This window comes from Methanothrix sp., assembly GCF_030055635.1.
Taxonomy (GTDB): domain Archaea; phylum Halobacteriota; class Methanosarcinia; order Methanotrichales; family Methanotrichaceae; genus Methanothrix_B.
Genome location: NZ_JASFYM010000003.1, coordinates 1 through 115343, shown reverse-complemented (window position 1 = coordinate 115343; position 115343 = coordinate 1). Strand labels below are relative to the sequence as shown.

Genomic DNA, 115343 nt, shown 5'->3' with positions numbered 1-115343 from the left:
CTGAGCTGCTGCGCGATCTCTCCGGGGCTCCAGGATACGTGCCCGCGCTGCAGATCTCCTGAGGTGGATCACATCAGCAGGATAACCGGATACCTGCAGGCTGTCAGCGGCTGGAATGCTGCGAAGCAGCAGGAGCTCAGGGACCGGAAGAGATACAGGGATCTGAGCTAGCCGGTCGTTTACTCTGCATCATGAAATCCGCAGCGTTCAGCCCCTCCGGGTTTGTGGAATATCTCCCTGTGGTTGTCGATTTCAGCAGAATAATCCACTTGCTCGAGCCCGCACTCGGCCAGCCGGGCCACCCCTGAGATCCGCATTTTCTGTAAGGCTCATCTCCGCGAATCATCGGAAAGCTTGATTGAGCCGTATTTTCGGTAACGTTGAAGCTTCCCCTTTCGCCATTCTCAATATTCCGCTAATTCGCCTGGAGGAGCCTCTGTAATATTGCATGCTGCATTCGAATCGATTGCAAAAGCTGCTGACGAAAGGTATATATCATATCTGCCTACTCCACGATACTGGCCGATAAAAGGCAAAATTGGAGGATTTCGTAATGCCTGCAGTAGTTAACAGAGAGGAATGCGTGAGCTGTGGAACCTGTGTGGAGGAGTGCCCGGAGGAGGCTATCAAACTCGATGACGAGGAGATAGCAGTAGTCGACCCGGAGAAGTGCACAGAGTGCGGCACATGCGTAGAGGCCTGCCCGTCTGAGGCAATACACATCGAGTAAGGATCTACCTGCTTTTTTTATTTGTTTCAGTTAACAGACCCGGCAGCTCTGTGCTGTGGGTTGCTGGACACAAAACATCTGCAGAGCATGTGGGGTCTCGGTGGAGCTCTTCACCCAAGACGATGCATGCGATCTATCCATGCGTCGATGGGATGTCCACAGCCCCCAAGCACATCGCTTTTGTGAGACATGTGCAGGCGATTGCCGGGAAGCGCTCTGCGGGCATCCTGAAAATAACATCCTGAAAATAGGTTGCTGAGCTCTCAGGCTCAGTAGAACATCCTGAGAGACTCGTCTGTCTTCTCCTCCTCGCCGAGCACCTTCTTCACAGCCTGTCTGAAGTCATCCATGGTGACCACGGTGGCCTCTCTCCTTATCGCGTTCATTCCAGCCTCGACAGCAATTGCCTTCAGCTCGGCTCCGCTTGCGCCATCTGTTTGCTTTGCTATGGCTGAGAGATCCACATCATCAGACTTCTTCATCCTTCTCGTATGGATCTCAAGTATCTTCAGCCTCGCGACCTCGTTGGGCATCGGGATCTCTATGATCCTGTCGAACCTGCCTGGCCGGAGGAGCGCGGGATCCAGGATGTCTATCCTGTTTGTCGCAGCTATGATCTTGACATCCCCTCTCTCCCGGAACCCGTCCATCTCGGCCAGGAGCTGCATCATGGTCCTGTTGACCTCTGCGCTGCCTGTTGTGCCATCATGTGTCCTGATGCTTCCCACAGCGTCTATCTCATCGATGAAGACTATCGATGGCGCCTTCTCTCTGGCCATCTGGAATATGTCCCGCACGAGCTGCGCGCCCTCTCCGATGAACTTGTGGACGAGCTCGCTTCCAGACATGTGTATGAACGTTGCCTTCGCATGGTGTGCAACAGCCTTGGCTAGGAGCGTCTTGCCGGTGCCCGGGAGCCCGTAGAGGAGCACCCCCCTGGGCGGCTCTATTCCTATGTTGCTGAAGAGCTCCGGCCTTGTCAGCGGAAGCTCAACGGTCTCGCGTATCTCCTGTATCTGGGAGTCGAGACCTCCAACATCATCATACGTCACATTAGGAGCCTCGATCAGCTCCATCGTCTTCGCCCTGACATCCACAGATCTCTCCAGGAGTCGCACTATCGTCAGGGAGTTGTTTATGGCAACCCTGCTGTTCGGCTGCAGCTTCTCCATTATCTCTGGGGGAGCTGTGGTTATGAACTCCTGGTTGTTCCCATGCTGTCTGAGCATGACGTAGTCGTCGCCCACCTCTATCACTGTGGCCAGAAACAGCGGCATGCGCCTCAGCAGAGCGTTCTCCTTCTTCAGACGCTCAAGCTCGCGCAGATACTTCTTGTTTGATATCAGAGACTCAAAGAGCTTCGCTCTGGCCTCCTCGCGCTCCATGCGGAGGGCCTCGGCCTCCTCAGCCAGTGCCCTGTTCTCCCTCTCGAGCGCTGCGATCCTCTTGGTGAACGACTCGATCAGGCTTTCCTGATCCGTCATAGCTGACGATTCACTCATGGTAGCATCTTCGATCTTCAACGATATAAACTCATGCATCCACGCTCGGGAGGCGTTCATGGATCAATTAACTGCAGGAAATGGCATCTGGGTATGTTACCTGGCACTGATGCACAGGTATAAGTGCATCCAGGATCAATGCTTCCTGGATGGCAGAGCATCTTGCTGAGATGGCGAAGGCGCTGGTGAGGATCAGGGATGGGGTGCCTGAGGTCCTGACCGATCCCCAGATCAGGTTCTGCCCTCTCAGGAGGGATCTCTACGGGATCCATGAGGAGAACCGTGAGACAGTGGAAAATGTGATTCGCAGTCACATCAGGGATCTCGGCATGTACAGCCCGCATCGGGTTCTTGAGCTTGCAGAGGATCCGGTGAGCTTCGGCGCATCGGAGATCCTCATGGATGGAATGATCGAGGGCCTGGTGAACGCTGCTGTCGTTGTCTGCGACGGCGCCGGGACTGCTGTCATAACCAGACCGGATGTGCTGCAGGCTGTCGGAGCGCACATGACAGGGCTCATAAAGACAGAGCCCGTAAAGGAGATCCAGGATGGCCTGGAGGAGCGGGGATGCATCCTTATCGATAGGAATGCTACCATAGACCAGATCAGGGGTTTCGTGGCCGCACTCGATGCGGGCTTTGAGCGGGTTGCTGTTACCATAACTGGCACCATGTCCTGTGATGCCAGAGATCTTCGTGCGATAGGGGCGAGGGCTGAAAGGAGGCCTTTGATCCTTGCGGTACACACCACCGGCATAGGCAGGGATGAGGCTGTCGCACTGGCAGAGAGCTGTGATATCATCTGGTCCTGCGCATCAAGCGCTGTGAGGGATGTCGTGGGAGCGAGGGCAATGCTCCAGATAGGCATCTCAATACCGGTCTTCGCCATGACCCAGGAGGGAAAGCGGCTCGTCCTGAACAGGGCGCTCCACTTCAAGGGCCCACTTGTGATACACAGATCGAGCCTGCCGTATCTGCATGCAGATCGCCAGCCAAGGCCTCTGATTTAGCCAGCAGCTGCCCGCCTCGGGGTGTGCATATGATAGTTAAAATATTATTTTATGATTAACATTATAAGTGCAAGTGGGTTTGGTGCGAAGGTTCATATCTGCATGCTCAAAGCAATACTGCTGTGCAGATTAACAAGATGCTCAATCTCGGAGAGGATGAGTGCGTCTTCCTTGCAGAGGAGTCCCTGGAGGATCTCATATGGCTTCCGGTCACAAGGAACATTGTGGCTGAGGCTGATGATTTCGATCGAGCCATTGCTGTTAACGACAGAACACTTGCGCTGTACTCGGAGCCTCAGGATCTCTGGATTCTCATTACAGATCTCTACTCGGAGATCAGGCCGGTGAGTGATCTCATCAGACGCATGGATTGCAGGAGGGTTAATGTGAATGCTGACGATCTCTTCCAGGCGATTGTGGAGTGCCTCTCGGTATCTCTGATGGAGGGCGTATTCTGCGAGAGCTGTATGGAGAGCGGCGCTGTTCACCATCCTGAGGACAGGGTATCCAGACTTGAGTGCATGCTGAGAGAGCTCCTCGATGATGTGGTGTTCGATGGAGCCAGCGTGCTTGAGGTTGGATGCGGAAGCGGCACTGGGACGATGGTTCTGAGAACGCTCGGAGCAGATCCGTGGGCAATGGACATAGACCGATGCGAGGTGTGCCAGGGTCTGAGATCCGGCGCTCTGGATCCCATGAGAACGTTCGTGCTGGATGCGAGGCTCCTCCCCAGGTTCTTCAGCGCGGAGAGCTTCGATGCTGTGATGGGATTCATGGTGGGGCTGATAGACGACTCGAACTGGCATATCTGGAAGGAGATAATAGCCAGATCATCATCTCTCGCCAGGAATACCGTCCTATACACAGTTTACTCGAGGAGGGAGGCTGAGAGGGTCGCAGATCTCCTCGGGACTCTCGGATGGGAGGGCAGGCTGATCGATAACAGCAGCTCCATAGCTGTATACGATCAGTGGGTGTATCTGGGATGGAGAGAGGGCTCCTGAGCGCGGCGATGACTTTATCCGAGGGCCGGCTTCTGCGCAGCGGTTACTGTGATACCTGATTGTCTGGCTGTGTGACCTCCCCATTGGCCTGGAGACCGCAGGCTGCGCCCTGCTGCCCTCCATCAGATCCACGCCCATGACCTCGCTGTATTACCTGCGAGTTTATGGTGGGCAGCGCTGCGTGGAGCACTTCAGCGCTCTGAGTCAGAGGCAGTTTCAGTCAGCATGCTCTCGACCTCACGGATCTTTTCAGGTGGGCCGATCACTATCAGAATGTCGCCTTCCTGCAGCCTCAATCCGCCGATGGGCTTCAGCGTCTCATCTCCCCTGTTTATCGCAAGTATGCCCTCGATGCCGAGCTCATCGAGGGGTCTGCCTGCAGCCTTTGAGCCCTCAGGCACTCTTATGGTGTAGATCACCTTTCCCATGGGCTTCAGGTTTGCATCGCAGTATGCCTCCTCGCATACACTGCGAAAGAGGCTGTAATCCCCGGCGCGCACGTCCTCCACAATCCTCTCGATATCGTCCCTGGAGAGCTGATACCTCTCAAGAACCTTCGCGAATATCTTGACAGATGTCTCGTACTCCTCTGGAACGACCTCGTCTGCGCCGAGGCTGTGAAGGGCCCCAACCTCCTGAACGTATCGGGTTCTGGCTATTATAAAAATATCCTCATTGAGACGTCTTGCCATCTCGACGATCTGGCGTGTGGCCAGTGGATCTGAGATGGCGATCACTATCACCCTGGCATCTCTTATTCCGAGATGCCTCAGCACCGACTCCTGTGTCGCGTCCCCGTAGTAGATGGGTTCTCCATTCCCGCCCTCGCTCCTCACAATATCTGGATTTACATCTGCTACAACATACGGTATGCCCTTCGACCTAGCTGCCATGGCAACGTTTCTTCCATTCACCCCGAAGCCAACGATTATGAGATGGTCCCTTAGCGTCTGACGCTTTCCGATCCCATCAAGCTCATCGTATCTTGAGAGCTGTGAGAAGCCAGCCGCTACTCTGTGAGAGATGGCTATCATGAAGGTTGTGGCGGCCATCGTCAGCACTGTCACATCAAGCAACAGCTGGTACACCTCAGGGGATATGATACCTGAGTCCAGACCGACCTTGGAGAGTATGAAGGAGAACTCCCCGACCTGGCTCAGCGCCAGGCTGACAAGCACCACCATGCGCACTGGAAGACCGATGATGGATGTCGCCAATGCTGATGTTATTGCTTTTATTAATATGACACATATTGTAAGAGCTATGATGAATGCTGTGTTCTCCATGAGCACCCTGAGATCGAGAAGCATGCCGATGGATACGAAAAAGAAGCTTGAGAATGCATCACGCAGCGGTCGGATGTTCCCGATCGCGTGGAGACTGTAGGGAGACTCGGATATCACCAGCCCGGCCAGAAATGCGCCCAGTCCCAGAGAGAGCCCTGCGAAAGAGCTGAGCCATGCCACAGCAAAGCACATGCCTACCGTGAAGAGGATGAAAAGCTCGTGATCCCTCGTCTTCAAAACCTGATAGAGAATCTCCGGCACGATCCACTTCGCGCCTACGATCACGACTGCTATGAGCAGCATCGCTTTGAGGATGATGAACAGAGGTGATTCCGCTCTGGATACCGCTGCTCCGGGCAGCATTGGTATGAGCAGCATCATCGGGACCACTATGATGTCCTGAAATATCAGTATGCCAAGTATGGTCCGCCCGTGAAGCGCATCAAACTCCCCTCTCTGCTGTATTATCCTGAGAACTATGGCAGTGCTGCTGAGCGATACCATGAATCCCAGTGCCGCAGCCTCTCCAAGCGGCCTATCCAGATTCACCAGAACAAAAAGCACCGCAAGTGTGGTGAACATCACCTGGAGAAAGCCACCGACCAGAACAAACCTCTTTATCTGGAGCATATCCTTGAGCGAGATCTCTATGCCGACCGTGAAGAGAAGCAGTATAACGCCGATCTCCGCCAGGACCGCGACCTGATCCAGGGAGCGGATCAAACCCAGACACTGGGGGCCGGCAATAACACCTGTTATGAGATACCCCAGAATCGCAGGCATCCTGATCCTGTGGAAGAGGAAGAGCACAGCTGAGGACAGGCCAAATATGATCACCACATCCCTGAGCAGCTCTGTCTCCAATCAGATCCCATCCCCTGCTGCAGTAGGTGCGCTGCCTTGCATTCCCTGTAGAGGCTAGGTCTCCACAAGATCAAGAACTTCCGCGAAATCGACCCTTGCTGTGGAATCGATCGTTAACGGGGTCACCGAGATCTTGCCATCCTGATACACCGCCCTGACATCCGTGCCCTCCCTCTCGCTGCATATCAGATCCCCTCCGATCCAGTAGTACGGACGTCCTCTTGGATCCCTGCGCTCCTCCACGGCGGTCCTGAATATCTTCCTTGCGAGCCTGGTGACGACTATCTCCGTCTCCTCTGTGGCGTTCAGCGGCAGGTTGATGTTCAGGATATCGACCCCTTCAGGCATGCCCCTCTCCAGGACCCTGATAGCGATCCTGCGAAGAATACTGACTGCTGTGTCGAACCTGTACTCCACCGAGTGGTTGTTATCGAACTTGTCGCCCTGATCCGCGACCTGTATCGACGCAGCGATCGCGGGAATCCCATAACTGGCGGCCTCTATGGCAGCGCCGATGGTTCCGCTGGTTGTGACGGTGTCTGTGCTGATGTTCTCCCCCACATTTATGCCAGAGACTGCGAGATCCGGGAGCTCTCCTTTCATCACAACAAATATGCCCAGTATGACTGAGTCTGTTGGGGTGCCGGAGACCGCATACGCTCTTTTCCCGTCGAGGCTCACCTCTGCCATTCTCAGCGGCTCGAATACCGAGACAGACCTGCCAACTCCGCTCCTCTGGCCGGACGGTGCTACCACCACCACTTCACCAAGATCCTCGACGCTCCTCACCGCCGCCCGGAGCCCGGGGGCATAAATCCCGTCATCGTTCGTGACAAGTATCCTGCGCATCCTGCGATCCCCGCTCAGCTCTCATCCCGTCTGAGTCAGGAGTTATATGTGTTTTTGGGTTGCGATACAGCAAATGCAGGTGTATCATTGAGTTCAGGCGATGCAGGTGAGGATTTCTATTTACATGTATCTTCAGCTCATCATCTGGCTTTGATTGTTTATTTGGCACATTAGGGACCATATTCTCCTGATTTGTCCCGGTTTTACCATGTTTTTCGTGTTTAATTTGATGGTTTCCGCTGGGTTCAAATTATGTTGGCCTTTTTCAGGGTGCAGAGCTGATGGAGGTTATAAGCGATTGCAGTGACCACCATTTTTACTATAACCTCGTCAGAAGGTGCTAATGTTATTCGGACAGGTCCGATAGTTTTATAGAAATCCTTTAGCAAGTGGTCGACCTATGACAGAATGCTACGTTCACGGCTACTCAGATCGTGAGGCTGAGCGGCTATCAGACCAGGCTGCGACACTCGCACATCTGCTGCACTTCGACACATCATATCAGAGAGGGCGTCTGGTTCTCGAGGCCGGCTGCGGTACAGGCTCGCAATCCAGGATCCTTGCCGCATCCAGCCCGCATGCTGTAATAATCTCGCTGGACATATCCAGGAGCTCCCTTCTGAGAGCAGGAGCTGAGCTGAAGAGTCTCAATGCTGCAAACATCAGGCTGCTCCAGGCAGATACATTCCGCTTGCCGTTCGATGATGAGACATTTGATGACATCTTCGTCTGCTTCCTTTTAGAGCACCTCAAGGAGCCAGATATGGCGCTTGCAGAGCTGTACAGAGTTCTCAAGAAGGGCGGCACTATAACCGTGATCGAAGGTGATCACGGATCCTGCTACTTTTATCCAGAGACCCCTGAGGCACTCAGGGTATGGCGCTGTCTTATCGATGTACAGGCATCAATCGGCTGCGACTCACTCATAGGCCGGCGACTATATCCGCTGATCAAGGCAGCAGGCTTTACCGGCATATCCGTATCCCCGCGAATGGTGTATAGCGATGAGACGCACCCCGAGATGGTGGAGGGATTTGTCAGAAGGACCATCATACCGATGGTCGAAGGTGTGAGGGACCAGGCGATCTCAAATGGCATGGCAGATAGGGAGTCCTGGGATAAAGGGATCGCTGACCTCTATCGCACAGCAGAGCCTCCTTCCGGAACCTTCTGCTACACCTTCTTCAAGGCAAAAGCAATAAAGTAGAGCGCTCGCTCAAAAGGATATGAATCGGGTCGTGTACTTTGTACTTGTTTGACTGAATAGCATGAGGACTCCTATTAACCTTCTGTTCAACAATCTGCGCGTGTCGATGCATGCTTATATTAAAGTAGTTTTATATCAAAAAGCTTAGTTTTTAGGAGTTCTCAGGTATGTATCCAAGTCGTGTACTAAGATCATTGAACCCAGCAGCATGTGACCTCGCAGGATTTGTTATCTGCTGTGTCTGAGAACGCCGACCCCTGAGTTTCCATTAAGTGATTCAAGTACAGGACCTGTATTCATAGCATTATGTCGATGCATACTGATTCCGGAACCTATTCAGCTATTCAGGTCCGTGACCGGAAATTGAGGGCATCAACACTCGGAGTGTAGATCTTACAGGCTTCTGTCCATAAGACATGCACCGGACCGGCTCTCAGAATTTAGAGACCTCCACGGTGAGCAAGATTTATAAGATGATCACATCTCGTTAGCCGGGGTGATCGATTGAGCATTCGCCTGAGCTGGCAGAGCATCAAATGGCCTGGGACTCCGGAAGAGACAGCTGTAAATCCATGCGGCATGATTTTCGGTCTGTGCATACCAGCAGTTGTATTCGCATTGCTAGCCCTCTCAATGACATGCAGCGCAGCCACAATACATGCTGGAAGCGATATACAGAGGAGCATAGATGCCGCGTCTCCGGGAGATACCATAATTGTGGGACCGGGAGTTTATGAGAAGTTTACAGTGAACAAGCGCCTGAACCTCATAGGCAATGGGGCGACTGTCATAGCATCATCTTCAGATGCATGCATAAGCGTTGAGGCGGACATGGTGAACATAAGCGGATTTGCAGTGAGAAACGGCCTCTACGGGATACGGCTGAGCAGGGTCAGGGGATGCAGCATCACAAACAACACCGTGACAGGATGCAAGCAGCCGGGAATTGTTCTTCTCACATCCTCCGGGAACATAATTGCGAACAACAACGCCAGCTACAACGGCGTCGTCGGGGAGGGCTGGTACGGGATATACCTCACGGACTCCTCCAACGATAATCTGATCGTGAACAATATCGCTAGCAACAACGGGGCGTATGGAATACACCTCTCAACATCATGCTCGAACAACACGGTGAGAGGGAACACGCTCAACGGCAACATGTACGGGGTCTACATGTTCACAGGCTGCTCGAACAACATCATAGAGGAGAACCTGATCTCTGGGAACAAGGCGAACGGGATCGATCTGCGGTTCAACTGCAAGCAAAACGTGATAAAAAACAACACGATCACCGATAACCAGGTCGCGGGGATATCCCTCCTGGACTCAGGCGAAAACGAGATCCTCAGCAACGATATACGCTCCAACATGAGGTTCGGAATACAGATACAGGGAAGGAGCGATGGCAACACTGTGGTGGGGAACAACATCACTCAAAGCCCCACAGGGATCTTCGTGGAGTCGAACAGCAACATCTTTTACTCCAATTACCTCATCGACAATGTGGTCCAGGCGGTGGACAGAGGGGAGAACATATGGAACGCTCCGTACCCTGCTGGAGGGAACGCATGGAGCGATTACACCGGTGCTGATGAGCACAGCGGACCTGCTCAGGACGTACCCGGGGCGGATGGATTCGGTGACACTCCTAGAGAGATCAGCAACCGCTCGAGGGACATGTACCCGGTCATGGGATACGAGCTCAGGCCGATCAGGATAATGAATGCGAGCGTGCCGGAGGAGATTGAAGCTGGAGAACAGCTTCTCATAAAGGCATGGATCGAATCCCTCAATGGTCTATCACAGGTATCAGCACGGATCCCTGAGTCGAGGTCGTATGTGCGTCTCTACCAGGCCGGTGATCACTACGAGGGCTCTCTCACCACCGCACTTCTTGATCCCGGTGAGTACTCCGTTGTGATCACAGCGACGGACAGAAGAGGATATGAACTAGAAGAGGCTATAGGAAAGTTCAGGATCACACCCAGGGCCGGACGCAGCTTTGAGGCTGCGATGGCCCAGCTGAGAGGAAGATCATGATTCGCAGATTCATTACTGTGCTTGGAATGATGCTTATCATCTCCGCAGTTAGCATGCAGTGGGCAAGCGCTGCATGCCCGATGTGCAAGCCAGATTACGAAGAGTATCCGCATGAGGGGTTCCTGAAAAGCCTGGGGCCGGAGGAGGAGAAGACTTCAGCCCCGGTGATCTCCGCAAAGACAGAGAGGCTCAAGAACCCGCTATTCAACAAGAGCCTCCAGACGTCTGAGACAGAGGCGAAGAGCGATAAAACCCAGACGACCGAAAGCGCGCCGGTGAGATCGAGCAGCATGCTTGTGCCGGTCACAGCCGTCGCCCGCTCCGATGTGGTTCTGGATGTGAGCAATGGCGCAAGCGAGTACATAGACGGCGCGGTGCACATAAACTACATGGATTTCTACAACGAGAACAAGAAGCTCAAATCGGTGGATGAGATCGCAGCGCTTCTCGGAAGCGCAGGTATTACTCCAAATGACAGAGTGGTGCTGACAGGCACCGATTACGACTGCCCGACATGCGTGGGTGGGCCATTTGCGGCCACGTTCGTGTACTGGCTGATGCTGTACATAGGGCACGACGAGAGCAGGCTGAAGCTCCTGGATGGGGATACAGCAGACTGGAAGGCTGCAGGTCTACCTGTGCAGAGCGCACCGTATGTGAGACCTGCCACGACCTACACGGTTCAGGGGATCAGATCGGAGCTGCTGGCCACGAATGATTACGTGAGGAACGCTGATGTGCAGATCGTGGATTCCAGGACATTCGATGCGTTCGGCCAGGGATCGATACCGGGAGCCCTGAACATACCCTACGAATCGGTCCTCGAAAATGGCAGGCTGAAGGACGAGTCCGAGCTGGCGAGCGTCTTCACAGGCCTTACAAAGGATAAGCCTGTTGTTGTCTACGCGAACACAGAGTTCAAGGCGTCGATGGTCTGGTTTGCGCTGAGGATGATGGGATACGATGCCAGGATCTACACATGGAACGACTGGCTTAAGAACCTGCCAGCATTCAGGATGAGGCTCAACAGCACACTGACAAGAGCTGAGCCGAATCCCTCGACCCCCGGACCTGTGAGGATCCACGCGGTCTTTGAGCTGCCGGAGGATGGCGCAGAGAACGCGAGCGGGACTGAGGAGGGGAATCTGACGAAGCTCAGCGTGATGGGCTGTGCCACATGCGAGCCCATAACGGTGTGGGCAGGCTCGCTCACGAAGAACAAGAACCCAGGGCTGAGCCTGGGCAGCTCCACGCAGTACTTCACATGCACCGCTATGATAAGGGATTCGCAGGGCGGTGAGGTCGCGTCTGTTCCCATGGAGAGGGTCTCTGATGATGAGTACGTCGGGACGTGGGACGCGACAAACGCAACCCCTGGCAGCTACTCAGTCAGCTTTGTTGTGACGGTGTACTCGCTCTCAAAGGAGTTCGAGAACGCCCTCACAGTTGTGATCCAGTAGGTGCATCAGATGTAGATGGGCGATCAGGAGAAAAGGCTCCTAAGCAGAAAGGCGGTATGTATTTTCTCGGCAGCCCTAGCGGCTGCTCTTCTCTTCTCCATAGTCTTCGCCGAGGACCCGTTCATCTCAGACAGGGCGGCAAGATGGTTCCAGAAGGAGTTCAGGGCCCTTATGGAGAGGGATCACAGCGACACCACGCCGCCAGTGATAACCAATCCCAGGATTTTTCCTTACCAGATGAAGCGCGGCGATCCACGGGCTGAGATAAGCGCGAATGTGTACGACAGATCCGGCATCTCCTCGGTATACGCAGAGGTCGGCAGAAAACAGGTGCTAATGTTCGATCTGGACGGGGATGGAAGGTACATCGGCTACTGCGGCTCGAACCTGGCGCCAGGTGATTATGATATAAATATAGTTGCCGTGGACAGGGCAGGCAACGCGGCCATATCCCCGTGCAGGTCGCTCAAGGTTCTGGATCCTCTGGACCTCAACGCGAACAGGATAGAGGACTCGCTCGAATCGCTCGGCCCTGAGGAGACCAGGGTGATAGTGCTTCATGACGATAATGTGACAGGGTCAGAAGGCGAAAAACTGAGGAACCTGGATATTCTGAGAGGAAGTGCCATGCTCGTTCCGGGGAACAGGATCCCGGAGCTGGCAAGGCTCAGGGGCGTGAGGGGGATCTACAGGGATCAGAAGCTCAGGATCCTCGGGGAGCAGTGCGGGGGAAATGGATCAGAACTTCCAGGGCCACCTGAGAACCCCAGGAGGGCGGCAACAGGGTTGACAGGCAGGGGCGTGACGGTTGCGCTGATAGATACAGGCGTGGATGCGGAGCATGAATCTCTGGACGATCTTGATGATGATCCAGCCACACCAGACCCCAAGATCGTCGCGTTTGTCGATATGGTCAACAACCTTGAGAAGCCGTATGATGACAACGGCCATGGAACGCACTGCGCAAGCCTGATATCCGGCACAAAGGGCATCGGTGTTGCTCCCGGCTCCAGGCTCGTGGTGCTCAAGGTCATGGACCGGGATGGATCATGTTATCTATCAGACGCACTCTCTGCGCTCGACTGGTGTGCCAAGAACAGGGATGTGTATGATATCAGGGTGATATCATTCAGCGTCGGAGGGGACAAGGGCTCTGAGAGGCCGACGCTCCTCGACGAGGCCTGCAACAGGATGGTCGAGGATGGGATCGTCGTTGTTGTGGCGGCAGGCAACTCCGGCCCATCGCCGTCCTCCATCGTCGTTCCTGGAGAGGCTGAGGAGGTGATAACCGTCGGCGCCATAGACGCGAAAGGGAAGATCTTCGAGAGGTCCTCACGTGGCCCCACATCCGATGGGAGGATCAAGCCTGACATAGTGACCATCGGGGTCGATGTGCCGTCGGCGCTTGCGGGGACGAAGAACGATGAGAGCTGCATGAGCGGTACATCCATGGCTGTTCCACAGGTTGCTGGAGCTGCTGCTCTGATTCTGGAGGGCTTCGGGAACCTCACCCCAGCTGATGTAAAAAGGGTGCTTCTCAGATCAGCGGATGATCTGGGGGATCCGGGAGCGGATAACACATTCGGCTGGGGGGCGATGAACATCACAAGGGCAGTTCTCTGCCTCAGAGAGGACCCGGAAACGGTCGCTGGGCCTGAGCTTAGGAGTGTCGACGTGAGCTCGAATGAGGCGAACGTGGGGGATCTTGTTGTGATAGAGGCGCTCGTCGCAGGCGAGGTCGAGGAGGTTACATCAACAATAACAGGAGCTGGGAAGGAGGCGGAGATCCCGATGGTCGACTTTGATCTAAACAGCATCTACACCACCTTCTGGGAGACCGGCCTCTGGAGGCCGGGGGATTACACGATAAAAGTCGAGCTCCGCGGGAGGTATGGAGAAAGGATCAGCAGATCCATACCCTTTCGTCTGAACCCCAGGAGGAGATAGCCTCCGCCGCTCAGCGATCCCCTACGGCCTTGAAGACAGGAGCAGGTTTCTCGTGAGCTGAGGGATTTGGATCCACAGTCCATGATAGATTCAGATCGAGTGCCAGAGCAACTCAGATTTCACATCAGACACAAGCTCCTCTTCGCTCTTAATCTCCCGTCTCCAAAACATCGCTCGCAGCCCTGACCTCCTTGAGCTGAGCTATCCGGTATCCAGTCACCACCTGCCGCCTCCCAGCCAGTGCCCTGTCCATCTCCAAGTCTCCGGTGTCTACCAGAAGGTGCTTCAGATCTCTGAGCTTGTGAGGTGTCGCTATAATAATCAGTTTCTCCGGCCCCACGATCCTCAGAACCCGCGGGCTTATCTGCTGGCTGCCTCTTCCGAGTATGAATCCCTGAGCACCTATCGGGCTGACGATGATCCTCACATCCCCATCGATCCCCTCGAGAAGCTTCAGGAGGTCTCGCTCAGAGGCGTCCTTCATCACCGTCCTCCCGTTCCGGATGACATCAACACCCAGAAGAGTCTTCTCACATCCGATAAGCTCTGCGATCTTCGCGGTCGTGGTTCCAGCTCCAAGGATGTAGTAGGAGCCGTCGCTCATGAACTCGCTGGCGAACTGAGCGATCTCGAGCCTGGAGTGCTCCTCATCAGAGCTTGCGTATATCTGCTTCCTCTGCTGAACCAGCACCGGTAGATAGGGCGTCCTGGCCACGCCGTAGATACGCACCACAAGCTCGCCCCTTCTGTAGCGCTCCTCGTCCACATCAGCTATCTCGGTCTCCCTGGCTCGCAGCTCGCCTCTTATGTATCCAGAGGCAAGATCTGCAGCGGCTTCCGGGCTCACAGCAAATACGCCGGAGTGCATCTTCACGCCCGCTGGTATTCCGAGGATCGGGAGGTCACCAGATACGGATGCAACGTCCCTCGCGGTGCCATCTCCTCCGCAGAAAAGTATCAGGTCCACATTCTCAGATGCGAATATGGAGCATGCCCTTTTCGTGTCCTCAGCTGTTGTTCTCTCTCCCGGAGTGTGCACAACAGAGTGCTCCACGCCCAGCTCCGAGAGCAGATCCCCGCCCATGGGCCCGCCCGCGGTGAGCACATGCGCGGGGATGTGTCCACCGAACAGCTCCAGAAGCCTTCTGAAAGCTCTTTCCGCTCTACCTCTGGACACCGGCGAGGCGCCGAGGCGCTCCGCGAGTGCCGCGACGCCATCGGTGCCCTTGAGCCCGACCGCTCCCCCCATTCCAGCGATCGGATTTATCAGAAACCCAAGCCTACACCTTCGGCAGCCTGGCAAGCGATTGCCTCACCAGCTCCTCTGGATACTCGTAATCCTCGAGGATTCCATCGTTGTACGCATCGTACGCAGAGAGATCGAAGTGCCCGTGGCCGCTCAGGTTTATCAGCAGGGTCTTCTCCTCTCCGGTCTTCCTGCACCTGATCGCCTCGTCGATCGCGGGCTTGATCGCGTGTGCAGATTCCGGTGCTGGCACGATGCCCTCCGCGCGGGCGAAGGTCGTCGCTGCCTCGAAGACCTCTCGCTGGCGGAACGCCTGGGCCTCGATGATTCCAGCGTTCACCAGGTTGCAGAGCAGTGGTGCATCCCCGTGGTACCTCAGCCCTCCGGCATGTATTCCCGGCGGGACGAAGTCGTGGCCGAGCGTGTACATCTTGAGCAGCGGCGTCAGGCGGGCTGTATCCCCGTAGTCGTATGTGTACAGACCCTTGGTGAGGCTCGGGCACGCAGTCGGCTCGCATGCCACAAGCCGGAGCTCCTTTCTGTCATTGAGCTTGTCGGGGATGAATGGGAAGCAGACTCCCGGGAAGTTGCTCCCACCGCCACAGCATCCGTAAATCACGTCAGGGTAATCGTCCACGAGCTCGAACTGCTTTTTTACCTCAAGCCCCTCGACGGTCTGGTGGAGAAGCACGTGGTTCAGAACAGATCCGAGGGCGTAGTTCGTATCATCATGCGTGGCTGCGTCCTCAACAGCTTCTGATATCGCTATCCCCAGGCTGCCAGGCGTATCAGGGAACTGCTCTAAGATCCTTCTGCCTGCGTTCGTCCTGTTGCTCGGGCTCGGGAAGCACTCCGCGCCCCAGACCCGCATCATGCTCCTCCGGTATGGCTTCTGATCGTAGCTCGAGCGGACCATGTAGATCGTGCATTTCAAGCCGAAGATGCAGGTGGCAAGCGCGAGCGCCGAGCCCCACTGGCCTGCGCCTGTCTCTGTGGCTATCCTCTCTATGCCCTCCTTCATGTTGTAGTAGGCCTGAGGCACAGCAGTGTTCGGCTTGTGGCTTCCTGCAGGGCTCACGCCCTCGTACTTGTAGTAGATCCTGGCAGGAGTCCTGAGGGCCTTCTCGAGCCTGACCGCCCTGTACAGAGGCGTCGGACGCCAGAGCCTGTAGACATCCCTCACCTCCTCAGGTATGTCTATCCAGCGCTCGGTGCTCATCTCCTGCTTTATGAGCGCCTTCGGAAATATCGCCTCGAGGTCCTCCGGCTTCAGCGGCTCATGCGTTGCCGGATTCAGCGGCGGGTCGAGCGGCCGGGGCATATCTGCGGCCACATTGTACCATCTCTTCGGGATATCCTCCTCATCGAGCAGTATCTTGGATCTCAATCGGTCGTCCTCCAGATGGATTAGAGAAACAATATGTTCATCATAGAACCTTAAATCACATTATATAACCTTTTTGAGGATGGCTGCACCAGAGATCCATGCACCCATATGACCAGCACATCGGTTTGAACGGCAGATCTTGAGCTGAAAGTGGCCTGCTTTATCGATGGGATCAACAGCAGATTGTGTGCTCAGATCATTGAAGCCAGCCGCATGTGACATCGCATGATTTGTGATCTGCTGTGCTAGATGGTGCTGATTCCTGAAATTCGATCCAGCGATTCAGGCACACGACCCAACAGCATGTGACCATGCAGGCTCTGTGATACCGTGCTGATAGACATCGATTTCATGCTGACCTCAGTGATTCGAGCTCACAACCACATCCTGGGTGCTGCCACCTCTGGATTTTTATGAGCCAGCGACCTCGTTCAAGGGAAGGGTTTTAATATGGAAGTGCATCAAAGCACAAAAACATACATTAAAGCAATGGATGTATGGAGGAAACCATAATGCAAACAGTGCTGCAAACATGTGCCGAATGCAGAATTCATCGGGGTGATTGTGCATGATTATTCCCGTTCCATATCTGGCGCTTCTGATCTCGATCGTGTTCATGCTCACAGTGACCATCTTTCTGCTCATGAGGAGATACCATGATTAACCAGATCCTGCTCCTGGCCTACGTGACTGTGATTCTCTTCCTATCCTGGAGGCTCCGGCAGGGGACTTTCTCCGGCTTTGTTCTCTCTGACAGAAACATCGCCACACCTGCGATCATCGGAGTGGCATACACAGCAGCCTACTTCAGCGCGGCATCCTTCCTCGGCGGAGGCGGGTATGGCCTCACCGCAGGGATGCCATGGGTGGTCTTCTGCGCATTCTTCCATGTCGCATTTGCATGCCTAGCATGGCTGATGGCGGGAAGGATATGGGAGGCAGCAAAGGAGTATGACGCGAAGACGGTACCGCAGCTTCTGGAGAGGCGGTACAGATCGCCAGTGGGGAAGGTCCTGCTGGCCGCCATAATGCTCGTGCTGTATACCGTCTACCTGGTGCCCATCTTCAAGGGGTGCGCCACGCTCCTTCAGGGGCTGATAGGGGTCACATACATTCAGGGTCTGATGTTAACAGTGCTCATAGTGGCCATATACTATGCTATCGGCGGCCTCCCTGCAATAATATGGATAGGTTTCCTCCAGGGAGTGCTCATGGTCGGCGGTGCGGTGCTGCTTTACGGAAGCGTGCTCTCAACCTCTGGCGCTTTTGAGATATGGTCAAGAATTCCAGCATATGTGACCTCGATGAACGGCATCGATCTGCCGTGGCAGAGGACACTCGGCATGGCTTTCTCCATAAGCCTCGGGCTTCTCGCGCTTCCCGATCTCCTGATAATGATTTTCTCCGCCAGGGACAGAAGGGTTGTGCGCTTCGCAGGCATCTACGGCCCGGTATCCATAGCGGTTTACTCCATATGCATATTCTCGCTCGGCGTTCTCGCATATGGTGTTCTCAGCGGAGAGCAGCTTGGTGCGTTCATAAAAAATCCGGACAGCCTGGTGCCGTTCCTCGCAAGGACGTACCTGCCGCCCGGGTTTGACGCGCTTGTTCTCCTTGCCGCGGTATCTGCTGCGATGTCGACGATCAGCGCAATAGTTCTTGTTACCACGACCTCGCTCACATCGGACATACTGCACTACCTGCGACCCGGGATCTCGGAGAGCACAGTCCTCCGCCTGACGCGGCTTGTTGGGGTGGTCATACTCATCACAGCAGCGGTCTCGGCGATACGCGTCCCCTCACAGATCGTGCCCCTCGTCTCGATAAGCATGGGGGTGATCGCATGCTGCGTATTTGTGCCGCTTGTGTTCGGGCTCTACTGGCGCAGGGGCAATTCAGCAGGCTTCGTGGCAAGCCTTCTCGCGTCATTCATCTCCATCGTCATCTGGAACTTCTACGGGAATACCCTCATCCACCCTGTCTTCGTGGGGCTGATCTGTGGAGGCACTGCATACATCACCGGCAGCCTCTTCACCTCAGGCTTCAGCTCACCAAAGCCGGAGATGCTGAAAGGCTGAGACGCAGAGCTGGGCACATTTTTTTTCCTCTCCCGCCCACTTTTATATCAGCGCGTATATATTTAGCATCTGATCCGATAGCAAAAAATGTGCGTCTTTGGCAGAACACCTGGACGAGCTGATAGAGGAATCTCACCCAACTCTCATCGCTTTGATCCTGCCCTTTTCAGTGAGAGGATGTGTGCGATTCTCAGGGGCTCCGGTATTCGATGAGATCTAGCGCAGTTCAGCGCTATCTCGATCGCGGAGCTCAGGTCTGACATGTGGCCTGGAGATACAAACACAGGCCTGACATTCGTTCTGGTGCGGAGGACAGCGCCGACGATCTCTCCGTGATCGACAAGCAGGGAGAATGATCCCCTCTCCTTCCCGGGCTCGGAGAACTCCCCGCAGAGCTTCGACTTTGCACACCCCACAGAGGGACGATCGAGGAGCAACCCCAGATGGCTCGCCTCTCCAAATCTGCGCGGATGCGCGATACCCTGCCCATCGAAGAGCAGGATGTCAGCGTTGTCGATCCCCTCAAGAGCCCTGAGTATGACAGGTCCCTCGCGAAACGTCAGCAGCCCCGGGATGTAGGGGTAGCTCACATCCATCTCCGCGAAAGATGCATCCAGGATGCGCATATCTTGGTAATCGAGAAGAACTGCTGCCGCATATGCCCTCGATCCCGAGAAGGAGACATCTGCCCCTGCCACGGTTTCCACGCGATCGACCCTCTGAATTCTCACGCTGCCGGACAGCATCTCCTGTATCCTCACAGCCTCATCCGGCTTCACGTCCCATGAATGGAGTTTCCTGTATCTCATTTTCATCGAGCCGAACACCAAAGAGTGTTTCTTTTATCGAGCGGCTGAGCACATTTCATGATATTCAGCTCATCGGGATATCCAGTGTGCTACTAAACAGCACCGGATTCAGAGCCGTTTCATCCACATGAATTGCCCTGCGCAGTGAGTGTTTTTATCCATGATCCGGGTTTATCAGACCGCGGCAAGATCTCCCGCGACCACAAGAGTGATCTGCATCCAATTCAGAGCGGTTCCCATGATAGCCCCTGAGTTTCCCGAGGATCTTGTATGGCTCAACACCGACCGGAGGTACACGATGAGGGACCTCCGCGGCAGATTCGTTCTGCTTGACTTCTGGACATACTGCTGCATAAACTGCATGCATGTCATTCCTGAGCTGAAGATGCTTGAGGAGAGATACCCTGAGCTGGTTGTGATAGGAGTTCACAGCGCCAAGTTCGAGAACGAGATGAGAGTGGAGAACATTGAGAAGGCGGTAATGCGGTATGGAATAAAGCACCCGGTTGTTGTTGACAGCGGTCAAATCATGTGGCGCACATACGGCATAAAAGCATGGCCTTCGTTTGTACTGATAGCGCCAGACGGAGAGATTCTCGGGAGGACCTCTGGGGAGGGCATATTCTCGATCCTCGTGCCCATAATGGAGCAGCTAATTCCGGAGTACGAGAAACGTGGAAGCCTCCATCGCGAGAGGATGATGGCCGGTATGACGCAGAAGAAAGTGTCGGGGATCCTCTCATTCCCCGGAAAGGTGGCATCGGATGGAGATAACATCTTCATTGCGGATTCAAACAACAACAGGGTGCTGATTGTATCTCAGGATGGGGATCTGGTGGACGTTATCGGCTCAGGAGAGGAGGGGCACGATGATGGTGAATTTGGATATGCGCAGCTCTTCAGGCCACAGGGAATCGCGATTGCCGGGGATATGGTTTACATAGCAGACACCGAGAATCACATGATCCGGGTGGCTGATCTGGGAAGGAGAACTCTGATGAGAGTGGCAGGCACTGGCCGGTCGGGGCGTCCCGGCTTTGGTGGGAGAGGCGCTGAGGTATCCCTGAGCTCGCCGTGGGATCTGGTTTTTCTCGGGGATCATCTCTACATCGCGATGGCCGGATTCCATCAGATATGGAGGATGGATCTCGATGGAATGGTAGAGCCCTACGCAGGATCCGGAGCCGAAGAGCTCATGGATGGCCCTCTGGAGATGGCGCGTCTGGCGCAGCCCTCCGGACTGACGACCGACGGAAATAGGATATACTTCGTCGACAGCGAGTCTTCTTCCCTCAGGGTGATAGATGGAGGGGTGAGAACGCTCATCGGCAGGGATCTGTTTTACTTTGGGGATATAGATGGTGCTTTCGAGAGAGCCAGGCTTCAGCATCCTCTCGGTCTCATTTACAGAGATGGATCCATTTACATTGCGGACACATACAACCACAGGATCAAGAAAGCGGATCTCTCGAGCAGATCCATTCACACCATCGCCGGAACGGGGAGGCCCGGGTTCGCAGACGGTCCTGGTGATATGGCAGCGTTTTACGAGCCTTCCGGAATCACCTTTCTGGGGGATTCGTGCTTCATAGCAGATACCAACAATCACGCCGTGAGGGTATACGATCTGAGGTCAGGGGATGTCTCAACGATGAGAATCAATATGAAGAAATAAATCCAAGCCCCGTAGGTCTAATAATGCTCCTCAGGCCATTCGATCCCTGGCGCAGCAGGCTGTGCACATGCCCGGCGAAGCTGAGCCTCAACCCGTACACAGGATGCACGCATGGCTGTCTGTACTGCTATGCATCCTCATACATAAGACGCTTCAGCGATTGCAGGCCAAAGGGCGGAATCAATCGTCTGAGCTCTGAGATCTCCAGGCTTCAAGGGAACGAGCTCATATCGCTCTCCAACAGCTCTGACCCCTATCCTCCAATGGAGCGCGAGCTCGGCATCACCAGGTATTGCATCTCAGCGATAAAGAGAAGGGGGTTGCGGCTCCAGATCGTCACAAAATCCGATATCGTTCTGAGAGATGTGGATCTCCTCTCGGAGATGAGGGCTGCGGTCTCCATAACGCTCACATCACTGCGCCTGGATTCCAGGCTCGAGCCCGGAGCTCCGCCGAGCAGCCTGAGGCTCAGAGCCATCAGGATGCTCGCAGATAGCGGCGTTCCGGTGGCGGCGAGGATAGATCCGATAATACCCGGGATAAACGACTCCGAGATCGATGAGCTTGTGGAGAGCGTCGCAGATGCAGGCGCATCCTATGTCATCTCATCCACCTACAAGGCCAGACAGGATAGCTGGCGCCGCCTGTATTTTGCGTTCCCGGAGGTCATGGAGGATCTGAGGCCGGTGTACTTCGAGCAGGGAGAGCGTGTTGGTGGCTACCGCTACCTGCCAGCCGAGATCAGACATGCCATACTCTCACGCATTAGGGAGGTATGTCATGAGCATAAAATCAGCTTCGGCTCCTGCAGGGAGGGTTTCGGGAGCGACGCTTCATGCGATGGATCTCATCTTACAGAGGCCCGTAAGCAGCGTATTTTGCGATGAAAGTCTATATATACGAAGAATAACGACTGTAGAGCCGAGTTCTTCTCGAAAGGGAGAATGTTTGGTAACGGTCACGCAAAAGCGGATAATCGATACACAGATAGGAGGAGGATAAATTGAAGAAGAGCATTTTGGTGATCTCTGTGATCCTGGCGGTGGCGGCATTTGCCATGACCTCTGCCATGGGATACACAATAAAGGATGATAAAAGCCCGTACCCGTTCTCTAACAAGGCGGAGTCCAGGCCACCGTTCTCCATATCCACAGGAACCCCCGCTCACAACCTCACGAACGAGCTGGTCGTTGTGAAGAAGGAGGCACGCTTCTCGTTCAGCTCTCAGAAGCCGAAGAGCTTCTCGATTGCAACAGGAAAGCCATATCAGTACACGTTCAAGCTTGGAGAGGAACCTGCTGCGGTCAAACCCCAGGAGACACCTTCAGAGGTGCCAGCTGTCGAGCCCAATGCCACAGCTGAGCAGAATGTAACCCCAGTGGTGCCTGTGACCTACACGATCTCTGGAGTTGTCTATGAGGATGCGAATGAAAACGCTGCCAGGGACGAGAACGAGACAGGCCTCGCAGGATGGACGCTGGATCTGAGCGGTGTGACAACCACAACCGCAGCGGATGGCACATACGTCTTTGCGAACCTGAGCGCAGGCGATTACGTGCTGAGCCTGCTCGTACCGCCTGAGTACAAGCCGGTTGCTCCGGTGAATGTCACGCTCGACTCCGACAAGACCATAGACTTCCCTGTTGTCAGGGTGCCTGTGGTTGTACCGCAGGTCAATGAGACCGCCGTCGCCACGAACTTGACCGAGAACGTGACAGTGCCCCTCAACGTATCAACCCCGGCGTGAGGTCCGGGAAGCGTCTCTTTTTTGTCTGCATGCATCGCTTGGTCGGCACACCATCGAATCAACAACATCCCGTTTTGCTTGCGTTTGCGCAGGCAAGCGCCTTCATGGCTCGCGCATGCGATCATTTCATGGGAACAGTGCACACCGCCATGGGATCCTGGGGCTGTATGAGACAGGAGCAACCCTTTCGGGCCGGGAGCATCTGAGCCTGACCGAAAACTACTAAAGCGCAGAGGTACTCGAGCGGATAGCGCCTCGGTAGCAAAGCTCGGTCATTGCGCGTCCTTGGTAAGGACGAGGCCGCGGGTTCGAATCCCGCCCGAGGCTCTGGCAGCGATCACCTCTTGAGGATATACCTGACCTCGGATGTGTCAACCTCCCATGAGCTGAGGCTCAAATCCTTCTGGAACCCGAGGCTCAGCCACATGTAGCCTGGAAACACGAACTCTCCGTGGTGCCTCTCGTCGAACGCCTGGAACAGGGAGAATATCGTGTCCCAGCCAGCCTCGCCTATATGCGGTCTGCCCTCGACGACGTACTCTATTCTATCCCACTCGGGGAGCACCATTCTGTAGAGACCCTCAAGAACATCGTCCTGGTGAGAGCATCTCTCGAAGAGGGCCCTCACCTCGTTCACATCCAGCTCCATCCTCATCAGCAGGAAGTGCATTAGCATCGGTGATAATCTTTTCTCCATTAAGCCGATCGCACGCTGGAAGGCGTTAATCCAAGAGAACAATCAAAATGCAAAGACGCCATCTGCGTTCATGATATCATCCACCATAATACCGTAATCGTCAAGCTCATTTATGCCCGCGGATGAAACACCCCTCTCCCTCAGATCCTGGGCGAATGCAAAAACATCTCCTGCGACTCCGTCGAGCCGCCCTGTGAGTATATTGTAAACACCATCTCCGATGAGGTACAGCCTGAAGCTGCCGCTGAGCATCTTGAGGCAGAGTTCTGCCCTGGGGCTTCCCGGGGGCTTTGTCAGTATGAAGACATGGCTCATATAACCACCATCGCCCTGAAGCCTTTGATGCGCTCCACGAACTCGAGATCGTCAAGCATCTCGACCCGATCTGAGAGATCGCATGAGAGGAGGCCGCGCTCGGCCATCGATGGCTCATGCGCGAAGATATCGATCTCCGGGTAGGCATACAGCAGCTCCGCCAGGTGCCCGCGCTGATCTGCAAGCGCCAGATAGACGCCATCTGCGTAAAGCGCAACTGCAGATCCTATCGGGAGGCAGACAGCAGCTGCATTCAGCGCTCCAAACGCCCGCTCATATCCATATGGGGATGAATCGACGAGAAATACCACCGGACCCATATCCTCATCCCGAGAGCGATATCACCCTATCGCTCTCCCTGATCATGCGCTCAAGATCGTAGAGGCTTGTTATGCGCACTCCCTCGATGTACTCCTGACACACTCCGTTCTCCGATGCATATCCACGCGAGGATGCGCATCTTGGGCACGCTCTTATGGTCGCACCCATCGATGCTAGCTCCTGAAAGAGGCTCCCGATATTCATGAACTGCACCGGCCTCTGCCCCCTCTTCGGTATGTGAACTGCATCGAGATAGAGGAATATGTTAACCCTGCAATTTCTGAGAGCTGCTCTCGCTATCCTGTATGCGATCTCGGCGTTCTGATTGATGTATGGCCCGTCTGTGAGCACTATTGTCAGCGTCTTCATATGAACTCACCAGAGGATACTACCATCCTCGGGAACAGACAGCTTACAGATACGCGAGAAGCGATCTCAGGTGCTCGAGCCTTGTCGCGTACTTCTCCTCCTGGAGGGGTCTGCACATCTCCAGGGAGACCTCCCCGCTGACCAGCCTGATGGCAAAGGAGTAGCAGCTCTGCTCGCCGCACTCCCTGCAGTTCGTTCCCGGCAGATACCTGTAGACCTCCATAGGATCCACACGAACCTTCTCCTTGGGCGCGGGGGTGACTCCTCTCTCTATGGCATCGTTTATGGTCTTCCTCAACTCCTCAAGAAGCTCTCTCGCGTGTGTTTCATCCCGTATCATGGTCATCGTCACATTTCCGGTGCTGTAGATCGTTATGAGCACGGTGCCCTTCTGTATGATCAGAGCGCCGATCCTATCAGAGTACCTTCCCCTGGGAAAGAGCGGCTCCAGCGCCTTCAGGGCGCCTCCCAGCGGCGGATCCATGCGCGCTATGATCCGGAACTTCGTTGTATCCGCTATGCATGGGAGAAGCTGCTTGACCTCGACCACCTCAACCTTCTTTGCATCTCTGATCTCAATCCTCTCGCTCTTTTCCCCCTTCGACTCCAGAAAGTTCCTCCCAAAATCCGTGAGGTCCACCATATCGTTATCAATCTTGATGAGCCCTGCCTGCTGCAGTATCTGAAGGTGGTAGTCCAGCATGCTCTGGCCCACAGCCCTTCCTATGTCCTCCTTTGAGAGGCTCTTCTCAAGAAGCAGATTCATTATCTTCCGCCTGGTCGTGTTCGCCATGGCGTTGCTCACGAGCTTTACCTCAGCATGTCCTGCCATAATCTCACCTTATCCTTTCCGGATAGTAACGATCCCTGAGGCGCAGCGCGACGTTGACCAGAGAGATGAGCACAGGCACCTCAATGAGGGGACCGATGACTGTGGCAAATGCCTGATCTGAGCCGATCCCGAAGATCGCCACTGCCACGGCGATTGCCAGCTCGAAGTCGTTGCTGGCCGCTGTGAATGAAACCGCTGTTGCTTTGGCGTAGTCGCTGCCGATCCGGTGCACCACGAAAAATGTCATGAACCACATGATGAAGAAGTAGCAGGTCAGCGGTATTGCAACACGCACCACATCCATGGGCAGACGCACGATGTACTCACCCTTCAAAGAGAACATCACCACAATTGTGAAGAGCAGTGCAACAAGCGTGACAGGGCTGATCTTCGGCATTAACACATTCTCGTACCAGTCCCTGCCCTTTCGCGGGATCAGAGAGAAGCGGGTGATGACGCCGCCCAGAAATGGTATGCCGAGGTAGATGAAAACAGTCTTTGCTGCCTCTGCCATGGAGATGCTCACGTTGAGGCCGCTGACCAGGCCGAGCCAGTTCAGCCCCACAGTGATGAAGAGCCAGATGTAGACCGCGTAGAAGAGAATCTGAAAGACCGCGTTGAAGGCCACCAGGCCAACTGCCAGCTCCCGATCGCCTTCGGCCAGCTCATTCCATACAATGACCATGGCAATGCATCGTGCCAGACCCACCAGGATGACTCCGATCATGTACCCCGGGTAATCGCGCAGAAAGATGATCGCAAGCACAAACATCACGATGGGACCAACAATCCAGTTCTGGATAAGGGAAAAGCCGAGCAGCCTCACCTCCCGGAAGACCCGGCCCATCTCCTCGTACCTCACCTTCGCAAGAGGCGGATACATCATGAGTATGAGACCTATCGCTATCGGTATCGATGTCGTTCCGATCGAGAGCTTCAGTATCTGCTCCGTGATCTGCGGTGCGAAGTTCCCTATCGCGATGCCCAGCACCATCGCCAGGAATATCCACAGCGTGAGAAATCTCGAGAGAAGCGATAGCTTTGTAGCCATTTCATCACCGTCCCAGCTTTCTGTACCTGCTAACCGATCCCGTGCCCTCCGATCCTGTGACGGCAGTGGAGCTGCGACCGAGCGCACCGGGCGCGTTTTGTGTCAACGATGTGGTGTGTGAGACCCAGTCGCTCCATGAGTAGATCTTGGCGTTGTATCCCATGAGCTGGAGAGCGAACCACACAAGTGATGATTGATTCAGGTTCTCAGAGTACACCACAACCGGCCGGTCTCTCTGAAGAGGCGCGAATAAGCCACTCAGGGTCTCGTTATCCACAATTCTGTCTCCATCTGTGATCCTCTCAGAATCGATGTGTATCGCCCCGGGTATCCTGGAGATGCCGAAGTCCCTGAAGGGCCGCGCATCGACTATCTGGGCCTCTCCGCTTATGATGTAATCATATGTTGCCACTAGATCCTGTTTGTTGGGGGTGTAATCGCTCTCATCCCTCACAGATGGAGTGCTCTGCACTGGAAGGCCCATTGATTTCCATCTCTCAATACCACCATCCAGAAGGCTCACATCCCTCTGGCCCACATACTTCAGGGCGAGGAATCCCAGAGCTGCGTCTCCAGGATCATCACCGTATACAACAATTCTGTCTGAAGGGGTCACGCCAGCGCGTCCAAGAGCGCTCGCGATCTCCTCCGGGCTCTTAAGGGTGTTGTTCTGGTTCACCAGCGATCCACGGCTCAGCATCAGAGCGCCCCTAACGTAAGCGCCGTCGCTCGAGTTCTCTTTCTCTGTGATCGCCAGGACCGTATCCGAGCTGGAGACCGATGGCATTGGTCTGAGAATATCACCATTCGGGAAATCCTCCGCTCTGTAATCGTCCTGCACGCCAGCGCTCCTGCCATCAGCGGTGGAGCTGATGCTCAGGGTGGGGTTGTAGTTCAGGAACGCGTATGGATCCCACGTGCCACCGGCAGAGCATGCACAGCCCGCGAGCGCTGATGGTAGCGACAAAAGCATTGCAGACGCAATCAAAACAATTACGATCTTTCTCGTCATCCTCATCATCTTATCATTTCTGTAGCCTGGAGAGCAGGCGCGCCTGGTTCATGATCTCAATCACTGCGCCATCCGCGAGGCGGTAGTTCGACCACTTCCCCACCTTCCGCTCTTTTATGAGCCCGGCATCCTTCAGTATGGAGAGGTGATGGGATGTCGTCGATTGCGGTCGGTCCAGCGCTATCATTATCTCGCAGACGCAGAACTCTCCATTCTGGAGGAGCTTGAGTATCGCAAGCCTGCACGGATCCGAGAGGGCCTTGAAGATCTTCACCTCATCCTGCACATCACTCTCTATGACGTCTGCCAGAGAGCGGAGCCTCTGGATCTTGAGCCTCGCCCGCTCCTCATCACCGATCAGCCTCGCGAGCTTCTCCACAGATCCATCAGTAAGTTCGTGCATCCTGGAAACGTATCGATATTTCTCGATATATAAGAATTTCCACTGAGCCTGAAAAATATCAGCATCACCGCTGCAAACCATCCTGAAAGATCATCTTCGGTACAAACGTTGTTTTTGTGCCCGTTGAGATCAGGAGAGGGGAGGGTGCAGATCTCATCCTGGCGACCGAGAACTCTTCCCCCTCACCATTCCTGGGAGTTCATGCGGTGGTAAGCTGCGGTGACGCACCATCCCGCACAACGTACAGCAGAGCACCAATGCCCAGGCACACCGAGATCAGCATGAAGATCCAGCCGATGTACGGCAGCAGGAACAGAATGTTGAGTATCACGTACCCAACTGTAAATGAAACAGAGCTGCCTGTTCCGCTCCTGAGCAGGGCCATCACCCTTCTCCCCAGCGTGAATGATACGAGAAGACCTGAGAGCATGATGCCCACCGCCAGGAGGAGCAGGAGCATTATAGCTATCGGTATACCCACAACCGTTATGGCCAGTATCACTGCAAGGATGACGCACACGATTATAGCCAGAAGGCCCACGAGTGTCTCGATCGCTGGATCCCGGAGCATCTTGGCCTCCGATGCCCTGAAGAGCCATGGGAACACCCTGAGTCCAATCAGGCCGAGCAGAAGAAAGCCGATGGTGCTGAGCAGGTGGAAGAAACTCATGAATGCCGTATCCTCGCGCCTGCCCTCGATCTTCTGGAACTCCACCCGTCCTGCAGTTCCGTTGTTCTCGAACTCCTCAGCCGCAACGGTGAGCGTGCCGTTGATGCTTCCCTGGTTGCTGAATCGCTTCGCGCCGATGAGAGCATCTCTACCGACAACTGTGCCGGGAAGCATGCTGATATCCTCACCCATCAGCACAGCATTTCTCTGTATCCTCGATGAGATATTGATCCTGCTTCCAGCAGCGACAAGCTTTCCCCCGATATCAGATCGGAGAACTACCTGACCTCCGGCCAGGATGAGATCGCCGGATACCGGCGCGTTCACATTTACTACACCTCCGGCCACGATGGCGCTGTCGACAGGTGCATTTATGTTCACAACGCTGCCTGCAGCGAAGATATCGTCATCCACAGGAGAATCGATTGTTATGGATTCATCAGAGTACATTCTGAGCGATGTCGCTCCCTGAACCATCAACAGCATCAGGAAAAGTATGCATATCAGTAAATGCTTCTGCATCAGTACCCCTTAAAAAGTCAATCGCCATAGGATAAATAACTATCTCATGATCTTTCAGACCAGCTCAACGGAGCCGTTCGATCCCGGCCATCTCAGGTTCTGTGAGGTGGTATGCCGAAGGCATCGATTTTATAGAAAAGCAGGCAGAAGACCCCTCCCCATTCAGGGGAAGAGAGGACTTCATGGCAGACTATCTGATGATTCAAGCTAAAGACCTGGAGCCATATCTCTGCAGATCGTCTCTGCGAACTGCCCTGCAGTGAAAGGCGGACCACCCTGATAAGAACCAAGTGAGACCAAATCACTCAGGCCCAACAAAACAACGTGCGACTCGGCCTGAGAAGCCAGCACCACCGGACGCAATGACTGTAGGGGACCGAGGTGCCCTGCCTCTGCACGTCAGTGCTTCGGCAGGAGAACAGCATTCACCACGCCGTCCTGTCCGGGCCTGCTCATGACCCTGGCCTCGCCGATCTCGGTCCTGATCACAGCGCCCCTTGTGATTATGTTCCTTCTCACATAATGCCGGTTCGCCGGGTTGTCCACCACGGTCTCGATCCTCACAAGCTTTGTGGCACCTGTGACGGGATCTGAGACGTTGGCCATATCCGCCTTCAGAAGGCGGAGCTTCTGGTTGCCTCCACGTGTGCGGATCTTCTTGACCCGGATTGTCCCGATGAGCGTCTCTGCTGGCTCTCTTCCCAGCTCGTACTTCCTCTTCCCTCTGGCCGGAACCAGCCTCCCGCCAGTGGGCTTTCTAGCAGACTTTCCCTGCCACTTCATAACCGATAACCTCCGTTCCCCTTTTTCAGATCCTTATATAGACTTTACGGCCGTGGTCTCCTCTCCGGCCTGAAGGACGGAGCTTGCGCCCTGCTGCTATCAATCCAGATGATCCTCTGGAGATTGTACACATGCGATCCGCACAGGCGATCCCGACAGATTCTTATATTTCCTGTAAGAGTCTCCGGAGATGAATGCACCTCATCATTGCTGAGAAGCACGATGCTGCGAGGCGGATATCCGAGATTCTTGCTGGCAGGAAGCCGGCTGTTGCGAAGGTCTCCGGTGTTGACACATTTCGTTTTGATGATCGTGTTGTCATAGGCCTCAGCGGCCATATCGTGGGCCTTGATTATCCGGAGAGCTACAACAACTGGCACAAAGTCGATTACAGGGATCTCATCAGGGCTGAGATCGTATCAAAACCCACACAGGAGCGGATAGTCTCTGCGCTCAGAAAGCTCGGAAGAGAGGCGGATCATGTCACGATCGCCACAGACTACGACAGAGAGGGCGAGCTCATAGGTGTTGAGGCACTCCGCATACTGCAGGAGGTCAATCCATCCCTAAAAGCTGACAGGGTGCGGTTCAGCGCAATAACAAAAAGCGAGATTCTCAGGGCATTCGCCCAGCCAGGGGAGGTCGACTTCAATCTTGCCGCATCAGGCGAGGCGAGGCAGATCATCGACCTCGTGTGGGGCGCGGCGCTGACGAGGTTCATCTCGATAACATCAGGCCGGCTCGGGAAGGAGTTCCTCTCTGTGGGGAGGGTCCAATCCCCGACGCTTGCTCTGATCGTGGACCGCGAGAGGGAGATAGAGTCGTTCCAGCCGAAGCCCTACTGGGAGATCTACGCAGATCTCGAGAAGGGCATAAGGGTAAGGCATGCGAAACCCAGGATCTGGAGCAGGGACGAGGTCGATCGCATACTGAATTCTCTCAGCGATGTTGCACTCGTCAGGTCGATCTCCAGGGGAGGGAGAAGGGACAGGCCGCCAACGCCCTTCGATACCACCAGCTTCATCAGCGCTGCCAGCAGCATCGGCTTCACAGCTGCGAACGCGATGAGGATCGCAGAGGATCTTTACACAAACGGGTACATCAGCTATCCCAGAACAGACAACACCGTCTACCCTCCATCGATCGACTTAAAATCGCTGCTCGAGATGCTCTCATCAGGCCCGTTCCGTGAGGATGCTCTTGAGCTGATGAAGGGCAGCATTGTGCCCACAAGGGGGAAACGCTCGACAACAGATCACCCTCCGATATATCCGACCTCTGTCGCTGATAAAAACGACCTCAAAGAGGAGCAGTGGAGGATATACGAGCTCGTTGTGAGGCGGTTCTTCGCGACGCTCTCAGGCGAGTGCGTCTGGGAGACGACGAGCATCAGCTTTGATATCGGAGATGAGACCTTCAGGGCAAACGGCTCCAGGATTCTGGATCCGGGCTGGAGGAGGTACTATCCGTACAGCAGGGCTGAGGAGAACGTCCTTCCTCCTCTCGAGGAGGGAGAGATGCTGAAGGTTCTTGGCCATGAGGTGCTGTCCAAAGAGACCCAGCCGCCAGCAAGGTTCGGGCAGGGGCGTCTCGTCAGGCTCATGGACGAGCTCGGTTTGGGAACAAAGTCCACCAGGCACGACATAATAAGCAAGCTCTATGCGAGAGCCTACATCCATGGCAATCCGATAAGACCGACGAAGACAGCATACGCCGTTGTGGATACGCTCCAGCGTCATGCCCCTGCGATCACGAAGCCAGATATGACACGGACCCTCGAGAATGACATGCTCAAGATCGCGGAGCGTAAGATCACGAAGGGAGAGGTCATCGAGGAGTCGAGGCAGATGCTCGAAGCGGTGTTCGATGAGCTTCTCGCCCACAGGAAGGAGATCGAGGATTCACTGAGAGAGGGGCTTCGCGTCGACAGGATCGTGGGGAGGTGCAGCCTCTGCGGCTCGGATCTGATCATACGGCGCGGAAGGCGCGGTGCCAGGTTCGTGGGATGCTCCGGCTACCCTGAGTGCAGGTTCACGCTTCCTCTCCCCCGAGGAGGCATGATAGTTGTCACGGAGCGGAGATGCGAGACGCACGGCATGAACCACATAAGAATAATAAATCGCGGGAAGAGACCGTGGGATCTCGGATGCCCATACTGCAACTTCAACAACTGGCAGGCGAAAAAGGGATCTGAAACGCAGCGGATGCCCGAGCTTGGTGACATCTCGGGAATAGGTCCTAAGAGCAGGGAGCGCCTCGAGAGCGCGGGAATAAAGACTCTTGATGCGCTCATATCCACAGATCCCGCCAGCATCTCTGAGTCGACCGGCATCAGCATCAAAAAGATAATCTCCTGGCAGAAGTCGGCCAGGAGCATCATCTCCGGCGGAGAGCAGGGCGGCGAGGTCTCCGGATCGTCCACATGCTGAACCGGCACTGGGCGACCCATCTCTTCCGGCCGGAAGACCGGAGTTTGCGTCTGTTGCTCCCGATCATGTTCGCCTGAGTGGCCATCTGCGGTGCTTGGCAGATGCACTGCAGGGTGCCTGTCGCTATAGGACGCATTTTTGAAATAAACTCACAAAAATCACAGGAATCCCCACGCGGGATGGACATGGGCCTGGCCGGATTTGAACCGGCGACCACTCGGTTATGAGCCGAGCGCTCTAACCGGACTAAGCTACAGGCCCACAGTAACCTGATTTTATGCAACCACTGGCGTTATGCCTACTTTCCACTCCTGTATTTATAGCTTGTGTTATGCATCTCGGTTATCATGTGAGCGATAAAATATTCCACTTGAAATCAACCCTCTCCGAGCATACTTCCCGATACACTGCCATTCACCGAATGCAGATTGATGTGTACAGTATAACCAGGCGCAGGGGTCGCATTTACAGCGTAATTCTATCCCGCGCCGCCGACCACAGCCTCCTCTATGAGGATGTGCGGCGCACCATCTCCCACAGGCACGACCTGCCCGCCCTTTCCGCATCCTCCGCTGTTGAACCTGAGATCGTCTGCTACAGCTCTCACCCCCTTAAGAATGCTCAGGGTCTGGCCTGAGAGTGAGACATCCCTTACGAGCTCGGCGATCTCTCCGTTCCTCACAAGATAACCTCTCCGGGCATTGAACTGAAAGATACCCTCGGCGGTGTTGACCTGCCCGCCGCGGCTTCCTATGAGGTATACACCCTCTTTCATCTCCTCGAGGATCTCCTCCAGACTCCAGTCGCCGTTGGCCAGATATGTGTTTGACATCCTCACTATCGGGCGGTTGTATCCCTGAGCTCTGGCGTTCCGTGGCTCTCCTCCCAGTCTTCCAGCAGTCTCTCTTGTGTGGAGATACGATCTCAGTACACCATTCTCAACAAGAACGGTCTCCCTCGCTGCGGAGCCCTCATCATCGAAGGGATAGTGGCCGTAATGCATGAGGGATGGATCGTCTTTAACGGTTACAAGCTCAGAGCCTATTCGCTCTCCGATCCTCCCCTGGAGTATCGAGCCGCCCTCAAGAACTATGTCTCCCTCTGCTGCATGCCCCACAGCTTCGTGTATGAATACTCCGCCGAGCTCCTGATCCAGCACGACCGGGAACCTTCCGCCTTTTGGGACCCGTGCATCGAGCAGATCGAGAGCTGTTTCAGATGCCCTGCGTGCGAGCTCGAAGGGATCCTCCCGCTCGATAAGCTCAAGCCCGCAGACACCGGCTCTTATCTCGCTGCTCGACTGGAGGAGGCCGGCCCTTGTTGCGACGGCACTTATCCCGAAGCCTGTCCTGGTCACGGAGCTTCTCAGTGATACCCCATCTGAGCTGCTGTACTCTGTCTCGGTGAGAATATCTGTGTAGAAGACGCGAGTGCTGGAGATCCCTGGGAGACGCGCAGCCCTCTCTATCTCCCTGACGAGATCGACCTTCTCCTCCAGTGAGACCGATGATGGATCCTTTTTCACCGGCACCCTGCAGCTCACACCCCTCTCGCTCTCAGCCAGGCGCAGTATCTCCCGGCCATCGACCGATCTGGCGATCCTCCGGGCCCTCTCGATGCTCTTCTCCAGGTCTTCGACGCTGTCGCTCCTCACAAAACCCCATGCACCGTCAACGAGGGCTCTGACCGCCACACCCTGGAATATGCTCTCCGAGATCTCCTCGACCTTCGAGTTGTCGACGACTATGCTTATCCTCCGGCCCCTGACGATCCTGGTATCGAAGAACTCCATGCAGATCACTAGAGTATGCTCATCGCTGGACTTGGAATGCCATCGGGTATTGAGATCCCTATCTTCTTCTCTGTTGCGAATCTCCTGAGCTTCTCGAGGAGCTTGGATCTCTGCCCGGCCAGGCTGTACTCGAAGACCTCGCTGATATTGGACACAGGTATAATCTCTATCTTATCTCTTATCGATTCATCCACCAGCACATCTCCCATGTTGGACCTGGGTATCAGCACCGTCTTTATCCCTGCCTGGGCAGCAGCCTCTATCTTCTGTGTTACCCCTCCGACGGGAAGGACATCTCCTCTGACCGAGAGGGAGCCGGTCATAGCGACGCTCTGCTTCACGGGTATTCCCTCAAGAGCGGAGACGACCGCTGTGGCTATCGATATCGACGCGCTGTCGCCCTCAACGCCCTCGTATGTGCCGATGAACTGGATGTGGACGTCCTTTGTTGTTATGTCCTCTCCCTGGAGCTTCTTGATCAGAGCGGAGACGTTTGTAACAGCCTCCTTCGCTATCTCCTGGAGCCTGCCGGTTGCGATCACCCGCCCCTCCTCCTTGGACTGGGCAGGGGTTACCTCGGCCATTATGGGCAGGACGATGCCAGAGTCGCCGATGACAGCGAGCCCGTTAACCCTGCCGATCTCATCGCCGGAGCTCTTGTACATGCTGTACTCCTTTCTCCTCTCCAGATATCTGTCAGCCATCTGCTGCTCCAGCGATCTCGCCATCCTCTTCGCCTCTATGACATGCCTGGCCTCTGTCAGTGGCGCGCCCTCGGATCTCGCGATGTCGCCGGCGACCCTTATCAGCCCGCCGAGATCCCTGAGCATCAGTGTCAGATGCCCCTTTCTGCCGGAGCGCCTCTTGGCCTCTCTGATTATCTCAGCAACAGCATCCCTCGTGAAGTGCGGGATCTTGCCGTCACGCACGACCTCCTGGGCCACGAACCTGATCAGCTTGTCCCTGTTCTCCACGGTGTCCTCCATGGTGTCCCTCATGTAGACCTCGTAGCCGTAGCCCTTGATGCGTGATCTGAGCGCCGGGTGCATTCCCTGCACCGCATCCAGGTTCCCCGCGACGACCATTATGAAGCTGCAGGGCACCGGTTCCGTCCGCACGAGCGCTCCTGAGGACCTCTCGCTCTGCCCTGTTATCGGGTACGCGCCCTCCTGGAGGGCTGTAAGGAGGCTCTGCTGCGACTCAAGCCTGAGAGTATTGATCTCATCTATGAACAGCACACCCTTGTGCGCCCTGTGGATCGCGCCGCACTCGACCCTCTCATGGCTCGGGGTCTCCAGGCCGCCCGACTGGAACGGATCGTGCCGGACATCACCGAGCAGCGCTCCGGCATGCGCACCTGTTGCATCAACGAACGGAGCAGTCTTTTTCCCGCTGTTATCCACGAGAAGCTTCGGGATGAACACATCCTCTTTTGGTATGAGATACCTCATTGAAAGGAATATCAGCGCCGCCGCGATTATCCCGAAGAGGAGCTGGCCGGTGTAGTAAGCGTAGACTATCAGCCCCATGACGATGAGCATGAAGAACATGTTCCTCGTCTGGACCTTCTTCCTGGCCTCCATCTTGTGGGCATCCACGATCTGCCTGCCACGACCTGCGGGCACGACCCTGATGCGCGGGTTGTTGTTGTCCTCTGGGTTGTGATAGACCAGGATGTCCTGCAGCTCCTCGACAGGGAGCAGCTCGCTCATGGCCTTTCCCAGCATCGACTTGCCTGTGCCTGGCGAGCCGATGAGCATCACATGGCGACGCTGGTGTGCCGCCTTCTTGATGACCTCCACCGCCTCCTCCTGGCCTATGACCTGGTCTATGAGGCTCTCGGGGACGGCGATGCTGCTCGTATCCTCGAACTGAATGCTGCCAAGCAACTCGTTCGGTTCTTCCATACTCAATATCTGCCCTCTAAATCTGATCGTTACCCTTCTGATCTATATATTTGATGCTTGCCTCACGCTGGCATGCCGCGGAGCACTGCGCGGTCAGAATTCTGTGGAGTGCCATGCTGTGGGCCTGATTCGCTGGATGATTTGCCAGAATCGATAGCCAGGGAAAGATATTTCATGAGTCTGTACAGGTTGATTGATGTTGATTTCATGATGCGGTCGTGTACTTGAATCACCGAACGGAATTTCAGGAATCGGCATTTACTGGCACAACAGATCACAAACCTGCGAGGGCCGCATGCTATTGGGTTCAATGATCTGCGTACACAACTTATGATATGGTTACATGCCCGAAGAGAGGGCCCGACTCCTGTGTGCCTGAGCTGTGCAGCTTACAGAAAACACAGCGCTCCATTCTGTGATGCGTAGCTCCTGTGGATGTAAAGTTAATATAATATGCGGTAGCGTTTGATTATGGTGAGAGGCAATGGTGATTGGAGTAACAATGGTCAAGGTAGTGCCTGGACAGGAGAAGCCGGTTTACAATGCGCTTAGACAGATAGATGGCATAAAGAACGTCTATCACGTATTCGGAGAGTTCGACTTCGTTGTGATCATAGAGGTCGATGGTCTGAGCATGCTGAACCGCCTGGTCGATACGATTCGTGAGATTGAGAACGTAACAGCAACACAGACGGTGGTCGGGGCAGAGCTTTAATGGACACAGCCGAGGAGCTGGCAAAGCAGCAGAGATCGATATCTGTTGCGGAGTTCTTTGAGAAGAACCGCCAGATTCTTGGATTCGACTCAGCCCCGCGTGCCCTCATCACATGCGTCAAGGAGGCTGTCGACAACTCCCTTGACGCATGTGAGGATGCCGGCATACTTCCTGACATTTTTGTGCAGATCAAGCGCGCCGGCGAGCTTTACCGTGTAATAGTCGAGGACAACGGTCCCGGCATTGTGCCATCTGAGATCCCCAGGGTCTTCGCAAAGCTGCTTTACGGCTCCAGGTTTCATGTTCTCCGGCAGAGCAGGGGGCAGCAGGGCATAGGCATATCTGCGGCTGTCCTCTACTCACAGCTGACCACAGGGAAGCCGACGAGGATCACATCCAGGACATCGCCTGAGAGACCAGCGAGATACGTGGAGGTGATGATAAACACAGCGAAGAACGAGCCGGAGATCATCAGAGAGGGGGATATCGACTGGGAGCGGCCCAGAGGCACGCGGGTGGAGCTCGATATCGAGGGATCGTATGTACGTGGCAGGAGACAGTCGGTTTACAGCTACCTGAAGAGCGTCGCGATAGTGAACCCGCATGCACGGATAACCTTCGTGGAGCCTGATGGATCCACAGAAAGGTTCGAGAGGGCTACAGAGCTTCTTCCAAAAAGAGCGTATGAGATAAAACCCCACCCGTCGGGGATAGAGCTGGGAGAGCTCACGAAGATGCTGAGATACACTGAGAGGAGAAAGCTCTCCAGCTTCCTGAAGGAATCGTTCTCATCCATCGGCAACATCGCTGCTCAGGAGATCCTTCAGAATTCAGGTCTGGATCCATCGATGGATCCGAGAAGCCTCGACTACGATCAGTCCAGGCGGCTCTTTGAGGCGCTCAGGCGCATAAAGATAAAGTCCCCGCCGGTAGACTGTCTCTCGCCGATAGGGGAGGACCTGATAAGATCCGGCCTGGCGAAGGAGTACAGCGTGGATTTCATCGCGACAGTGTCAAGACCCGTCGCTGTCCACTCCGGGAACCCCTTTGTGGTCGAAGCAGGTATCGGATTCGGGGGGGATCTCGATCGGAACGGCAGGGTGGAGATCCTGCGGTTTGCGAACCGCGTGCCTCTGATATACCAGCAGGGCGCCTGCGCCATCACCCATGCGATAGAGGGCGTCTCCTGGAAGAGCTACGGCCTGGACCAGCCTGGTGGGGGACTGCCGTTCGGGCCTGCTGTGATCCTGGTGCATGTGGCATCCACCAACATACCCTTCACATCCGAGTCGAAGGATGCCATAGCAGACATACCTGAGATACTTGCTGAGATAGATCTCGCGATGAAGGAGATCGGAAGAAAGCTCAGGAGGTTCCTTGCACTCCAGGAGACTCTATCAGAGCGGAGGGAGAAGGAGGAGATCATAGGCAGGATACTCCCGAGGATGGCAGAGAAGCTTGCGGATATGCTCGGGCTCGAGAGACCTGACATAAGCAGGGTTGTGGCCAGGATCATGGGCAACGTTCTTGTCAGAAGGGATATCGAGCAGGAGAATGGGCGTTTGAAGGTGCGTATAGAGATAGAGAACAACACATCCTCCCAGAGGAGCTTCAAGCTGCACGAGATAATCTCCGTGGAGGCAGAGGATCTCGATCCACCCGCGAGAAGGGTCGATATGGGAGACCGCTACGACTACCAGTGGAAGATAGCGATCAGATCTGGCGAGAAGGTGGTTCTGAGATACACAGTAAAGAACCATCTGCAGAAAATGCCGGAGGCTGTTGTCGAGGGGCTGGAGCCTGAGATTGTGACAGGGGCGAGGGTGCTTTCAGATGCATGATCCGGAGAGCAGGCTTCTCGGTATAGCGAGATCCCTCTACGATCAGTTCAGAGAGGGTACTGTACCTCATCTAGTCCTTCCGACGAGGACCAAGAAGAACATCGAGTACAGCACGGAAGATGATGTGTGGGTGTACGGCGATCAGGAGAGCGTGAGGAGCGTAAAGACGATACGCGGCGCGAGGACGCTGCTAAAGACCGTGCATCTGATAGATCTCCTTGTAAAAGAACATCTCAGAGGAAACAGGGCGTCGACGCTCAGAGAGATATACTACATCTCCGAGAACTGGGATCTCGCCAAGTTCGCAGAGCAGGCCGAGAGCGATCGGCTCATAGAGGATCTGGAGATAATCACAGGCCTGCAGCGTGAGGACTTTCATGTCAGGCCTGAGGAGGATGGTGCCGCTGTATTCGGCCCCCTCCGGATCAGGGAGCGGACGCGCCGCGGCGAGCGCGAGATCCACTGCCAGGAGGATATCGGCGAGGCCGGCTACCAGATACCGTTCAATGTCGACTTTGTCGAGTTCCTGGAGCATGATGCCAGGATGGTCATAGCGGTTGAGACCGGCGGAATGTACGCCAGGCTGATCGAGAACGGATTCGATGAGGAGTTCGATGCAATTCTGGTCCACCTGAAAGGCCAGCCTGCGCGGTCCACCAGGCGCTTCATAAAGAGGCTAAACACCGAGCTCAAACTGCCCGTGGCTGTCTTCACAGATGGTGATCCATGGAGCTACAGGATATACGCGAGCGTCGCGTATGGCGCGATAAAGAGCGCGCATCTCTCGGAGCACCTCGCCACACCGGATGCGAAGTTCCTGGGTGTGCAGCCCACAGATATCGTTGAGTACAACCTCTCCACAGACAGGCTCACAGACAGGGATCTCCATGCACTGAGGGCAGAGCTCACGGATCCGAGGTTCGGCAGCGATTACTGGCAGAGGCAGATACAGCTCCAGATAGACCTGAAGAAGAAGGCAGAGCAGCAGGCATTCGCTGGCAAGGGCCTGGACTTTGTGACAAAAAGGTATCTTCCGGAGAGGCTCTCAGAGCTGGGGATGGCATAGCAGGCAATCTCAAAGGGAGCAAGCGCTTCCTAGATCATACTCAATGCGTTGAGGTAAATCGCATTCTTAGCAGAGTATCTGATGAGTGACCAGTTCTGGGCGATTTCGTTTGGCCGGTTAATGCAGGTCCTCCACAACATTGAGCATCTTCGCTTCCTACACAACCCCAATGCCATCCATGTTACTTCCCATATGCTGAGATGAAGGGAACCAGCAGGTTGTGGTCGTTCAGCATGCCTATCAGCTTTCTGTGAGCATTGACGACCGGCATCTGGTCTATCCTCTTCTGTGACATTATCCTTGCGCACTCGCTGACCCGGCTGGATCTCAGCGCGATTATGGGTTGAACCATGGCCTCCCTTACCTTCACATTCTTCAGTTTGATCTTTGATACCTGGTAGTACCTGGAGATGGCCTCCTTCTGGCTCTCCCAGCTCCACTCATCCATCTCAGGCGCGGTGTCTGCATCAGCCCTCTCCAGGGACTCCTCGACGACGCTCTTTGCTATGAGATCCCTGTCCGTGACGATGCCGACAAGCTGTAGATCTGTATCGATCACAGGGCATGCCTGGACTCCGGCATACTCCATGATCGCGCCCACCACCGGCAGCGGCATCTCTGACCAAACGGCGACGACATTCCTCTCGAAGTATCTATCTATGGTCTCATCTATGCTGAGAGTCGCGATCACCCTAACGATATCTGCCACGCTGATGATCCCCACGAGCCTTCCGTCCTCGACCACAGGCAGACGTCTCACATGCTTCTCGACGAAGAGCTTCGCTGCATCGACCAGACGATCTTCAGGACGCACAACATACGGGTTCCTGGTCATGAGCATGGCGATCTGGTCCTCCTCCGGGTTCCGGAGGAGATCTGTCCTGGTGACCATGCCGACAACGGTGCAGTTCTTGACGACAGGAACGCCAGAGACATGCCGCTCGTTCAGGACCCTCAGCACCTTATCCCTGGTGCCTGGCAGGCTGACGTAAGCGACATCCCTGACCATTGCATCTCTGACCAGGATCTCCAAAGGTTAACCCTCCTTTCTCTCGCCGGGCACAGTTAAAACCGGAACCCTGGAGTGCTGGACAACCTTCTCTGCTACGCTTCCAAGAAGGAACCTGTCGAGACCGCTCCTTCCAACGCTTCCCATGACGAGCAGATCCACGTTGAGATCCCTGGACAGCTTCAGGATCTCATCAGTCGGCTTCCCCTCCACAACCCTCTTCTCGCACTGCACTCCCGCATTCGATGCGATCGACTCCACGTATGATGTCGCATCCTCGCCCTCCTTGAGGAGCATATCCCTTATGCCAACCAGTATCATCTCGTCAGGGAGATGGCTCAGCCTGCCTGTGTCTGCGACATAGACCGCTATCACCCTGGCCCCTAGATTCCGCGCGAGCTCGACGCCAAACCTCGCGGCCCTCTCGCTCGTCTCAGAGCCATCCGTTGCTATCATAATCTTCTCGATCATGCTTTCATATCCTAAGCATTATGTCCGAGGGCTCGGCCCTTCTCACGATGCTCGCCAGCGGGTTCAGCGAACCCCTCAGGTTACGGGAGTTCCTGTCGAACACGATCAGCCGTGCCTCCTTGCAGGGATCGATTGAGCCGAGCCTCTCGTCCATTCCCAGCGCTCTTGCTCCATTTATCGTGCACATCATAAAAACCTGTCTGTCGTCTCTGACAAGCGCTTTTGATAGGAGCTCCATCTCCCTGAAGATGCAGGTCGAACTGATCATCAGGTTGTCCGTGCCCACGCAGACATTGATCCCCAGGGAGAGCATCTCTGCGATATCAGGAAGGCCGGAGCGCGTGAAGAGATTCGATCTGGGGCACACCACCACGGAGGCGCCGGATTCCGCAACATCCCTGAGATCGGAGCGCTCCGCTCTTGATAAATGTATCATAATGTCAGGCTCGAGCGCGAGCGCGCCCTCTATATCATCCCTGCCAGCCTCTCCCGCGTGTATCGCGATGCGCATTCCCTTTTTTCTTGCAATCCTCACCACCTCATCCACAAAGCCCCTATCGTAATCCCTGGTGCTGCTCAGCCCCACGCCCCAGCATGCTGGATGCACGTCCCCTGGATCCTTCAGAGGCCTGCCGAAGATTCTGCTCTGAATGGACAGCCCCTCAAGAGCTCTGAGGAGGAGCTCCACCCCGTGAGGGCCGCCCTCCCTGAAATCGCCGAAGGCGCATGTTCCAGTATTGATCATCTCCTCAGCGGAGAAACGCATCGATTCTACTAGGCGATCATCGCTCGCGCTCTCAAGGATCCTGTGCTTCAGGCCCCCGGGGCCAACAAGATCCGCAAGGCTCATGAACGGCGGATCCTTCGCGATGGAGTCCGCCACATGCGTGTGAGCATTGACAAAAGCAGGGCATATGATGCCCTCGAAATCTCCCCTCTCCTTGCCCTCGCCGATCTCTTTTATTATACCTTTCTCTATAACGACATACCCATCCAGGGCGAGCATCTCCTCGCCTGCGATCACGGTTCCCGAGAGCATCAGCTCATCCGGCAGGCCTGCAGCATATCCTGACGCGGAGGTAGAGCGCTTCAGGCCGGAGGTACCGCATGCGCTGGTAGCCTTCAGCTTATTAACATCCTCGTCGATCATGTGCATGATGAGACCCTATGTTTTCATCAACAGCGCAATGAGCGCCGACGGGAAGATAAGCTCTTTTCTGAGAAGACAGGTGCGCATATCGGGGTCTGATGACCTTCTGAGGGTGGACAGGCTCCGGGCGGAGAGCGACGCGGTGATGGTTGGAGTGGGAACTGTCATCGCGGACAACCCGAAGCTCCGGGTGAAGTCTGAGGCGCTGCGAGCCTGGAGGCTGGAAAGAGGCATGCCTGAGAACCCTTTAAGGATCGTGGCTGACAGCAGAGCGAGAACTCCGCCAGATGCTGCAGTTCTGGGCCCGGGATGCATCATCGCCGTATCGAGCTCCGCTCCTCCTGAGAGGATTAAAGGGCTCTCGAAGAGATGCGAGATCGCGGTCTGCGGGGAGGATAGCGTCGATCTCAGGAGGCTCATGGATATGCTGTACGAGAGGGGGGTTAGGAGGCTGATGGTCGAGGGCGGGGGTACTCTTAACTGGTCGCTCATAGAGCAGGACCTCGTCGACGAGATATGCGTCTTCTTGGGGCCGATGGTGATAGGAGGTCGCGATGCACCGACGCTTGTGGACGGCATTGGTTTCGCAGAGAACTTTCAGAAGCTTGAGCTTGAATCCTCAGAGCGTATCGATGATGGCCTTCTCATAAAATGGAGGGTGGTCAGGAGCGCATGAACCTGTCCCAGCCCTCGTGCCTCTCCTTCAGAACCCTGCATATGTCCTCCAGCATCTCGAAGGGTATGCCGACGACGACATCGTTATCCGCAAGCCCGGTCTTTTTCGCGGATCCATCACATCCGAGCGAGACATTGACATCGCCTTTGAGGATCGGAGATGCTGTGGCATCGACGCAGAAGGACTGTATGCCGGCTGTGTCCAGGTTCATGCGCCCACCGCGCCTGTACATGACAGCCTGAACTATGCGGCGGGCCTGCAGTGCATTTCCGACGAGGATGACCACGTCAGGATCCGTCTTAAGTTTTGATAGAGGCGCGACGAGAGTCGCAACTGTGCTGCCTGCTGGCAGCCTGGGCATGCTCGAGGCGATCCGCTGGCCCACGGTCTGTGTGGCGCTCTTGTTGAGCTTTGAAAAGTAGAGCTTTCCTGAAGATATGTTCTCGGGACACTCCACCAGCCCTATTCCGGAAGCACCTCCCTTGCAATCGTGCTTATCCAGGCGGGCGAAGAGCACCTCTCCCCTTCGGGCGCGCTGGACCATCCCGCAGTAGGGCATGGGTTTATCAATCTCCTTCAGATCCTTTGGTATGTCCTCCTCGCTCTTGAATAGAACCACACCGACAGGCTCGCTATCGAGGCCGAGCGTGCTCTTCAGAGTATCTGACATCTCAGCATAATCCATAAAGACACCTCATCAGATCTGGTTCCATCATGGGATTTCTCTGTTGCGCTCCTCTGCTGAATGAAACATTTCAATTAAATTCTTCTAATTATTGTGAAGATTATATCAAAAATATTCTCAATAAGATGGTATAAACATGATTATAATCTCAAAAATCAAAAATTACTTGGAAAAGTTTAAATCTATGCAGCTAATCGTAGTAGTAACCTCTCAAGGAGAGGTGGGGAAGTATGGTGTGGATCACAAAAACGTGCTTGGGACTGGCCATCCTGCTGGTCCTCATGGCATCCCCTGCATACGGGGATGGAAATGTATCGAGCTCTGAGAAAGCCCCCATAAGGATATCAAACGTCAGCTTCGTGGCGCCGAGCCCGGAGAGGGCGAACCTCAATGATGAGTGGGTGGAGATCGAGAACATCGGGAGAATCGATGTGGATCTCACCGGATGGAGCATATCCGATGAGCAGGAGCACACATATGTGTTTCCCGATGGATTCATGCTCCGATCTGGCGCCAGGGTGAAGGTTCACACAGGCGCTGGCAATGATACCCAGGAGGATCTCTACTGGGGGAGGAGCGTCCCAGTCTGGAACAACGATGGTGACAAAGCCACGCTCAGGGACGGCTCAGGCAGCATCATCGACAGCAAGCCCTGATCCAGGGCAATATTTTTTGCGTGCATAGATTCCGACGTGCACAGCCTGAATTGATGGCGTGCATAGTTCAGGGCTCATCCGGTCGAATCGTCAGATAGCAAACTCTGGTAACTTCGATCAATTGCAATAGACTCCGTCTCCTTCTCCAAGATCGGTCCGCCGAATCACTGGATGAGCCTGGTTCAGAGGCATGCGGCCCATGGATCATCAGCCAGTTCAACTCACTGCGACAGTATGTTCAACGAGATCCACAGCCAAAAGGAAATCAGAACAGCCAGGACGCCATCGGCGCCGCTGTTCTGAATGATGTATGCTAATATGCTTTTGCCACAGTTATCACTCTGTCGTTCCTGTCGAGCACCAGCACCTCATCTCCCGGGCTCACGTCAGGATCTGCCCTGAGCACGAGCTTCGAGAACACACGCCCGCCTCTTGCAACAAAAGGCACAGCGTCATCGGAGACGACAACTCTCTTGGGTTTTGTCGCGCCGTCCATGTCTTCTCACCCCCTCTGTAACTGTTGCAGATGCTTTGATATGAATCTTTTGGTTAATAATAACAATAAATGTTATTATTAAAACTAAAATCGTGCCGCATACGTTGTGAAGCTAAAACCCTGCGCGATGCCCACGCTCCGGTATCAAGGAGGTTTGCAGACGCGGCAGGGTGTGTATCCCTTCGAGCGCGCCTCGGATGGGCTGGAGAAGCATATGAGGTTACTCGGGGAGATCTTCCGCGCCCACTCGCAGTCAGGGTAATGGTACTTGCTGGATTTCACCGAGCCGACGTACGCGCATCCACCGACCGGCTGGATAGAGCTGAGGTTCCACCACTCGGCTGGGTTGAACTCGTTGTCCTTGAAGTCCCTAACAACAGCGTGGCCGCTGTCAACGATCATCCGGTTGAAGTTCATCTCCTGATTCGGCGAGCCATTATCATCGAGATAAACAACGCAGATCCATCTCCCGTAATCATCTCTCCCTCTCAGGTCGTCTATGTCCAGCCAGACGGTGCGCCCGAAGAGCCAGGAGATCGTGTAGTTCGCGGCAGCTCTTCCAGCCTCTGTATCCATCTCAGGGCAGTCGACGTCTGCAAGCCGCACCCTGCCAAGGCCATCAACATCGAAAGTATCGCCGTCAACCACCTTGATGACTGTCCCTCGGAACTCATCCGGCGCGGATGTGACACAGCCCATCAGAATTACGACCACAAGAACTGCAGCGGGCTGGAGCTGCCTCATATCTGCGATTCTCTCATGAGATCGATTTATTGCTTGCGATGATCACTATTGTTCTGATGCATACACACACTGTGAGCATCCGGTGTTTCTGAAGGGCCTTCGATATGAGAGAACCTGATGAGTTGCACATGCTGAACCCTGCGGAGCTCCTGCATAGTTTGAATACCATGGATGCGAGGGTACAATCATGCGCGACTTTGTGATTGTGGGTCACATCGCGAAGACCACGCCGGACTTCTCCCTGGAGGATCTCCCCGGAACCTCAGGGAGAATCGATGTGCTTTGCAGATGCATCAACTCGGCATTCATGCTGTCTCACGGAATAAGAAGAGATGTCCGGTGCCACCTCCTCCTCATGGGCGGACCTGAGCCAAAGATACTCCGCTTTGATGGGGACAGGCTTCGCCACCTGAACCCGGACGAGAGGAGCACGGCTGCCCTGATAAAGCGGGCACTCTCCATCGATGTTGGTCCCTCGTGGAGGGAGTCCACGCCCGGCATTTTCATCAGGAAGGGGGATCTCAGATCACTGCTCGAGTCCCTGATGGAAGAGGGTCAGAGGCTGTACTACCTAAAAGAGGATGGTGCTCCTCTCAGCGAATCAGTTTCAGATGGCGCATTCATACTCGGGGACCACACAGGCATGACAGAGGATGAGGAGCGCCTCCTGGAATCAATGGGAGTTGAGACTGTAAGCATAGGCCCGCTTAGCCTGCACGCAGACCACTGCATAGTTATAGTAAACTGGATGTGCGATAACGCCGCTCGAAGCAGATGATCCGCGCCGCAGTTGATGAGGACACAAGGCTGCAGCAGCAATGCGATATGTGCAGCGCCTCTGTTTGTTATCAGCTCGTGTGATGCACTCCATGTAAGCAGACTCGATTCACTGATGATTGGTGGGCTTAACCGATTGCACATGCGGCACGCCTGCATGACCTGAAGTTTCCAGGCGCATGAGAGTTTCAGCGTAGAGCACGGTTTTGGTGAAGTAGAGGGCCGTCTCTTCGTAGCAGCTCACCGGCAATATTCTAATACAATCAGCCCAAACCCGCGGCGATTGATCTCGCGAGCGGTATTGACATGGACGAGATATGCCTTACGATCGACGGTATTGAGGTGAGGGTCCCCAGAGGGACAACGATCCTGAATGCAGCACGGAAGGCCGGAATCTACATCCCGGCGCTCTGCGATCACCCGGATCTGAAGCCGATAGGCATCTGCAAGCTCTGCATAGTCGAGATCGCGGGATGGGAGACATATCCGACGTCCTGCACAACGTGTGCGGAGAACGGGATGGTAGTCCGCACCGATACCTCTAAGATACGGGAGATGAGGAGGAACACGCTGGAGCTCCTGCTTGCGATCACCAGTCACCCTGTGAGCTGCCTGATCTGCGAGCGCAAACGTGAATGCTCTGAGCTCAAGGAGTGCATGCGCAAGTTTCCCGCCACCGTGGGATGCAAGTACTGCCCGAAGGACGGGGAGTGCGAGATCCAGAGGGCTGCAGAGCATCTCGGTCTTGAGAGAATCAGATACCCTGTCTCATACAAGGGATTGCCAGTGCTCAGGGAGCCCTTCTTCGACCGGGATTACAATCTCTGCATAATGTGCGGCAGATGCGCCAGGATATGCTCCGAGCTCAGGGGCGAGGGTGTTCTGCGCATGATCGCGGACTATCACAGAGGCAGCCGGATCGGCCCTGAGTCGCTGATCGAGAGCAACTGCAAGTTCTGCGGGGCATGTGTCGATGCCTGCCCGACTGGCGCTCTCCACGCGAGAATTGAGAAGTGGGAGCGTGCTGAGAGGAGCGCGGTGACGACCTGTCCGTTCTGTGGTGTCGGATGCCAGATGGAGGTCGGTGCGAGAAACAACCACATCGTGAGGGTCAGGGGACACAGGGACGGAGCAAATGAGGGTCAGCTCTGCGTGAAGGGCAGGTTCGGGCTGGAGTTCGCAGAGAGCCCGGACCGTCTCAGAACCCCGATGATCAGGAAAAACAGCGTGCTCGTGAGCGCCACCTGGGATGAGGCGCTGGATCTGATCGCAGAGCGCCTCAGATCCTTCAGAGGCGATGAGTTCGGGATGGTTGCATCAGCGAAGTGCACCAACGAGGAGGTGTATTTGGCTCAGAAGTTTGCAAGGGTCGTAATGGGCACGAACAACATAGACAATTGCGCAAGGCTCTGCCACGCCTCGACGATCTCAGGGCTATCAGCTGCGATAGGCAGCGGAGCGATGACCAACTCCATAGATGATATCAGGAGAGCTGGATGCATATTTGTTATAGGATCGAACACCACAGAGCAGCATCCGGTGATAGGCCTCAGGATAAAGGAGGCGAAGCGGAGGGGTGCCAGGATCATCGTGGTCAACCCGCGCCGGATCGAGCTGTGCGATATCGCAGACATCTGGCTTCGCAACCGTCCGGGAACGGATCTGCCTCTAATTCTGGGGATGTGCAAATCGATAAAGGATGCCGGGCTTGCGGACATGAGATTCATCAGGGAGCGCACCGAGGGCTTTGAGGATTTCTCCAGATCACTCGATGAGCTTCAGATGGATGTAGTATCAAGAATCACAGGCGTCGATGAATCGCTCATCAGAGAGGCTGCGCTGCTATACGCAAGCAGCAAACCATCATCTATTGTATATTCGATGGGCATCACGCAGCACGTCTGCGGAACGGATAACGTCCTCGCACTCGCGAATCTGGCGATGATGACAGGAAACATAGGCGTGCCCGGAGGTGGGATAAACCCGCTCCGGGGGCAGAACAATGTCCAGGGCGCATGCGATATGGGGGCGCTTCCAAAAATGCTGCCCGGATATCAGAATGTGATGAGCGCCGAGGCCAGGGCCATGATCGAGGGCATCTGGGGTATGAGGATACCTGAGCGCCCTGGTCTGACACTCGTTGAGATGTTCGATGCGGCGAGAAGCGGCAGAATAAAAGCGATGTACATCATGGGAGAGAACCCGGTGCTCAGCGAGCCGGACGCAGGGCACGTCATCGAGGCGCTGAAGGGTCTGGATTTTCTTGTAGTGCAGGACATATTCCTGACGGAGACAGCACAGCTCGCGGATGTCGTTCTTCCGGCTGCATGCTCACTGGAGAAGGACGGGACGTTCACATCCACAGAGCGAAGGGTCCAGATGGTTCGCAGGATCCTGGATCCGCCAGGGGATGCGAGGCCTGACTGGTGGATTATCCAGGAGCTTGCGCTCAGAATGGGGTACAGAAAGGGATTCTCGTTCAGCTCCACAGCGGATATAATGCGCGAGATCTCCAGGGTAGCGAGGATATACGGAGGCATATCCCATGAGAGGCTTGAGAGCAGAGGAATACAGTGGCCGTGTACGGATCCAGATCACCCCGGTACACCGTATCTCCACAGGGATGGCTTTGCAAACGGCAGGGGCAGATTCAGAGTCCTCAGATACAGGCCTCCCGAGGAACTCCCGGACAGCGAGTATCCGATGGTCCTCCTCACAGGGAGGATCCTCTATCACTACCACACAGGCACTATGACCAGAAGGGTCCACGATCTGGAGTACCTTCGCGGCGAGGAGGTCGTCGAGATGAACCCGGAGGATGGAGCGAAGATGGGATTGAAAGATGGAGATCTTGTGGAGATCACATCCAGGCGTGGATCTGTCATGGCGAGGGCCAGGCTCACAGAAAGGTCTCCAAGAGGGACGGTATTCATGACGTTCCACTTCTCTGAGACCCCAACAAATGTATTAACATCCAGGTTCCTAGACCCTGTGGCAAAGATACCTGAGCTCAAGTTCTGCGCGGTTCGCATAAAAAAGATCCAGGGGTCGCAGCATGTACAGAATATGTGAGAAGGAGGTTCTTGCGCCCAACATAATCCACATGCGCTTCGAGGCGCCGCGGATCGCCGAGGCTGCCCGTCCGGGGCAGTTTCTCATAATCAGGGTGGATGAGAGGGGCGAGAGGCTGCCACTCAGCCTGGCCGGGTGGGATCCGGAAAATGGCACAGTTGATGTTGTATTTTATGTTCTCGGCACGAGCACGATGAAGCTCGCATCCCTGAAGGTGGATGAGCACGTGCTCAATCTGGCAGGCCCCCTGGGCGAGCCGACTGAGATCTCTCACTTCGGCAGGGTGGTATGCGCATGCGGATGCTTCGGGATAGGGCCGACCATTCCCCTTATCAAAGCCCTGAAGGAAAGAGGTAACCATGTTGTGACCGTGGTGGAGGGGCGCGGGAGGAGCTTCATCTTCTGGGAGGAGATTCTAAGGGGTATGAGCGACGAGCTGCATATTGTTCTGGGCGATGGGAGCTGCAGCGAGCCCGGCTGGGCGAACGAGTTCATATCAAGGTATCTTTCAGAGGGCAAGAGTGTGGACAGGATCTTCGTTCACGGCTGCCCCTTCATGATGATGGTCGTCTCAGATGCGTCGAGGCCTTTTGGCGTGAAGACAGTGGTCAGCCTCACGCCTCTCATGGTCGACGGAACAGGGATGTGCGGGGCATGCAGGGTTGAGGTGGGAGGAGAAACCAGGTTCGCATGCGTGGACGGGCCGGACTTCGATGGGCACCTTGTTAATTGGAGGATGCTCACAAACAGGATGAGGCAGATGGTTGATGAGGAGGATCTATCCCAGCGGCTGTGGGAGAGGCGGAACTGGCACAGGCTTGTGCAAATTCAAACGAACGGTAATACAAACGGTCGGTGTTACAGGTGAGTGGAATCTTTCACACTCCAGCTGAGATGTCCGTGCGTACATGGTGATGGTTTTGGATGCGATCGAGACTACCTGCGTCTACTGCGGCTGCGGCTGTGGCCTTTATCTGCATGTGGAGGACAGCAAAATAATCGCTGTCACCCCTTCCATGAAACCACCAGCCAGAGGGAGGCTCTGCGCAAAGGGCTGGCTCCTCCATGGCTTCGCGAACCATCCGGACAGGCTCAGGGAGCCGCTGATGCGAAGGGGGGATCGCTATGTTCAAACATCCTGGAGCGAGGTCCTCTCATTCATAGCAAAATCGTTCGCTGATATAAAGAGAGATTCAGGACCGGATGCGCTCGCGGTTCTCACATCTGCGAAGGCGACGAATGAGGAGAACTATCTCCTCATGAAGCTCTGCCGCGCAGCACTCGGGACCAACAACATCGACAACGTCGCGCGGCTCTGCCACGCGCCCACGCTCTTCGCGCTCGGCTCATCTCTCGGCAGCGGATCGATGACGAACCCGATCGAGAGCCTTCTCCACTCTGATCTGATAATGATTATCGGATCGAACACCACAGAGCAGCATCCTGTGGTCTCCTTTTATGTCATGGAGGCCAGGAGAAACGGTGCCAAGATCATAGTGATGGATCCGAGGAGGACACAGATAGCGGAGATCGCAGATCTGCACCTCCAGATGAGGCCTGGCACAGATATTGCTCTTTTGAACGCGATCCTGAACGTGGTGATTCGTGAGGGGATGATAGACGAGGAGTTCATACGCTCCAGGACGGATGGGTTCGATGAAGTGCATGATCGCGTTGCAGAATACACGCCTGAGGCTGCGGAGCGGATATGCGGTGTGCCGGCAGAGCTCATACACGATGCAGCTGTGATGTATGGATCTGCAGGCGATGCTGCGATCGTGTACGCTATGGGCATAACCCAGCACGCGCACGGCACAGACAACGTTCAGGCGATCGTCAACCTTGCGCTCGCGACCGGAAATCTTGGCAGAGACGGCTCCGGCATATATCCGCTTCGAGGCCACCAGAACGTGCAGGGCGCGTGCGATATGGGCGCGCTTCCCGATTACTACACAGGTTACCAGAAGGTCTCTGAATTCAGAGAGAAGTTCGAGGATTCATGGAATGTGGAGCTTCCGGCATCTCAGGGCAGGACAGCGATCGAGATCATGAGCTCCGCTGGATCTGAGATCAGGGGGATGTACATCTCTGGAGAGAACCCGGCTCTCAGCTACCCGGACAGCTCGAGGATCAGGAGTGCGCTGGAGTCTCTCGATCTCCTGGTGGTTGCGGACATATTCCCAACAGAGACGACCAGGATGGCAGATGTTGTCCTCCCCATTGCATCGTTTGCGGAGAAGTACGGGACGGTGACATCAACAGAGAGAAAGGTACAGCTCATCAGAAAGGCGATCGATCCTCCAGGGAACGCGCTGCCCGAGTGGGTCGTGGCAGCGAAGCTTCTCGAGATCTTCGGTATCTCCGCAGGTTATGATTCCTCCGCTGCTGTTATGAGAGAGATAGCGGCACTGACTCCAAGCTACGGCGGCATATCCCACGAGCGGCTGGAGCGCGGTGGCATCCACTGGCCATGCCCGACACAGGAGCATCCTGGAACGCCCGTGCTTTACAGGGACGGTTTTCCGCGCGGGCGCGCTCTCTTCAGGCATGTTGATCAACATGAGTGTGGGGATGGTAGGTTCACGCTCATCATAGGCAGGAGCCAGTACCACTTCCACACAGGGAGCATGACCAGAAGGGTGTGCATACTGGAGCGCGAGGTGCCTGAGGCTTTTGTTGATGTAAATCCAAAAGATGCTGCGTCTCTTGGAATAAGAAACGGGACCGGCGTGATCCTGGAGTCGGAGAGCGGAACCATAAGGGCGAGGGCGAGACTGAGCGATAGCGTCAGCAGTGGAACCCTTTTCATGCCCTTCCACTTCAGGGAGTCGCCTGCGAATATGCTCACAGGATGGCAGCTCGATCCGCACTCGAAGATTCCATCTCTCAAGATCACATCCGTCAGCATCAGGAGGGAGGGGGCATGATGTTCTTCCTCGAAAAGAACGACCTCCCTGAGCTGCTCAGAAGGGCCAGCGCATACTTCGAGATCATCGCACCTGTTCTCGTGAATGGGGAGCCGCAGCTGGTCTCGTGGAGGGGAGAGGATCTGGCGCTCGGCGCCCCGAATCCGCTCTTACCGCCAACACGGCTGTTTCTCCCGCCGCGTGAGACGCTCTTCACATACCTCCAGGAGAGCGGCCTTTACACATTTCAGGTTCCTCAGGTCAAAGAGAGGCTGATCGTCGGCGTGAGACCATGCGATCTCCGTGCACTCTCCCTGCTTGACAGAATAATGCTCTCCGAGCCTGCTGACGAGCTGTACTCAAAACGCAGAAGATCGACTGCTATAGTCGCTCTGAGCTGCACTGAGCCGTCCGAGAGCTGCTTCTGCGCCCAGATGGGATCTGGACCTGAGGCGCATGAGGGCTTCGATCTCCTTCTCACTGATCTGGGAGAACGCTACCTCCTGGAGACCGGGTCTCCGGATGGCATCATGCTCGCGCGGCTCTCAGAGGAGCTTCTCGAGAGGGGCGATGATGCGGAAAAGAGGGCGCTGATGAGAGAAAGCCGTGAGAGGATCCTGAGCGCCAGGCCCTGGCTCTCTCAGGAGCGCATGCGATCCAAGCTCAGGGAGATCGACTGGAGATCCATGTCGAGGGAATGCATCTCCTGCGGCGGATGCAGCTTTGTATGCCCCACGTGCCACTGCTTTACGATCGCAGATCTCGGCCTGCCAGACGGTGAGAGAATCAGATGCGCTGACTCCTGCATACTCTCCGGATTCCACAGAATGGCATCCGGTGCAAACCCTAAGGCCAGACCTGAGGAAAGGCTCCTCTCATGGTACATGGAGAAGCTGGAGTACATGCTCTCGCGCGCTGGAATGCCGGGATGCGTTGGGTGCGGAAGATGCGAGAGGGTCTGCTTCTCCGGCCTCCACAAAACAGATCTCTTCAGGTGAGATCTGGTAGAATTCGAAACACTGCCCCTCCTGGTGCCTTCCTTCTCCCCACATCTCCTCTCCAGTTATTGTACTGATGGATATAGAGCAGCAGGGCGCAGGCTCCGGTCTTCAGGCCGGAGAGGAGGTCACCCGCAACTTACAGCCCTGCAGGAAGCCCCACGTGCCAGGGCACACAATGCTCAAAAGCACATGCTTCAGACACGATCAATAATTAAAATAGCTGGAATGAAGAGATCAGCTGCTTGAGGAGAGCATATCCAGCTCTCTCGAGACCCTGTCTATCCTCTCCCGGAACTTCTCCCTGACCGCCTCTATCGCAAGATCCGCGAACCCTGTATCCTTGACAGCGGTCTCGAAGTCGCTTATGGCCTCCTCATAGGACTTTATGTAAACATACATCATGGCAAGGTAAACGCTGCTGGTTTTGTTTATATCCATACCACCACTGGCTCCTGCATGCTTGAAGCTCTTCGATTCAGTGAGCCGTCCCGCCAGGTTGCAGATACATGTACATATAGACGATTCATCTAAATGCTACTGTACAGATATCGAGAAGGCTCATCTCTGCGAATTACCGTAGAGCTGGATTTTCGTGATCTGTGAAGCATCCTTTTTCGTCATTCTCACTACCCCGCCAATTCACCTGGATGAGGCATCGAGAGATCAACAGGCACGTCCATTGTCAACATGCTCATTTGGTTGAGCAGTCAGAGCAGAATGTGGGAGGGGATCAAGAGCAACCGGCTTGGGTCGTGGTCTCGAATGACAGAGCGTAACAGGGTGCAGGCTCCGGTCTTCAGGCTGGAGAGGAGGTCACTGAATACAGAAACCGATGCTCATAATTGCAGCGCTTCGTGACTCCTGCAGGGTCACATGCATACGTCCACGCAAGCAGCTGTCAATCCGCATCTTCATGTGACACTTCCTGCTTCCTTACTCTCACGACCTCCATTTCATCCGCGAGCTCCATTGCGAGCTCCCTCAGAGCCAGCTCACCCTCGATTCTCAGGATCTCGTCGAGCTTCGCCTTGGTCACAGGCTTCCTCGGCGCAGCCCGGCACTGCTTAGATCCTGTGGATACATCGTACGTGCCGATCCTGCGTGCCAGATCCATGATCTCGGTCTTGTCCATCGCGATCAGTGGATGGTATACGGGCGCCTCGATCCCGACCTGCTCTGCCATGATGTTCTCAGGGGTCTGGGATGCCACCTGCCCGAGGGAGTATCCGGTCACGATGCCCTTCGCTCTCATCCGCTTCATCACGACAGAGGAGACATGGTACATCAGCCGTCTGCATAGAACGCAGGTCTCCCTGGGGTATCTGGATGATATCACATCGATCGCACGTGCGTTACGTACTATGACCAGATCGAGCCGCCTTCCTGACATCCAGCTCTGAAGTATCTCGGCCTGTCTGATCACCTGCTCCCTGGAGTCAGCGTATGGCGAGGCATCGAAGTGGAGCAGCGACACAGGAGATCCGCGACGCATGATAAGCCATGCCGCCACAGGAGAGTCAATGCCGCCGGAGATCAGCGCGAGCATCCTGGACTGAGAGCCTAGAGGGAGACCCCCAACGCCCCGCATGATCTCGGTGAAGACCAGCGCCCTCTCCGGGCGGGCCTCGACGAATATCTCCAGCTCTGGATTATCGAGATCGACATCCGCCCCCGTGGCGCGCTGGACCGCAGCTCCGACCTCCACAGCTATCCTCTCGCTGGATATCTCGCCTCCGGCACGCCTCGATCTTATTGCAAAGCTCTTCGGCGAGCGCATCAGGGCGATGCTCACCGCAAGCTCGGAGATATCAGTTATCCGGGGATGCACGCTGTAGGCGGGGCTGACCGAAACAACGCCAAAAACCCTGGAGATCGTGGAGGGCGCTCTCTCATCTGCGGTGTGGACGTATATCCTTCCGCCCTCTCCAGTCATCCTGAAATCTATACAGGCCGCGCGAAGATCATGGGATATGTTCGCTCTCAGGAGCCTCTCCCAGCTCGACCTGGTCCAGCTGTCCTTGAGAGCGACCTCTCCATACCGAACCAGAACAAGTTGGGGTTTACCTGGTGGCTGCAGCCTTCTCAGACCTCTTCATCCATCTGCGCCTGGAACCGCTGGATGTGTACTTGTGAAGGGGTCCCGGCTTCTTGTAGGATACTTCTGAGCTCGGTACCATGCGGACCTGTCCCTTTCGGCCCTTTATCTTCTGCCAGACTACACTTCCTGTTTTTCCCATGGTCACCGAGGTAGCCATGGCCTGAATTAAAAACCTTTCGCGATTGCATGTGGGCATCATCAAACCGCCTTGAGACACGCGGCGGAAAGGTTAATTATCACCGGTAATAATTCCCATCAAGGGCCTTCAAGGAGGGCACTCCTTGGATAGATTCGACAAGATACTCGAGAAGGACATAGAGGGGTATGAGGGAGAGCACAGCGATCTCGTGAGATACGCCCCTGCGTTTTACAGGCTCATGAGCCGCATGCTCGGTGATCCGGAGCTGCCCAGGTGCATGTGGAAGCTGGTCATAGCGGCGATAGCATATTTCATCCTGCCATCAGATATCATTCCTGAAGAATCGCACGGTGCAGAGGGCTATGTGGATGACATATTCCTGTGCGCCATGGTTGCTGATCAGGTGCGCACAGCCACGGGATCCGATGAGATACTCCTGAAGAACTGGGACGGAGATGAACCCATAGTTCCGCTTGTTCGCGATATTCTGAACAGGGAGAGGGAGCTGATAGGCGACAAGAAGGAAGCTCTCATGAGCTACATCGGCTATGAGGAGCTGGTAAACGCCAGTCAATGAGCCTTCTCTAAACTCGGGTGCAGTCTCTCATTTGTTGAGCAACTTGGAATTCACAGGTCAGTTGCTGGTAGCATTCATCTGCTCACCACGAGTGCGTAGCAGGGCCAATGCACCTGCGAAGCTGCCGATAGGAGCGTTCTGTACAGCGTTGCATCTTGACATTGCTAATTTGGGAAGTAAATCGGCAATATGCAGCCGGAAAATATAAATTTTAAATAGAAATATACAAACATCGAGCGACGTTTATTTATACAGAAGGAACCAGTGTCACGTAATACTTTACAAGAGATAATTGTGTTTCTGACTCGCGGAGAATCGGTTATGAGCACTGAGATCAAGACCTGGCAGATACTTGACGGCAAATTGATACCCATCGCGACCAATCTGAGCAAGGAAGGGCACACCGAGCCAGATGATCTCGAGTCCTGGATCGCATCCAATCCGGAAATAGTTGGACCAGACATCATGGTCATCGGCAGACAGGTAAATACAGATTCTGGTACCGTTGATCTTCTGGGCATCGACATATATGGAAACACCGTTATCATAGAGCTGAAGCGTGATGCCTTACCACGTGAAGCACTAGCGCAGGCAATTGATTACGCAGCAAGTGTGGCAGGCTGGTCTGTGGATAAATTAAATGACATCTGCTCGAATTACAGGTCTAAAGAGCTTGAAGATGCTTTCAGTGAAGCGTTTCCGGATGTCGATCTGGATAGCATTAACCTGAATAGCACACAGAGGATCGTCCTGGTTGGATTCTCGATAGAGGACTCGCTCAAAAGAATGATCAAATGGCTCTCAGAGCATCATGATGTCAATATCAACGCTGTGGTACTCAGTTATGTCAAGACCAAAGGCGGTGATGAGCTGCTGCTCCGGACCGTGGTGATTAATGAGGATATTGCCCGAGAGCGGATACAAGAGGCTCAAAAGAAAAAGAAGTTTACAAATCTTACACCTATTGATTTCATGAATAAATGTGTGCCTGAATTGAGATCGTTCTTCCAGTATATCCTGGATGAAGCTGAAAGGAATGGATTCTCGATATACTGGGGTACTAAGAGCTATTCGGTTCGGATGTATCTGCCATCAGAAGACGCACATGCCAGTTTTCTCTACTGCAAGCCCACTGGCGAGCTTAGTTTTTATTTCGCTCAGCTGCGGTTATCTGATGAGGTTGCAAAGGATTTACGAAAACAGCTGTTATCATACGGCATATTCAGAGAATCAGGCAAAAAGACCCTGGTTGCGGAGCTGGACGTGAACACAGTCGGCAAGGCGAAAGAAGTAGTCGATTTTATTTTATCTAGTTTAAAAGCTTTCGTAGAGAATCCTGAGGCAAATGCAAACTATGCCCACTCAGATGCAGAATAAACGATCAATTATTTTTATACATCTGGGCCGTTGTGCGCCGGTCCGGCCCTTCGTCCGGTATCCGGCTGCATCTAGCGGGGTGCTCAAAATGCTTGACCTCCTCTCCGGCCTGAATGCCAGAGTTTGCGCCCTGCTATCTTAGATCAAAATATCCTGATCCTGCCGGATACGAACTCATCGACAAGCCTGTCCGCCCTCCCCAGCCAGTCATCCAGTATCGACTCAGCCTCATATGCTGCTCTCTCCGAGCCGGCGATGCTCAGGGCCTTCATGAGTGGCTTATCGAGAGGAGAGCCGATCCTGCTCACCAGTGTGACGTATACCTCGTGTACCCCGTCAAGCCCCGAGATCTCCTCGGCTGCACGCTGCGCTATCACGTTGTATATCTTGCCGACATGGTTCACCGGGTTCTTGCCCGCGACCGCCTCCATGGTCATGGGTCTCATTGGGGTGATCAGCCCGTTCGCGCGGTTGCCCCTTCCCGTGGCGCCATCATCCCCCATCTCGGCTGATGTCCCCGTCACGGTGAGGAAGATGCTGGAATCGTGATCCGCAGCGTTGACATCGACCTCCACATCGTAGGCGCTCTGGATCGTCTCCCTTATGCGGGATTTCATCTCGATGTAATCATCCATGGAGAAGATGTACCTTGAGATGGCTGCTGCGGCCACGACCACCCTCACCCTGTCATCAAACCTGACTGCCATGATCTTCCTGTCCTCGCCGACCCCCTTCATCCCCTCGATCATGCTGTCGATCTCCAGGACCATAGATTCGAGAGGTCGCAGAGGCGCAAAGCCAGACCCTATGGATGTATCATTGGCGCCTCTACCGATGAGGCTCCTCAGCTCCGGAGCCCCCTCCCGCGTCCTGGGCTCCACCACGAACTCGTTCAGGTTTCTTACAGCCCCTCTCAGATATGAGGTTGCAGCGTCTCTTATGACCTCACTCATGGAGGATCTCACAGATGTCGCCCTTCCGCCTACAACGATGGCAGGCGGCTCGAGTACCCGGCCGCCTCCGAACCGTGGCTCTGCCCTTCCGCCTATGATGAGAACCTTGTCCACGTTGTGGTGCATGATCTCTCCAAACTCCTCCATGTAGATCCTGCAGAGCTCCCTGGATATCGACTCCGAGATCCCGTCCGCAAGTGTATCCGGATGGCCTGTACACTTCCTCTCCACGACCTCAAATCGCGGTAGCTCGAAATTTCGAAATGTGATGAGAGTGTCCGACATCCATAGATCGTGCTCCATGAAGCTCAATATAGTTGCTGGTCGGGCGCATTGGAGGGATGTTGAGCTGTGGGCTTTGAACCCATTTCCTGAGGGTTCACGCTGCCTCCCCACCGGCAGAGGTTTCTATACGATCATGCGGAATCCTGATGGTTTAGGATGCTCAAGCGTGCGATGTGTCGGGGTTTATCAACTGCTTCGGAGCGGATGCTGGTATTTGAACACGCCCTGCTGGATCTGCCGGTGGTGCGCTCACCAAAAGGCCGATATACATCAAACGCGTTAGCGGGCCGTGGAAAAAGGCGATACGATGTTTGTAGGAATAGACGTCGGTGGAACAACAACCAACGCGGCGCTGGTGGACGGCAATAAGGTTGTGAAGACCGCCATCGGCCCGACTGACCATCAGGAGATCCTCGGCAGCCTGCTCAGAACAATGGACAGGCTCATAGAGGGTATAGACGTTGAGAGGATCGAGAGGGTGGTGCTCAGCACCACGCTGATCACAAACCTCATCGCAGAGGGAAAGGCGGACAGGGTCGGCCTGGTTCTGATACCCGGGCCTGGAGTCAATCCGAGGGATTACAGGTTCAGGACCGAGCCTGTGATCCTTGAGGGCGCGATAGATTACAGAGGAAGAGAGATCGCGCCGCTCAGGGACGATCAGATAAAGGCTGCTGCCCAGAGCCTCGCCGACCAGGGGTACAGAAAGGTCGCAGTCGTGGGAAAGTTCTGCCAGAGGAACCACGATCATGAGATGCACATCAGGGAGATATTCTCGAAGGCCGCCCCAGCGATCGAGGTTGAGATGGGGCACAGGGTCTCCGGCCGGCTGAACTTCCCGAGAAGAGCTGCCACGACTCTGTTGACGCTCGCGACACGCGACCATTACAGGCGGTTCGCGGAGCAGGCGGAGCGGGCCATGCGTGAGCGCGGAATAAAGGCCCCGATATACATTCTCAAAGCAGATGGCGGAACGCTCCCGCTGGAAAAATCGCTGGACAGGCCTGTTGAGACGATATTCTCAGGGCCGGCTGCGAGCGTCATGGGGGTCATGGCCCTGACCCCAGAGGGGCAGACCTCGGTTGTCATAGACATAGGCGGCACGACAACCGATCTCGCGCTGATACTCTCCGGAAAACCGCTTCTATCATCGAAGGGCGCGAAGATAGAGGATATGTTGACGCATGTCAGAGCCTTCGCAGTTCGTTCGATGGGCATCGGCGGGGACAGCGTGGTCAGAGTATCAAACGGAAAGATCACTGTGGGTCCAGATAGAGCGGGGCCTGCATTCGCACTGGGCGGGCCGGAGCCGACGCCGACAGATGCCCTCATGGTTCTCGGACTAACAAACCTGGGGGACATGGCCCTCGCGAGGAAGGGAATTGGCATCATAGCCAGGGCCCTCGGATGCAGCACAGAGGATGCGGCCAGAATGATAGTTGATACTGTTGTCGATAGGATAGTTGATACCGTGAACATGATGTTTCTCGAGTGGGAGCAGGAGCCTGCATACAGAATCTGGGAGCTGCTCCAGAAGACAAAGGCCAGACCGCAGAATGTTGTCGGAGTTGGCGGAGCTTCACCGCCGCTGGTGCCGCTGGTTGCGAAGAGGCTCAACGCGGTGGCAATCATCCCGGAGCACGCGCCTGTGGCCAACGCGATAGGCGCTGCTGTTGCCAGGCCCACGATGACGCTGAGCCTCAGGATAGATACCGAGAGGGGCATGTACACAGTTGAGGAGGACGGCACGCTGGGCGAGGCGAAGGGCAGAAACCTCAGTCTGGAGGGGGCACAGGAGATGGCAAGGCGGCTTCTGAGGGAGCGGGCAGAGCGCTTCGGGATCCAGGATTACGCTGACGAGGCGGAGGTGGTGGAGAGTGAGGTCTTCAATATGGTCCGGGGTTGGTCGACTGTTGGAAAGCTTATCGATGTCAGGATGGAGATCCCGGCAGGAATCATCACATCCTGGAGGGGAGAGCATGGCAGCTGATGTTCGCTCGAAACCGGATGCCACAAAAATCGGTGCGACCGAGAGGAGAATCGAGCCGCCCGTGAGGCCTGCCAGGACCTCCTCTGCGAGAAAGACCGGCCTTATATTCTTCCCCGCATTCGACTGGGCGATATCCCCCACGCATCCCGAACGGGAGGAGAGGCTTCTCTACACGAGAGACCAGATCTTTGAAGAAGGACTGATGGACTTCCCCGAGATCGTCGAGTACAGGCCGCGCCTCGCTGAGCTGAAGGACGTGGCCAGGGTCCACTTCTGCGTTCCAGATGTGGAGTCACAGGTTACCGAGGCGCACCTGATAGCAGCGGGAAGCACCCTCGTCCTAGCGGATGCTCTGATGAGAGGTGAGATAAGAAACGGCTTCGCCCTTGTGCGCCCTCCTGGACATCACTCGATGAGGGTGGTCCACGGAAACAGGGGGTTCTGCAACATCAACAACGAGGCCATAATGGTCGAGTACATACGCAGGAAGTACGGCGTGAGGCGCATCGCCATAGTCGACACGGATGTGCACCACGGAGATGGAACCCAGGACATATTCTGGCATGATCCTGATGTGCTCTTCATAAGCTTCCACCAGGACGGCAGGACTCTCTACCCCGGCTCGGGATTCACCAGCGAGATGGGCGGGCCTCTGGCTCTCGGAAGAACTCTGAACGTGCCGCTGCCCCCGGGAACAACTGATGAGGGGATACTGTATGTCCTGGAGAATCTTGTACTGCCGGTGCTGGAGGAGTTCGATCCGCAGCTCGTCTTCAACTCAGCCGGCCAGGACAACCACTACACAGATCCCCTCGCGAACATGAGGTTCACAGCCCAGGGCTATGCGAGGCTGAACGAGATGCTCGCTCCGGACATGGCCGTGCTCGAGGGCGGATATGCCATAGAGAGCGCGCTGCCCTACGTCAACACTGGAATCATACAGGCGATGGCCGGGCTCGATTACTCCAACGTCAGAGAGCCAGACTATGTTCCAGGGAGGTTTGTCCTGACATCCGAGATGAGGAGATCAATAGAGGCCACTGTGAACCACCTCCTCACTATATGGGAGAGCAGGGATGATCTTGTGGAAAAGGCGAGGCAGGAGCACGGCAGGTTTTACTCCCGGAGGAAGAGGATCTTCTATGATACAGACATGATAACCGAGGGGCAGGAGGAGACGCTGAGGATGTGCACAGATTGCCCCGGATACCTAACGATATCCACACAGGCTGCCAGGGGATACGGCCGGCTGAACACAGCGTTCTGCGTCTCTGTGCCACTCTTCGCATGCAGGAACTGCATCGAGGATGCGCGTGAGGAGTACGAGGAGCACAAATCCGAGATGAAGTACGACTATGTCTACCTCCAGGACAAGCCCTCCGATAAATTCAGGGCGTACTGCACCAGAACCAGAAACGAGATCGTCCTGTGAGATGGCTGCAGGCCGGATATCCGACAGATCCCTGCTCAGGGCGAAGGGCGCGATCAGGTCGAGGGCAGAGGAGTTCCTGCGGGTGCTTGGGGAGGTCGAGCAGGGCCTGTTGAGATCCCCTGATGGATCCCAAAGGCTCGCCAGGGCGCTTGCGCTCCTGGAGCTTGCCTACCTCCCCCTCAGGCCGGAGATGTGCCCGTTCTGCAATGAGTACGCGGATGAGAGATGCTCAGAGTGCGGGTACGCGGAGACGCACGGTGGCACATGCAGCAGCGACAGCTCGAGGTTTGTCCAGCTCTCAGATGCCATCATCGATCTGGGAACGGCAGTGAAGTTCTCGGATCCAGATGATGTGAGGAATGACATTCAGAGCTCCATAAGCTCTGCTCGAGGGGCCACAGCCGCCCTGCTCTCAGAGCTGGATGCTCTCGACGCTGCAGGGGTGATGCGCGCCAAGGCCCGGTACATAAAGGAGATCCTGCGCGCGCTGCCCGTGAGGGGATCGCTGGATCAGCTCAGGCAGATCTGCATCAGCAGAGCTGAGATGTACTGGTGAGCTGACGGGCTTCGCCTTCCTGAACTTCTCATTCTCTGCCTGAAGCGTTAAGCTGAAAAGTGAAAGATGTCATAAGCTCTACAATTTCACACCAAACAGATGCCATATTTTTAGACCTTCGTCATCCAAAAAGCTTAAATGGATGATGTGGATACGGAGATGAGCGGGCCGCCATAACTCAGCTGGTAGAGTGTCTGGCTGTTAATCCGGCAGATACCAGAATGTCACAGGTTCGAGCCCTGTTGGCGGCGCTATCGCCACTTATTCTTCGTTGATTCTGTCATGATCGTCCTCACCTGTTTTCGATCCCGCACAGGAGGTATGCAAATCTGGAACTCCATGCTTTCACAGGCTCACTGGCGGCGGTCAGGTAGATACTTAAGATATGCCGCCGGAGCCGGAATGGAGGTGAGCGGTGCAGGATCATGACCTGCGCCCATCGTATGGATCTTGAGGGGTATGCAAAGCTCGGGCTGAGGAGAAACGATCCTGATATAAAAAATAAGCTCGCAGATCTCATCGTCGAGATAAAGGGCATCAGACGGGACAGGGCCGAGGCGCTGGCAGGAGCCGTGCTCCAGGAGGCCAGGGCAACGCTCAATCCCAGGGGGGATGTGTTCGAGCTTCAGGGCTCCGGCGTGAGCATGGGCGAGTTCGGGGTCGGATCGCGGGGCCTGGGCGACTTCTACATGCACACAAAGATAGCAGAGGTAATCGGAAGAACAGGCGCAGTTGTCGATTCCTCAGAGCTGGATGATTCGGGTGTTGTGAAGGCTGGCGATAGATACCTAGTGGTCACTGTTGATGGAATGCACTCCAGGCTGAGCGACTATCCGTTTCTGGCCGGCTTCCATGTTACAAGGGCCGCGCTCCGCGATATCCTGGTGATGGGTGCGAGGCCTGTCGCCCTCTTCTCAGATGTTCACCTCGCAGACGACGGGGATGTCGCAAAGGTGCTCGACCACATAGCCGGAATCGCCACTGTCGGAGAGCTTGTGAACGTCCCGCTGATCACAGGCAGCACGCTCAGGATCGGCGGGGACATGGTCATAGGCGACAGGCTGACAGGCTGCGTCGGTGCGGTTGGCATCGCGGATAGAATCACTCCGAGAAAGGATGCAGCCCCTGGGGATGTCATAATCATGACAGAGGGAGCTGGTGGAGGGACGATCTGCGCTGCTGCTCTCTACTACGGCATTCACGAGGTTGTGGAGGAGACGCTCAACATAAAGTTCCTGGAGGCTGCTGGTGCGCTGATCGATGAGGGCCCTGAGATACATGCGATGACTGATGTGACCAATGGGGGGATAAGGGGGGATGCAAAGGAGATCTCCCACACAGCCGGCGTAAAGCTGGTCTTCTTCGAGGAGCGGATGAGGTCCCTTGTCAACCCGAGAGTCCTGGATATGCTCGAGAGGCTCGAGATCGACTATCTCGGAGTATCGATAGATGCTCTTCTCATAATAGCCCCCAGGAGCGAGGCTGATGGGATACTGGATATCATAGAGAGAGCCGGAGTCGCAGCTGATGTCATAGGAAGGGTCGAGAGGGGCTCTGGCGTGGAGCTTCATACCAGAGATGGCATCAGGGACTTCTCGCCAAGGTTCAGGGAATCAGCATACACTCCCATAAAGAAGTTCGTCGGCGAGGAGGCGACGAGGGACTTCGGGGAGATGCGTGCGCTCGTGGACGAAGCGGCAGAGCGCGCGATCGAGAAGAAAAAGCGGTTCGTGGAGAGGATAAGATCGAGGCAATCGAGATCTGCCTGATCTGATTTGCTTGTGTGCAGGTGCCGCAGGCCAAGCTGAGCGATGTCACAGGAAGCGATGGCCAACAGCAACATGCCTCGTCCCAGGAATTCCGTGAGTTTGTGAGATAACCTGATCTGTGAAACTTCAGACTTTGTCGAAGGGCTTCGAGGAAGTCAGAGCAAGTCGAAGCGCAGGAGTCCTTCCCCTTAAGGGGAAGCCCCATGCTGTTGAATGACAAAGCTCACAGCTCTTCGCGGCTGGAGTCAACTTATTCCCCGCGCCGCGGGATTTCACGCGATGGGATTTAATACCGTACCGCGTATATGAGCACATGGACTGCGATCATCACTGCAGGCATATCTGCAGCTGGATAGAGGGGATGCCGTACCACAGGAAGTATGCGCTCCCGAAGGAGTGCTGCCCTGAGCTGCCCGTGTGCTTCAGGGAGACTCTGATGGGGGAGATGCTCCCAGGAGCGACCAGGCAGTTCAGAGGGCCGTCAGGGGCGCACGTTCATGAGTTCGTGGATCACTGGGTATTCCACAGGGACATAGTCAACGCGTCCGATGATCCTGTGGGGCATCTCATGAGAGACGCCCCTGAGTATCTCGTCTCCATGGCGATCGTGTTACTCACAAGCCTGCTGATGGGAAGAAGGACCAGGGACAAAAAGGTGGAGGCTGCCATAGCTGGTGGTCTCTCAGGACTCTTCGCGCTGCTCCTCGGTAAGCTCGTGAAGTCCATAGACGAGGAGCGCGGAACGGAAGAGGTCAGGGAGATCTAACCGGCATCATACAAATGATGTGCAGCCCATCCCCACATGCATGCGGGTCGCGGATGTTCTCGGCGTCTTTTTCTTCGTCTTTCTTCGTCTTATTTCTGACCTTTCGCCGGCATCATGCTCAGGAACCTCGGCGGTATCGGCTCGGAGATGACCATGCTCTCGCTCACCTTCATCATCCTCACCCCTTCACGCTGAGCCCCTGCCGCGTCCACCACGATTACCTTTGGATTGCTCGTCCTGAATGTGCCGACCTCCCATGCCTTGTCAGGCGTGGTGCTGAGATGCACATACCGCTGTGTGGCCGACTTCAGGCCGACCTCCAGGAGACGCTCTGCCTCCTCCTCCGCAGTCCCGTAGTAGAGCGTGGGCAGCTCGTTTATCGGATAGTCCAGATCAACATCCACAGAATGGCCGTATCTGGCTCTGATTCGTGTGCCGTTTATCTCATACCTTCCCTTCGGATCGGATCTGACGAGCGCCATTATGACATTCCCGTTTGCCCATCTGTATCTGGTCCGGATGGCATCCACGAGCACCGGTATCTCCACCCAGCCCTGCGGGCTCATCGCCAGCCCCAGGTCATCGGGGAAGTGACGGAGAGCCCCTGCGAGCAGCCTCCCGAGCTTCTCGGTCCTCACACCATCAAGAACGAGCTTCCCCCTGCTCCCGCAGCTGCATGCATCTCCTCTGAAAAATCCATGCTGCGGGCATCTCCTTATCGCCTGCTCTGAACTCATTGATGAACCGGACCTCCACGCCTGGGTACACTCTGTGGCCTGCAAAACAGGCCGGCACCAGTATCTGTGAAGGTGATGATGGTGTATAGAGTTATCGGTCTGCAGAAGCGATACGGTGAGACTCCCTGTCAGAATCGCAGGAACACCGGTTTCCGATACCATGAGCGGGTCTCGAAGCTGTCCAAACCTCCATAAGCAATCGCTCCTGCAGCGCTCGGCTCCGACCCATCGAGTGAATCTGGTTTTGAGATGCTGTGTTGGATAAGTCATGAAAATACGCAAGCAGAAGACGATTTCAGGAATGCATGGAGAATAGACCGGAATCGATATCTTGAGACATCATCACGGGAGGTTATCCAACACAGCAGTTTTGAGACGAGCCAATCAATAAGCTCCTCCGGATGGCACCGCTCTTCTGGGGGCTCATGCGGCTGACGCCATGGAGATGTAGATGTTCCAGGCGCCCACGCTGACAAAATCGACGGCTATCGCCCCGAGGATCAGTCCCATTATCCGCGTGAACACCATGATCCCCGTAACGCCGAGGAGAGCATCGACATACTCTGCGGATCTCAGTATGACGTAGGTCGCACTGAATGTCAAACATATCGCCAGGAGCACCAGCATCTTCTCCATAAGCGTGCTGCTTGCTCCCATATTGACTATCACCGTGGTTATCGCTCCGGGGCCGGTGAGCAGCGGGATGGCCAGCGGAAATATCGAGATATCCTCCCTGGTGGTTGCATCCTCGATCTCGGCCTCTGTGACCTTCTTGTGAGGCTTCGCGCGGAGCATGTCTATGGCCACGAGAAAGAGCAGTATGCCACCCGCCACCCTTAGAGAGTCGACGGTTATGCCGAAGAACCTCAGGATCATATCCCCTGCAAGTGCGAAGATCATCGCGACAGAGAATGCCACAAGCGTTGTGCGGACGCATATCCTGCTTTTCTCAGCTGGGCTGGCCTCCTGAGTGAGGGAGACGAAGACCATCGTCGCCTCGATGGGGTTCACTATTATGAATATCGAGGTGAACGCGTATACGAAGTACTGAAGGTATGCAGCCAGATCCAGATGAGAACCCCCATGCACCTGACCATTAAATACAGTCGTATAGCACATAATCTTAATGGAGCGCGTGAGGGAATGCAGCCCGCAGAGCAAAACACCGGTATGCGTCATCTCACGGCGCCTACGCCATCACTTCATGAGATTTCTCCCATACTGTGAGTCGGTGCTCCGGCACTCCCGCGGGTTAAAATACCATTGCATGCGTACATTAATGCATGCAGGATGTGGTCGTGGTCGGCGCCGGGCCTGCGGGACTCTTCGCGGCTCTGGAGCTATCCGCCCACGGAAAGAAGGTGGTGGTTGTCGATAAGGGCCGGGACATCTCTGAGAGGAGCTGCCCGATGAAGAAGTGGGGGCACTGTCTTCACTGCGACCCGTGCCACATAATGTGCGGGATGGGGGGAGCGGGCACATACTCAGATGGCATACTCAATCTACATCCGGCGATCGGCGGCGATCTCACGCGTCTGACGGATGATGCCTGGTCGCTCATAGATGAGGTGGACTCGGTATTTCTGAGATACGGCGCCCCCGTCGAGACACAGGAGCCCACGCAGGGCGATGTGGAGGAGCTCAGCCGGAGGGCTGCATCCGTGGGCGCGAGATTCATAGCGATAAAGCAGCGCCACATGGGATCTGACAGGACGCCAGAGATAATAAGGGCGTTCAGCGCAGATCTCAAAAGCCGCGGCGTCAGGTTCGTGCTGAACACCTCGGCAGCAGATCTCATAATGGAAAAGGATGGATGCATCGGGGTCAGGCTTTCCGATGGCAGAGAGATAAGGGCTGAGAGCACTCTCCTCGCGCCCGGCAGGATAGGTGCACAGTGGATCGGAGAGATGATCGACAGGTACGGCATCAAAGCACGCTATGGACCTCTGGATGTCGGGGTGCGTGTGGAGGTGCCATCGATAGTCATGGATCCAGTCACGCGGATCAACAGGGATCCTAAGTTCCACATCATAACTCACAGATACGATGATTTCATCAGAACCTTCTGCACAAACCCTGGTGGCTTTGTGGTCAAGGAGGAGTACAGGGACTTCATAGCGACAAACGGGCACTCCATGTCTGGAGAGCGCTCTGAGAACACGAACTTCGCATTTCTTGTAAGGCTTGAGCTGACGAAGCCGATAGAGAACACCACAGCCTACGGAATATCCATAGCGAAGCTCGTGACAACAATCGGAGGGAGGAAGCCAGTCATCCAGAGGCTTGGGGATCTGCACAGAGGAAGGAGATCCACGGAGGAGAGGATCGCCAGGAATCCGGTCCGGAACACGCTGAGAGACGTGACCCCGGGAGACATATCGATGGCTCTGCCCCACAGGATAGTCATGGACGTCATCGAGGGGCTCGAGATCCTGAACGAGATCATTCCCGGGGTCAATGCTGACTCCACGCTGCTTTACGCTCCGGAGATAAAGTTCTACGCCCGGGAGATAAGCGTGGACAGAGACCTGCAGACCAGCATACCATCACTCTACGCTGCAGGCGATGGCGCCGGGCTCTCGAGAGGCATAGTCGCGGCTGCTGCCACCGGACTGCTTGCGGCGCGCGGAATACTCAGAGGCCGGTAGCTGCTGTCTTCTTCCGGAGATTCCAGCCCCTATACCGTGGAGGAGCAGATACGATGCCGGCCCGGAATGCCGGTGGAGCAGTTCGTATCAGGCAGAGATCATGCACATGAGGATAATCGCTGTTGGCCGGATCAGAGAGCGATTCTGGCAGGAGGCAGCATTTTACTACATAAAACGCCTCGCCCCCTACACCAGGCTCGATGTCGTGGAGGTTCGCGAGGGGGATCCCTTCAAAGAGGGCAGGGAGATGCTCTCGCATCTGAGCGGGGGGATAACAGTGGCGCTGGATGAGCACGGTGAGTGCATGAGCTCGCTGGAGCTGGCGTCCTGGATCCAGAGGAGGATCATCGAGGGATGCGGCTGTATCAGCTGGCTGATCGGAGGGCCAGAGGGCCTCTCTCAGGAGATACTGAACCGCTCGGACCTCCAGCTCTCACTTTCAAGGATGACATTCCCCTACCAGCTGGCGAGGATCATCCTCCTGGAGCAGCTCTACAGGGCGTTCAGGATAATAAAAAATGAGCCATACCACCGCTAAATCGATGGTATGGCATCTATTGCATCCCTGTTGACCACAGATGATGTGTCTCCGGGAGCTGCTCCAAGCGCCTTTGCCTTGATCACAGCCCTCACAGGCTTCCCTGTTCTGTCCTTTGGTATGGCTGACACAAAGTAAACCTCTGACGGCATCGCTATCGGCCCCATTGTCGCCCTGACGTGGTTCCTTATCTCCTTCTTGAGGTTCTCGTCAGCCTCGACGCCCTCTTTCGGCACGACGAAGAGAACTATGTTCTCCCCCTTGACCTTGTCTGGCCTGCCGATGACCGCTGCATCCGCGACCTTTGGGTGTGAGAGTGCGGCAGCCTCGACCTCTGCGTTGCTTATCCTGTGGCCTGCGACCTTGAGGACATCATCTATCCTGCCCAGTATCCACCAGTAGCCGTCTGCATCTCTTCTCGCCCTGTCGCCGCTGAGGTAGATCCCAGGCCTGACGCTCCAGTAGTAGTCGTAGTAGATCTCCTTGAGCTTCTCCGGCTCTCCGTATATGCCCCTGAGCATGGTCGGCCATGGTGCTGTGAGCACGATGTTCCCGCTCTCTTCAGGACCAACCGCTCTCCCGTTCACATCCAGCAGCTCCACGTTGTATCCGGGAAGCGGGAATGCTGGCGAGCCCGGCTTGAGCGGGGTTATGGGCAGTGGAGCTATCACATGGCAGCCGGTCTCTGACTGGAACCATGTGTCCATTATGGGGGCCCAGTCGTTACCGACATGCTTCCTCCACCACAGGAATGCATCAGGGTTCATCGCCTCTCCCACAGATCCCATGAGCCGGACGCTTCTCAGGTTGTACTTCCTGGGCCAATCCTCGCCCTCCTTCATGAACATCCTGATCGCGGTGGGCGCTGTGTAGATTACTGAGACACCGTAGTCCTCTATGATCTGGAACCATCTCCCGAAATCAGGGTAATCCGGAGAGCCCTCGTACATCACGCTCGTCGCGCCGAGGCAGAGCGGCCCGTAGACTATGTAGGTGTGGCCCGTGATCCATCCGATGTCAGCGGTCGACCAGTAGACATCAGTATCCTTCATGTCAAAGACCCAGCTCGTTGTGTACGCAGGCCCGACGCAGAAGCCGCCGTGCACATGGACCACTCCCCTCGGCTTTCCTCCAGCTCCGGCTGTGTAGAGTATGAAGAGCGGATCCTCTGAGTCCATCTGGAGGGTCTCGCACTCATCGGGCTGGTTCTTCACAAGCTCATGCCACCAGATATCGAATCCATCCCTCCAGTCGATGCTCTGGCCTGTCCGTCTGTAGACTATCTGGCGCTCCACTGATGGCGCATCCTGGAGGGCCTCGTCAGCCTGGGCCTTTATCGGGATCGGCTTGCCTCTTCTGTAAGATCCATCACATGTTATCAGAATCCTGGCGCCTGCGTCATTGATCCTCTCGCGGAGCGCGCCTGCGCTGAATCCCGAGAAGACAACGACGTGTATCGCGCCGATCTTCGCACAGGCCAGCATCGCTACCGGAAGCTCGGGGATCATCGGCAGGTAGATCCCAACCCTGTCGCCCTTCTTGATCCCCAGGCTCTTAAGACCGTTGGCGAGCTTGTTCACCTCTCTGTAGAGCTGATAGTATGTTATGGCCCTGGTGTCTCCGACCGGCTCGCCCACAAAGTAGTAGGCGACCTTGTTTCTCCGCCATGATCTTGCATGCCTGTCTAGGGCGTTGTGCGCGACGTTGCACTTTCCTCCGACGAACCACCTCGCATGCGGCGGGTTCCACTCAAGGACCTTCTCGTATGGCACAAACCATTCTGCGTATGTCTTTGCCATCTCGTCCCAGAACTCGACGTAGTTCTCGGAACACCAGGCCCGCAGCTCCTTTTCGCTCCTGATGCCCTTTCTCTTCATCCACTGCATCACATTGGAGTTCTCCACCAGGTCGCTTGCCGGCCTGTAGACGTTCTCCTGAGAGGAGACCTGTGCTTTCTCATCTGCCATTTCGGATCGCCTTCTGAATTTCATCCATTCATCAGACAATTGCGGAAAAGACCACACTGAGTATTCAAAGAACAACACGATTTTTGTAGTCCATTTCCGCAATACAGTGTTTTTAATTGGATCGATTCGCCATGAAAGCGATTTTAATTTATAAATTTGTCGCTTAGGATTTATTATGATAGATTTCCATGAAAAAGCCTGCTACATGTCACAAATAGACAAACCAATGCGTAATATAATAGAAAGTATTGCTACACCCTCACGGATCGTGCAACAAAACATCCAGATCTGCGGGGCGAGACCGCGCAGAACCACAGGAGGGGCGTCAGGGGAGCTGATTCCTGGCAGGCTGTTCGGCAACCGGACCACAGTCTCAACACTGCAGAGAGCTATGCAAACAATGGGGTAGGCTATCTCCCTCCAGAAATCCGCTGTCTGTTAGGTGATGCGAATTGTGGTCGACTGCTGTGCGGTTTGAGGACATCTTATATGCGCCCACCTGAACCGGCAGGCACGATAATTTCGATGCGCATCTGCGCAAAACAGTGCAGGAGCTCGATAGTGATGGTGCGATCCAGGAGTTCCGCTCCTGGGTCACGCCGTTACCTTTGTCTTTGCGATGTACTTTATGAGGTCCGGGCCGATCCTCGCCTTCTTCTGGAGCTCCTCGGCCATCTGCTCAAAGGGGACGCCCTTGCTGATCATCGACCTTATCTCTTCTATTGTGCTGTCGCTCACTGTGAAGTACTCGTCAAGATCCTTCCTGTGACCCCAGACGTCGCCCTCGAGCAGCTCGATGCCCTGCATCTCCAGGAACACCTGAATCGCATTCGACATCGTCTTCTTGTAAGAAGGCGGTACCTGGATCACCCTGAGCCTCGGGCACCTCTGCATAAGATTCAGGAAATCGACATTCGATGCCCTGAAGGCCAGATGCACCATTCTTTCATTCGGATTGAGCTGTGCGATCTCACTCTTGGAGCTGACTACCCTAATTCTCATAGAGACTCACCACATCAAGGGACAATATCATATTATTAATAGACACTTGTGGTTTATGATACCGTATAAATAAAGTTCTTCTGGACATAATCAGAATTAAAATTCTAATTGTGATCTTCTGAAAATCCTCCGTATCTCAGACAGCCAGCTCTGCCATCAATGCATGATGTTCCAGGCTGCTGCACCAGATAGAATGCACAGCGCTCTGAAAATGGCTGGAATGTAGGACTGATCACATGCGGATTATCACTGCCAGAATAATAAGCAGTGGCAGTACCAGAGTTACAAGCAAACTCCATAATCCGAACCGCTCAGCAACACGGCACCATGGAGCACAGAGCCGGCCGCCAGTAACTCCGCCACAGACAAGGGAGCACCACCATCTGAAGAGAGGGCACCGCGCGACCTTCCAGTCCCTGCACCTCTCAGGTATCCTTCCCATGTATCAAAACGTCCTCTCGCCAAAATAAATGCTTAACTGATACAAGCCAATATTAAAAATATTATAACACATTTATGCCATCTGATCTACAGGCTCAAAAGCTGCATTTACCAGGTGATCTGAATCTGAGGGCTTTCCGGAGAGCCCCCAGCTCCAAATTCACCTCAGCCTGGATTCTATCTCCCTCTCCCTGAGCTTGCAGAGGTTCTCAGCACCGCGCACGTAGAACCAGTAGTGGACCACCACCAGCAGCCCCCAGCCCACTATTGGGTAGTACATCGCCCAGCCGGGGATCGTCTTTATCGTGCCCATGGCGTTCAGTGCTATCCAGATGGCATTCACCACAATGTAGATAGCTATGTGAAGCTGGAAGAGCTTCACCTGATCTGCAACAGTCGCCTCTCTAAAAAGTCTTTTGTATTCTTCCAGAGTCGCAGCCAACAGTTCCACCTCCTTATCCCTATGGATGCCCGGTTCCTGACGTGATGATTGACGATCATACTACAGATACGAATCGAAGATCGTGGCGTCATTGTATTACCTCTACACAGCACATGTGTGGATCCCACACAGATGCATATCTCCGGTTCGTACAGCTGCATCTCACGTCAGGAATTGATATTGTTGTTCTCCAACCTTATATACATTGTTCTTGTTTTTGAGCATGCCTGCTGCAGTGCCGGTTCTGAGGGGCTTTTATGAGCCGTCATCCTTCACAACAATTTAACGTTGGCGATGAGGATCATGGAGCTTTGCGTCAACCGCCATGGCATATCCTAAAGCTTATATCGTTGTATGGCTGGTATGGGGCAGGGTTCCAGATGGCACGCTTGGTAATGAAATTCGGCGGGGTTTCTGTGGCCGATGGCAGGCGGCTCAGAAACGTTGGGGAGCTTGTGAGGGGATTCAGCTCAGGGAATGAGATCGTGGTGGTGACCTCTGCCCTCCAGGGCGTCACCGATGACCTGCTGGAATGTGCGAGGTCCTCCGCCAAGTACGGCAGGGTATCTGACGTCGAGGGTTTCATCAAGAGGCTCTCTGAGAGGCACGAGCAGGCGATCACAGATGCGATATCCGATGATTCGATACGGGAGGAGATCAGATCTGACATACGCAAGAAGATCGACATGCTTGAGAAGGCCTACGTCGGAATATGCTATCTCGGAGAGCTCACATCGAGATCCGTAGATTACATATCAAGCTTTGGCGAGCAGCTCTCTGCCCCGATACTCTCTGGCGTATTCAGGGATATGGGGATTGAGTCCAAGTACTACACGGGTGGAGACGCGGGGATAATCACAAACAGCGATTACGGGAATGCGAAACCACTCGAGAAGAGCTATGCACTCATAGCGAAGAGGCTGCTGCCAATAAAGGGGATACCTGTTGTCACCGGCTTCATAGCAAAGGATGAGAACGGCATAACAACAACGCTCGGGCGCGGCGGGTCTGACTTCACAGCATCGATAATCGGAGCTGCAATAGACGCGGATGAGATCTGGTTCTGGAAGGAGACCTCTGGAGTACTTACAGCAGATCCCAAGATAGATCCGTCCGCGAAGACCATACCCACGATATCCTACATAGAGGCCATGGAGCTCTCCTTCTTCGGAGCGAAGGTTCTGCATCCAAGAGCGATCGAGCCGGCGATAAGGAAGGGCATACCGGTAAGGGTGAAATGCACATTCGATCCGGAGAGTCCTGGAACGAGGATAGTCCAGGAGGAGGAGCTGAAGGATGGTGTTATAAAGGCGGTGAGCCTGTCCACCAATGTTGCACTGCTCAATGTATCTGGCGCGGAGATGATCGGCACTCCAGGAGTCGCGGCCAGGGTGTTCTCAGCCCTCGCAAACTCTGGTGTGAACATAATCATGATCAGCCAGGGCTCATCAGAGGCGAACATATCGATGGTTGTGGAGGAAAAGGACCTTGACAGGGCAGAGGAGGCTCTCAGGCGCGAGCTCCCCAGGGAGATCGTGAAGGATATCACCCACAACAAGGATGTCTGCGTCGTCGCAGTTGTGGGCTCTGGCATGGCAGGCACCCCAGGTGTGGCCGGCCGTCTCTTCAGCGCCATGGGGAGGGCAGGGATAAACGTGAGGATGATCAGCCAGGGATCGAGCGAGCACAACATATCATTCGTCGTCGCATCAAAGGATGGAAAGCGGGCGGTGCAGGAGATACACCGGGAGTTCAAGCTCAACGGTGAGCGCACATGAAGGGTATGACATACTCGGATGCAGGCGTCGATATAGAGCTGGAGAACAGATCGATCGATGCGATGAAGCGGAGGCTCACGTTCTCCAGAAAGGGCTTCGGCGCACCTCTTACCGGCATAGGACATTATGCCGGCCTGATCGACATGGGCGAGTTCGCGATAGCGATGACGACCGATGGGGTCGGGAGCAAGATCCTGATCGCAAATGCGATGCGCAAGTGGGACACCATAGGGATAGACTGCATCGCCATGAACGTGAATGATCTTCTAGCAATAGGCGCCGAGCCGCTGGCGTTTGTTGATTACCTCGCTGTGGAGAGGGTCGATCCTGAGGTCTCGGAGCAGATAGCTGTGGGGCTCCAGAAGGGCGCTGAGATATCAAACATCAGCATAGTCGGAGGGGAGACCGCATCGCTGCCTGAGATGATCCGGGGCCTGGATCTTGCCGGCACAGCCATAGGCTATGTGAAGAAGGACAGGGTGATCACAGGCGAGAGGGTCCGCGTCGGCGATGCTGTGGTCGGTGTGCCGAGCACAGGGCTGCACAGCAACGGCTACACTCTCGCCAGGAGGATAATCGAGAGCTCTGGCTACACGTACTTCGATACGATGCCGGGCGACTCCAGGAGCATAGGCGAGATCCTGCTGACCCCCACCAGGATATACATCGAGGTTCTGGAGCTTCTCCGGAGATGCGATGTCCATGGCCTTGCACACATAACAGGCAGCGGGCTCCTAAAGCTTCACCGCATAACAGACCTCGGCTTCGAGATAACAGACCCCATCGAGCCGCAGCCTGTCTTCAGGTTCCTGCAGGAGCTGGGGGGCGTGGATGATGCTGAGATGTACCGGACGTTCAACATGGGAATGGGGTTCGTCGTGGTGCTTCCTGAGGAGCAGGCAGACGATGCTTGCAGGATAATGGGGCCTGGCTCGAAGGTCATCGGCAGGATAGTCAAGAGCGGCCTGAGGGCAGGCAGCGTCATACTCAGGTGAAGACTCTGAGGACAGAGCGGATAGATCTGCCTATCGATCTGCGACGCCCCCTGCGAATTCTCTAGCTGCCTCAAAGTGCTTGAGCTCTGTCGAAGGCTGCTGGTCGGCTGATCTGGTCCAAAGGACGGAGTTTCCTTTAACCAGCAGGGTCTATGAAGCTCCACATAAGTATGGAGGCGGTACATGCCGGAGATGGTGATGGTGGGGCTGCAGCACGGCTCTGATATAATGGAAGCTATAAGAGATGCTGCAGCAGATCTGTCTATATATGCCGGATTCTTCAGCGTCATAGGAGCGCTATCCTCGGTTGATCTCGCGTACTATGATCAGAAAGAAAAGGTGTACAGGCAGCGCAGCTTTGAAGGAGATTTCGAGATAGCATCCTGCACCGGCAACATATCTTTAAAAGATGGACAGAGATTTGTCCATGCACACATCGCACTCGCAGATAAGAATTACAACCTCTTCGGCGGGCATCTGCTCGGCGGCAGGGTCTTTGCTGCTGAGCTTCACATCATGGGTCTTGAGGGAGAGCCACCTGTTAGAGAATACGATCCCGTGACAGGTCTGTTTCTCTGGAGGCGGAGTTGAGCACTGATTACTTTGAGCGTCTTGAGCGCGGCCTTGGAGAGGAGATGGAGATCGCCAGAAAGGCGAGATCGAAGGGCCTCGATCCGGAGCTGGATGTGGAGATACCCATAGCCATCGATCTGGCCGAGCGGGTCGAGAAGCTCGTCTCCATACCGGGAGTTGCAGACAGGATAAGAGAGCTCGAGGCGCAGGGGCTCAGCAGGGAGGAGGCCGCGCTCGCCATCGGCAGGGACTTCGCCGAGGGGCGTCTCGGGAAGGGAGCAAGCAGGCTCGATGCAATAGACATGGCCATAAGGACCTCTGTGGCGCTTCTCACCGAGGGCGTGGTTGCGGCGCCGATTGAGGGCATAGCCAGGGTCGGGCTGGGAAAGAACGATGACGGTAGCGAGTACCTGAAGGTGTACTACGCAGGCCCGATAAGATCCGCTGGTGGAACCGCCCAGGCGCTATCGGTGCTCGTTGCGGATTACGTGAGGAGGAGCATGGGCATAGCCCCGTACAGACCCACAGAGGAGGAGATAGAGAGGTACGTCGAGGAGATCGGCCTCTACAAGCGCCTTCAGCACCTCCAGTATACTCCATCAGACGATGAGATCAGGACGATAATCAGAAACTGTCCCGTCTGCATAGATGGCGAGCCCACAGAGGAGGAGGAGGTCTCAGGCTACCGGGATCTTCCGAGGGTTGAGACGAACAGGGTTCGTGGCGGCATCGCGCTCGTCTCCGCAGAGGGCATCGCGCTGAAGCGCCCGAAGATAAAGAAGCACGTCTCCAAGCTCGGAATAGATGGATGGGAATGGCTGGATGCGCTCGGCGGGGAGAAGAAGGACGGAGGGGGATCGAGCGAGAAGTTTTTAAGAGACCTTATAGCGGGCAGGCCAGTGTTCTCCCATCCATCCAGGCCCGGGGGGTTCAGGCTGCGCTACGGGAGATCCAGAAATACTGGTCTTGCAGCGGCCGGCATAAATCCGGCAACGATGATGGTTCTGAATCACTTCCTTGCGCCCGGAACCCAGATCAAGGTCGAGCAGCCCGGCAAGGCTGCAGCCGTAGCTCCGGTGAGCTCAATCGAGGGTCCAACCGTGCGTCTGGTGAATGGAGACGTTGTGCGCATAGATGACCCCGCATCGTTCCCCTGGATATCGAGCCCTGAGGCTCTGAAGAGAAACATCTCCAGGATCATAGATCTCGGCGAGATCCTGGTCAGCTACGGGGACTTCATGGAGAACAACAGGCCGCTTGCGCCCGCATCCTACACCTTCGAGTGGTGGGCCGAGGAGCTCAGGAGGGCTGGCGGAGATCCGGAGGGCATGGAGCACATAGATGGAAGAACCGCGATACAGCTCTCGAGAGATTTCGGTGTGCCTCTGCATCCTGACCACACATACCTCTGGCACGATATAACCCTGGATGAGCTGGATCAGCTCGCGGATGCTGCATCTGGAGGATGCATCGATGGGGATGTCCTCCTCATGGATCTGCGTGATGACACGAAGGAGATTCTGGAGAAGCTGCTCGTCCATCACAAAGTCAGAGATGGAAGGATCGTGGTGGAGGACGCTCGCCCGCTTCTACTATGTCTGGGCGTGGACGAGAGCGGCAGGCGCTGGAGGAGAGATGATCTCGATGCAGAAGACGCGCTCAGCGCTGTGAACAAGCTCTCAGGTCTCAGAATCAAAGCGAGGGCTCCCACCAGGATCGGGTGCAGGATGGGTCGACCGGAGAAATCCGATAGGCGGGAGATGAGGCCACCGCCGCATGTTCTCTTTCCCACAGGCCCTGAGGGAGGAAAGAGCCGTCTCGTGAACGAGGCTGCAGAGCATGGATTCATAGAGGCTGTTGTTGAGAGAAGGAGATGCCCATCATGCGGCAAGGAGGGGTTTGCGTTCAGGTGTGAGTGTGGGGCGCACACGGAGCGGGTGCGCGCGTGCCCATCGTGCGGCGTGCGCTCCGATGAGAAATGCCCGAGGTGCGGGACGGAGACAAGCGCAGCCACGCGGTTTAGGATAGATGTGAAGAGCACTCTCGCAAGAGCCCTTGAGTCTCTGGGGGAGCGTGTTGATAACATAAGGGGGGTCATGGGGCTGACCTCCAGGGACTCCACGCCGGAGCCGCTTGAGAAGGGGGTGCTGAGAGCAAAGCACGGCGTGTTCATCTTCAAGGATGGAACCTCGAGGTACGATCTCACAGATCTCCCGCTTACCCACTTCCGTCCCAGGGAGATCGGCACCAGCGTGGAGGTTCTTCGCGATCTCGGATACACCCACGACATCCACGGAGAGCCTCTGGAGAGGGACGATCAGATCCTGGAGCTGAAGGTCCAGGATGTCGTGCTCTGCAGGGATGCAGGCAACTGGCTTCTCAGGGTCTCGAGGTTTGTGGACGATCTCCTCCTCAAATTCTACGGCCTGGAGCCGTACTACAGAGCTGAGAGACCTGAGGATCTCATCGGCAGGCTCATGATCGGCCTGGCCCCGCACACATCCGCTGGCGTCCTCTGCAGGCTGATCGGGTTCACGAGGGCCAGCGCCGGATACGCCCATCCATATTTCCACGCTGCCAAGCGCAGAAACTGCGATGGCGATGAGGACTGTGTGATGCTGCTCATGGATGCGCTCCTGAACTTCTCCAGGTCCTACCTGCCGGAGAAGAGGGGAGGGAAGATGGACGCGCCACTCGTCCTGACGACGCGGATAAATCCGGCAGAGGTCGACAAGGAGGCCCACAACCTCGATCTATCCTTCAGGTATCCACTGGAGTTCTACGAGGCGACTTTGAGGAATGCAAACCCGAAGGACGTCGAGGGGTTGATCGATCTCGTCTCTAAGCGGCTTGGAGGCGAGGGGCAGTACTCTGGCTTCGGCTTCACCCACGACACCGACGATATCGCCGGCGGGCCCAGAAACAGCTCCTACAAGACCCTTGAGACGATGATAGACAAGATGAAATCCCAGCTGGAGCTCGCCAGGTTGATAAGGGCGGTCGATGCGACCGATGTGGCCGAGCGTGTGATAAACTCGCATTTCCTGCCAGATCTGATGGGGAACCTCAGGGCGTTCTCGCGACAGAGCGTGCGCTGCGTGAAGTGCAATGCGAAGTACAGGAGGCCTCCGCTCAGCGAGCTCTGCCCGAAGTGTGGAGGGAGGCTGGTGCTCACCGTTCACGAAGGCAGCGTAAGAAAGTACCTCGAGGTCTCGATGAAGGTCGCCGAGGAGTACGGCGTCTCGAGCTACACGCGCCAGCGGCTCGAGCTGATCAGGATGGAGATAGAGTCGCTGTTCAGATCAGATAAGGTGAAGCAGACCGGCCTCGCGGATTTTGTGTGAATCGTCCGTTATGCTCATCAGCGTCAGGCAAAGCCTGCTCCTGGAATATCAATCAGCCATGAGCGCGTGGCCGGACAGTGGCTCTGCAGGTTAAGACAGCGGTGTGAGTATGTATCTTGGCATCGATATCGGCACCACCTCAGTCAAGGCGGGGCTGTTCACGCATGAAGGAGATATGGTGAGGGGTGCTGTAAACAGGTACAGGCAGTTCAGGAGCTACGAGAGCTTTGCAGAGATAGATCCGGAAATGTTCTGGCATGCCCTCTGCGAGGCGCTCCGCGAGCTGAAACCACCGCATGAGATCAAGGGAATATCGATCGGTGGCCACGGGCCATCCCCGGTCTTTCTCGATGCATCCATGGAACCGCTCACGACCTCGGTGCTCTGGCTGGACAGAAGGGCTGAGAGAGAGGCATCTCTGCTCTCAGAGCTTATTGGAAGACCTGTGCAGCCCTCCTGGTACGTCCCGCAGACGATGTGGCTCAGGAGCCACAGGCCTGAGATCTTTGCACAGCTGAAAAAGGTGGTCCAGCCTATGGACTATATCGCATGGAAGCTCACCGGATCTTTAACAGCATCCGTGGCCTCAGAGGAGATACTGCCCTGGAGCGATGAGGAGATCGATGCAGCGGGTCTTGATCCTGAGATGTTCCCGGAGCAGCGGATCATGGGAGAGCTGATAGGATGCACAAAACCGGATGCATCGCGCAGAGCCGGGCTTTGTGGGGGGATTCCGGTCTTCGCAGGCGCGCCCGACTTCGTGGAGGCGATTCTAGCGACTGCATCGTTCGAGAGGGGGGTTGTGTGCGACAAGGCCGGCACCTCTGAGGGGATCGAGCTCTGCTGGGATGCTCCAATCGATGGATTCTACACGGCTCCTCACCCTCTTGATAAAGCTCTCTGGCACACAGGCGCCTCTCTCTCTACGACGGGCCTGAGCATGGAGTGGATGGCATCTCTTGTCTCGAAGCATCCGTCAGAGCTTGCAGCAGAGGCTGAGATGGCACCCCCAGGCTCAGGCGGTCTTACATTTTTGCCGTACCTATCCCGCGAACGCCACAGCATCTCCGCTGCGGGCGCGATGGTGGGAATCTCCTTGAATCACGGACTGCCTGAGGTATCCAGGGCGATCATGGAGGGATGCGCATGCGCGATGCGGCTGGTGATCGACAGGTTTAAGGAAAAAGGCGTACACATTGGAGAGATACGGACTACAGGAACGCAGTCGATCTCAAGGCTCTGGAACCAGATAAAGGCAGATATAACAGGCCTGCCCGTGGTCTCACAGAGGGTGCTGGAGGGAGAGATGCTGGGCGCTGCGATGATAGCTGCATATGGATCTGGCGATTATCACAGCATCCAGGAGGCCTCGCGATGCATGGCCCATCCAAGGGAGAGGTTCGAGCCAGATAGCACGACAGGAGACAGGATATTCGAGCGGTTCAGAAGTTCGGCCTGCAGCATCTCACATACCAGGATACTCAAATAACAGATGTGCTGCGAATCTGAGACGTTTCGGGCCAGGAACGGAATCAACAAAATTGTCCTGTGTGGCATTATGTGCGCCTGACGCCTGGGTTCGCGCAAGAGAGCAAAACAGGGTATTGAAAGTGGGTGTGGTATGTCATCGGTATTGCTTGTGGAGGACGACGAGAACCATGCGTCCCTCTTTATAAGATCCTTCGGAGAGATGAACATGGGAAGGATCTACTGGGTGAGTGATGGGGAGGAGGCTCTCGATTTCCTGCTCCATCGCGGCAGATACGTGGACAGCACCACCAGCCCCAGGCCGGATCTGATCCTTCTGGATCTGAGGCTCCCGAAAATGGATGGCATGGACCTCCTCAAGGAGATCAAGCGCTCAGAGGATCTGAGGAGCATACCGGTGGTGATCCTGACCACATCGAAGAACAGGCATGATATCAGGAACGCCTACCTTAACCATGCGAACAGCTATCTCATAAAGCCGCTTGGATTCAACAAGTTCCAGGAGCTTGCGAGAACCGTGTGCACATACTGGCTCATGTGGAACACACTGCCTCCGGTGAGCGATGCGCCCGACAGGAGCGCTGCAGAAAACGCCTCTGTCGCGTGATTGCTTTGTAACTCCAGATGTGTCCATGCTTAGATGCGGCTGTACGAAAATGGGAGCGATCTTGGTGGGTGAACGTGTATTTATATTGGCAGTGGTGGGCGTCCTGCTCATCAGCGGGCTGGCTCTTGGCGGCTACGACCAGGAACCCGGCTCCGGCGCTGTGAACATGAGCATGCAGGATTTCACTTCTCTCCTGCAATCTTCTGGAGCATTGGGGACATCTCCGGAGGTTCCCGGGGCTGCTGCATCCTCAGCAGTGGAGAGCGCGGCTTACACACTTGAGGCCCCTCCTGAGACTGATGTGGGGGAGCTGCTGCCATTTGAGGGCATAAGCCAGTCCTCTTATGTCTACTACAGCGGCAGCTACATGCCCTGGAAGAGGTTCAGAGCGATCTTTCCTGAGAGCATGCCTGCGATGTGGATCAGGCGGCAGAATGGATGGTCGTGGTATGCAACGATGCCGCTTGGCGTTTGGTCGGAGATGCTGATATTCGTCCCGGATGCATCGCCTGTCTCCATCTACGAGATGTACCCGCAGGGGTTCGTCTGGAGATACGATCTTGGATATGTGACCCCAGACTTCTACCGCATCTGGTATTACGCGGATGCTGTGGGCAGGCACGAGTGCCTTCTCTATTCAGGAGGCATGTTCAGCAACCGCGTGGTTGTTGATGTTTATCAGTGGGTTCCGCCAGGGCCGTCACCAGGGCCATCTCCAGAGGAGATCTGCGAGATCAACCCGCAGTGCAGCTGGGTCAACGGGAGGTGCTACTGCCGCGGTCTGATTCCCGAGGATCCGGAGAAGCGGCAGTGCGAGCAGAACCCCATGTGCCGGTGGGTCAGCGGACAGTGCCTGTGTACGGGACTGATTCCTGAAGATCCGGATAAGCAGCAGTGAGAGCGCAATCCCATGTGCCGCTGGGTCAACGGTCAGTGCCTCTGCACGGGACTGATTGGGAGCTCAGAGGCGTCTGATGATGGTATGATGGGATCGACAATGCAGGAGTAATGATCTGGCTGGACGAGTGCATCTTCGTTCGCATAGTCGAGCAGAAGCGACTGGGGGATTGTCGGCCACAAGCAGCGTTATGGAGGCACTGTCCTGTGTAACGCCAGATCCTCTGCGCCTCGAACGACGACTACAAGAACAGGCGACCCGTCAGCAGATCCACAGGGATGCAGATCATGCAAGCGGACAGAGGTCTTCTGATCACCCTCGAGGGAATAGACGGCGCTGGAAAGACGACCGTCGCGCGGATGCTCCATAAGAGGTTTCCGGATTTCGTTTTCACAAGAGAGCCGACTGAGGGGCCACTCGGAGAGCTGGCCAGGAGTACAGAGGAGCCGCTCGAGCAGCTCTTTCTGTTCATGGCGGATCACGCCAATCACCTCCGCTCAGTTGTACTCCCATCCATCAGCAGCGGAAGGATCGTGGTATCTGACAGATACATAGACTCGCGGGTCGCTTACCAGGGCGCCCTTATGAGGGATCTTGTCCCTCTCGACTGGATATACGAGATACACAGGCCGTGGTCGCGGATGCCTGATATGACGCTGCTATTCAGGATAGATCCATCACTGGCCCTCGAGAGGTGCACGAATCGCGGCGCGACCTCCATCTTCGAGAGGGAGTCGTTCCTGAGAGAGGTGAGCAGGAACTTTGATATCCTGGCTTCAAGGGAGCCTGAGAGGTTTGTGGTGATAGATGCGGAAAGGGAGATCTCAGATGTGGCAGACCGCGCTGCCTCTGAGATCGAGAGGTTCATACGACGGAGGAACAACCTGGCTGGAACTCAGCTGTAGAGGCTCATCTCCGCGAATTATCGGAAAGCTGGATTGAACCGGATTTTCGGTATCGTTGAAGCTTCCTTTTTCGCCATTCTCTGCTGTGTTGGATATGTCATGAAAATCCGCAAGCAGAAGGCGATTTCAGGAATGCATGGAGAATAAATCGGATTCTCATGGATGCGCCGACTATAAAATCGCCCCTGAGTTCCATTAAAAATGCGGATTGAAACCTTCATAAAGCTCCAGGTAGAGACGGCGCTGTTGCTTTCATCGGATCTTAAGGTGTCAATGAACATGCTTCTCGGCTATGGAAACTCATCTGTGAGGGTCGAGCTCCAGGATGGCTGGGAGGTTGTCCAGCCGAATGAGCTGCCTTCAGCGCACGATGGCGAGATCGACAGAGCCCTGGACTCGCCGTTCGGCGCCGGCCTGGAGGATCTGTCGGGCAGAAGCGCGGCTGTGATCGTGAGCGACATCACCCGTCCATCCCCAAGCCACAGGATCCTTCCGCCCCTGGTGCGCAGGCTGAGGGGTATCGGCGTGAATGACATAAAGATCGTTTTTGCCCTTGGAACACACCGGCGCATGACCGATGCTGAGATCAGACACCTTCTGCGCGGATGCGTGAGACTCCCGCACTTCCAGCATGATACATCGAGATGCGTGCATCTTGGTGAGACCGGCCGGGGCACGCCGGTCGAGATCTTCGATCTTGTAGAGTCCTCGGATCTGGTAATAGGCACAGGCAACATAGAGTACCATTACTACGCTGGCTACAGCGGTGGCGCGAAGGCCCTTCTTCCTGGGGTATCATCAGAGCGATCGATACATCACAACCACATGATGATGAGGGAGCCAAAGGCGCGCTCCGGATTTCTCGACAGCCCTGTGAGAAAGGACATGGAAGAAGCAGCAGACATCGCAGGGCTCGATCTCATACTCAATGTGGTGCTCAACAGCAGGAAGGAGATCGTCTCAGCTGTGGCTGGCGATTACATAAAGGCGCATCGCGCAGGCGCAGAGGTTGTGGACAGGATGTACCTCCGTGAGGTGAAGCCAGCGGAGATAGTCGTAACATGCGCAGGAGGCAGGCCGAAGGACATCAATCTGTACCAGGCGGTGAAGGCGCTGGAGAATGCAAAGGGCGCCGCAGCTCCTGGCGGGACCATCATACTCCTGGCGGAATGCGCCGAAGGGCTGGGCGACAGGGTGTTCGAGCGATGGGCGAGGGAGTGCTCCACACCGGAGGAGTGCGTTGAGCGCTTTGCAAGAGAGTACGAGTTTGGCGGGCACAAGGCGGCTTACATAGCAGAGCTGGCACTCAGGAACAATCTCATCCTGGTATCATCAATGCCCAGAGATGTGGCTGAGATGTGCTTCTTCAAGCCTATGAGAAGCATAGAGGAGGCGCTCGAGCTCGCCTGGAGCGCGCATGGGAGGGATGCGAGGACGGTGCTGATCCCTCATGGAGACCTCACGCTGACCAGGGCGAGGTAGTTCGGGATCGAGCTGCATCATGGCGGGTGGTTCGACGGGCTCATCACAGGATGAAAGGGAGTTCCTGCTGAATCTCATCAAGGAGCTTGAGGATCTGTACGAGAGGCATGACGCCGCGCTCTGCGATATCGAGGAGTGCAGGAGATTCGGCGGCATGCTCGCCAGGCTCCTGGAGAGGCTGGAGGATGCGGGCCAGTACAGGCTCGCGGACAGGGTCATGGATATACTGAGCATCTGCAGCCCGAAGATAGCCTCCCACTGCGAGAGCGCAGAGAGGACGAAGAGCATGATCAGAAGCCTGATCGAGAGGCTGAGACATGAGACAGAGACCGCATAGCTCATCCCTTCGCGATCCACGGTTCGGCGGAGCTCTGGATGGTTGAATCGATGGCGTGTGGTGGATAACTGAAGCCCGACAGCTGCGCCGGACCTCAGTGATCCATGTCCAGGACATGATCATTCAAGGGGCATTGCATAAGCCCTCTGATGTAACAGAATGATTTTGTTTCTCATGTTCTCGCCTTCAATCGCGAGATGCAGGATCTCTGCATCCGCACCTCTGGAAGCTATTTTATCCATAAGCTTGACAGTTCTTCTGATGATCGGAGAGCGTTTTGATTGCCAGGTCGTATCGTGGGATGAGGCCTACAGGCTGGAGCGGGAGCTTGCATCTCACATAAAAAGATCCGGCTACCGTCCGGATCTCGTGATCGCGATAGGGCGGGGTGGGTTCGTTCCCGCGAGAATTGTCTGTGACCGTCTGCTGCACACGCAGCTCACAAGCATAAGGATCGAGAGATGGGGGGTTGCGGCTCACAAGCTCGAAAGGGCAACGATACGGTTCCCGCTGTCAGTGGATATCTCAAAGATGAGGGTTCTTGTTGTGGACGACGTGACCGACACGGGGGATACGCTCAGCGCCGCGCTGGAGTATCTCTGGAGCATGAACCCTGAGGATATCAGAACAGGCGTGCTGCATCACAAGGTCTCCAGCAGGGTGGAGCCTGATTACTGCTCTGAGATCGTCCAGAGATGGAGGTGGATCGTCTACCCATGGGCCTTCCACGAGGAGATGCTCGGATTTGTCGAGCGCATCCTTTCGGGCAATCCTCTGGGAATGGAGGAGATACGCATCCGTTTAAAGAGGTTGTACGGAATAGATATCAGCGAGCAGGATCTCTCCGAGGTGCTTGAGGACGCGATTCTCACAGGGAAGGCTGAAATGGCCGGAGAGGGGTATGTGAGGGCGGAGCAGGTCTGACTGAAAACCGCATCGGTATCTGAGGGAGATCGTGCCTGTGTGTTGAAACAAACTGAGGTTTTATGACAACTCCGAGGGAGATAGCGATAAAGCTGATCGAGGCGACATCGATGCTTGGCGACCCGAGGGCAGAGGACCCGCTCGTGCCAGCGCTCTCCGAGGCTGATTACTACCGGATCGCTTGCCACATGCTCTTTGTGTGCAGGCGCTGCGGCACCTGCTGCACAACGGGCGATCCGATAAAGCTGAGAGAGGAGGACGTCAGGAGGATCGCCAGACATCTCAGGATAACTCCAAGCAGGGCCATGAAGCGGTATGTTGCTCGCAGGGTCTCGGAGACCGGAAAGGGCTTTCTTGCGATGAAGCACACCAGACCATGCAGGTTCTACGATCCATCAGCGAAGGGGTGCAGGATCTATGAGGCCAGGCCATGGTCATGCCGTATATTCCCCTTCCTGGGGATTTACGGATCGGATGATGCTGTCAAGGTTCACACCAGCTGCCCCGGGTCGATCGAGGCGGTGAAAGCCCTCACCGAGGCGCTGAGCGAGCTGAAGGGGAGCGGCTACAGTGGCACAGAGGATCCAGATGTCGTGAGAAGGGCGAGGAGATGGTTCGATGAAGTCCTGATGAGCATATCGCCAGAATGATTCTCATATTATGGGGAGTCTTTCTGCGGATCCCCTCCTGTAAGATGCGGTGTGGTGAGTACCAGAAAATGCACCGCAGATCTGGATATCATCTCACGGAGCTAATGTAGCGGGGTGTGACCGGTGTGCAGCTCCCGCGAATCGCAACCAATCGCCTTGGATCACATCATCAGCGTCTCAGATCTTCCTTCCGATTATGAGTGCCACGCTCTGGTCGTCATCATTCTTCATCTTCCCTGCGTGAACAGGATGATCCCCCACGATCACGATCATTGTCGCAGAGCCTGCTCTTCTGAACACCTCCCCTATGTGAGAGTCTATGGAGACAGCAGCTTTAATAAATCCATCGAGATGCAATCCGTTATGTGCTGCCTTATCGAGCCCTATGAAGTATGACACAACGAGGGCAGGGTCTGTGGAGAGCGCTTCAACGGTAAGCCTGCAGATGTGGTGATCGAACTCATCTGGGGGGAGCGTTCTCGGGACAGCGCCTATGTATTCTATCAGTCCATCGTAGACCTCGGCACCACCCTTCTCCATTATCACCGCAGACCTCAGGCCGGAAGAGCTCGCGATCTCGGGTATGCTAAGGATCGGCGACCTCTTGGCGCTCTCCGTATCATATATGCCGTGATGCTCAGGTGTGAGCCCGCTGAGTATCGATGCTATGGCCGGAGATGTGTGATCTGAGACGTGAAGAGCTCTGAACAGGAAGCCAGAGCCAGCTATCTCTCTCATGTGTCTCAAATGTGGAAGAAATGATCTGCAGAGCTCATACCCAAGACTGTCGACTATTATCAGAATCGCCCTCTTGCATCTCCACCGCCCGATCTCCTCTATCGGCCTGCCATCCGGATCAGGTAGATGAAATCCAAGCGATCGCGCTATGCTCGGCGCGATGTCTGTCTGGCTTACCATTCTCATGATGTTCTGATTCTGATGATCGCTGCCCAATAAACTTCGCCCTCGAAGATCAGCATGGCACTCAGAAGGGGGAAGATATTTATCAGAAGACTGAACCGATAAATTTGGGGGGATCTTTATGGGATTTATCGATGAGTTTAAAGAGTTTGCAGTAAAGGGCAACGCTTTGGACATGGCCGTTGGCATAATAATCGGAGCTGCCTTCGGGGCTATCGTCAACTCTCTTGTCAAGGACATAATAATGCCGCCGCTGGGTCTCATCCTCGGAAGGGTGAACTTCACGGATCTTTTCATAGCCCTGGACGGAAAGGCCTATCCTTCGCTTGCGGCTGCCCAGGCGGCTGGCGCTCCGACCATAAACTACGGTCTGTTCATAAACACCATAATAAACTTCCTGATAGTGGCGCTGGCCATATTCATCGTCATAAGACGCATCAACGCCATGAAGAAGGCGCCAGCACCGCCTGCGCCTAACACGAAGGAGTGCCCGTACTGCAGGGAGACCATACCTCTTGCAGCGGTGAAATGCCCGCACTGCACATCTGATCTCAAGGCGTAATTAAAAAACACAGGTCTTGATGGCTCCGGAGCTGATAGAATGTAGCGCAAACTCCGTTCTTAAGTCCGGAGAGTAAGTCGCTGTTGGGCAATAAATCAGAGATCCAGGCCATAAACCTCTCGCAAAGACGCTCTGGCCTTTTCCCTGACGATCTCAGGGCAGTTGTCCGAGCTGCAGGCCTTCTTGAGAGGCTCTATGGCCCTCTGATCATTTATCTCCCCGAGGGACCACGCGGCCCATGCCCTGATCTCCTCGAGATCTCCTCCGAGCATTATATCGACAAGTGGGGTGAGTGCTTTCGGATTGGCCATCTCGCCCAGCGTTGTCACCGCGGAGAGCCTTATCTCCGGGTTCTCGTCACTCAGTGCAGACACAACAAGATCGCATGCACGATCTGTGCGTATCCGCCCGAGCGCCTTCACAGCCTCAACCCGCACGTCCAGATATTCGTCGAAGAGCAATGGGGCGAGGAGATCTGCGGTGTCCTCTATCGCGAGCTCTCCCATGAAGCCAGCCGCCCTCCTCCTGACCTCAGGATCCTCGTCGCGCAGGAGATCTGCGGCCGCAGATACAGCATCCCTGGACTTCAGCCTCGCGAGCGCTGTGACCGCCATGCCCCTCACCATGGGGTCTGTATCGTTCAGAAGATCTATTAGCGCGGCCTCAGCACGCAGCCCGCGCAGTGCGGCAGCGGCTCTTAAACGCACATCCCTCGCCGGGTCAGATCTCATTGCCTGGACGAGAGCTGGGATTGCAGATGGATCGCCTATGGCCTCGAGCGCGGCGGCAGACCACTCTCTAACCGCCCGATCATCATCGCCGAGCAGGCATCCCGATAGAGCATCAACCGCCCTTGTATCACCAATCTTTCCGAGAGCCCATGCTGCTCTGTACCGGACGTGTGGCGCAGGATCATGCAGAGCCTCGAGAAGGCCGGGAACCGCGCTCTCGCCCATGCCCACGAGCTCCCATGCGGCCCTCTGGCTCTCAAAGTAATTCTCGCTCCTGAGCATCATGAGTGGATTTTCAGTGTCCATGATGGAGTACACCTCTCTCGAGTCACACAGATTCGGTCGAGCATGGCTGGATGATAAGGTTTACCTATATCTCGGTCCATGCATGTAGCATGTTCGGAGGCAAGGATCACATCCGGGTTGTCAACAATCACCTGTATATCTCAGGAGCTGACACAGTTGAGATTGCTGAGAGGTTCGGAACTCCTGTTTATGTAACATCCGAGGATCGTCTCAGAGAGAACATCCGGAGGTATCACAGAGCCTTCCCGGATGCTGATAAGTACTTCGCCGTGAAGGCGAATGGCAACATCTCGATAATAAGAATCCTCGCGCATGAGGGAGCTGGGGCGGATGTCTTCTCCGCCGGGGAGCTTTACCTTGCCAGACTTGCAGGAGTTCCCAGGGAGAAGATACTCTTCAACGGTAACTCCAAAAGGGATGAGGAGCTGAGGATGGCTGTGACCTCGGGGGTTCGCGTCTCGGTCGACTCCGAGGAGGAGCTGGAGACCCTGAGCAGTATCGCATCAGAGGAAGGGAAGAGCGTTGAGGTCCTCTTCAGGGTCAACCCCGATATCTCGGTGGATACACATCCGAAGATAGCCACAGGTCTGAAGAGCTCGAAGTTCGGCATACCCCCCAAGTCTGTGAAGAGCATCTACGAAAAGGCGATGCAGATGGACGGGGTGGAGCCGGTCGGTCTCCACTGCCACATAGGCTCTCAGATACTCGATGTCTCGCCCTTTTCAGAGGCCGCTGCCAGGATGATGGATCTGGCTGGTGAGATAGCTGGTATCGGCGGTGATGTGAAGCTCCTGGATCTCGGTGGAGGCCTTGGGATTCAGTACGATCCTGCAGCATCTCCAGCGCCATCTCCGCAGGATCTGGCGAATGCAGTGCTGCCTGTGATCGAGAGGAGATCCGAAGAGCTCGGCGTCCGGATGAGGCTGATTCTTGAGCCCGGGAGGAGCATCGTCGCGGACACCACGATACTGCTAACCAGGGTCAATGTTGTCAAGCGGGCTCATGTCACGTTCGTGGGAGTGGATGCTGGATTCAATGTGCTCGCACGGCCGATGCTCTACGACGCCTACCATCACATCGTAGTGGCGAACAGGGCAGGTGCTGAGATCTCGGATAAATACACAGTCGTCGGGCCGATCTGCGAGAGCGGAGACGTCCTTGCGCGCGACAGGGCGCTTCCTGTGGTGGAGAGGGGCGACATCCTTGCGTTTCTCGATGCAGGGGCGTACGGATTCTCGATGTCATCTCAGTACAACGGCCAGCCGCGGCCTGCAGAGGTCCTGGTCCATGATGGAGATGTGGAGCTCATAAGAAAAGCAGAGGATATCAACGCCCTCCTCGCATGCCAGGTCATACCGCCGAGGCTGGTGTGAGTCGCTCAGAGCGATAGAGCATGTGCATTTACACTGTAGTGATAAGGCAATTCCGACCGAATGGTTTAAATTCTTACAAAAAGTAAGGAGCATCGATACGTATGTCAGATATAGCAAGAAGGACCCGATCAGATGTAGCAAGGAGATCGAGAAGCACAGAGGTCTCCAGGAGATCCAGGTCCGAGGAGCTGCCGAGAAGGTCAAGATAGGCCTCTGGCTCATTCCGGTCGAAGCACCTGCAAGTCATATAATTTTATATTTTTGTAATTCCGTATTGGCAGGTACTGTACTTTTTTACTCCGGCTGCTTCTCATCAGATCGCATAATTGAAATAAGAAAAGCATCGATTACGTATGGGGGTTTTGTCTTGTCCAAGGACATATTGGAGAAGGGTGCAATTGTGCAGCGTGACAAGGAGACATACGCCATAGCTCCTCACATACCTGGAGGCATAATAGACCCGGCCACGCTGAGAAAGATAGCAGATGTTGCTGAGAAGTACAACGCCAAGGTGCTGAAGCTCACATCTGCTCAGAGGATAGCGATAGTCGGCATCAAGCCTGAGGATATAGATAATGCATGGAAGGATCTAGGCATGAGCCCGGGCCATGCCATAGGGATGTGCGTGCGGAGCATAAAGATCTGCCCGGGCACGACGTTCTGCAAGAGAGGTCAGCAGGACTCTGTTGGGGTCGGATTGAAGCTCGACGAGAAATACCACGGATACCAGCTTCCCTGGAAGTTCAAGATGGGCGTCTCAGGGTGCGTCAACTCATGCGCCGAGCCATGGATCAAGGATATCGGGCTCATAGGCACATCGAAGGGCTGGCGCGTCGTCGTTGGGGGATGTGCAGGCGCAAAGCCGAGGATCGCGCAGGTTCTGGCGGAGAACCTGAATGACGATGAAGCCATCGATCTCGTGGACAGGATCATAAACTACTACAAGGCGCATGCAAAGAAGCAGCGCCTGGGGGAGTTCATCGAGGAGATAGGCTTCGAGAGGTTCAAGTCCGAGGTGCTGGGATCCTGAAATCTGTGGACCAGCAGGTTCTGCTGGATGTTGCTTTTGGGTGAGAAAATGTCCAAGACAGAGGAGTATCTTAGGGAGGCGTTCGCAGGAGAGTCGCAGGCGAACAGGAAGTACCTGGCATTTGCCGAGAAGGCTGAGAAGGAAGGGTATCCGCAGGTTGCCAGGCTCTTCCGGGCTGCAGCCGAGGCCGAGACGGTGCATGCGATGAACCATCTCAGAGCGCTTAATGCCATACGCTCGACGAGGGAGAACCTCGAGGAGGCGGTGGCAGGAGAGACGCACGAGTTCAAAGATATGTACCCTGAGATGATGAAGACCGCAAAAGAAGAGGGAAAGAAGGCCGCCGAGATATCGTTCCGCTACGCAAACGAGGTGGAGAAGGTCCACGCAGAACTCTACAGGGAAGCGCTGGCAAAGCTGGGCGAGTTGAGGGAAGAGTACCCCTACTTCGTCTGCCCCGTATGCGGGATGACCGTCGGAAGGGAACCGCCGGAGAGATGCCCGATATGTGGAGCTAAGGGTTCCTCATTCAGGCGAATAGACTGAAGCAACCTCCAGTCGCGGGGCGGTTAAAAAAGAGCCACACCCGCGCCCTGGAAGGGCGGGCTCCCCGCTTCGCCCTCTCTGTAGAGTTAAATCTTGTCCAGCTTCTCTATGCCTATCTTTTTGACGTTCGGCTTCCAGATCATGTCCGGCATCCATGCGGGCGCATTGGGTGGCTTCGGCACCTGTGTTCTCCAGCCCTTGAAGATGTGAACCTTCTTCGTTCCCCTCTCTCTCAGCCTGATATCTGTGAACCCTCTGTTGGCAGCCTTGAGCGCTGCCTGCCTCGGCTGCTTCCCGCTGAAGACACCGATCTCATTTCCTTCGGCATCCCTCAATGCGAAGTTCCTCTTCTCAGACTTTTTTTCCGCCATTTTTTATACCTCGGATTATCCATATCCATGGGCTCTTAAGTACTTCTGCATGTATATATCAAATACCCTTATATTAATTTTTTGTTCCATCTCAGGAATTGGTGAAAGTACCCTCTTCGCGATAGCTCGATCGATGTGGTTGTGTGAGCTGCGTTAAGATTAGAAATCGTTTGCAGTCCTGAATTGCTTCATGGCATTTTATTAACCGGTATTCGTTGACATCGCAGATCACCATCCAGCAGGAAAACGAATCGATCGATTGCATAAATGTCAGCGAAAATATAATATCCTGTGGCCCGCATAAAACCATGTATGAATCAGCAGACCGGCTACAGCAAAAAGGTGATGGAGCACTTCATGAACCCCAGAAACGTTGGGGTGATAGATGATCCAGATGGATACGGCAGAGTCGGAAATCCGGTTTGTGGGGACCTCATGGAGATCTTCATAAAGGTGAGGGATGGAAGAATAGAGGACATCAAGTTCAGGACGTTTGGATGCGGGGCGGCGATCGCCACGAGCAGCATGATAACAGAGATGGCCAGAGGAAAGAGCCTGGAGGAGGCGATGAGGATAACGAGAAATGATGTGGCGGATGCGCTCGATGGCCTGCCCCCACAGAAGATGCACTGCTCCAACCTCGCGGCGGATGCGCTGCACGCAGCCATCAACGATTACCTCTCGAAAAAGCAAAAGCATTAAGATGCTGTAATCGTATTAGACACTGCCCACATGCGCCTGAAGATCGATGGCAGGGAGGTCGCTTATGAGGATAATAGTGATGTCCGTTATTCTGCTCATCCTCTCAGTTCCGCATGTTGTTTCCATACCCGGAGGGGGTGCACAGCAGGTCGGAGGAGGCTTCGGCAGAGCCTGGCTCCAGAGCCTTGAGCAGATGGATAAGGTAGAGGTGAACAGGACCAATGCGACGACTGAGGGGCTCTGGTCCTGGGGTTCGGTTCCAAAGTGGCACATGCTCATAGATGGCAGACTCGAGTACATGGGCTCAGGCATGTGGTTCTATCCAGCATTCCCCACAAACAGCACGCCGATAATCGAGAACGCGAGCCTGAGCGCAAAAAATGCACCCGACTTCACATCTCCTGAGATGCTGAACGACCCGTGGATGATCGCCCAGGTCTCAGGCAGACCGGTGCTGTTCAGAAGCGTGATCTGATGTCCGCTCTTATCCATACGATGACTTGCCAGAAGAGGCACCGGTCCTGCTATGCGCTCTTGGAAAATGTGTGTGCTTCCGGCAACCTGCTCTTGAGCTCTAAGTTGCTGAACACACAGGAGCGCTGATATCTTTGAGATGCGAGATCGAATGGCCATTTACCTGAGTTACCTCCTCTCCGGCCAGAGGGCCGGAGTTTGCGCCCTTCTGCTATATATCATCGGGTTCCACTCACACATTTATGTGACAGCCAGATCACGCTGGAGATACGCTCTTTCTGCAAACCACACGATCGGGCATACCGGAGGTTCTGCCCGGGGCATGCGGTGTGGAAAGGTTAAAATCGATAGAGCGCCTTTCCTCCGAAGGGGTGGTGTGTTGAAGGGAATTGTGGCAGTGATTGTGCTGATGATTGGGTTATCCTCGGCCCTCAATTTTGGAATCTCGTCAGAAGCTCCCTCTGCGATGGAGAAGCGCCTCCATTCATCGCTGGAAGCGATGCTGATAAAGGCCCAGTCTCTGCCGGCGAATAACAGCACTGCCAGCCTGAACAGATCGAATCTTGATGCAAACACCACAATGAATCAGACCACTGCTTCTGGCATCTCATCTAATGAGACGGTTTCGACCACCAGTGTTGGAAGTGATGTTGCGTCCTCTGTGAGCGGGAACATCAGGGGCTTCTGGAGCATGGAGGCCAGCAAGAGGACATTCGGTAGAGAGGGCATATGGTCCAGGATCTCCCTGAGCGGGGACTTCCAGGTCGATAAGTCTGTGATCTTCCACGAGCCTGCTGCATGAGATCGATACCACTGCTTCTGATATCACTTCTGATCATCAATGTCCACGGGGATATAGTCCCACATGCCCTGCCGCCTGATGTCACCTGGATGCGTATTTATGGAGGGCAGTATGCAGATGGCGCGTGGTCTCTGAGGGCGACGAGCGATGGCGGATACGCCGTCATCGGATACACCGTGAGGAACGATACAGATCTGTGGGTGCTGAAGCTGAACAGTCGTGGGGAGATCGAGTGGGCCAGGACATACGGCGGCCCTGGTGACGACATGGGCTACGGGATAGATGAGGTGGATGGCGGAGGTTTCATCGCGGTCGGAACCACAGACTCCTTCGGTCCCGGAGGCGAGAAGCTCTGGGTGCTGCGGCTCGATGAGAGAGGAGAACTTCTCTGGGACAGGGTGCTGGGCGGTTTCATCACAGACGGCGAGGCTGGGTGGTCTGTGAGGGACACAGGCGATGGTTTCGTGATAGCCGGATCGACGAGATCCTTTGGCTCAGGCGGCAAGGATCTTTGGATGGTCAAGCTGGATCGAGATGGCAGCCTCCTATGGTCAAAGGCTTTCGGTCGATCTCAGGATGATGTCGGATTCTCTGTGGATAATGCGCCCCTGGGGTACATAGCCGCAGGGTATGGAACAGATGCAGGCAATGAGAATGTGTATCTCGTCATGACAAATCATCTGGGCGCAGAGATCTGGAACAGATCTTTTGGAGGTGCAGGGAGCGATGCCGCGCTCTCGATGATATCCTCTGGAGATGGTTTTGTCCTGACGGGAAGAACAGAGACGAAAAGGGGAGACAAGGACATGCTGCTCGCCAAGGTATCACTGCAGGGCGATCTCCTCTGGTGGAGGAGCTTTGGAGGCGAGGGGGACCAGGTGGGCATGGCGGTCGCGGAGTCTGATGATGGATACATCATAGCCGGGAGAAGCGGGCCAACCAACGACTGGAGCATGATTCTGGTGGTCACAGATACCAATGGGGTGCCGCTGGCGCTCTACAATCTGGGCAGGGGCATCGCGACTGCCGTTGCGTGGAGTGGAGATGAATGCGTGGTTGCCGGCATAATACCAGCAGGGGATCTTGAGCAGGAGAACCTCTTCGTCGCCAGCTTCAGACTCCCACTCTGGAGCAGCATGCCCGCATCTGCAGAGACGCATGCGCCCTACATTGAAGAGACAGGCATCCCATCATCGATATCACCGGCGCCGAACGCCACGGGGAACACCTCATCCGCATCTCCTGAGAGTGGACCAGCTGCAATGACATCCCTGAACAGAAAGGGTGAGATCGGATCAAAGAGCTTCAGGGCGATGTTCAGGCTGTGATCTCATGTTTGTAAGGATCCACGATATCGGGCTTTATCTTAGATGCCCCATGCTTGTGTATCTGGAGTCGATGGGCAGAGAATGCTTCAGAGCAGACGCCGAGCACACAATTCTCAGATACCTCGCGCTTTACGCTGCTCCAGAGGATCTGCGCGGAGATCTGTCAAAGGTCTTGGTGGATTTGACAAGGATCCACAGGATCCCGGAGGAAGATGTCATCAGATCCATTGATGGTATGAGGGAATCGATCTCCAGGATCGCATCCCTCCCACGGGAGCTCTTAACGCCGTGTGATACCGAGGTGGAGCTGCGCTCAGAGCGGCTGGGGCTCTCCGGCATACTCGACAGGCTGGTCAGGCCTGTGCGCCGGCGTGGTATACTTGGAATGCTGCTGAGAGAAGATGAGATGATTCCCTCAATCGTTCGAACAGGCAGATCGCCCGGAGTGGGTGTGTGGAGGAGGGACAGGATACAGCTCGCCGGATACGCGATGCTCCTCGAAGAGCGCTTTGGGGTCGAGGTCTCCACAGGGCAGGTGGAGTATGTGCGTGATGGGGAGGTAAGACGTGTGCGCATCAGAAGCCTGGACAGATCGAGGGCGCTATGGGTGAGAGACCGCGTTCGCGAGATACGCGATGGAGAGATGCCTGATGTGGAGATCGAGAAATGCAATTCGTGTGAGATGATCGGGATGTGCGGGGTGAAAAGCAGCATCGTCTCCAGGATGCTGTGATCCCTCAAATCGTGACGTTTTCTCCGGCCTTGAAGACCGGAGTGGCTCGCCAGGCGAGTTAGCGGAATAGTGAGAATGACGAAAAAGGAAGCTTCAACGGTACCGAAAATCCGGCTCAATCCAGCTTTCCGATAGTTCGCGGAGATGTGCCACTGGAGTCTGCATCCTGATACTCTATCAGTAGACCCTGATGTCCGCGACCCCGTGTACTATCCCTGGAGCATACTTCTTGATCTTGTGGCACCCGATGGGCTTCGCAGCTCTCCCGAGAAGCGCTGCGGCATGCACCGGAGGTCTTACCAGAGCGTCAGGATACTGCCAGGCGGGCACATTCTGGTGGTAGTGCAGGACACCGCCGGGCCTCAACGCCTCTATTCCCTTCCTCAGGTATCTCTCGGTTATCCCCACCATCCCCATTATGACCCTGTCCGCCTCTCCTTCGGGCGTCAGAACAGCACAGTCTCCGAGCACTGGATTGATGATATCCTCCACGCGGTTCAGCCTGATGTTCTCCACCAGGTATCTGTGGGCGACCGGATTTATCTCGATCGCTGTGATCCTGGATGGTCTCGAGTGCACAGCCATCGGCAGGGAGAAGTAGCCTATTCCGGCGAACATATCAACGACGGTCTCACCTTTACCGAGAGACGCCATCCTCATCCTCTCCTTCACGTTGCCCTGTGAGAACATTATTCTCATGGGATCGAGCTTGAAGAGAACTCCGTTCTCCCTGTGGATCGTCTCCCCCGGCGTCCCTGCGATCACCTCCCTGCATGGCTCCCTGAACTGGCCTCTGACCCCCTGATCCGCAAGGACGCACCTGCATCTCGGATATAGCCTGAGAAGAGCATCGCCTATCATCCGCTTGTGCTCCGAGAGTTCTTGGTGTATTCGGACGATTATCGTGTCTCCCAGTATGAACCAGCCCCTCGGCAGGAGATCCCTGAGATGCGCTGGAATCGCTCCATCCAGGAGATCTGAGAGTTCCGGCATTTTGAGGTAGTGCTCTGGCGATGACTGCTCGACGATCTGCATTCCCGCAACCTCTTTCAGCACAGGAATCTCAACCATCCCCCCTCTGCGCACGATCTTCCTGCGCTTATCGAGCAGTCCATTCTCGAGAAGCATTCCTATGGCATTCGCAGCCTCGGAGCTCCCGACCACCACAGCAAGCCTATCGCGTTCGCATGTAGCTCTGGTCAAACTCCACCCTCTCGGATGTGACGTTAAGTCTGAGCTCGAGCTCGCGGTCCTTCCTGCTGACCTCATAGCTCCTGCCGTGGACCACTATGCCTGAGTCGTACCCCTCCGGAACCGATACGCTCAGCACGACCGGAACATAATCTCTCCTGTCTGAAAGATACACCTTTATGCTCGAGTCGCCCGACGAGGACATCCTCACAACAGTGCCTCTGTAATGTGACACGGTCACAGTGCCGCCTCTGGCGATCACAGATCTGTCGATGTTCTCCGGCAGCAGAAGCTCCACCTCATGCGGTATGCCAGCTGAGTTCTCGATATCGAAGTTGAGTATGCTCTCATTTGTGCTGTTCGAGATGTACGCAGCATAAAGCACGTGATCTATCTGGGCTGGTGCGAGAAATGGTGAATACATGAAGAAAACACCGATTCCTGCCGCTATTAGCAGAGCCGCCAGGATGATGCCGATCCGAGTTCGCGAGTATCCGGGTCTCTTCTCTGCCTCGATCTTCACCTCAGCCCCTTCTCTCGCCTCAGGCACGGCTGGAGGAATCGATGGCTTCACCTCTTCGATTTGCTCTTCCTTCTCCTCTTCTACGTACAGGGCTTCAGCAACATCATGCCTCGGTGGCTGTATCTGCTCCGCAGGCGTCTCCTGCACAGAAGCCTCCGCTGGATAGGGCGCCTCCCCACAGGGCTCAATCCCCGGAACCTCTTCCACACCCTCTGGCTGCACCTCCGGCGCCTTCTCCGGAGCCCTCTCCTCTCCGGGGGTCACCCCAGCCTGCGGCTCTTTTATCTCAGCCGCTCTTATCTCAGCCCTTTCCTTCAGCAGTGGGACCTTCCGCCTGCTTGGCAGCGTGACCGTCCCCTTCTCGAAATCGAAGATCAGATCTGTGTATATGCCAGATGAGTCCACGAAATGATACGCTCTCGGGACCAGGTATGAGACTCCCGAGATCTTCACCTCATCGAAGAACTGGGTGTTCTTCATGAGTCTATCCTTGAAGGCATAGACCGCCCCGCTCTCCATCTTCTCCTCGACCTCGCTCAGGCTTGGGAAACGATCCTCGGAGAGCGCCAGCTCTGCGGTTGCCTTCGCATAGGCCTCGAAGAACACCCGGCTCATCCTGTTGAGCCTGTTAGTGTACCTCCTGTCGAACAGGAACGAGAAGCTCTCTCCGCTGAGCGGAAGTGGGCCTTTGCCCTCGTTTGCGAGCTTCCATGATGAGAAGGAGACATCCATCGTATCTGTACCTGCGCAGACCATGATAAGTAATTTTTGGAAATCCGCTGACTGCTCATCCCCTGCGGATACGGCGTGCCACCGATGTTGCGGGCCTGGATCGCTGTACTGGGCCGTGCGCCAGTATAGCTGAACAGGCTGTCAGAGATCAGCATGCACTGGCATGATGGGTCTTGTACTCGCATCACCGAAGCCCGCGGCGCTCAGCCCAGTCAGACTCATTGGATATCTCGCCCCTGGCTCTCGATTCCAGCAGAATCATTCCGCCACTGGAGCACACGACCGCATGATGCCATATGTATCCCACAGGGTCGCATGGATACTGACATAGACACTGCATCAGCAATCTCTGACGGAGTTCTGCGACGATCTCGTTAGGCAGCAATTCAGCACAACCCAAGGGATAACTATATATACTGAGTTGTTCTTGGTGGAGATGCTGCATTACATCGATTCAATTGATTTTGTTGAGATGTTTTTGTGGCAGAGCGGCTCTTCTCGAGTCGAATAAGAAGTGAAATATATGAGATTTGGTAACAGGGGTGGCTTCAACCACGGCCCAAGAGAGATGCATGATGTGGTATGCTCGGATTGCGGTAAACAGACACAGGTTCCATTCAAGCCCGATGGGTCCAGGCCCGTATACTGCAAGGAGTGCTATCAGAAACACAGGCCCGCAAGGGTGAGATGAGATCCACGCGCCGAGAGGCGCCAAAACTCATTTCTCAATCTGTTTTTGTTTAGGTTGTGCACTCAGATCACTGAGCTTGGCAGCAGATGGCATCGCGGGATTTGTGATATGCTGTGCTAGTGAGTGCTGATTTCTGAAATTCCATTCGGTGATTCAAGCACACGACCTTTGTTAAATGGTTTATCCGGTATTCCGCTGGCTGCAAGCCGTTCGCTCGAACCATCGATGACCTTACAGCACAGCTCATCCCGATCTGTATGTGGTGATCAACGCATCCGCATCACAATCCTCGGAATCTTTATATAGAACCTCAAACAGCTTTAAGCCCAGCCAGGCTTTGGAGGAGTTGATTTGGCTGGAATGAGCGGCTATCCGATCATCATTTTAAAGGAAGGTGCCAAGCGCGATGTGGGACGCGAGGCCCAGCATAAAAACATAACAGCTGCGAGGGCGGTGGCAGAGGCTGTGAGAACTACCCTTGGACCGAAGGGCATGGACAAGATGCTGGTGGACAGCAATGGAGATGTGGTGGTGACGAATGATGGCGCCACGATACTCTGGGAGCTGGATATAGAGCATCCAGTCGCCAAGATGATCGTGGAGGTCGCAAGGGCGCAGGATGATGAGGTTGGAGATGGAACCACAACAGCTGTCGTCCTTGCGGGAGAGCTTCTGAAGAAGGCTGAGGAGCTTCTTGACAAGGGTGTCCATCCTACCACGATAGTCCAGGGGTACAAGACTGCCGAGGCGAAGGCCGGCGAGATTCTCGAGGGCATGTCTGTCGAGGTCACCAGAGATAACAGAGAGATGCTGAGAAAGATAGCGATGACAGCGATGATCGGGAAGGGCATCGAGGCGATGAAGGAGAAGCTTGCAGACATTGTTGTGGATGCAGCTCTCGCCATCGAGGACAACGGGAAGGTGGATGTCGAGAACAGAGTGAAGATAGTGAAGATCACCGGTGGGAGCCTAGCGGACACAGAGCTCGTCCACGGCATAGTTCTTGAGCTGGAGCGCCTGAATCCCGAGATGCCCAGAAAGGTCGAGGATGCGAGAATCGCCCTGCTGGATGCAACGCTCGAGCTGAAGAAGCTTGGCACAGATGCAAAGATAACGATCTCAGAGGTCGAGGGTCTGAGGAGCTTCAAGGAGGGTGAGAAGAAGGTCCTTGAGGCACAGGTGGAGGCTCTCGCAAAGGCCGGAGCAAATGTGGTGCTTTGCCAGAAGGGAATCGGCGTTGCCGCGTCGCATTTCCTCGCAAAGCACAACATGCTCGCTGCACGCAGGGTCAAGGACGAGGATATGAAGATGCTCGCCCTTGCGACCGGCGCGAGGATCATAGGCGATCCGATGCAGGCATCCCCGCAGGATCTCGGGCATGCCAGAGTGGTTGAGGACAGAAAGATCAAGAAGGACAAGCACATGATCTTCATCGAGGGCTGCAAGGACCCGAAGGCTGTGACAATAGTCGTCCACGGCGGATCCGAGGTCTTCCTGGACGAGATGGAGAGGGCCCTGAACGATGCCCTGATGGTCGTTGGTGATGTGCTGTCGTACAGAAAGATAGTCCCCGGCGGAGGCGCTCCTGAGGTCGAGGTCGCTGAGAGGATGAGGGAGTTTGCTGCGACGCTCAGCGGCAGGGAGCAGCTCGCGGTGGAGGCATTTGCAGATGCAGTAGAGGTCATACCCAAGACGCTCGCAGAGAACGCGGGGCTTGATCCGATAGACACCATTGTGGCTCTTAGATCGAAGCATGGTGCAGGCCTCAGAGCGTATGGGGTCGATGTGCATAACGGAGGTACTGCGGACATGCTCGACGGCGGCGTCGTGGAGCCGCTCAAGGTCAAGCTGCAGGCAGTAAAATCAGCTGCAGAGGCTGCCACAATGGTTCTTAGGGTGGATGATGTGATAGCTGCCAAGAGAGAGGAGCTCAAGCCGAAGCCAGGGCAGAGTCCACACGACTACACGAGGATGTGAGCGGTCACATCCTCTTTTGAAGGTGAGCGGCATGGCAGATGAACCTTCAGAGGAGATCATTGATGAGAAGCAAGAGGCTGCTCCTGCCGGGGGCGCCTCTGAAGACATTTCTGTGGATGAGATTGCGAAACTCCGGCAGGAGCTGGAAGAGGTTAAGAGGCTTGCAGATGAGCGGCTGGATCAGCTGTTGAGATGCAGGGCAGAGCTGGACAATGTCATAAAAAGAAACTCCCGCGAGAGAGAGGAGCTTGCAAGGTTCGCATCAGAGACGATCATAAAAAAGCTCCTGGTCTTCCTGGACAGCCTGGAGCAGGCAGCGAAGCACGATGATGGATCCAGGGCGCTGTACGATCAGCTTCTGGATATAATGAGATCAGAGGGTCTGGAGCCGATAGAGGCCGTGGGGAAGAGGTTCGATCCGTTTGTGCATGAGGCGATGATGCAGGTCGAATCCCAGGAGGCTGAGGACGGGACCGTGGTTCAGGAGTTCCAGAAGGGTTACACGCTTCATTCAAAGGTCATAAGAACTTCAAAGGTCGCTGTCGCAAAACGTGGATAAGGTTAAATGTTAATTGCATAATTATGTTTAGGGGATGGTAGCATGTCGAAGATCATAGGCATAGATCTTGGAACCAGCAACTCCGCTGCTGCGGTGCTTATTGGTGGAAGGCCTACGATAATACCCAGCGCTGAGGGCACGAGCCTGGGCGGAAAGGCGTTCCCATCATATGTTGCATTCACGAAGGACGGCCAGGTCCTTGTGGGAGAGCCGGCCAGGAGGCAGGCGATCACGAACCCTGAGGGGACGATAACCGGTATTAAGAGGAAGATGGGGACCGACTACAAGGTCGAGGTCTTCGGAAAGAAGTACACGCCTGAGGAGATCTCCGCCCACATTCTGAGGAAGATAAAGCAGGACGCAGAGGCCTTCCTGGGGGAGAAGGTCGAGAAGGCGGTGATCACGGTTCCCGCGTACTTCAATGATAACCAGCGTCAGGCGACGAAGGATGCGGGCACGATAGCAGGGCTTGATGTAGTGAGGATAATCAACGAGCCCACGGCTGCCGCCCTGGCCTATGGTCTTGATAAGGGTGGAGAGCAGAAGATCATGGTCTTCGACCTCGGTGGCGGGACGCTGGATGTCACGATAATGGAGATGGGCGAGGGGGTCTTCGAGGTCAAGGCGACCAGTGGCGATACACAGCTCGGCGGCAGGGACATGGACGAGCGGCTTCTCAACTATGTCATCGACAAATTCCGCCAGGAGACCGGCATCGACCTGCGCAGGGATCCGATGGCGATGCAGCGCCTCCGTGAGGCCGTGGAGGTCGCCAAGATCGAGCTCTCATCGATGCTCCAGACCACGATAAACCTGCCGTACATCACGGCGGATGCGAGCGGGCCGAAGCATCTGAACATGACCATAACCAGGGCGAAGCTTGAGGAGCTCATACAGGATGTCCTGGAGAGGTGTCGCGGCCCGATGGAGCAGGCGCTCAGCGATGCGAAGCTCAGCAGGAGCGATATCGACAAGATCATCCTGGTCGGCGGCCCGACGAGGATGCCTGCGGTCCAGGAGTTCGTGAAGCGCTTCATGGGGAAGGATGTGGAGCGCGGCGTCGATCCCATGGAGTGCGTCGCAATGGGCGCGGCCATACAGGCGGGAGTCCTCGCGGGCGAGGTCAAGGATATACTCCTGCTGGATGTAACGCCGCTATCCCTCGGCGTGGAGACGCTCGGCGGGATAATGACAAAGCTGATAGAGAGAAACACCACGATCCCCACAAGAAAGAGCCAGATATTCACGACCGCAGCTGACAACCAGACGAGCGTCGAGATACATGTGCTTCAGGGAGAGAGACCGCTCGCAAAGGATAACATCTCCCTGGGAAGATTCACGCTCATGGGCATACCCCCAGCGCCCCGTGGTATTCCACAGATAGAGGTCACATTCGATATAGATGCGAACGGCATACTCCATGTCTCGGCGAAGGATCTGGCCACGAAGAAGGAGCAGAGGATCACGATCACAGCGCCTCACAGGCTCTCAAAGGAGGAGATCGAGCAGAAGGTGAAGGAGGCGGAGAGGTACGCGCAGGAGGATGCGAGGCGCAGGGAGGAGATCGAGACCAGGAACCAGGCTGACAACCTGATATACACGACGGAGAAGATGCTGAAGGAAGCCGGAGATGTGGCCACATCCGATCAGAGGGAGAGGATCCAGAAGGCGATATCGGAGCTCAGAGATGCTCTCTCAGGGAAGGACGTCCAGGAGATCAAGAGCAAGATGGAGAAGCTCCAGAATGCAGTATATGAGCTCTCGGCTGCAATGTACCAGAGGGCTGCGCAGAGCCAGAGCGGATCCACCTCGAGCTCATCGAGCTCTTCATCCAGCAAGACAGTTGATGCAGATTACGAGGTCGTGAACGACGATAAGCGCTGAGAGAGGCGGTCGGGGTGGCGGAGAAGAGGGATTACTACGAGATCCTCGGCGTTGACAGGAACGCCACAGAGAAGGAGATCAAGAGCGCTTACAGGAAGCTGGCGATGAAGTACCATCCCGATCGCTCCGACGCCCCTGACGCAGAGGAGAGGTTCAAGGAGATCTCGGAGGCGTATGCTGTACTCTCTGATCCTGAGAAACGGAGGCAGTACGATCAGTTCGGGCATGCCGGCATCGGCCAGTACTCTCAGGAGGATCTCTTCAGATCCGTCGACTTCGAGGATCTGCTCAGAGGCTTCGGGTTTGGCACCGACAGCATCTTCGACATCTTCTTTGGCAGGGGCCGCCACGGGCCTGTGAGGGGAAGAGATCTCAGGTATGATCTGGAGATAACGCTGGAGCAGGCGGCCTCAGGTCTGGAGACCACGATCGAGGTGCCCAGGACAGAGGTCTGCAGGACCTGCTCAGGCACAGGCGCAAAGCCCGGGACATCGCCGGTGAGATGCCAGAGCTGCCACGGCACCGGGCAGATAACGAGGACACAGGTGACGCCCTTCGGGCAGATCGTGACATCGACCACCTGCTCCAGATGCGGAGGAAGGGGGCAGGTGATACAGACGCCCTGCGACGACTGCGACGGCACCGGCAGGGTCAGGAGGTACAGAAAGATAAACGTCAGGATCCCGCCGGGTGTCGATACAGGACATCACCTCAAGCTGAGGGGCCAGGGCGAGGCTCCGCCGTTCTCTCCTGGGGCTCAGGCCGAGCCCGGGGATCTGTACATATTCATCAACGTCAGGCCGCATCCCCTGTTCATCAGAGATGGCGACAACCTGATCCATGAGATGAACATCAGCATGACGCAGGCTGCACTCGGCACAGAGCTCGATGTTCCCACGCTCGATGGAAGAGCACACCTGAGGATTCCACCGGGAACGCAGAGCGGATCCATCTTCAGGATAAAAGGAAAGGGCATGCCAAGGCTCCACGGCGCTGGCACTGGGGATCTCCTTGTACGGACGAATGTGAAGATCCCCACATCTCTGACGCCCAGGCAGAGACAGCTCCTCGAGGAGCTCGCAAGGGAGTTCGGCGAGCCAGAGGGCAGAAGACACCATGGAAAAACAGGTTTTTTCGAGAAGATAGTTGATGAGGTAAAGGGAGCTGTGCGGTAGATACAGATGACATGCGTGACTCATATTTCAGGCTGCCAATCCCTTTGATTCAACTGATCGATGACCTTACAGAAAGACACGAGGTCGAACGGCACTGGTCTTATCGTGGCCTCCTCTCCGATGGTTCGACCACATGAGCCTTTTAGACAGTGCGGGATGAAATGGAGCTTGCACCATTGTTTTTCTGGAGGAGCGCGCCACACTGCTCCAGACGATCGACCTTCAGCGGCTCCATAAAACAGCTGGCTCGGATCACCATTGTGTCTCTGATGGGTATACCGACAATTTTATAAATAAATGGCCCGACCCCAGTAATCGATGTTCCGCCGGCAGAGGGAGTGGATATCTGCATCCGAGGTTGCGGAGTACGCATACTGTCCTGTGGCCTGGTACCAGGGCAGGATGGGAGCGCGACCTTCCGGGCGCATGCGAAGGGAGCTCAGGGCGGGGAGGGAGATGCACAGGGCAGCAGGCGCATCCCTCTCGAGATCGCGTCTTCTGGATAGATTCTCTGGAGTCCTCCGGATCGCAGGAGTGATTCTGATGCTCGTATCAGCGGTCGGATGGTTCGCTCATGAATGATATCGCACCTCTTCTCTTCGCTCTGGGCACAGCATCCATGCTCCTCTCCCTCAAGATGTCCTCTGCTGCTAGATCCATGCGTCTCAGGTATGGGCTGCCGGATGGAGATGCCCTCTACTCAGACCTCTCAGGCTCTGGAAAGATCCTTCGCTCAGAGCGCTACGGCCTCACAGGAAAGCCGGATTACATAATCAGAGAGGGCCGACACGTGATACCCGTCGAGGTCAAGAGCACCGAGGCTGAGGAGCCGTACAGGAGCCATCAGCTCCAGCTTGCAGCCTACTGCCTGATCATGGAGGATATCTGCAGAAGAGATGTTCCATACGGTTACCTCGTATACGGAAACAGGCGTTACAGGATAGAGATCAATGACGATCTCAGGGCGGAGGTGCTGAGAGCTCTGGATGGTATGAGGCGCACGCTGAGAAAGGGCCATGCTCATAGGAATCACAGCCAGAAGGCGAGGTGTGCTAGGTGCTCCTTCCGCACTGGCTGCAAACAGGCGCTTTGACGTTCGATGCGAGAGGCGCCAATTGGATCATGCAAGGCTCTTGATCCGCTGAATCATATGGATGAGCGAACATGTTTTGTGCAGGCTCATGCGGTCGAATCGCCGGAGAGGCGAACTCTGGCAACTCCCATCACCGAGAGACTCCATCTCCAATATTACCGATCCGCCGAATCACCGTGATGCGCCCTTGTGTAGCCGTATCAACTCAAGGAAGCCAGACTCTCCGCTACACCACGCGCGTCATTAGGAGATGGCCTGGAAGGGGCCATCCTCACATGCTTATCGTCCTCGCACTCAGAACGCCTGAAACGCTCAGTATCCTCTTCAGGGTCTCGTCACTGACAGGAGAATCCACGTTCAGGACCATCAGCTGCGGCTGCCCTGGTGAGATCCTGCCGACATGCATGCTTCCGATATTTATATTCGCCTCGCCCAGAACCACGCACACCGGACCTATTATGTTCGGCCTGTCCTCATGGAGGACAAGAACAAGATTGCCCTCGGTAGGAACATGAACCCTGTAGTCGTTGATCTGGACGATCCTCCTGTCATCGGGCCTGTAAACAGTGCCGTGAACCGCGAATGTCTCTGATGCAGTCTTAAGGCGCATGGTTATGAGATTGCTGTACCCGTTCGCCACCTCGGTCTTCGACTCAATCAGCTTTACGCCCTTCTCCTTCAGCAGCGTCAGCGAGTTCACAAGGTTCGCATGGGCACCTATGGCTGACAGCAGCCCCTTCACAGCCGCTATAGTTATCAGGCGGGTATCCTTCTCCGCGATGGATCCGCCATACACGATCTCTAGCTGCTCGAACCTGCTCGTGCCAAGCTGCCCGAGGAGCCTGCCCATCCTCTCCGCGATATCCATGTACGGCTCCATCACTGCCATCGTCTCCGGCGGTATTGAGATCAGGTTGATCGCTGTCGTCGGGAGCTGTCCCCTGCTTATGGCGATTATCTGATCCGCAACCGCGAGCGCCACGTTGATCTGTGCCTCAGCGGTCGAAGCTCCGAGATGCGGCGTTGTTATGATCCGCTCCTGCTCGATAAGAGGATTGCCCACAGGCGGCTCCTTTGTGTAAACGTCCACCGCAGCGCCGGCTATTCTGTTCTCCGCAACAGCCCTGGCGAGCGCTGCCTCGTTGATTATGCCACCTCTGGCGCAGTTTATCAGCCTCACGGTGGGCTTCATCATCTTTATCTGAGGCTCATCGATCATGTTTCTCGTTTCCGGAGTTAGAGGCGTGTGAACGGTTATGAAATCGCTCTCCCTGTAGATCTCCTCAAGGCTTGCAAGCTTTATTCCGAGCTCTGCAGCCTTCGACTCTGTTATAAACGGATCGTAGGCGAGTATGCGCATCCCGAACGCCTTCATCCTCTTCGCAACCTCTGTCCCGATTCTGCCGAGGCCGATTATGCCCAGGGTCTTGTTGAAGACCTCGACGCCAGTGTACTTCTTCCTGTTCCACTCGCCCCTCTTGACAGATGCATGCGCCTGCGGGATGTTTCTCGCGAGCGCCAGCATCATGGCGATCGTGTGCTCTGCAGCCGATATGGTGTTCCCGCCCGGAGCGTTTACGACTATTATGCCCTTTTTTGTTGCAGCATCCACATCGACGTTGTCGACACCGACTCCGGCTCTCGCTATCACCTTGAGCCGGTCCGCTGCGTTTATCACATCAGCCGTCACCTTGGTCCCGCTGCGTATGACCAGAGCATCATACCCCTTGATCCTCTCCACCAGCTCCTCAGGAGTGAGGTTGGTTATAACATCGACCTCTGCGGCCGTCTCAAGCCGTCTTATGCCCTCCTCGGCCAGCGGGTCACTGACCAGAACTCTCATGGCTTCTACCTCCATTGCCGCTCAAAGATGATCTAGAATTTCATCTTTGCCCTTCATGGCTTCAGCGTCTCAGGAAGACCACCCATCAAAAGGAATAAATGATGAAACGCAGATCAGATCGCAAAAAGGAGGTTGATAGATGAGGTACATACTAATATTAGCGGTCTCGTTGATGCTTATATGCGTCCTGACGGCAGGCGCGATCGACGTGATCCATCTCAGCACGCTTGATAAGACAGAGACCGTCTCGCTTCCCAGAATAAGCCCGTACACTCCAGCCATAAGCAATGTCAGCCCGGGTGTCGTGCAGCTCAGCACGCTCGGCAGGAAGGTCCAGCGCTCGATGATCGAGCCGAAGGAGCTCTCAGCTGCAAAGCCGGTGACGATAACCCCGTCATTCGCGATAATGAATGCCAATATAACATCTGGCACGAACACTGTAATAACAATGCCACATGCCCTTTCGGGAGCACAGATCAACTACCTCAGGCCCAATGTGACAGTCTGGACGCCACCGATAGCGATATTTGGTGGAGCCTGAGAGCATTCACGGGCTCCGCTCTCAAGACGGAGATTGAGAACACATGAAGGTCAGCCTGGTCGTGGACGGCGTTGAGATACCGCTGAACGACTTCACTCAGCAGATAATCGGGAACGTATCAGCAAGCATGGCCAGCTCCCTGCGTGGCGTGAGCCAGGACTGGAAGAGTCTCCAGATAACGGTCGAGAGGGACTGATCTACTTCTTAGACCTTCTGAAGGCCGAGTTCAGGTCTATCAGATAGGTCCCCTCCTTTAATGCCATGACAAGCTCGTCCCTAGAGAACAGCGTCGGCAGATTCAGCTCGTATCTTCCCGGCTCTGTGATCCTCACGCTCTCTATGGGGCGATCCTCCGGTGATCTCTGAGATGTCTGGATAGCAGGAGGCTTGTTGACACTCTCAGAGGCTACCTGCAGCCTCCGCATCTCCTCTTTTATCTCACCCACGTCGCGAACAGCCGTGGTGATTGCTGGAGTCCTCCTGGGCGGTCTTCTGACACCCATGGCCTCGGTTATCAGCGTCTCGCTCTCCCGCTCTCTGATGTACTCAAACATCCTCCCGCCACACTTCGGGCAGCCTTTGAGTATATCCGCGCCATCATCGAATACCTTTTTGCATCTGGTGCACATGTGCGGCATCTAATCCCCGACCGAGACCTTGGTGCTTATCTGGTACTGATCCTTCTCGACCGTTCTGAGCTGGTTCGCCGGGCCTATCACGGTCATCCTGCCCTTTGATGAGCCTCTTCCAAGCAGCCTGCCCACAAAGGAGCTCTCCCTCTTCGCAGGATAGCTCTCGATCTCTATTCCTGAGAACTCATCGACCCGGATCTCCGTCATGGTCATCTCTATAAGCCTCACCTCCTCCTCTGGAGTGAGTCCGCTCTCGAGAACCACTATCCTGCCAGTCTTGACCTTGTCAAGGATAAGCCGGATCTTCTCCATTGAGGTCATGCGGTTCAGCTTCTCCTCAGATATGAGGTCCATCTGTACTTCCCGCATATGCTCACCCGAAGTGTAATGCTATTGCATTATACAGCTCGTCCAGGTTGTTCCCCTCCAGCGCCGAGATCTGGACCACAGGATGCTGAGGAAATGCGGCCTTTATTCTCGAAGGGGCGGCGTTCGGGAGATCTATCTTGTTTGCCACGATGAGAAGCGGCAGATTCCTAGCCTCCATGTTTCCTATAACGGTGACGTTGACCTGCGTGTAGGGGTCCTCTGTGGAGTCCATGACAAGCAGAACACCATCAAGATCGTCCAGCCACTTGATGGCCTCTATGACGCCCTCTGTGGCCTCTTTCGCCCTCTTCTTTGCCTCTTCCTCGCTCATGCCATACGCCATGAACTCCCTGAAATCGATCTTCGTGGCCATTCCTGGAGTATCCACTATATCAAGGTGAATGCTCGCGCCATTTGCATTTATCACAAGGCCTTCCTTCCGAACCGCCCTTCTGGTCTCGTGTGGAACCGGAGATACAGTCCCTATCGCGCCATCACCGCTCCAGTCCTTGACTATCCTGTTGGCCAGTGTGGTCTTTCCAGCATTAGGTGGCCCATAGATGCCGATTCGCGCACGCTTTTTGCCGAAAATGCGACTTAACCAGACTCCGAGGCTCATCCGGAGGCTCTTGAACACACCCATATTCATCCTCTGCAACAGAATGAACGGGGCCACTCTACTAATAATTTTCCATTACTTTTTTTGAAACTATAATTTCCCGGATTCCTCTCCCGTGCAGGCTGATTTGCGGCGCAGGGCTGAATGAGGGGGGCTCTGGGATTCGAATCACTGCTTGGCCTGTCAGTAATCCGTAGCTAACGGCGTGATGTCTCGCAGATCTCTAGAAGTTGATACCATCGATCTCAATACAGGCACACGAGCCGGACACAAAGGTTTTGAGATACAAACTCCAGAGATACACACGATGCTCATACTTGGCGTGGATGAGGCCGGAAAAGGGCCTGTCATCGGATCGATGTTTGTTGCTGGTGTTGTTTTCGGCGAGGAGGATATCTTCGATCTCGCAGCATGTGGTGTGAGAGATTCCAAGCTGCTGAGCCCTGCAAAGAGAGAATCCATCGAGAGGCAGATACTCGCCAGGGCCAGAGAGAGCTTCGTTCTGGAGGTGACAGCGCAGCAGATCGATGAGCTGCGCATGGTCATGTCGATGAACGATATCATGGTGAGAGCTCACTCCAGGGTTGTATCCGGACTCAGGGCGGATCGCGCCATTCTCGATGCAGCTGACGTTAATGCTGAGAGGTTCGCTCAGAGGGTCAGGGAGCTCTCAGGAGCGACGATGCAGATCCTGGCAGAGCATGATGCTGACAGGAAGCACCTCGTGGTCGCAGCAGCATCGATAATCGCCAAGGTTGCCAGGGACCGATCCATAAGAGAGCTGGAGGCCACACTCGGCCGACCGCTCGGAAGCGGCTACCCGTCAGATCCTGTCACGGTGAGGTTTCTGAAGGACTGGATTGAGGAGAACGGGGATCTGCCGCCGTTCGCAAGGAAGAGCTGGAGCACTGCACAACGCTTAAAAGCAAGCTCTGTATAAGCCCCTGAGAGAGAGTGATCCTATTGGATATAGAGGATACGCTTCTTATGATTCCAGGCCCTGTCAAGGTGGCCCCAAGGGTGCTTCGCGCGATGTCGAAGCCGATGATAAGCCACAGGAGCCCGGAGTTTGGCAGGATATACGATGACTGCAGAGAACTCCTCCAGGAGTTCTTCGAGACGAAGAACGAGATCGTGGTCATGAGCGGGTCCGGCACGTGCGGGATGGATGCCGCTGTTGGCGGGCTGATAGGCAGGGACGACAGGATACTCACGATAACAAACGGAAAGTTCGGCGAGCGGTTCACTGAGATAGGCAACAGGTACGGCAGAGCGATATCGGTCGACTTCGAATGGGGCATGCCGTTCGATCTCGAGCGTGTGGAGGCTGCGCTTGAGAAGGGCGTGAAGGCCGTGGCCATGGTTCACAACGAGACATCCGTGGGCATAATCAATCCTGCCAGGGAGATAGGGAGGCTTGCGAGGAAGCACGACGCCATATTCATAGTGGATGGAATATCCTCAATCGGCGGAAACGAGTTCAGGACCGATGAGTGGGGTATCGATATAGCGATAACAGGATCGCAGAAGTGTCTTGCCGTGCCCCCTGGATTGGCGATTGTATCCGTGAGCGAGCGCGCAGAGGAGGCGCTAAAGGAGGGCTCAGGGAGCTACTATGCTGATCTGAGGGCCCATCTCAAGAGTGTGAGAAAGAAGCCAACCCAGACGCCATTCACGCCTGCAGTTCCCCTCTTCTATGCGCTCCAGGAGGCGCTGCACATGGCGAAGGAGGAGGGCTTCGAGGCCAGGAGGGCACGCATAGCCAGGCTTGCCGAGGCTGTCAGAGCAGCGGCATCCGCGCTGGGCATAGAGCTCTTCCCTGTCCTGAATGAGTACTCCCGGTACTCGAACACGGTCACAGCGATGAAGATCCCGCCGAGGATCAATGATGAGAAGCTCAGGGGCGGCATGAAAAAGCAGGGTGTCGTCGTTTCAGGCGGGCAGGAGAGGCTGAAGGGAAAGATCTTCAGGATTGGCACTATGGGCGTCTGCTCTGAGGGGGACGTGCTGAGAACAATACAGGCTTTAGAGCTTGTTCTCGCAAAGGAAGGGGTGATTAACGCACCCGGAGAGGGGGTCGCGGCTGCCTCAAAGGTGCTCGACAGGTAAACCCCATTTATGGAATGCGGATCGCTTAAACGGCTTGTCGGAGATGGTGAGGGATCGCAGCTTTTAGGACAGAAGCTGCATGCCTCTCGATAATCCACCCTCAGGGTGTCAGATCCGGATGGTTTCCAGGCCAGATGGTGGAGCATTGGTCTTAGAGCAGTGGCGGATTGCAAGGTGATTCCTGTGCGTAAGACAGGGGCGGACAGATTTCTGGACTCAATGGATGCGAGCATGAGCAGCACATTCAGATCGCTCGCATCCGGGATCCTGGGGGACGGAGCGCTATCTGCACGGGAGAAAGCGCTGATAGCGCTTGCATGCTCTGTGGCGCTAAGGTGTGAGGACTGCACAAGAAGGCATATGGAGCAGGCAAAAGCGCTAGGCTTGACCAGGGAGGAGATGCTTGAGGCAGCAGCTGTTGCATCGCTCATACGCATGGGCTCCGGCCTCAATGCTGCTGCAGTCATTCTGGAGGAGCTGGAGTATGCAGATGCATCCAAGAGGTGACCCGGCATCACCAGGAATAAGGGGCCTGAGCAGGACTCCATCGCATGATTTTGATTGATGCGCCAGACGCTTCAGCAACTCTTGCCAGCGAGTGAGATCCGCCAATTCATCATTGCAAAACATCCCGACATATTTATCTTTGGAAGATAAACCGCGGGACCGTGCGGGGTTTGCCAAGCTGGCCAAAGGCGCGGGACTTAAGATCCCGTCTCGCAGGAGTTCACGGGTTCGAATCCCGTACCCCGCACTCCAACATATCGATTTTTGATCTATAACTCCCAGAGAATTTATATCTGAGAGGCGGGATTCTTTTTCACGCTCGCTGCTTCAGGGATGATGCAGTATGTCCAGGAAGCGGCTGGATGTGAACTGGAAGAGGGAGCATGTGCCAGTAAGTTATGCAACCCCGATGATCAGGATGCGGATCTGAACACGCTGACGGTCTTCGTGCGTCGTGGGAAGGGTGGCAGGGATGCGGTGGTCTACATCACCGATGACTGCGCGAAGACGCTCAGGCGTTACCTGGAGGTCCGGCCTCCCCTCGTGATCGACGGTCGCAAACCGCTATTTTACACGGACTTCGGGAAACGCTGGGAGCGTCGTGGGGTGTACAGGATGTTCATGTACCACAAGAGGCGTGCAGGTATCGAGAAGAAAGGAGGTGTCCATGTCTTCTCGCGGCACAGCGTGGGAAGCCTGCTGCTGAAACGCGGCTGCGATATCGTGACGGTCAAGGAGCTGATGCGGCATTCGGATGTCCACACCACCATGCGGTACATGCACATCTCGGATGCGACCAGGCGGGAGAAGTACGAGCAGTTCCTGAGACTGTAGCTGCGCTCTGTGACACACATCGCACCAACACATCCAACGCATTCTCCCCTATTTTACTTCACTGTACAGTGAAGTAAAATCCCATGCACTTAAAATGGGAAAGATGCGTTGGATGTGTTGGTGGGGTCTTGACAGAGGAATCTTGACGAATTTTTCATGTTTGTAGTTACCGGGACCCCTTAAAGAGGACGACTTTTCGCAGGTGGTATGGTTCTCTTTCAACCATGCACTGTTTTCCGCTGAATCACCTATATTCGCCCAACCGCACGAAGCATTTCCTTCAACGATGCTTTTCGCTTAATTGCAGCTTCTTTACTAACATATTTATATAATTCAGACCACATTTCATTTACTATTGATCTCTCGAATTCAAGCACACGTTCATCTTGACATTTTAGACCATTGATTTGGAAAACAATCACTTTTTCGCCATTAGTTACAATATAACCCACATTCCGCATTAACGCTCCAGTCCGTAGTATTTTTCGCATTCTGGTCCGAACAGTTTGATGATCTTTATGGTATTCTCGTTGAGGTTAGCGATTTTCTGGTGTTTCTCGCCGCAGAGCCATATGTTGACTTCAGTGACTCCGAGGAACATGAACGCGATCCATTTGAAGGTTGGGTTTTGTGTGGGTTTCTTCAGCTGATTAGGTATGGATTGGTTTGATTCACGCAACCGTTTTCTGATCAGCCACTCTGCCACGGAATAGATCATGAGTGAGAGGACCATGATCATGGCGAGAGCTTCGATGCGTTCTTCTTTTTTGAGGTAGACCTCTGCGACGCGGAAGCTTTTGTCTTTGAGGAACCTGAATCCGCGTTCTACCTCTTGCTGTCCTTTATCCTGCATTTCGCATTAACATTCATTTTCCGAACAATTTTCTCTGCATGGCCTGCGGCAAACATTTTTAGCCGGCTCACAGGTTTGGAGAGAGGAGCAGCTTAGATGGAGACAGACACGCGATCAATGGATCATTTAGGGATAGTAGCATCAGTTTTTGACCAGCTTGGTATAGCGGATGTTATAGACATGCGCATGCCGAAGTTGAGGCATCACAAGCTTGATCATTCGGTGCTTGTTAAGGCGATGGTTCTGAACGGGCTTGGTTTTGTGGGTCAGAGGTTGTACCTGTTTCCGGAGTTCTACGAGAGGCTGCCTGTTGAGAGATTGCTTGGGGATGGAGTTTACGCATCGGATTTGAACGATGATGCGATAGGCAGGACGCTGGATGCGATTTATGAGTACGGTGCGACGGATCTTTTCAACGAGAT

Annotated in this window: 109 protein-coding genes, 4 tRNA genes and 1 pseudogene (1 of these 114 running past the window's edge); 70 read left to right on the top strand and 44 right to left on the bottom strand. The window is 55.3% G+C overall.

The window, feature by feature from the left end; all coding sequences use genetic code 11:
• Both nrdD and QFX31_RS02330 read left to right on the top strand, forming a co-directional pair.
• Positions 1-171: the end of an anaerobic ribonucleoside-triphosphate reductase gene (gene nrdD, locus QFX31_RS02335; protein WP_348530533.1), read on the top strand. The gene continues 2103 nt to the left of window position 1, outside the view; 171 of the gene's 2274 nt are visible here — the last part of the coding sequence; its start codon lies off the left edge, out of view; it ends in the stop codon at positions 169-171.
• 382 nt (positions 172-553) lie between these two features.
• Positions 554-730, top strand: coding sequence for a 4Fe-4S binding protein (locus QFX31_RS02330; protein ID WP_011696436.1), 177 nt, complete (start codon positions 554-556; stop codon positions 728-730).
• Between the two features lie 269 nt (positions 731-999).
• Here the strand turns inward: QFX31_RS02330 and QFX31_RS02325 are convergent, their stop codons facing one another.
• The gene (locus QFX31_RS02325; protein ID WP_348530532.1) at positions 1000-2232 is read right to left on the bottom strand and encodes a proteasome-activating nucleotidase; all 1233 of its coding nucleotides are present in this window, start codon (positions 2230-2232) and stop codon (positions 1000-1002) included.
• A 149-nt stretch (positions 2233-2381) separates the two neighbouring features.
• Between QFX31_RS02325 and QFX31_RS02320 the strand changes: the two genes are divergently transcribed.
• Positions 2382-3242, top strand: a complete 861-nt coding sequence (locus QFX31_RS02320) for a methanogenesis marker 8 protein (RefSeq protein WP_348530531.1) — start codon at positions 2382-2384, stop codon at positions 3240-3242.
• A 122-nt stretch (positions 3243-3364) separates the two neighbouring features.
• Positions 3365-4246 (top strand): class I SAM-dependent methyltransferase, encoded by an 882-nt coding sequence (locus QFX31_RS02315; RefSeq protein WP_348530530.1) that lies wholly within the window; start codon positions 3365-3367, stop codon positions 4244-4246.
• 191 nt (positions 4247-4437) lie between these two features.
• Here the strand turns inward: QFX31_RS02315 and QFX31_RS02310 are convergent, their stop codons facing one another.
• Both QFX31_RS02310 and surE read right to left on the bottom strand, forming a co-directional pair.
• Positions 4438-6396: a cation:proton antiporter gene (locus QFX31_RS02310; protein WP_348530529.1), complete on the bottom strand. Its 1959-nt coding sequence runs from the start codon at positions 6394-6396 to the stop codon at positions 4438-4440.
• Positions 6397-6450: 54 nt separating this feature from the next.
• Positions 6451-7245 (bottom strand): 5'/3'-nucleotidase SurE, encoded by a 795-nt coding sequence (surE, locus tag QFX31_RS02305; protein WP_348530528.1) that lies wholly within the window; start codon positions 7243-7245, stop codon positions 6451-6453.
• Positions 7246-7645: 400 nt separating this feature from the next.
• On the opposite strand from surE, the gene QFX31_RS02300 reads away from it, so the two are divergent.
• The 4 genes from QFX31_RS02300 (at position 7646) to QFX31_RS02285 (ending at position 13902) form a co-directional block, all read left to right on the top strand.
• Positions 7646-8452: a methyltransferase domain-containing protein gene (locus QFX31_RS02300; protein WP_348530527.1), complete on the top strand. Its 807-nt coding sequence runs from the start codon at positions 7646-7648 to the stop codon at positions 8450-8452.
• Between the two features lie 633 nt (positions 8453-9085).
• Complete coding sequence (locus tag QFX31_RS02295) at positions 9086-10495, top strand: NosD domain-containing protein (RefSeq protein ID WP_348530526.1); 1410 nt, start codon at positions 9086-9088, stop codon at positions 10493-10495.
• On the top strand, positions 10492-11955 hold the full coding sequence (locus QFX31_RS02290) for a rhodanese-like domain-containing protein (RefSeq protein ID WP_348530525.1): 1464 nt from the start codon (positions 10492-10494) through the stop codon (positions 11953-11955). The genes QFX31_RS02295 and QFX31_RS02290 overlap by 4 nt, the downstream gene beginning before the upstream one ends.
• A gap of 15 nt (positions 11956-11970) precedes the next feature.
• The gene (locus QFX31_RS02285; protein WP_348530524.1) at positions 11971-13902 is read left to right on the top strand and encodes a S8 family peptidase; all 1932 of its coding nucleotides are present in this window, start codon (positions 11971-11973) and stop codon (positions 13900-13902) included.
• A gap of 148 nt (positions 13903-14050) precedes the next feature.
• Here the strand turns inward: QFX31_RS02285 and QFX31_RS02280 are convergent, their stop codons facing one another.
• Complete coding sequence (locus QFX31_RS02280; RefSeq protein ID WP_348530523.1) at positions 14051-15205, bottom strand: ATP-NAD kinase family protein; 1155 nt, start codon at positions 15203-15205, stop codon at positions 14051-14053.
• Positions 15183-16535, bottom strand: a complete 1353-nt coding sequence (locus tag QFX31_RS02275; protein ID WP_348530522.1) for a TrpB-like pyridoxal phosphate-dependent enzyme — start codon at positions 16533-16535, stop codon at positions 15183-15185. The genes QFX31_RS02280 and QFX31_RS02275 overlap by 23 nt, the downstream gene beginning before the upstream one ends.
• Before the next feature lie 656 nt (positions 16536-17191).
• Between QFX31_RS02275 and QFX31_RS02270 the strand changes: the two genes are divergently transcribed.
• Positions 17192-18613 (top strand): sodium:solute symporter family protein, encoded by a 1422-nt coding sequence (locus QFX31_RS02270; RefSeq protein WP_348530521.1) that lies wholly within the window; start codon positions 17192-17194, stop codon positions 18611-18613.
• A 143-nt stretch (positions 18614-18756) separates the two neighbouring features.
• On the opposite strand, the gene QFX31_RS02265 is transcribed toward QFX31_RS02270, so the two are convergent.
• Positions 18757-19422 carry an endonuclease V gene (locus QFX31_RS02265; protein WP_348530520.1) on the bottom strand — a complete coding sequence of 222 codons (666 nt, stop codon included), beginning with the start codon at positions 19420-19422 and terminating at the stop codon, positions 18757-18759.
• A gap of 238 nt (positions 19423-19660) precedes the next feature.
• On the opposite strand from QFX31_RS02265, the gene QFX31_RS02260 reads away from it, so the two are divergent.
• The 4 genes from QFX31_RS02260 (at position 19661) to QFX31_RS02245 (ending at position 23171) form a co-directional block, all read left to right on the top strand.
• The gene (locus QFX31_RS02260; RefSeq protein ID WP_348530519.1) at positions 19661-21097 is read left to right on the top strand and encodes a thioredoxin-like domain-containing protein; all 1437 of its coding nucleotides are present in this window, start codon (positions 19661-19663) and stop codon (positions 21095-21097) included.
• A 23-nt stretch (positions 21098-21120) separates the two neighbouring features.
• The gene (locus QFX31_RS02255; protein ID WP_348530518.1) at positions 21121-21984 is read left to right on the top strand and encodes a radical SAM protein; all 864 of its coding nucleotides are present in this window, start codon (positions 21121-21123) and stop codon (positions 21982-21984) included.
• Between the two features lie 116 nt (positions 21985-22100).
• Positions 22101-22844, top strand: coding sequence for an SdrD B-like domain-containing protein (locus tag QFX31_RS02250; protein WP_348530517.1), 744 nt, complete (start codon positions 22101-22103; stop codon positions 22842-22844).
• Between the two features lie 252 nt (positions 22845-23096).
• Positions 23097-23171: transfer RNA gene (locus tag QFX31_RS02245), tRNA-Thr, on the top strand.
• 10 nt (positions 23172-23181) lie between these two features.
• On the opposite strand, the gene QFX31_RS02240 is transcribed toward QFX31_RS02245, so the two are convergent.
• The 10 genes from QFX31_RS02240 to QFX31_RS02195 all read right to left on the bottom strand — a co-directional run bounded on the left by QFX31_RS02240 (position 23182) and on the right by QFX31_RS02195 (position 29819).
• Entirely contained in the window at positions 23182-23499 is a 318-nt protein-coding gene (locus QFX31_RS02240) for a hypothetical protein (RefSeq protein WP_348530516.1), read from the bottom strand.
• An 84-nt stretch (positions 23500-23583) separates the two neighbouring features.
• On the bottom strand, positions 23584-23856 hold the full coding sequence (locus QFX31_RS02235; protein WP_348530515.1) for a DsrH/TusB family sulfur metabolism protein: 273 nt from the start codon (positions 23854-23856) through the stop codon (positions 23584-23586).
• Positions 23853-24176 carry a sulfur reduction protein DsrE gene (locus QFX31_RS02230; protein ID WP_348530514.1) on the bottom strand — a complete coding sequence of 108 codons (324 nt, stop codon included), beginning with the start codon at positions 24174-24176 and terminating at the stop codon, positions 23853-23855. The genes QFX31_RS02235 and QFX31_RS02230 overlap by 4 nt, the downstream gene beginning before the upstream one ends.
• Before the next feature lie 4 nt (positions 24177-24180).
• Entirely contained in the window at positions 24181-24546 is a 366-nt protein-coding gene (locus QFX31_RS02225; protein ID WP_348530513.1) for a DsrE family protein, read from the bottom strand.
• A 43-nt stretch (positions 24547-24589) separates the two neighbouring features.
• On the bottom strand, positions 24590-25378 hold the full coding sequence (locus QFX31_RS02220) for a (Fe-S)-binding protein (protein ID WP_348530512.1): 789 nt from the start codon (positions 25376-25378) through the stop codon (positions 24590-24592).
• Between the two features lie 4 nt (positions 25379-25382).
• Positions 25383-26429, bottom strand: coding sequence for an ACR3 family arsenite efflux transporter (gene arsB, locus QFX31_RS02215; RefSeq protein ID WP_348530511.1), 1047 nt, complete (start codon positions 26427-26429; stop codon positions 25383-25385).
• Between the two features lie 4 nt (positions 26430-26433).
• Positions 26434-27396: a rhodanese-like domain-containing protein gene (locus tag QFX31_RS02210; RefSeq protein ID WP_348530510.1), complete on the bottom strand. Its 963-nt coding sequence runs from the start codon at positions 27394-27396 to the stop codon at positions 26434-26436.
• A 58-nt stretch (positions 27397-27454) separates the two neighbouring features.
• The gene (locus tag QFX31_RS02205; RefSeq protein ID WP_348530509.1) at positions 27455-27844 is read right to left on the bottom strand and encodes a metalloregulator ArsR/SmtB family transcription factor; all 390 of its coding nucleotides are present in this window, start codon (positions 27842-27844) and stop codon (positions 27455-27457) included.
• A gap of 199 nt (positions 27845-28043) precedes the next feature.
• A complete protein-coding gene (locus tag QFX31_RS02200; protein ID WP_348530508.1) occupies positions 28044-28994 on the bottom strand; it encodes a hypothetical protein in 951 nt (316 codons plus the stop codon).
• A gap of 441 nt (positions 28995-29435) precedes the next feature.
• Entirely contained in the window at positions 29436-29819 is a 384-nt protein-coding gene (locus QFX31_RS02195; RefSeq protein WP_348530507.1) for a 30S ribosomal protein S8e, read from the bottom strand.
• Between the two features lie 194 nt (positions 29820-30013).
• Between QFX31_RS02195 and QFX31_RS02190 the strand changes: the two genes are divergently transcribed.
• Positions 30014-32248, top strand: a complete 2235-nt coding sequence (locus QFX31_RS02190) for a DNA topoisomerase I (protein WP_348530506.1) — start codon at positions 30014-30016, stop codon at positions 32246-32248.
• Between the two features lie 186 nt (positions 32249-32434).
• On the opposite strand, the gene QFX31_RS02185 is transcribed toward QFX31_RS02190, so the two are convergent.
• The 3 genes from QFX31_RS02185 to lonB all read right to left on the bottom strand — a co-directional run bounded on the left by QFX31_RS02185 (position 32435) and on the right by lonB (position 35947).
• Positions 32435-32509: transfer RNA gene (locus tag QFX31_RS02185), tRNA-Ile, on the bottom strand.
• 217 nt (positions 32510-32726) lie between these two features.
• Positions 32727-34040, bottom strand: coding sequence for a TldD/PmbA family protein (locus QFX31_RS02180; protein WP_348530505.1), 1314 nt, complete (start codon positions 34038-34040; stop codon positions 32727-32729).
• 8 nt (positions 34041-34048) lie between these two features.
• A complete protein-coding gene (lonB, locus tag QFX31_RS02175) occupies positions 34049-35947 on the bottom strand; it encodes an ATP-dependent protease LonB (protein WP_348530504.1) in 1899 nt (632 codons plus the stop codon).
• A 484-nt stretch (positions 35948-36431) separates the two neighbouring features.
• On the opposite strand from lonB, the gene QFX31_RS02170 reads away from it, so the two are divergent.
• From QFX31_RS02170 to QFX31_RS02160, 3 genes are read left to right on the top strand one after another with little or no spacing between them, the layout of a single operon-like run.
• Positions 36432-36662, top strand: coding sequence for an Lrp/AsnC ligand binding domain-containing protein (locus QFX31_RS02170; protein WP_348530503.1), 231 nt, complete (start codon positions 36432-36434; stop codon positions 36660-36662).
• Entirely contained in the window at positions 36662-38503 is a 1842-nt protein-coding gene (locus QFX31_RS02165) for a DNA topoisomerase VI subunit B (protein WP_348530502.1), read from the top strand. Before QFX31_RS02170 ends, QFX31_RS02165 begins: the two co-directional genes overlap by 1 nt.
• Positions 38496-39569 (top strand): DNA topoisomerase IV subunit A, encoded by a 1074-nt coding sequence (locus tag QFX31_RS02160; RefSeq protein WP_348530501.1) that lies wholly within the window; start codon positions 38496-38498, stop codon positions 39567-39569. The genes QFX31_RS02165 and QFX31_RS02160 overlap by 8 nt, the downstream gene beginning before the upstream one ends.
• Positions 39570-39750: 181 nt before the next feature.
• On the opposite strand, the gene QFX31_RS02155 is transcribed toward QFX31_RS02160, so the two are convergent.
• The 3 genes from QFX31_RS02155 to QFX31_RS02145 are packed head-to-tail and all read right to left on the bottom strand — an operon-like array spanning position 39751 to position 42205.
• A complete protein-coding gene (locus tag QFX31_RS02155) occupies positions 39751-40602 on the bottom strand; it encodes a CBS domain-containing protein (RefSeq protein WP_348530500.1) in 852 nt (283 codons plus the stop codon).
• A 3-nt stretch (positions 40603-40605) separates the two neighbouring features.
• Positions 40606-41049, bottom strand: coding sequence for a universal stress protein (locus QFX31_RS02150; RefSeq protein WP_348530499.1), 444 nt, complete (start codon positions 41047-41049; stop codon positions 40606-40608).
• Positions 41050-41053: 4 nt separating this feature from the next.
• Entirely contained in the window at positions 41054-42205 is a 1152-nt protein-coding gene (locus tag QFX31_RS02145) for an amidohydrolase family protein (protein WP_348530498.1), read from the bottom strand.
• A gap of 1 nt (position 42206) precedes the next feature.
• On the opposite strand from QFX31_RS02145, the gene QFX31_RS02140 reads away from it, so the two are divergent.
• Positions 42207-42875 carry a 2,5-diamino-6-(ribosylamino)-4(3H)-pyrimidinone 5'-phosphate reductase gene (locus QFX31_RS02140; protein ID WP_348530558.1) on the top strand — a complete coding sequence of 223 codons (669 nt, stop codon included), beginning with the start codon at positions 42207-42209 and terminating at the stop codon, positions 42873-42875.
• On the opposite strand, the gene QFX31_RS02135 is transcribed toward QFX31_RS02140, so the two are convergent.
• Complete coding sequence (locus QFX31_RS02135; protein WP_348530497.1) at positions 42862-43560, bottom strand: DUF169 domain-containing protein; 699 nt, start codon at positions 43558-43560, stop codon at positions 42862-42864. The two genes, QFX31_RS02140 and QFX31_RS02135, sit on opposite strands and share 14 nt — an antisense overlap.
• A 230-nt stretch (positions 43561-43790) precedes the next feature.
• Between QFX31_RS02135 and QFX31_RS02130 the strand changes: the two genes are divergently transcribed.
• Complete coding sequence (locus tag QFX31_RS02130; protein WP_348530496.1) at positions 43791-44216, top strand: lamin tail domain-containing protein; 426 nt, start codon at positions 43791-43793, stop codon at positions 44214-44216.
• 313 nt (positions 44217-44529) lie between these two features.
• Here QFX31_RS02130 and QFX31_RS02125 read toward each other — a convergent pair whose 3' ends face one another.
• Both QFX31_RS02125 and QFX31_RS02120 read right to left on the bottom strand, forming a co-directional pair.
• Positions 44530-44712 (bottom strand): PUA domain-containing protein, encoded by a 183-nt coding sequence (locus QFX31_RS02125; RefSeq protein WP_348530495.1) that lies wholly within the window; start codon positions 44710-44712, stop codon positions 44530-44532.
• A gap of 144 nt (positions 44713-44856) precedes the next feature.
• Positions 44857-45456, bottom strand: a complete 600-nt coding sequence (locus tag QFX31_RS02120) for a thermonuclease family protein (RefSeq protein WP_348530494.1) — start codon at positions 45454-45456, stop codon at positions 44857-44859.
• A 187-nt stretch (positions 45457-45643) separates the two neighbouring features.
• Between QFX31_RS02120 and trmY the strand changes: the two genes are divergently transcribed.
• The 5 genes from trmY to QFX31_RS02095 all read left to right on the top strand — a co-directional run bounded on the left by trmY (position 45644) and on the right by QFX31_RS02095 (position 53209).
• On the top strand, positions 45644-46234 hold the full coding sequence (gene trmY / locus QFX31_RS02115; protein ID WP_348530493.1) for a tRNA (pseudouridine(54)-N(1))-methyltransferase TrmY: 591 nt from the start codon (positions 45644-45646) through the stop codon (positions 46232-46234).
• Between the two features lie 305 nt (positions 46235-46539).
• Positions 46540-49305 (top strand): formate dehydrogenase subunit alpha, encoded by a 2766-nt coding sequence (gene fdhF / locus QFX31_RS02110; protein WP_348530492.1) that lies wholly within the window; start codon positions 46540-46542, stop codon positions 49303-49305.
• Positions 49289-50173 (top strand): sulfide/dihydroorotate dehydrogenase-like FAD/NAD-binding protein, encoded by an 885-nt coding sequence (locus QFX31_RS02105; protein WP_348530491.1) that lies wholly within the window; start codon positions 49289-49291, stop codon positions 50171-50173. The genes fdhF (QFX31_RS02110) and QFX31_RS02105 overlap by 17 nt, the downstream gene beginning before the upstream one ends.
• A gap of 46 nt (positions 50174-50219) precedes the next feature.
• The gene (gene fdhF, locus QFX31_RS02100; RefSeq protein WP_348530557.1) at positions 50220-52232 is read left to right on the top strand and encodes a formate dehydrogenase subunit alpha; all 2013 of its coding nucleotides are present in this window, start codon (positions 50220-50222) and stop codon (positions 52230-52232) included.
• Positions 52229-53209: a 4Fe-4S dicluster domain-containing protein gene (locus tag QFX31_RS02095; protein WP_348530490.1), complete on the top strand. Its 981-nt coding sequence runs from the start codon at positions 52229-52231 to the stop codon at positions 53207-53209. The genes fdhF (QFX31_RS02100) and QFX31_RS02095 overlap by 4 nt, the downstream gene beginning before the upstream one ends.
• Before the next feature lie 237 nt (positions 53210-53446).
• Here QFX31_RS02095 and QFX31_RS02090 read toward each other — a convergent pair whose 3' ends face one another.
• The 3 genes from QFX31_RS02090 to QFX31_RS02080 form a co-directional block, all read right to left on the bottom strand.
• The gene (locus QFX31_RS02090) at positions 53447-53650 is read right to left on the bottom strand and encodes a hypothetical protein (RefSeq protein WP_348530489.1); all 204 of its coding nucleotides are present in this window, start codon (positions 53648-53650) and stop codon (positions 53447-53449) included.
• A 460-nt stretch (positions 53651-54110) separates the two neighbouring features.
• A complete protein-coding gene (gene thiI, locus QFX31_RS02085; RefSeq protein WP_348530556.1) occupies positions 54111-55259 on the bottom strand; it encodes a tRNA uracil 4-sulfurtransferase ThiI in 1149 nt (382 codons plus the stop codon).
• A gap of 13 nt (positions 55260-55272) precedes the next feature.
• The gene (locus QFX31_RS02080; RefSeq protein ID WP_296609345.1) at positions 55273-55449 is read right to left on the bottom strand and encodes a DUF5350 domain-containing protein; all 177 of its coding nucleotides are present in this window, start codon (positions 55447-55449) and stop codon (positions 55273-55275) included.
• A gap of 142 nt (positions 55450-55591) precedes the next feature.
• Between QFX31_RS02080 and QFX31_RS02075 the strand changes: the two genes are divergently transcribed.
• Together QFX31_RS02075 and QFX31_RS02070 are read left to right on the top strand one after the other, a co-directional pair.
• Complete coding sequence (locus tag QFX31_RS02075; protein ID WP_348530488.1) at positions 55592-56026, top strand: DUF1232 domain-containing protein; 435 nt, start codon at positions 55592-55594, stop codon at positions 56024-56026.
• Between the two features lie 321 nt (positions 56027-56347).
• Positions 56348-57403 (top strand): endonuclease NucS domain-containing protein, encoded by a 1056-nt coding sequence (locus tag QFX31_RS02070; protein ID WP_348530487.1) that lies wholly within the window; start codon positions 56348-56350, stop codon positions 57401-57403.
• 143 nt (positions 57404-57546) lie between these two features.
• Here QFX31_RS02070 and QFX31_RS02065 read toward each other — a convergent pair whose 3' ends face one another.
• The gene (locus tag QFX31_RS02065) at positions 57547-58641 is read right to left on the bottom strand and encodes a methionine adenosyltransferase (RefSeq protein WP_348530486.1); all 1095 of its coding nucleotides are present in this window, start codon (positions 58639-58641) and stop codon (positions 57547-57549) included.
• A gap of 307 nt (positions 58642-58948) precedes the next feature.
• Here QFX31_RS02065 and QFX31_RS02060 point away from each other — a divergent pair, with 307 nt between their 5' ends.
• The 6 genes from QFX31_RS02060 (at position 58949) to QFX31_RS02035 (ending at position 65154) form a co-directional block, all read left to right on the top strand.
• Positions 58949-60631 carry a hydantoinase/oxoprolinase family protein gene (locus QFX31_RS02060; RefSeq protein WP_348530555.1) on the top strand — a complete coding sequence of 561 codons (1683 nt, stop codon included), beginning with the start codon at positions 58949-58951 and terminating at the stop codon, positions 60629-60631.
• Positions 60621-62063, top strand: a complete 1443-nt coding sequence (locus tag QFX31_RS02055) for a histone deacetylase (RefSeq protein WP_348530485.1) — start codon at positions 60621-60623, stop codon at positions 62061-62063. The genes QFX31_RS02060 and QFX31_RS02055 overlap by 11 nt, the downstream gene beginning before the upstream one ends.
• Position 62064: 1 nt before the next feature.
• Positions 62065-62619 (top strand): hypothetical protein, encoded by a 555-nt coding sequence (locus QFX31_RS02050; protein WP_348530484.1) that lies wholly within the window; start codon positions 62065-62067, stop codon positions 62617-62619.
• A 167-nt stretch (positions 62620-62786) separates the two neighbouring features.
• Positions 62787-62870, top strand: a tRNA-Asn gene (locus QFX31_RS02045).
• A 192-nt stretch (positions 62871-63062) separates the two neighbouring features.
• Positions 63063-64388, top strand: coding sequence for an AIR synthase-related protein (locus QFX31_RS02040; protein WP_348530554.1), 1326 nt, complete (start codon positions 63063-63065; stop codon positions 64386-64388).
• Between the two features lie 313 nt (positions 64389-64701).
• Entirely contained in the window at positions 64702-65154 is a 453-nt protein-coding gene (locus QFX31_RS02035) for a hypothetical protein (protein ID WP_348530483.1), read from the top strand.
• Between the two features lie 89 nt (positions 65155-65243).
• Here the strand turns inward: QFX31_RS02035 and QFX31_RS02030 are convergent, their stop codons facing one another.
• Together QFX31_RS02030 and QFX31_RS02025 are read right to left on the bottom strand one after the other, a co-directional pair.
• Positions 65244-65891, bottom strand: coding sequence for an RNA 2'-phosphotransferase (locus QFX31_RS02030; protein WP_348530482.1), 648 nt, complete (start codon positions 65889-65891; stop codon positions 65244-65246).
• A gap of 423 nt (positions 65892-66314) precedes the next feature.
• A complete protein-coding gene (locus QFX31_RS02025) occupies positions 66315-66980 on the bottom strand; it encodes a MarC family protein (RefSeq protein ID WP_348530481.1) in 666 nt (221 codons plus the stop codon).
• Positions 66981-67174: 194 nt separating this feature from the next.
• Between QFX31_RS02025 and QFX31_RS02020 the strand changes: the two genes are divergently transcribed.
• Both QFX31_RS02020 and QFX31_RS02015 read left to right on the top strand, forming a co-directional pair.
• Positions 67175-68539, top strand: coding sequence for an NAD(P)/FAD-dependent oxidoreductase (locus tag QFX31_RS02020; RefSeq protein WP_348530480.1), 1365 nt, complete (start codon positions 67175-67177; stop codon positions 68537-68539).
• A 106-nt stretch (positions 68540-68645) separates the two neighbouring features.
• Positions 68646-69077: a 23S rRNA (pseudouridine(1915)-N(3))-methyltransferase RlmH gene (locus tag QFX31_RS02015; RefSeq protein ID WP_348530479.1), complete on the top strand. Its 432-nt coding sequence runs from the start codon at positions 68646-68648 to the stop codon at positions 69075-69077.
• Here QFX31_RS02015 and acs read toward each other — a convergent pair.
• The 3 genes from acs to QFX31_RS02000 all read right to left on the bottom strand — a co-directional run bounded on the left by acs (position 69074) and on the right by QFX31_RS02000 (position 72929).
• Positions 69074-71044 (bottom strand): acetate--CoA ligase, encoded by a 1971-nt coding sequence (gene acs, locus QFX31_RS02010; RefSeq protein WP_348530478.1) that lies wholly within the window; start codon positions 71042-71044, stop codon positions 69074-69076. The two genes, QFX31_RS02015 and acs, sit on opposite strands and share 4 nt — an antisense overlap.
• A gap of 594 nt (positions 71045-71638) precedes the next feature.
• Positions 71639-72046 (bottom strand): DUF1699 family protein, encoded by a 408-nt coding sequence (locus tag QFX31_RS02005; protein ID WP_348530477.1) that lies wholly within the window; start codon positions 72044-72046, stop codon positions 71639-71641.
• 601 nt (positions 72047-72647) lie between these two features.
• The gene (locus QFX31_RS02000; protein WP_348530476.1) at positions 72648-72929 is read right to left on the bottom strand and encodes a 2TM domain-containing protein; all 282 of its coding nucleotides are present in this window, start codon (positions 72927-72929) and stop codon (positions 72648-72650) included.
• A 380-nt stretch (positions 72930-73309) separates the two neighbouring features.
• On the opposite strand from QFX31_RS02000, the gene QFX31_RS01995 reads away from it, so the two are divergent.
• From QFX31_RS01995 to QFX31_RS01940, 12 genes are all read left to right on the top strand, one after another.
• Positions 73310-74707 carry an aspartate kinase gene (locus QFX31_RS01995; RefSeq protein ID WP_348530475.1) on the top strand — a complete coding sequence of 466 codons (1398 nt, stop codon included), beginning with the start codon at positions 73310-73312 and terminating at the stop codon, positions 74705-74707.
• On the top strand, positions 74704-75702 hold the full coding sequence (purM, locus tag QFX31_RS01990) for a phosphoribosylformylglycinamidine cyclo-ligase (protein WP_348530474.1): 999 nt from the start codon (positions 74704-74706) through the stop codon (positions 75700-75702). The genes QFX31_RS01995 and purM overlap by 4 nt, the downstream gene beginning before the upstream one ends.
• Positions 75703-75885: 183 nt before the next feature.
• Complete coding sequence (locus tag QFX31_RS01985) at positions 75886-76293, top strand: DUF296 domain-containing protein (RefSeq protein WP_348530473.1); 408 nt, start codon at positions 75886-75888, stop codon at positions 76291-76293.
• On the top strand, positions 76290-79619 hold the full coding sequence (locus tag QFX31_RS01980) for a DNA polymerase II large subunit (protein WP_348530472.1): 3330 nt from the start codon (positions 76290-76292) through the stop codon (positions 79617-79619). The genes QFX31_RS01985 and QFX31_RS01980 overlap by 4 nt, the downstream gene beginning before the upstream one ends.
• A 109-nt stretch (positions 79620-79728) precedes the next feature.
• Positions 79729-81108, top strand: a complete 1380-nt coding sequence (locus QFX31_RS01975) for an FGGY family carbohydrate kinase (protein WP_348530553.1) — start codon at positions 79729-79731, stop codon at positions 81106-81108.
• A gap of 132 nt (positions 81109-81240) precedes the next feature.
• Positions 81241-81714, top strand: coding sequence for a response regulator (locus QFX31_RS01970; RefSeq protein WP_348530471.1), 474 nt, complete (start codon positions 81241-81243; stop codon positions 81712-81714).
• 94 nt (positions 81715-81808) lie between these two features.
• Positions 81809-82612 carry a hypothetical protein gene (locus QFX31_RS01965; RefSeq protein ID WP_348530470.1) on the top strand — a complete coding sequence of 268 codons (804 nt, stop codon included), beginning with the start codon at positions 81809-81811 and terminating at the stop codon, positions 82610-82612.
• A 278-nt stretch (positions 82613-82890) separates the two neighbouring features.
• Entirely contained in the window at positions 82891-83517 is a 627-nt protein-coding gene (gene tmk / locus QFX31_RS01960; RefSeq protein ID WP_348530469.1) for a dTMP kinase, read from the top strand.
• A gap of 246 nt (positions 83518-83763) precedes the next feature.
• Entirely contained in the window at positions 83764-84999 is a 1236-nt protein-coding gene (larA, locus tag QFX31_RS01955) for a nickel-dependent lactate racemase (RefSeq protein WP_348530468.1), read from the top strand.
• A 19-nt stretch (positions 85000-85018) separates the two neighbouring features.
• Positions 85019-85336 (top strand): hypothetical protein, encoded by a 318-nt coding sequence (locus tag QFX31_RS01950; protein WP_348530467.1) that lies wholly within the window; start codon positions 85019-85021, stop codon positions 85334-85336.
• Between the two features lie 261 nt (positions 85337-85597).
• Positions 85598-86260, top strand: coding sequence for a phosphoribosyltransferase (locus QFX31_RS01945; protein ID WP_348530466.1), 663 nt, complete (start codon positions 85598-85600; stop codon positions 86258-86260).
• A 62-nt stretch (positions 86261-86322) separates the two neighbouring features.
• Entirely contained in the window at positions 86323-86910 is a 588-nt protein-coding gene (locus QFX31_RS01940) for a YkgJ family cysteine cluster protein (RefSeq protein WP_348530465.1), read from the top strand.
• A gap of 177 nt (positions 86911-87087) precedes the next feature.
• On the opposite strand, the gene QFX31_RS01935 is transcribed toward QFX31_RS01940, so the two are convergent.
• On the bottom strand, positions 87088-87834 hold the full coding sequence (locus tag QFX31_RS01935; protein ID WP_348530463.1) for an alkaline phosphatase family protein: 747 nt from the start codon (positions 87832-87834) through the stop codon (positions 87088-87090).
• 118 nt (positions 87835-87952) lie between these two features.
• On the opposite strand from QFX31_RS01935, the gene mscL reads away from it, so the two are divergent.
• Positions 87953-88393 carry a large-conductance mechanosensitive channel protein MscL gene (gene mscL / locus QFX31_RS01930; RefSeq protein WP_348530462.1) on the top strand — a complete coding sequence of 147 codons (441 nt, stop codon included), beginning with the start codon at positions 87953-87955 and terminating at the stop codon, positions 88391-88393.
• Positions 88394-88488: 95 nt separating this feature from the next.
• On the opposite strand, the gene QFX31_RS01925 is transcribed toward mscL, so the two are convergent.
• On the bottom strand, positions 88489-89430 hold the full coding sequence (locus tag QFX31_RS01925) for a HEAT repeat domain-containing protein (protein WP_348530461.1): 942 nt from the start codon (positions 89428-89430) through the stop codon (positions 88489-88491).
• A gap of 89 nt (positions 89431-89519) precedes the next feature.
• Here QFX31_RS01925 and lysA point away from each other — a divergent pair, with 89 nt between their 5' ends.
• From lysA to QFX31_RS01910, 3 genes are all read left to right on the top strand, one after another.
• The gene (gene lysA / locus QFX31_RS01920) at positions 89520-90803 is read left to right on the top strand and encodes a diaminopimelate decarboxylase (RefSeq protein ID WP_348530460.1); all 1284 of its coding nucleotides are present in this window, start codon (positions 89520-89522) and stop codon (positions 90801-90803) included.
• 367 nt (positions 90804-91170) lie between these two features.
• On the top strand, positions 91171-91833 hold the full coding sequence (locus QFX31_RS01915; RefSeq protein ID WP_348530459.1) for an NAD(P)/FAD-dependent oxidoreductase: 663 nt from the start codon (positions 91171-91173) through the stop codon (positions 91831-91833).
• 48 nt (positions 91834-91881) lie between these two features.
• Positions 91882-92379: a rubrerythrin family protein gene (locus QFX31_RS01910; protein WP_348530458.1), complete on the top strand. Its 498-nt coding sequence runs from the start codon at positions 91882-91884 to the stop codon at positions 92377-92379.
• An 86-nt stretch (positions 92380-92465) separates the two neighbouring features.
• Here the strand turns inward: QFX31_RS01910 and QFX31_RS01905 are convergent, their stop codons facing one another.
• Positions 92466-92750: a non-histone chromosomal MC1 family protein gene (locus QFX31_RS01905; protein ID WP_011695928.1), complete on the bottom strand. Its 285-nt coding sequence runs from the start codon at positions 92748-92750 to the stop codon at positions 92466-92468.
• Positions 92751-93062: 312 nt separating this feature from the next.
• Here QFX31_RS01905 and nifU point away from each other — a divergent pair, with 312 nt between their 5' ends.
• The 5 genes from nifU to QFX31_RS01880 all read left to right on the top strand — a co-directional run bounded on the left by nifU (position 93063) and on the right by QFX31_RS01880 (position 96789).
• Positions 93063-93452 (top strand): Fe-S cluster assembly scaffold protein NifU, encoded by a 390-nt coding sequence (nifU, locus tag QFX31_RS01900; RefSeq protein ID WP_348530457.1) that lies wholly within the window; start codon positions 93063-93065, stop codon positions 93450-93452.
• A gap of 64 nt (positions 93453-93516) precedes the next feature.
• Positions 93517-93927, top strand: coding sequence for a hypothetical protein (locus QFX31_RS01895; protein ID WP_348530456.1), 411 nt, complete (start codon positions 93517-93519; stop codon positions 93925-93927).
• Between the two features lie 465 nt (positions 93928-94392).
• Positions 94393-94728 carry a hypothetical protein gene (locus tag QFX31_RS01890; protein WP_348530455.1) on the top strand — a complete coding sequence of 112 codons (336 nt, stop codon included), beginning with the start codon at positions 94393-94395 and terminating at the stop codon, positions 94726-94728.
• The gene (locus QFX31_RS01885; protein ID WP_348530454.1) at positions 94725-96056 is read left to right on the top strand and encodes a hypothetical protein; all 1332 of its coding nucleotides are present in this window, start codon (positions 94725-94727) and stop codon (positions 96054-96056) included. The genes QFX31_RS01890 and QFX31_RS01885 overlap by 4 nt, the downstream gene beginning before the upstream one ends.
• Before the next feature lie 4 nt (positions 96057-96060).
• The gene (locus QFX31_RS01880; protein WP_348530453.1) at positions 96061-96789 is read left to right on the top strand and encodes a Dna2/Cas4 domain-containing protein; all 729 of its coding nucleotides are present in this window, start codon (positions 96061-96063) and stop codon (positions 96787-96789) included.
• 177 nt (positions 96790-96966) lie between these two features.
• On the opposite strand, the gene QFX31_RS01875 is transcribed toward QFX31_RS01880, so the two are convergent.
• Both QFX31_RS01875 and QFX31_RS01870 read right to left on the bottom strand, forming a co-directional pair.
• On the bottom strand, positions 96967-97992 hold the full coding sequence (locus QFX31_RS01875; RefSeq protein WP_348530452.1) for a class I SAM-dependent methyltransferase family protein: 1026 nt from the start codon (positions 97990-97992) through the stop codon (positions 96967-96969).
• Complete coding sequence (locus tag QFX31_RS01870; protein ID WP_348530451.1) at positions 97964-99235, bottom strand: hypothetical protein; 1272 nt, start codon at positions 99233-99235, stop codon at positions 97964-97966. Before QFX31_RS01870 ends, QFX31_RS01875 begins: the two co-directional genes overlap by 29 nt.
• A gap of 523 nt (positions 99236-99758) precedes the next feature.
• Between QFX31_RS01870 and QFX31_RS01865 the strand changes: the two genes are divergently transcribed.
• From QFX31_RS01865 to cas4, 7 genes are all read left to right on the top strand, one after another.
• Positions 99759-99926 (top strand): CxxC-x17-CxxC domain-containing protein, encoded by a 168-nt coding sequence (locus QFX31_RS01865; protein WP_297759287.1) that lies wholly within the window; start codon positions 99759-99761, stop codon positions 99924-99926.
• Between the two features lie 360 nt (positions 99927-100286).
• On the top strand, positions 100287-101903 hold the full coding sequence (thsA, locus tag QFX31_RS01860) for a thermosome subunit alpha (RefSeq protein WP_348530552.1): 1617 nt from the start codon (positions 100287-100289) through the stop codon (positions 101901-101903).
• A gap of 31 nt (positions 101904-101934) precedes the next feature.
• Positions 101935-102462 carry a nucleotide exchange factor GrpE gene (locus tag QFX31_RS01855; protein WP_348530449.1) on the top strand — a complete coding sequence of 176 codons (528 nt, stop codon included), beginning with the start codon at positions 101935-101937 and terminating at the stop codon, positions 102460-102462.
• Between the two features lie 42 nt (positions 102463-102504).
• Positions 102505-104346: a molecular chaperone DnaK gene (dnaK, locus tag QFX31_RS01850; protein ID WP_348530448.1), complete on the top strand. Its 1842-nt coding sequence runs from the start codon at positions 102505-102507 to the stop codon at positions 104344-104346.
• Positions 104347-104360: 14 nt separating this feature from the next.
• Complete coding sequence (gene dnaJ / locus QFX31_RS01845) at positions 104361-105521, top strand: molecular chaperone DnaJ (protein WP_348530447.1); 1161 nt, start codon at positions 104361-104363, stop codon at positions 105519-105521.
• A 318-nt stretch (positions 105522-105839) separates the two neighbouring features.
• On the top strand, positions 105840-106103 hold the full coding sequence (locus tag QFX31_RS01840) for a hypothetical protein (RefSeq protein ID WP_348530446.1): 264 nt from the start codon (positions 105840-105842) through the stop codon (positions 106101-106103).
• Positions 106096-106614, top strand: coding sequence for a CRISPR-associated protein Cas4 (cas4, locus tag QFX31_RS01835; RefSeq protein ID WP_348530445.1), 519 nt, complete (start codon positions 106096-106098; stop codon positions 106612-106614). The genes QFX31_RS01840 and cas4 overlap by 8 nt, the downstream gene beginning before the upstream one ends.
• Positions 106615-106885: 271 nt before the next feature.
• Here the strand turns inward: cas4 and serA are convergent, their stop codons facing one another.
• Positions 106886-108457, bottom strand: a complete 1572-nt coding sequence (serA, locus tag QFX31_RS01830; RefSeq protein ID WP_348530444.1) for a phosphoglycerate dehydrogenase — start codon at positions 108455-108457, stop codon at positions 106886-106888.
• 139 nt (positions 108458-108596) lie between these two features.
• Between serA and QFX31_RS01825 the strand changes: the two genes are divergently transcribed.
• Together QFX31_RS01825 and QFX31_RS01820 are read left to right on the top strand one after the other, a co-directional pair.
• The gene (locus tag QFX31_RS01825; RefSeq protein WP_348530443.1) at positions 108597-108998 is read left to right on the top strand and encodes a hypothetical protein; all 402 of its coding nucleotides are present in this window, start codon (positions 108597-108599) and stop codon (positions 108996-108998) included.
• A gap of 43 nt (positions 108999-109041) precedes the next feature.
• Entirely contained in the window at positions 109042-109194 is a 153-nt protein-coding gene (locus QFX31_RS01820) for a hypothetical protein (protein WP_348530442.1), read from the top strand.
• A 1-nt stretch (position 109195) separates the two neighbouring features.
• On the opposite strand, the gene QFX31_RS01815 is transcribed toward QFX31_RS01820, so the two are convergent.
• From QFX31_RS01815 to QFX31_RS01805, 3 genes are read right to left on the bottom strand one after another with little or no spacing between them, the layout of a single operon-like run.
• The gene (locus tag QFX31_RS01815) at positions 109196-109636 is read right to left on the bottom strand and encodes a Zn-ribbon domain-containing protein (RefSeq protein ID WP_348530441.1); all 441 of its coding nucleotides are present in this window, start codon (positions 109634-109636) and stop codon (positions 109196-109198) included.
• Entirely contained in the window at positions 109637-109999 is a 363-nt protein-coding gene (locus QFX31_RS01810; RefSeq protein ID WP_348530440.1) for a DUF2073 domain-containing protein, read from the bottom strand. It lies immediately after the preceding gene.
• Positions 110000-110003: 4 nt separating this feature from the next.
• Positions 110004-110642, bottom strand: coding sequence for an Era-like GTP-binding protein (locus QFX31_RS01805; RefSeq protein WP_348530551.1), 639 nt, complete (start codon positions 110640-110642; stop codon positions 110004-110006).
• A gap of 283 nt (positions 110643-110925) precedes the next feature.
• Here QFX31_RS01805 and rnhB point away from each other — a divergent pair, with 283 nt between their 5' ends.
• The 5 genes from rnhB to QFX31_RS01780 all read left to right on the top strand — a co-directional run bounded on the left by rnhB (position 110926) and on the right by QFX31_RS01780 (position 114068).
• Complete coding sequence (gene rnhB / locus QFX31_RS01800) at positions 110926-111558, top strand: ribonuclease HII (RefSeq protein WP_348530439.1); 633 nt, start codon at positions 110926-110928, stop codon at positions 111556-111558.
• A 23-nt stretch (positions 111559-111581) separates the two neighbouring features.
• Complete coding sequence (locus tag QFX31_RS01795) at positions 111582-112727, top strand: alanine--glyoxylate aminotransferase family protein (protein WP_348530438.1); 1146 nt, start codon at positions 111582-111584, stop codon at positions 112725-112727.
• A gap of 183 nt (positions 112728-112910) precedes the next feature.
• Positions 112911-113234, top strand: coding sequence for a carboxymuconolactone decarboxylase family protein (locus QFX31_RS01790; protein WP_348530437.1), 324 nt, complete (start codon positions 112911-112913; stop codon positions 113232-113234).
• A gap of 163 nt (positions 113235-113397) precedes the next feature.
• A tRNA-Leu gene (locus QFX31_RS01785) sits at positions 113398-113481 on the top strand.
• A gap of 86 nt (positions 113482-113567) precedes the next feature.
• On the top strand, positions 113568-114068 hold the full coding sequence (locus QFX31_RS01780; protein ID WP_348530436.1) for a tyrosine-type recombinase/integrase: 501 nt from the start codon (positions 113568-113570) through the stop codon (positions 114066-114068).
• 460 nt (positions 114069-114528) lie between these two features.
• On the opposite strand, the pseudogene QFX31_RS01775 reads toward QFX31_RS01780, so the two are convergent.
• Positions 114529-114912: pseudogene (locus QFX31_RS01775) on the bottom strand (IS1634 family transposase); the annotation flags it as partial.
• 105 nt (positions 114913-115017) lie between these two features.
• Here QFX31_RS01775 and QFX31_RS01770 point away from each other — a divergent pair.
• On the top strand, positions 115018-115343 hold a 326-nt coding region (locus QFX31_RS01770; protein WP_348530435.1), incomplete at its 3' end, for a DUF4277 domain-containing protein.

What these genes read in the sequence shown, in the direction of transcription:
- QFX31_RS02330 (WP_011696436.1), top strand. Translation starts at nt 554, where the DNA reads ATGCCTGCAGTAGTTAACAGAGAGGAATGCGTGAGCTGTGGAACCTGT.
- QFX31_RS02325 (WP_348530532.1), bottom strand. Translation starts at nt 2,232, where the DNA reads ATGAGTGAATCGTCAGCTATGACGGATCAGGAAAGCCTGATCGAGTCG.
- QFX31_RS02320 (WP_348530531.1), top strand. Translation starts at nt 2,382, where the DNA reads ATGGCAGAGCATCTTGCTGAGATGGCGAAGGCGCTGGTGAGGATCAGG.
- surE (WP_348530528.1), bottom strand. Translation starts at nt 7,245, where the DNA reads ATGCGCAGGATACTTGTCACGAACGATGACGGGATTTATGCCCCCGGG.
- QFX31_RS02300 (WP_348530527.1), top strand. Translation starts at nt 7,646, where the DNA reads ATGACAGAATGCTACGTTCACGGCTACTCAGATCGTGAGGCTGAGCGG.
- QFX31_RS02295 (WP_348530526.1), top strand. Translation starts at nt 9,086, where the DNA reads ATGACATGCAGCGCAGCCACAATACATGCTGGAAGCGATATACAGAGG.
- QFX31_RS02290 (WP_348530525.1), top strand. Translation starts at nt 10,492, where the DNA reads ATGATTCGCAGATTCATTACTGTGCTTGGAATGATGCTTATCATCTCC.
- QFX31_RS02285 (WP_348530524.1), top strand. Translation starts at nt 11,971, where the DNA reads ATGGGCGATCAGGAGAAAAGGCTCCTAAGCAGAAAGGCGGTATGTATT.
- QFX31_RS02270 (WP_348530521.1), top strand. Translation starts at nt 17,192, where the DNA reads ATGATTAACCAGATCCTGCTCCTGGCCTACGTGACTGTGATTCTCTTC.
- QFX31_RS02265 (WP_348530520.1), bottom strand. Translation starts at nt 19,422, where the DNA reads ATGAGATACAGGAAACTCCATTCATGGGACGTGAAGCCGGATGAGGCT.
- QFX31_RS02260 (WP_348530519.1), top strand. Translation starts at nt 19,661, where the DNA reads ATGATAGCCCCTGAGTTTCCCGAGGATCTTGTATGGCTCAACACCGAC.
- QFX31_RS02255 (WP_348530518.1), top strand. Translation starts at nt 21,121, where the DNA reads ATGCTCCTCAGGCCATTCGATCCCTGGCGCAGCAGGCTGTGCACATGC.
- QFX31_RS02240 (WP_348530516.1), bottom strand. Translation starts at nt 23,499, where the DNA reads ATGAGGATGGAGCTGGATGTGAACGAGGTGAGGGCCCTCTTCGAGAGA.
- QFX31_RS02235 (WP_348530515.1), bottom strand. Translation starts at nt 23,856, where the DNA reads ATGAGCCATGTCTTCATACTGACAAAGCCCCCGGGAAGCCCCAGGGCA.
- QFX31_RS02230 (WP_348530514.1), bottom strand. Translation starts at nt 24,176, where the DNA reads ATGGGTCCGGTGGTATTTCTCGTCGATTCATCCCCATATGGATATGAG.
- QFX31_RS02225 (WP_348530513.1), bottom strand. Translation starts at nt 24,546, where the DNA reads ATGAAGACGCTGACAATAGTGCTCACAGACGGGCCATACATCAATCAG.
- QFX31_RS02220 (WP_348530512.1), bottom strand. Translation starts at nt 25,378, where the DNA reads ATGGCAGGACATGCTGAGGTAAAGCTCGTGAGCAACGCCATGGCGAAC.
- arsB (WP_348530511.1), bottom strand. Translation starts at nt 26,429, where the DNA reads ATGGCTACAAAGCTATCGCTTCTCTCGAGATTTCTCACGCTGTGGATA.
- QFX31_RS02205 (WP_348530509.1), bottom strand. Translation starts at nt 27,844, where the DNA reads ATGCACGAACTTACTGATGGATCTGTGGAGAAGCTCGCGAGGCTGATC.
- QFX31_RS02195 (WP_348530507.1), bottom strand. Translation starts at nt 29,819, where the DNA reads ATGAAGTGGCAGGGAAAGTCTGCTAGAAAGCCCACTGGCGGGAGGCTG.
- QFX31_RS02190 (WP_348530506.1), top strand. Translation starts at nt 30,014, where the DNA reads ATGCACCTCATCATTGCTGAGAAGCACGATGCTGCGAGGCGGATATCC.
- QFX31_RS02180 (WP_348530505.1), bottom strand. Translation starts at nt 34,040, where the DNA reads ATGGAGTTCTTCGATACCAGGATCGTCAGGGGCCGGAGGATAAGCATA.
- lonB (WP_348530504.1), bottom strand. Translation starts at nt 35,947, where the DNA reads ATGGAAGAACCGAACGAGTTGCTTGGCAGCATTCAGTTCGAGGATACG.
- QFX31_RS02170 (WP_348530503.1), top strand. Translation starts at nt 36,432, where the DNA reads ATGGTGATTGGAGTAACAATGGTCAAGGTAGTGCCTGGACAGGAGAAG.
- QFX31_RS02165 (WP_348530502.1), top strand. Translation starts at nt 36,662, where the DNA reads ATGGACACAGCCGAGGAGCTGGCAAAGCAGCAGAGATCGATATCTGTT.
- QFX31_RS02160 (WP_348530501.1), top strand. Translation starts at nt 38,496, where the DNA reads ATGCATGATCCGGAGAGCAGGCTTCTCGGTATAGCGAGATCCCTCTAC.
- QFX31_RS02150 (WP_348530499.1), bottom strand. Translation starts at nt 41,049, where the DNA reads ATGATCGAGAAGATTATGATAGCAACGGATGGCTCTGAGACGAGCGAG.
- QFX31_RS02145 (WP_348530498.1), bottom strand. Translation starts at nt 42,205, where the DNA reads ATGCACATGATCGACGAGGATGTTAATAAGCTGAAGGCTACCAGCGCA.
- QFX31_RS02140 (WP_348530558.1), top strand. Translation starts at nt 42,207, where the DNA reads ATGAGACCCTATGTTTTCATCAACAGCGCAATGAGCGCCGACGGGAAG.
- QFX31_RS02135 (WP_348530497.1), bottom strand. Translation starts at nt 43,560, where the DNA reads ATGGATTATGCTGAGATGTCAGATACTCTGAAGAGCACGCTCGGCCTC.
- QFX31_RS02130 (WP_348530496.1), top strand. Translation starts at nt 43,791, where the DNA reads ATGGTGTGGATCACAAAAACGTGCTTGGGACTGGCCATCCTGCTGGTC.
- QFX31_RS02125 (WP_348530495.1), bottom strand. Translation starts at nt 44,712, where the DNA reads ATGGACGGCGCGACAAAACCCAAGAGAGTTGTCGTCTCCGATGACGCT.
- QFX31_RS02120 (WP_348530494.1), bottom strand. Translation starts at nt 45,456, where the DNA reads ATGAGGCAGCTCCAGCCCGCTGCAGTTCTTGTGGTCGTAATTCTGATG.
- trmY (WP_348530493.1), top strand. Translation starts at nt 45,644, where the DNA reads ATGCGCGACTTTGTGATTGTGGGTCACATCGCGAAGACCACGCCGGAC.
- fdhF (WP_348530492.1), top strand. Translation starts at nt 46,540, where the DNA reads ATGGACGAGATATGCCTTACGATCGACGGTATTGAGGTGAGGGTCCCC.
- QFX31_RS02105 (WP_348530491.1), top strand. Translation starts at nt 49,289, where the DNA reads ATGTACAGAATATGTGAGAAGGAGGTTCTTGCGCCCAACATAATCCAC.
- fdhF (WP_348530557.1), top strand. Translation starts at nt 50,220, where the DNA reads ATGGTTTTGGATGCGATCGAGACTACCTGCGTCTACTGCGGCTGCGGC.
- QFX31_RS02095 (WP_348530490.1), top strand. Translation starts at nt 52,229, where the DNA reads ATGATGTTCTTCCTCGAAAAGAACGACCTCCCTGAGCTGCTCAGAAGG.
- QFX31_RS02090 (WP_348530489.1), bottom strand. Translation starts at nt 53,650, where the DNA reads ATGGATATAAACAAAACCAGCAGCGTTTACCTTGCCATGATGTATGTT.
- QFX31_RS02080 (WP_296609345.1), bottom strand. Translation starts at nt 55,449, where the DNA reads ATGGGAAAAACAGGAAGTGTAGTCTGGCAGAAGATAAAGGGCCGAAAG.
- QFX31_RS02070 (WP_348530487.1), top strand. Translation starts at nt 56,348, where the DNA reads ATGAGCACTGAGATCAAGACCTGGCAGATACTTGACGGCAAATTGATA.
- QFX31_RS02065 (WP_348530486.1), bottom strand. Translation starts at nt 58,641, where the DNA reads ATGTCGGACACTCTCATCACATTTCGAAATTTCGAGCTACCGCGATTT.
- QFX31_RS02060 (WP_348530555.1), top strand. Translation starts at nt 58,949, where the DNA reads ATGTTTGTAGGAATAGACGTCGGTGGAACAACAACCAACGCGGCGCTG.
- QFX31_RS02055 (WP_348530485.1), top strand. Translation starts at nt 60,621, where the DNA reads ATGGCAGCTGATGTTCGCTCGAAACCGGATGCCACAAAAATCGGTGCG.
- QFX31_RS02050 (WP_348530484.1), top strand. Translation starts at nt 62,065, where the DNA reads ATGGCTGCAGGCCGGATATCCGACAGATCCCTGCTCAGGGCGAAGGGC.
- QFX31_RS02040 (WP_348530554.1), top strand. Translation starts at nt 63,063, where the DNA reads ATGGATCTTGAGGGGTATGCAAAGCTCGGGCTGAGGAGAAACGATCCT.
- QFX31_RS02035 (WP_348530483.1), top strand. Translation starts at nt 64,702, where the DNA reads ATGGACTGCGATCATCACTGCAGGCATATCTGCAGCTGGATAGAGGGG.
- QFX31_RS02030 (WP_348530482.1), bottom strand. Translation starts at nt 65,891, where the DNA reads ATGAGTTCAGAGCAGGCGATAAGGAGATGCCCGCAGCATGGATTTTTC.
- QFX31_RS02020 (WP_348530480.1), top strand. Translation starts at nt 67,175, where the DNA reads ATGCAGGATGTGGTCGTGGTCGGCGCCGGGCCTGCGGGACTCTTCGCG.
- QFX31_RS02015 (WP_348530479.1), top strand. Translation starts at nt 68,646, where the DNA reads ATGAGGATAATCGCTGTTGGCCGGATCAGAGAGCGATTCTGGCAGGAG.
- acs (WP_348530478.1), bottom strand. Translation starts at nt 71,044, where the DNA reads ATGGCAGATGAGAAAGCACAGGTCTCCTCTCAGGAGAACGTCTACAGG.
- QFX31_RS02005 (WP_348530477.1), bottom strand. Translation starts at nt 72,046, where the DNA reads ATGAGAATTAGGGTAGTCAGCTCCAAGAGTGAGATCGCACAGCTCAAT.
- QFX31_RS01995 (WP_348530475.1), top strand. Translation starts at nt 73,310, where the DNA reads ATGGCACGCTTGGTAATGAAATTCGGCGGGGTTTCTGTGGCCGATGGC.
- purM (WP_348530474.1), top strand. Translation starts at nt 74,704, where the DNA reads ATGAAGGGTATGACATACTCGGATGCAGGCGTCGATATAGAGCTGGAG.
- QFX31_RS01985 (WP_348530473.1), top strand. Translation starts at nt 75,886, where the DNA reads ATGCCGGAGATGGTGATGGTGGGGCTGCAGCACGGCTCTGATATAATG.
- QFX31_RS01975 (WP_348530553.1), top strand. Translation starts at nt 79,729, where the DNA reads ATGTATCTTGGCATCGATATCGGCACCACCTCAGTCAAGGCGGGGCTG.
- QFX31_RS01970 (WP_348530471.1), top strand. Translation starts at nt 81,241, where the DNA reads ATGTCATCGGTATTGCTTGTGGAGGACGACGAGAACCATGCGTCCCTC.
- tmk (WP_348530469.1), top strand. Translation starts at nt 82,891, where the DNA reads ATGCAGATCATGCAAGCGGACAGAGGTCTTCTGATCACCCTCGAGGGA.
- QFX31_RS01950 (WP_348530467.1), top strand. Translation starts at nt 85,019, where the DNA reads ATGGCGGGTGGTTCGACGGGCTCATCACAGGATGAAAGGGAGTTCCTG.
- QFX31_RS01945 (WP_348530466.1), top strand. Translation starts at nt 85,598, where the DNA reads ATGATCGGAGAGCGTTTTGATTGCCAGGTCGTATCGTGGGATGAGGCC.
- QFX31_RS01940 (WP_348530465.1), top strand. Translation starts at nt 86,323, where the DNA reads ATGACAACTCCGAGGGAGATAGCGATAAAGCTGATCGAGGCGACATCG.
- QFX31_RS01935 (WP_348530463.1), bottom strand. Translation starts at nt 87,834, where the DNA reads ATGAGAATGGTAAGCCAGACAGACATCGCGCCGAGCATAGCGCGATCG.
- mscL (WP_348530462.1), top strand. Translation starts at nt 87,953, where the DNA reads ATGGGATTTATCGATGAGTTTAAAGAGTTTGCAGTAAAGGGCAACGCT.
- QFX31_RS01925 (WP_348530461.1), bottom strand. Translation starts at nt 89,430, where the DNA reads ATGGACACTGAAAATCCACTCATGATGCTCAGGAGCGAGAATTACTTT.
- lysA (WP_348530460.1), top strand. Translation starts at nt 89,520, where the DNA reads ATGTTCGGAGGCAAGGATCACATCCGGGTTGTCAACAATCACCTGTAT.
- QFX31_RS01910 (WP_348530458.1), top strand. Translation starts at nt 91,882, where the DNA reads ATGTCCAAGACAGAGGAGTATCTTAGGGAGGCGTTCGCAGGAGAGTCG.
- QFX31_RS01905 (WP_011695928.1), bottom strand. Translation starts at nt 92,750, where the DNA reads ATGGCGGAAAAAAAGTCTGAGAAGAGGAACTTCGCATTGAGGGATGCC.
- nifU (WP_348530457.1), top strand. Translation starts at nt 93,063, where the DNA reads ATGAATCAGCAGACCGGCTACAGCAAAAAGGTGATGGAGCACTTCATG.
- QFX31_RS01895 (WP_348530456.1), top strand. Translation starts at nt 93,517, where the DNA reads ATGAGGATAATAGTGATGTCCGTTATTCTGCTCATCCTCTCAGTTCCG.
- QFX31_RS01890 (WP_348530455.1), top strand. Translation starts at nt 94,393, where the DNA reads ATGGAGAAGCGCCTCCATTCATCGCTGGAAGCGATGCTGATAAAGGCC.
- QFX31_RS01885 (WP_348530454.1), top strand. Translation starts at nt 94,725, where the DNA reads ATGAGATCGATACCACTGCTTCTGATATCACTTCTGATCATCAATGTC.
- QFX31_RS01880 (WP_348530453.1), top strand. Translation starts at nt 96,061, where the DNA reads ATGTTTGTAAGGATCCACGATATCGGGCTTTATCTTAGATGCCCCATG.
- QFX31_RS01870 (WP_348530451.1), bottom strand. Translation starts at nt 99,235, where the DNA reads ATGGATGTCTCCTTCTCATCATGGAAGCTCGCAAACGAGGGCAAAGGC.
- QFX31_RS01865 (WP_297759287.1), top strand. Translation starts at nt 99,759, where the DNA reads ATGAGATTTGGTAACAGGGGTGGCTTCAACCACGGCCCAAGAGAGATG.
- thsA (WP_348530552.1), top strand. Translation starts at nt 100,287, where the DNA reads ATGAGCGGCTATCCGATCATCATTTTAAAGGAAGGTGCCAAGCGCGAT.
- QFX31_RS01855 (WP_348530449.1), top strand. Translation starts at nt 101,935, where the DNA reads ATGGCAGATGAACCTTCAGAGGAGATCATTGATGAGAAGCAAGAGGCT.
- dnaK (WP_348530448.1), top strand. Translation starts at nt 102,505, where the DNA reads ATGTCGAAGATCATAGGCATAGATCTTGGAACCAGCAACTCCGCTGCT.
- QFX31_RS01840 (WP_348530446.1), top strand. Translation starts at nt 105,840, where the DNA reads ATGTTCCGCCGGCAGAGGGAGTGGATATCTGCATCCGAGGTTGCGGAG.
- cas4 (WP_348530445.1), top strand. Translation starts at nt 106,096, where the DNA reads ATGAATGATATCGCACCTCTTCTCTTCGCTCTGGGCACAGCATCCATG.
- serA (WP_348530444.1), bottom strand. Translation starts at nt 108,457, where the DNA reads ATGAGAGTTCTGGTCAGTGACCCGCTGGCCGAGGAGGGCATAAGACGG.
- QFX31_RS01825 (WP_348530443.1), top strand. Translation starts at nt 108,597, where the DNA reads ATGAGGTACATACTAATATTAGCGGTCTCGTTGATGCTTATATGCGTC.
- QFX31_RS01820 (WP_348530442.1), top strand. Translation starts at nt 109,042, where the DNA reads ATGAAGGTCAGCCTGGTCGTGGACGGCGTTGAGATACCGCTGAACGAC.
- QFX31_RS01815 (WP_348530441.1), bottom strand. Translation starts at nt 109,636, where the DNA reads ATGCCGCACATGTGCACCAGATGCAAAAAGGTATTCGATGATGGCGCG.
- QFX31_RS01810 (WP_348530440.1), bottom strand. Translation starts at nt 109,999, where the DNA reads ATGCGGGAAGTACAGATGGACCTCATATCTGAGGAGAAGCTGAACCGC.
- QFX31_RS01805 (WP_348530551.1), bottom strand. Translation starts at nt 110,642, where the DNA reads ATGGGTGTGTTCAAGAGCCTCCGGATGAGCCTCGGAGTCTGGTTAAGT.
- rnhB (WP_348530439.1), top strand. Translation starts at nt 110,926, where the DNA reads ATGCTCATACTTGGCGTGGATGAGGCCGGAAAAGGGCCTGTCATCGGA.
- QFX31_RS01780 (WP_348530436.1), top strand. Translation starts at nt 113,568, where the DNA reads ATGATGCAGTATGTCCAGGAAGCGGCTGGATGTGAACTGGAAGAGGGA.